Origin of the sequence: Paenibacillus sp. FSL R5-0378, assembly GCF_038009285.1 — a bacterium.
Classification (GTDB): domain Bacteria; phylum Bacillota; class Bacilli; order Paenibacillales; family Paenibacillaceae; genus Paenibacillus_AQ; species Paenibacillus_AQ favisporus.
This window is the reverse complement of record NZ_JBBPAY010000001.1, coordinates 6,755,934-6,871,276: the sequence shown is the minus strand read 5'-3', so window position 1 is coordinate 6,871,276 and position 115,343 is coordinate 6,755,934. Positions and strand designations below refer to the sequence as shown.

At 56.4% G+C, this 115,343-nt stretch carries 89 protein-coding genes, 1 tRNA gene, 1 riboswitch and 1 other annotated feature (2 of these 92 cut by a window edge); of the genes, 69 read left to right on the top strand and 21 right to left on the bottom strand.

Annotation, left to right across the window (positions count from 1 at the left end; genetic code table 11):
- From MKY74_RS31725 to MKY74_RS31670, 12 genes are all read left to right on the top strand, one after another.
- Positions 1-1,441: the 3' portion of a hypothetical protein gene (locus MKY74_RS31725; protein WP_084204082.1), read on the top strand. Its footprint begins 611 nt before the window's first position; only the last 1,441 of its 2,052 coding nucleotides appear in the window; its start codon lies off the left edge, out of view; its stop codon occupies positions 1,439-1,441.
- A 338-nt stretch (positions 1,442-1,779) separates the two neighbouring features.
- The gene (locus MKY74_RS31720) at positions 1,780-3,168 is read left to right on the top strand and encodes a sedoheptulokinase (protein WP_076173784.1); all 1,389 of its coding nucleotides are present in this window, start codon (positions 1,780-1,782) and stop codon (positions 3,166-3,168) included.
- A gap of 7 nt (positions 3,169-3,175) precedes the next feature.
- The gene (locus MKY74_RS31715) at positions 3,176-3,898 is read left to right on the top strand and encodes an aspartate/glutamate racemase family protein (protein WP_084204080.1); all 723 of its coding nucleotides are present in this window, start codon (positions 3,176-3,178) and stop codon (positions 3,896-3,898) included.
- Positions 3,899-4,086: 188 nt separating this feature from the next.
- Positions 4,087-5,016, top strand: a complete 930-nt coding sequence (locus tag MKY74_RS31710) for a class II fructose-bisphosphate aldolase (protein WP_076173783.1) — start codon at positions 4,087-4,089, stop codon at positions 5,014-5,016.
- 51 nt (positions 5,017-5,067) lie between these two features.
- Complete coding sequence (locus MKY74_RS31705; RefSeq protein ID WP_076173782.1) at positions 5,068-7,497, top strand: alpha-mannosidase; 2,430 nt, start codon at positions 5,068-5,070, stop codon at positions 7,495-7,497.
- 1 nt (position 7,498) lies between these two features.
- Positions 7,499-8,164 (top strand): class II aldolase/adducin family protein, encoded by a 666-nt coding sequence (locus tag MKY74_RS31700; RefSeq protein ID WP_076173781.1) that lies wholly within the window; start codon positions 7,499-7,501, stop codon positions 8,162-8,164.
- Positions 8,161-9,684, top strand: a complete 1,524-nt coding sequence (locus tag MKY74_RS31695) for a four-carbon acid sugar kinase family protein (protein WP_076173780.1) — start codon at positions 8,161-8,163, stop codon at positions 9,682-9,684. The genes MKY74_RS31700 and MKY74_RS31695 overlap by 4 nt, the downstream gene beginning before the upstream one ends.
- Positions 9,668-10,297 (top strand): D-sedoheptulose-7-phosphate isomerase, encoded by a 630-nt coding sequence (locus tag MKY74_RS31690; RefSeq protein ID WP_076173779.1) that lies wholly within the window; start codon positions 9,668-9,670, stop codon positions 10,295-10,297. The genes MKY74_RS31695 and MKY74_RS31690 overlap by 17 nt, the downstream gene beginning before the upstream one ends.
- The gene (locus tag MKY74_RS31685) at positions 10,294-11,307 is read left to right on the top strand and encodes an ROK family protein (RefSeq protein ID WP_076173778.1); all 1,014 of its coding nucleotides are present in this window, start codon (positions 10,294-10,296) and stop codon (positions 11,305-11,307) included. Before MKY74_RS31690 ends, MKY74_RS31685 begins: the two co-directional genes overlap by 4 nt.
- A 180-nt stretch (positions 11,308-11,487) precedes the next feature.
- Positions 11,488-13,659: a Sip1-related alpha-galactosidase gene (locus MKY74_RS31680; protein ID WP_076173777.1), complete on the top strand. Its 2,172-nt coding sequence runs from the start codon at positions 11,488-11,490 to the stop codon at positions 13,657-13,659.
- 556 nt (positions 13,660-14,215) lie between these two features.
- Positions 14,216-15,094, top strand: coding sequence for a hypothetical protein (locus MKY74_RS31675; RefSeq protein WP_076173776.1), 879 nt, complete (start codon positions 14,216-14,218; stop codon positions 15,092-15,094).
- Positions 15,095-15,280: 186 nt separating this feature from the next.
- Positions 15,281-16,774: an FGGY-family carbohydrate kinase gene (locus MKY74_RS31670; RefSeq protein ID WP_076173775.1), complete on the top strand. Its 1,494-nt coding sequence runs from the start codon at positions 15,281-15,283 to the stop codon at positions 16,772-16,774.
- 36 nt (positions 16,775-16,810) lie between these two features.
- Here the strand turns inward: MKY74_RS31670 and MKY74_RS31665 are convergent, their stop codons facing one another.
- Both MKY74_RS31665 and MKY74_RS31660 read right to left on the bottom strand, forming a co-directional pair.
- Entirely contained in the window at positions 16,811-17,788 is a 978-nt protein-coding gene (locus tag MKY74_RS31665) for a ring-cleaving dioxygenase (protein WP_076173774.1), read from the bottom strand.
- Between the two features lie 296 nt (positions 17,789-18,084).
- Entirely contained in the window at positions 18,085-18,960 is an 876-nt protein-coding gene (locus tag MKY74_RS31660) for an NmrA family NAD(P)-binding protein (RefSeq protein ID WP_076173773.1), read from the bottom strand.
- A gap of 221 nt (positions 18,961-19,181) precedes the next feature.
- Between MKY74_RS31660 and MKY74_RS31655 the strand changes: the two genes are divergently transcribed.
- A complete protein-coding gene (locus tag MKY74_RS31655) occupies positions 19,182-19,775 on the top strand; it encodes a TetR/AcrR family transcriptional regulator (protein WP_076173772.1) in 594 nt (197 codons plus the stop codon).
- A 126-nt stretch (positions 19,776-19,901) separates the two neighbouring features.
- Here the strand turns inward: MKY74_RS31655 and MKY74_RS31650 are convergent, their stop codons facing one another.
- The gene (locus MKY74_RS31650) at positions 19,902-20,651 is read right to left on the bottom strand and encodes a class I SAM-dependent methyltransferase (RefSeq protein WP_076173771.1); all 750 of its coding nucleotides are present in this window, start codon (positions 20,649-20,651) and stop codon (positions 19,902-19,904) included.
- Between the two features lie 376 nt (positions 20,652-21,027).
- Between MKY74_RS31650 and MKY74_RS31645 the strand changes: the two genes are divergently transcribed.
- The 4 genes from MKY74_RS31645 to MKY74_RS31630 all read left to right on the top strand — a co-directional run bounded on the left by MKY74_RS31645 (position 21,028) and on the right by MKY74_RS31630 (position 26,681).
- On the top strand, positions 21,028-21,528 hold the full coding sequence (locus MKY74_RS31645) for a CYTH domain-containing protein (RefSeq protein ID WP_076173981.1): 501 nt from the start codon (positions 21,028-21,030) through the stop codon (positions 21,526-21,528).
- A 349-nt stretch (positions 21,529-21,877) separates the two neighbouring features.
- Positions 21,878-25,027, top strand: coding sequence for a hybrid sensor histidine kinase/response regulator (locus MKY74_RS31640; protein ID WP_076173770.1), 3,150 nt, complete (start codon positions 21,878-21,880; stop codon positions 25,025-25,027).
- A complete protein-coding gene (locus tag MKY74_RS31635) occupies positions 25,005-26,129 on the top strand; it encodes a response regulator (protein ID WP_076173769.1) in 1,125 nt (374 codons plus the stop codon). Before MKY74_RS31640 ends, MKY74_RS31635 begins: the two co-directional genes overlap by 23 nt.
- A gap of 138 nt (positions 26,130-26,267) precedes the next feature.
- Positions 26,268-26,681, top strand: a complete 414-nt coding sequence (locus tag MKY74_RS31630; protein ID WP_076173768.1) for a DUF6508 domain-containing protein — start codon at positions 26,268-26,270, stop codon at positions 26,679-26,681.
- Positions 26,682-26,802: 121 nt separating this feature from the next.
- On the opposite strand, the gene MKY74_RS31625 is transcribed toward MKY74_RS31630, so the two are convergent.
- The 5 genes from MKY74_RS31625 to MKY74_RS31605 form a co-directional block, all read right to left on the bottom strand.
- Positions 26,803-27,573 carry a DUF817 domain-containing protein gene (locus MKY74_RS31625; protein WP_076173978.1) on the bottom strand — a complete coding sequence of 257 codons (771 nt, stop codon included), beginning with the start codon at positions 27,571-27,573 and terminating at the stop codon, positions 26,803-26,805.
- 22 nt (positions 27,574-27,595) lie between these two features.
- Positions 27,596-27,820, bottom strand: coding sequence for a helix-turn-helix domain-containing protein (locus MKY74_RS31620; RefSeq protein ID WP_076173767.1), 225 nt, complete (start codon positions 27,818-27,820; stop codon positions 27,596-27,598).
- 10 nt (positions 27,821-27,830) lie between these two features.
- A complete protein-coding gene (locus MKY74_RS31615; protein ID WP_076173766.1) occupies positions 27,831-28,313 on the bottom strand; it encodes a DUF2975 domain-containing protein in 483 nt (160 codons plus the stop codon).
- A 174-nt stretch (positions 28,314-28,487) separates the two neighbouring features.
- Positions 28,488-29,246 carry a YheC/YheD family protein gene (locus MKY74_RS31610; RefSeq protein WP_076173765.1) on the bottom strand — a complete coding sequence of 253 codons (759 nt, stop codon included), beginning with the start codon at positions 29,244-29,246 and terminating at the stop codon, positions 28,488-28,490.
- Between the two features lie 148 nt (positions 29,247-29,394).
- The gene (locus tag MKY74_RS31605; RefSeq protein WP_076173764.1) at positions 29,395-29,775 is read right to left on the bottom strand and encodes a carboxymuconolactone decarboxylase family protein; all 381 of its coding nucleotides are present in this window, start codon (positions 29,773-29,775) and stop codon (positions 29,395-29,397) included.
- Between the two features lie 184 nt (positions 29,776-29,959).
- On the opposite strand from MKY74_RS31605, the gene MKY74_RS31600 reads away from it, so the two are divergent.
- The 15 genes from MKY74_RS31600 to MKY74_RS31530 all read left to right on the top strand — a co-directional run bounded on the left by MKY74_RS31600 (position 29,960) and on the right by MKY74_RS31530 (position 45,734).
- Entirely contained in the window at positions 29,960-30,367 is a 408-nt protein-coding gene (locus MKY74_RS31600; RefSeq protein WP_076173763.1) for a MerR family transcriptional regulator, read from the top strand.
- Positions 30,368-30,706: 339 nt separating this feature from the next.
- Positions 30,707-31,327 (top strand): SDR family oxidoreductase, encoded by a 621-nt coding sequence (locus tag MKY74_RS31595; protein WP_244169378.1) that lies wholly within the window; start codon positions 30,707-30,709, stop codon positions 31,325-31,327.
- Entirely contained in the window at positions 31,324-31,521 is a 198-nt protein-coding gene (locus MKY74_RS31590; RefSeq protein WP_244169377.1) for a hypothetical protein, read from the top strand. Before MKY74_RS31595 ends, MKY74_RS31590 begins: the two co-directional genes overlap by 4 nt.
- A 1,356-nt stretch (positions 31,522-32,877) precedes the next feature.
- Positions 32,878-33,849, top strand: a complete 972-nt coding sequence (locus MKY74_RS31585) for an ABC transporter permease (RefSeq protein ID WP_076175499.1) — start codon at positions 32,878-32,880, stop codon at positions 33,847-33,849.
- Positions 33,850-33,874: 25 nt separating this feature from the next.
- A complete protein-coding gene (locus MKY74_RS31580) occupies positions 33,875-34,747 on the top strand; it encodes a carbohydrate ABC transporter permease (protein WP_076175502.1) in 873 nt (290 codons plus the stop codon).
- Positions 34,748-34,871: 124 nt separating this feature from the next.
- On the top strand, positions 34,872-36,443 hold the full coding sequence (locus MKY74_RS31575; protein ID WP_076175504.1) for an extracellular solute-binding protein: 1,572 nt from the start codon (positions 34,872-34,874) through the stop codon (positions 36,441-36,443).
- Between the two features lie 106 nt (positions 36,444-36,549).
- Positions 36,550-37,590 carry a response regulator transcription factor gene (locus MKY74_RS31570; RefSeq protein ID WP_076175506.1) on the top strand — a complete coding sequence of 347 codons (1,041 nt, stop codon included), beginning with the start codon at positions 36,550-36,552 and terminating at the stop codon, positions 37,588-37,590.
- 1 nt (position 37,591) lies between these two features.
- Positions 37,592-39,445, top strand: coding sequence for a sensor histidine kinase (locus MKY74_RS31565; protein WP_076175508.1), 1,854 nt, complete (start codon positions 37,592-37,594; stop codon positions 39,443-39,445).
- Positions 39,442-40,209: an SDR family NAD(P)-dependent oxidoreductase gene (locus tag MKY74_RS31560; RefSeq protein WP_076175511.1), complete on the top strand. Its 768-nt coding sequence runs from the start codon at positions 39,442-39,444 to the stop codon at positions 40,207-40,209. The genes MKY74_RS31565 and MKY74_RS31560 overlap by 4 nt, the downstream gene beginning before the upstream one ends.
- Before the next feature lie 203 nt (positions 40,210-40,412).
- Complete coding sequence (locus MKY74_RS31555) at positions 40,413-42,728, top strand: DUF4962 domain-containing protein (RefSeq protein ID WP_076175513.1); 2,316 nt, start codon at positions 40,413-40,415, stop codon at positions 42,726-42,728.
- A 36-nt stretch (positions 42,729-42,764) separates the two neighbouring features.
- Positions 42,765-43,082: a cupin domain-containing protein gene (locus tag MKY74_RS31550; protein ID WP_076175515.1), complete on the top strand. Its 318-nt coding sequence runs from the start codon at positions 42,765-42,767 to the stop codon at positions 43,080-43,082.
- A 338-nt stretch (positions 43,083-43,420) separates the two neighbouring features.
- Entirely contained in the window at positions 43,421-43,930 is a 510-nt protein-coding gene (locus tag MKY74_RS31545; protein WP_076175517.1) for a metallophosphoesterase family protein, read from the top strand.
- Positions 43,931-44,016: 86 nt separating this feature from the next.
- Positions 44,017-44,508, top strand: a complete 492-nt coding sequence (locus tag MKY74_RS31540) for a hypothetical protein (protein ID WP_076175519.1) — start codon at positions 44,017-44,019, stop codon at positions 44,506-44,508.
- 389 nt (positions 44,509-44,897) lie between these two features.
- A tRNA-Pro gene (locus MKY74_RS31535) sits at positions 44,898-44,971 on the top strand.
- A gap of 154 nt (positions 44,972-45,125) precedes the next feature.
- Complete coding sequence (locus MKY74_RS31530) at positions 45,126-45,734, top strand: YdcF family protein (RefSeq protein ID WP_076175521.1); 609 nt, start codon at positions 45,126-45,128, stop codon at positions 45,732-45,734.
- Positions 45,735-45,864: 130 nt separating this feature from the next.
- On the opposite strand, the gene MKY74_RS31525 is transcribed toward MKY74_RS31530, so the two are convergent.
- Positions 45,865-47,196, bottom strand: coding sequence for an APC family permease (locus MKY74_RS31525; protein ID WP_076175524.1), 1,332 nt, complete (start codon positions 47,194-47,196; stop codon positions 45,865-45,867).
- A 260-nt stretch (positions 47,197-47,456) separates the two neighbouring features.
- Positions 47,457-47,565, top strand: a riboswitch (guanidine-I (ykkC/yxkD leader).
- A gap of 119 nt (positions 47,566-47,684) precedes the next feature.
- Between MKY74_RS31525 and MKY74_RS31520 the strand changes: the two genes are divergently transcribed.
- The 12 genes from MKY74_RS31520 (at position 47,685) to MKY74_RS31465 (ending at position 65,663) form a co-directional block, all read left to right on the top strand.
- A complete protein-coding gene (locus MKY74_RS31520) occupies positions 47,685-48,407 on the top strand; it encodes an urea amidolyase associated protein UAAP1 (protein ID WP_076175526.1) in 723 nt (240 codons plus the stop codon).
- 2 nt (positions 48,408-48,409) lie between these two features.
- Positions 48,410-49,078, top strand: coding sequence for an urea amidolyase associated protein UAAP2 (locus tag MKY74_RS31515; protein WP_076175529.1), 669 nt, complete (start codon positions 48,410-48,412; stop codon positions 49,076-49,078).
- Positions 49,071-52,703: an urea carboxylase gene (uca, locus tag MKY74_RS31510; protein ID WP_076175532.1), complete on the top strand. Its 3,633-nt coding sequence runs from the start codon at positions 49,071-49,073 to the stop codon at positions 52,701-52,703. The genes MKY74_RS31515 and uca overlap by 8 nt, the downstream gene beginning before the upstream one ends.
- The gene (atzF, locus tag MKY74_RS31505; protein ID WP_076175534.1) at positions 52,700-54,433 is read left to right on the top strand and encodes an allophanate hydrolase; all 1,734 of its coding nucleotides are present in this window, start codon (positions 52,700-52,702) and stop codon (positions 54,431-54,433) included. Before uca ends, atzF begins: the two co-directional genes overlap by 4 nt.
- 178 nt (positions 54,434-54,611) lie before the next feature.
- Positions 54,612-54,867, top strand: a binding site (T-box leader).
- Between the two features lie 162 nt (positions 54,868-55,029).
- Complete coding sequence (locus tag MKY74_RS31500; RefSeq protein ID WP_076175537.1) at positions 55,030-55,815, top strand: class I SAM-dependent methyltransferase; 786 nt, start codon at positions 55,030-55,032, stop codon at positions 55,813-55,815.
- Positions 55,816-56,179: 364 nt separating this feature from the next.
- A complete protein-coding gene (locus MKY74_RS31495) occupies positions 56,180-57,217 on the top strand; it encodes a LacI family DNA-binding transcriptional regulator (protein ID WP_084204191.1) in 1,038 nt (345 codons plus the stop codon).
- 129 nt (positions 57,218-57,346) lie between these two features.
- Positions 57,347-57,799, top strand: coding sequence for a VOC family protein (locus MKY74_RS31490; RefSeq protein ID WP_076175540.1), 453 nt, complete (start codon positions 57,347-57,349; stop codon positions 57,797-57,799).
- A gap of 28 nt (positions 57,800-57,827) precedes the next feature.
- Positions 57,828-58,529, top strand: coding sequence for an SDR family oxidoreductase (locus tag MKY74_RS31485; RefSeq protein ID WP_076175542.1), 702 nt, complete (start codon positions 57,828-57,830; stop codon positions 58,527-58,529).
- A gap of 51 nt (positions 58,530-58,580) precedes the next feature.
- Positions 58,581-59,270: a ThuA domain-containing protein gene (locus MKY74_RS31480; RefSeq protein WP_076175544.1), complete on the top strand. Its 690-nt coding sequence runs from the start codon at positions 58,581-58,583 to the stop codon at positions 59,268-59,270.
- Between the two features lie 779 nt (positions 59,271-60,049).
- Entirely contained in the window at positions 60,050-62,110 is a 2,061-nt protein-coding gene (locus tag MKY74_RS31475) for an alpha-galactosidase (RefSeq protein WP_076175548.1), read from the top strand.
- Positions 62,111-62,135: 25 nt separating this feature from the next.
- A complete protein-coding gene (locus tag MKY74_RS31470) occupies positions 62,136-64,739 on the top strand; it encodes a carbohydrate-binding protein (RefSeq protein ID WP_076175551.1) in 2,604 nt (867 codons plus the stop codon).
- Between the two features lie 96 nt (positions 64,740-64,835).
- Positions 64,836-65,663 carry an aldo/keto reductase gene (locus MKY74_RS31465; protein ID WP_076175554.1) on the top strand — a complete coding sequence of 276 codons (828 nt, stop codon included), beginning with the start codon at positions 64,836-64,838 and terminating at the stop codon, positions 65,661-65,663.
- An 87-nt stretch (positions 65,664-65,750) separates the two neighbouring features.
- Here MKY74_RS31465 and MKY74_RS31460 read toward each other — a convergent pair whose 3' ends face one another.
- Positions 65,751-66,617 (bottom strand): helix-turn-helix domain-containing protein, encoded by an 867-nt coding sequence (locus MKY74_RS31460; RefSeq protein WP_076175556.1) that lies wholly within the window; start codon positions 66,615-66,617, stop codon positions 65,751-65,753.
- A gap of 199 nt (positions 66,618-66,816) precedes the next feature.
- On the opposite strand from MKY74_RS31460, the gene MKY74_RS31455 reads away from it, so the two are divergent.
- The 8 genes from MKY74_RS31455 to MKY74_RS31420 all read left to right on the top strand — a co-directional run bounded on the left by MKY74_RS31455 (position 66,817) and on the right by MKY74_RS31420 (position 79,416).
- On the top strand, positions 66,817-69,156 hold the full coding sequence (locus MKY74_RS31455; protein ID WP_076175558.1) for a glycoside hydrolase family 95 protein: 2,340 nt from the start codon (positions 66,817-66,819) through the stop codon (positions 69,154-69,156).
- A 273-nt stretch (positions 69,157-69,429) separates the two neighbouring features.
- Positions 69,430-71,721, top strand: coding sequence for a helix-turn-helix domain-containing protein (locus MKY74_RS31450; RefSeq protein ID WP_076175561.1), 2,292 nt, complete (start codon positions 69,430-69,432; stop codon positions 71,719-71,721).
- Between the two features lie 266 nt (positions 71,722-71,987).
- Entirely contained in the window at positions 71,988-72,929 is a 942-nt protein-coding gene (locus MKY74_RS31445) for an ABC transporter permease (protein ID WP_244169437.1), read from the top strand.
- A gap of 15 nt (positions 72,930-72,944) precedes the next feature.
- Positions 72,945-73,853 carry a carbohydrate ABC transporter permease gene (locus tag MKY74_RS31440; protein WP_076175564.1) on the top strand — a complete coding sequence of 303 codons (909 nt, stop codon included), beginning with the start codon at positions 72,945-72,947 and terminating at the stop codon, positions 73,851-73,853.
- A gap of 128 nt (positions 73,854-73,981) precedes the next feature.
- Positions 73,982-75,649 (top strand): extracellular solute-binding protein, encoded by a 1,668-nt coding sequence (locus MKY74_RS31435; RefSeq protein WP_076175567.1) that lies wholly within the window; start codon positions 73,982-73,984, stop codon positions 75,647-75,649.
- 173 nt (positions 75,650-75,822) lie between these two features.
- On the top strand, positions 75,823-77,610 hold the full coding sequence (locus tag MKY74_RS31430; RefSeq protein ID WP_076175569.1) for an alpha-1,3-galactosidase-related protein: 1,788 nt from the start codon (positions 75,823-75,825) through the stop codon (positions 77,608-77,610).
- A 5-nt stretch (positions 77,611-77,615) separates the two neighbouring features.
- Complete coding sequence (locus MKY74_RS31425) at positions 77,616-78,260, top strand: HAD family hydrolase (RefSeq protein WP_076175572.1); 645 nt, start codon at positions 77,616-77,618, stop codon at positions 78,258-78,260.
- The gene (locus MKY74_RS31420; RefSeq protein ID WP_076175574.1) at positions 78,247-79,416 is read left to right on the top strand and encodes an SGNH/GDSL hydrolase family protein; all 1,170 of its coding nucleotides are present in this window, start codon (positions 78,247-78,249) and stop codon (positions 79,414-79,416) included. Before MKY74_RS31425 ends, MKY74_RS31420 begins: the two co-directional genes overlap by 14 nt.
- Positions 79,417-79,561: 145 nt before the next feature.
- On the opposite strand, the gene MKY74_RS31415 is transcribed toward MKY74_RS31420, so the two are convergent.
- The 4 genes from MKY74_RS31415 to MKY74_RS31400 all read right to left on the bottom strand — a co-directional run bounded on the left by MKY74_RS31415 (position 79,562) and on the right by MKY74_RS31400 (position 84,720).
- Positions 79,562-80,461, bottom strand: a complete 900-nt coding sequence (locus MKY74_RS31415) for an aminoglycoside 6-adenylyltransferase (protein ID WP_076175577.1) — start codon at positions 80,459-80,461, stop codon at positions 79,562-79,564.
- A 713-nt stretch (positions 80,462-81,174) separates the two neighbouring features.
- Positions 81,175-81,621 carry an ATP-dependent metallopeptidase FtsH/Yme1/Tma family protein gene (locus MKY74_RS31410; RefSeq protein ID WP_076175579.1) on the bottom strand — a complete coding sequence of 149 codons (447 nt, stop codon included), beginning with the start codon at positions 81,619-81,621 and terminating at the stop codon, positions 81,175-81,177.
- A 1,212-nt stretch (positions 81,622-82,833) separates the two neighbouring features.
- A complete protein-coding gene (locus tag MKY74_RS31405; RefSeq protein ID WP_076175584.1) occupies positions 82,834-83,727 on the bottom strand; it encodes a carbohydrate ABC transporter permease in 894 nt (297 codons plus the stop codon).
- 21 nt (positions 83,728-83,748) lie between these two features.
- A complete protein-coding gene (locus tag MKY74_RS31400; protein ID WP_076175586.1) occupies positions 83,749-84,720 on the bottom strand; it encodes an ABC transporter permease in 972 nt (323 codons plus the stop codon).
- A gap of 266 nt (positions 84,721-84,986) precedes the next feature.
- Between MKY74_RS31400 and MKY74_RS31395 the strand changes: the two genes are divergently transcribed.
- From MKY74_RS31395 to MKY74_RS31380, 4 genes are all read left to right on the top strand, one after another.
- Positions 84,987-86,534, top strand: coding sequence for a response regulator (locus MKY74_RS31395; protein ID WP_076175588.1), 1,548 nt, complete (start codon positions 84,987-84,989; stop codon positions 86,532-86,534).
- The gene (locus tag MKY74_RS31390; protein WP_076175590.1) at positions 86,503-88,317 is read left to right on the top strand and encodes a cache domain-containing sensor histidine kinase; all 1,815 of its coding nucleotides are present in this window, start codon (positions 86,503-86,505) and stop codon (positions 88,315-88,317) included. Before MKY74_RS31395 ends, MKY74_RS31390 begins: the two co-directional genes overlap by 32 nt.
- A 139-nt stretch (positions 88,318-88,456) precedes the next feature.
- Positions 88,457-90,082: an ABC transporter substrate-binding protein gene (locus tag MKY74_RS31385; RefSeq protein ID WP_076175592.1), complete on the top strand. Its 1,626-nt coding sequence runs from the start codon at positions 88,457-88,459 to the stop codon at positions 90,080-90,082.
- A 131-nt stretch (positions 90,083-90,213) separates the two neighbouring features.
- Complete coding sequence (locus tag MKY74_RS31380) at positions 90,214-92,340, top strand: alpha-galactosidase (protein ID WP_432206624.1); 2,127 nt, start codon at positions 90,214-90,216, stop codon at positions 92,338-92,340.
- Between the two features lie 251 nt (positions 92,341-92,591).
- Here the strand turns inward: MKY74_RS31380 and MKY74_RS31375 are convergent, their stop codons facing one another.
- The gene (locus MKY74_RS31375; RefSeq protein WP_244169438.1) at positions 92,592-93,683 is read right to left on the bottom strand and encodes an AraC family transcriptional regulator; all 1,092 of its coding nucleotides are present in this window, start codon (positions 93,681-93,683) and stop codon (positions 92,592-92,594) included.
- Positions 93,684-93,909: 226 nt separating this feature from the next.
- Between MKY74_RS31375 and MKY74_RS31370 the strand changes: the two genes are divergently transcribed.
- Entirely contained in the window at positions 93,910-97,251 is a 3,342-nt protein-coding gene (locus MKY74_RS31370) for a DUF5107 domain-containing protein (protein WP_076175595.1), read from the top strand.
- A 30-nt stretch (positions 97,252-97,281) separates the two neighbouring features.
- Positions 97,282-98,229, top strand: coding sequence for a hypothetical protein (locus MKY74_RS31365; RefSeq protein WP_076175597.1), 948 nt, complete (start codon positions 97,282-97,284; stop codon positions 98,227-98,229).
- A 206-nt stretch (positions 98,230-98,435) separates the two neighbouring features.
- Here the strand turns inward: MKY74_RS31365 and MKY74_RS31360 are convergent, their stop codons facing one another.
- Both MKY74_RS31360 and MKY74_RS31355 read right to left on the bottom strand, forming a co-directional pair.
- Positions 98,436-99,560: a cytochrome P450 gene (locus MKY74_RS31360; RefSeq protein WP_076175600.1), complete on the bottom strand. Its 1,125-nt coding sequence runs from the start codon at positions 99,558-99,560 to the stop codon at positions 98,436-98,438.
- A 282-nt stretch (positions 99,561-99,842) separates the two neighbouring features.
- Positions 99,843-100,421 (bottom strand): TetR/AcrR family transcriptional regulator, encoded by a 579-nt coding sequence (locus MKY74_RS31355; RefSeq protein ID WP_076175603.1) that lies wholly within the window; start codon positions 100,419-100,421, stop codon positions 99,843-99,845.
- A gap of 224 nt (positions 100,422-100,645) precedes the next feature.
- On the opposite strand from MKY74_RS31355, the gene MKY74_RS31350 reads away from it, so the two are divergent.
- Positions 100,646-100,939 (top strand): hypothetical protein, encoded by a 294-nt coding sequence (locus MKY74_RS31350; RefSeq protein ID WP_076175606.1) that lies wholly within the window; start codon positions 100,646-100,648, stop codon positions 100,937-100,939.
- A 187-nt stretch (positions 100,940-101,126) separates the two neighbouring features.
- On the top strand, positions 101,127-102,632 hold the full coding sequence (locus MKY74_RS31345; RefSeq protein ID WP_076175608.1) for a serine hydrolase domain-containing protein: 1,506 nt from the start codon (positions 101,127-101,129) through the stop codon (positions 102,630-102,632).
- Between the two features lie 44 nt (positions 102,633-102,676).
- Here the strand turns inward: MKY74_RS31345 and MKY74_RS31340 are convergent, their stop codons facing one another.
- Positions 102,677-103,021 carry a winged helix-turn-helix transcriptional regulator gene (locus MKY74_RS31340; RefSeq protein ID WP_076175611.1) on the bottom strand — a complete coding sequence of 115 codons (345 nt, stop codon included), beginning with the start codon at positions 103,019-103,021 and terminating at the stop codon, positions 102,677-102,679.
- Between the two features lie 146 nt (positions 103,022-103,167).
- Between MKY74_RS31340 and MKY74_RS31335 the strand changes: the two genes are divergently transcribed.
- Both MKY74_RS31335 and MKY74_RS31330 read left to right on the top strand, forming a co-directional pair.
- Positions 103,168-104,106, top strand: a complete 939-nt coding sequence (locus tag MKY74_RS31335) for an aldo/keto reductase family protein (RefSeq protein WP_076175613.1) — start codon at positions 103,168-103,170, stop codon at positions 104,104-104,106.
- A 57-nt stretch (positions 104,107-104,163) separates the two neighbouring features.
- Positions 104,164-105,018 carry an NAD-dependent epimerase/dehydratase family protein gene (locus MKY74_RS31330; RefSeq protein ID WP_076175616.1) on the top strand — a complete coding sequence of 285 codons (855 nt, stop codon included), beginning with the start codon at positions 104,164-104,166 and terminating at the stop codon, positions 105,016-105,018.
- 126 nt (positions 105,019-105,144) lie between these two features.
- Here the strand turns inward: MKY74_RS31330 and MKY74_RS31325 are convergent, their stop codons facing one another.
- The 3 genes from MKY74_RS31325 to MKY74_RS31315 all read right to left on the bottom strand — a co-directional run bounded on the left by MKY74_RS31325 (position 105,145) and on the right by MKY74_RS31315 (position 108,356).
- Entirely contained in the window at positions 105,145-106,086 is a 942-nt protein-coding gene (locus MKY74_RS31325; protein ID WP_076175618.1) for a TIGR03943 family putative permease subunit, read from the bottom strand.
- A gap of 108 nt (positions 106,087-106,194) precedes the next feature.
- Positions 106,195-107,187, bottom strand: coding sequence for a permease (locus MKY74_RS31320; protein WP_076175620.1), 993 nt, complete (start codon positions 107,185-107,187; stop codon positions 106,195-106,197).
- A gap of 35 nt (positions 107,188-107,222) precedes the next feature.
- Complete coding sequence (locus tag MKY74_RS31315) at positions 107,223-108,356, bottom strand: CobW family GTP-binding protein (RefSeq protein WP_076175622.1); 1,134 nt, start codon at positions 108,354-108,356, stop codon at positions 107,223-107,225.
- 304 nt (positions 108,357-108,660) lie between these two features.
- Here MKY74_RS31315 and MKY74_RS31310 point away from each other — a divergent pair, with 304 nt between their 5' ends.
- The 7 genes from MKY74_RS31310 to MKY74_RS31280 form a co-directional block, all read left to right on the top strand.
- Positions 108,661-109,668 carry an ROK family protein gene (locus MKY74_RS31310; protein WP_076175624.1) on the top strand — a complete coding sequence of 336 codons (1,008 nt, stop codon included), beginning with the start codon at positions 108,661-108,663 and terminating at the stop codon, positions 109,666-109,668.
- Entirely contained in the window at positions 109,641-110,315 is a 675-nt protein-coding gene (locus MKY74_RS31305) for a hypothetical protein (protein ID WP_076175627.1), read from the top strand. The genes MKY74_RS31310 and MKY74_RS31305 overlap by 28 nt, the downstream gene beginning before the upstream one ends.
- 106 nt (positions 110,316-110,421) lie before the next feature.
- On the top strand, positions 110,422-111,261 hold the full coding sequence (locus MKY74_RS31300) for a metallophosphoesterase family protein (protein ID WP_076175630.1): 840 nt from the start codon (positions 110,422-110,424) through the stop codon (positions 111,259-111,261).
- Between the two features lie 44 nt (positions 111,262-111,305).
- Complete coding sequence (locus MKY74_RS31295) at positions 111,306-111,902, top strand: glycerol-3-phosphate responsive antiterminator (RefSeq protein ID WP_084204193.1); 597 nt, start codon at positions 111,306-111,308, stop codon at positions 111,900-111,902.
- Between the two features lie 219 nt (positions 111,903-112,121).
- Complete coding sequence (locus MKY74_RS31290; RefSeq protein ID WP_076175633.1) at positions 112,122-113,438, top strand: ABC transporter substrate-binding protein; 1,317 nt, start codon at positions 112,122-112,124, stop codon at positions 113,436-113,438.
- Between the two features lie 54 nt (positions 113,439-113,492).
- Positions 113,493-114,575 carry an ABC transporter ATP-binding protein gene (locus MKY74_RS31285; protein WP_076175636.1) on the top strand — a complete coding sequence of 361 codons (1,083 nt, stop codon included), beginning with the start codon at positions 113,493-113,495 and terminating at the stop codon, positions 114,573-114,575.
- Position 114,576: 1 nt separating this feature from the next.
- A protein-coding gene (locus tag MKY74_RS31280) for a carbohydrate ABC transporter permease (protein ID WP_076175638.1) crosses the window boundary here: on the top strand, positions 114,577-115,343 show its 5' portion. Its footprint extends 106 nt past the window's final position; the window shows 767 of its 873 coding nt (coding positions 1-767); its start codon is at positions 114,577-114,579; its stop codon lies beyond the right edge, outside the window.

The window sequence follows — 115,343 nt, the reverse complement described above, 5'->3', positions numbered from 1 at the left end:
GAACTTCCCGTACCGGGAAGAGCCGGTGACGTTCGTCGGCGAGCCGGTTCCGGCGCCGGCGGACCTGACGTCCGCACGGTTTGAGCCGGGGCAGCAGGTGACACTGCGCTACCGGGTGTATACGGCGGCCGGCGATCCTCATGCGTACGATCCGTTTGTGCGCCGGATGTACCGGCTCCATGCCGAGACCTACCCGCTCCGGCCATGGATGGATCTGGACGAGGCGGCGCAGCTGACCGCCCACGGACTGTTTACGTGGCATTATCGTCCGGAGCACCGCATATTGTACGAAACGGCGGCGTTTGACCGCGAGCTGAACAACAACGTTAAAGGGCAGGGGGACCGCCCCCATATGCACGTGGGCTGGGTCAGCGGAGCGCCTTACGCGCATGCGCTGCTCCAATATGGACGCAGACAGGGCATTGCCGAATACACATCGGCCGGCATAGATGTGCTGAGCAAAATCGCCGAAGGCTTGTCGCCGAGCGGCATTTTCTGGGCGTCCTGGATCGAGGGCCGGGGCTGGAACGCCGGCTGGAATCCGAAGCCCGATTGGCTGCAGGCGAGAACGGCAGCCGAAGCGACGCTGTTCATGGTCCGGGCGCTGGATTTTGAGCGCGGGCAGGGAGCAGCTCATCCGGACTGGGAAGCGGCGGCCCTGTCGAACTTGAATTTTGCGGCTTCCTGCCAGCGAAGCGACGGCAATTTCGGCTCCTATTACCATGCGGAGACCGGGGAGGTCGAAGAATGGGACGGCGCCGGCGGCATGCTGTGGATCGCGGCGCTGCTTGAAGGCGCGGCCTTGTTCGGGGAAACGCAGTTTGCCGATGCCGCTGTGCGTGCCGGCAGCTATTACGAGAAGTTTATCAGGGACGAATATATTTACGGCGCTCCGGAGGATGTGCATCTGACGCCGACCTCGGAAGACGCCTATAACGCCGTCGCCGCCTATGTGCTGCTGTACGAGTATGACCGGCAGCCGAAGTGGCTGGAGCTCGCATCCAGCGCGGCGGACTGGATGATGACGTTCCGCTGGACGTATAATCTGTGCTTCCCGCGCCATACCCTGCTGGCGCAGTACGATTTTCGCTCGCGTGGCGCGGATCAGGCGTCCACGTCGAACCAGCATCTGCACAACTACGGCCTGTTCTGCGTTCCGGAAATGCTGCGGCTGTGGAAGCATACCGGCGACCGGTATTACCTGGACCGCACCCGCGACCATATCGCCTGCTTTCTGCAGTTTATCGCGCGGGAGGACGGGGACTTCAACGCCTATAAAGGCATGGTCACCGAGCGTTATTACAACACGAACTGCTTCCAGCCCAAAGGAATGATGCTGACCCTGTCGCACTCTTGGTGCATCGGCTTGATTCTGTACGCATCCCAGGAGGCGGCGGAATACGCTGCAGAGCTGGGGCTGAGCGAGCTGATTGAAGGCTGAAGGATCGGAAACCGTGGGACTGAAAACTGAAGGATTAAAAACTGAAGGATCAAAACAGATCTAAAGACTGATGGATTGAGAACAGATTCGAAACGAAGAGATCGAAAACCGTAAGCTGCTTGCTGGAGACAAAAAACGCTGTCTGTTCTTTTATGAAAATACGCCGGTAGACGTTCTTCATCCCATCGAAACCGCCATCCAGCGAGACAAGGATTTCATAACCCAAAAGCGGATGACTTGAAGGTGCCTAGCTTTATGCCCGCGAAAAAGAATAAGGAAATCCATGAAATCGCTTAGGGCGAGATGAGATGCAGGACGAATACGGGAGGGGACAACGTATGTTATTTGCAGGAATTGATATCGGAACGACATCGATCAGCGCCGTGCTGATCTCCGCTGCGTCAGGCCGGGCGGTCCGCGTGGCAACTTGTGCGAACGATGCTTCGGTTCGTGGGGAGCACAGCTGGGAACGGCTGCAGGATCCGCAGCGGATTATGGAGCAGGTCCGAGGGCTGCTAGCGGAGTGCCAAGAGGAATGGCCGGACGTTGCCGCGGTCGGAATTTCCTGCCAGATGCACGGCATTCTTTATGTCAACGGAGATGGCCAAAGCGTCAGTCCGCTCTATACCTGGCAGGACGGGCGGGGAGACGAGCGGATGGAGGACCGGGATGCCTCTTACGCACGGTATCTTCGGGAACGTACGGGTTATCCGGCAGCCAGCGGCTATGGACTGGTGACCCACTTTCATCATGTGAAAAACGGGAACGTTCCCAAAGATGCGGTCTACTTATGCACGATCGGCGATTACGTGGCTATGCAGCTGACGGGCGCCGCCAAACCGCTCATGGATCCTTCCAACGCGGCCGGGATCGGATTGTTTTTGGCAAGCAAGCGCTGCTTTGATGAAGAAGCGCTGCGGCGGGCCGGGATGGATGCATCCATCCTGCCGCCCGTATGCCAGGGCACGGAGCCGGCCGGTAGAACGCCGGACGGCAAGCCCGTAGCATGCGCGATCGGCGACAACCAGGCGAGCTTCCTCGGTTCGGTATCGCAGCTGGAGCGGACGCTGCTCGTCAACGTCGGGACCGGCTCGCAAATTTCCATTTACACGGACAACGACGTGGCTCCGGAGGAGTTGGATGCTGCGGCCGGTCTTGAAATTCGGCCGTTTCCGGGAGGCGGCTCGCTGCTGGTAGGCGCCCCCCTTAGCGGGGGCAAGTCCTACGCCATGCTGCTGGCGTTCTTTCAAGAGGTCGGAAGAGCCTTCGGCACGTCTCCGGATGAAGGCGAGATCTACGCGCGGATGAATGAATGGGCCCGGGAGGCGATTCGGCGCGGGGATGCACCGCTTCAGGTGCAGACCCAGTTCTACGGAACCCGGCAGGATCCGGGCCTTCGGGGGGCCATCCGCGGCATCGGGCCGGACAATTTCACGCCCGGCCATCTGGCCGCAGGCTTCCTGCAGGGCATGGCTGACGAGCTGATGCAGTACGTCGGCGCGCTGCCGGCGGGGCTGCGCGGCAGCATCTCGGCTGGGGCGGGCTCGGGCAACGGCATCCGCCGGAACCCTCTCCTCCGAGAGATGCTGGAAGCGAAGCTCGGGCTGACGCTTGAGCTTCCGCCCGGGGAGGAAGAGGCTGCCTATGGAGCGGCCGTGTACGGAGCAGCGGCGGCCGGATATTATCCCGATGTCCGGTCCGCGCTTAGCGAAATGAGGAAAGGGTGAACTTGCGATGGACATGGATACAGTCGAGACAAGTACAACGCGCCAGCCGCAGGAATGGGGACGCTTCAAACTGTCGGTCATTCATACGACCCCGGTTACGGTCGGTCCCTTAAGGGACCTGGCGCAGCAGTTGATGCCCGGCCTCCGCGTCATCAATTTGGTGGACGACTCGATCCTGCCGGAGCTCGCAGAGAACGGCGGGGATGTCGAAGCCATCGCCGGGCGGTGGAGGCAGTATGCGCACATTGCGGAGCGACAGGGTGCGGACTGTATTCTGAACGCCTGCTCCTCCATCGGGGAGCTGTGCGCTGCCGTACAGCCGGAGATTGCGGTGCCGATCGTGCGCATCGACGAAGCGATGGCAGAGCATGCGGTGCGCTCCGCCGGCACCATCGGCGTGGCGGCCACGCTGGCCACGACGCTCGGGCCGACGCAGCGGCTGCTGCAGCAGCTGGCGGAGCGGCTCGGAAGAGAAGTCCGGCTGGTGCCGGAGGTGATCTCTTCCGCGTACGAGCGCCTGCTGGCCGGCGACCGGCAGGGCCATGACGAAGTGCTGGCCGAGACGCTGGCCCGGATGGCCGGTACGGCAGACATCGTCGTATTGGCCCAGGCGTCGATGGCGCGGGCGGTGGAAGGCCTGCCTCCGGAGGAACGCAGCCGCTTTCTGACCAGCCCCGCCTTCGGAATGGGGCGCGTGCGTGAGCAATTGTCGGCGAACAGAATGAACTGAGCAGACTTCACTGAACAGATTTAACTATAGAACGGATTTAACTGAACAATAGACTTAACTGAAGAACAGGCTTAACTGAAGAACAGACTTAACTGAAGAACAGACTTAACTGAACAACAGACTTTATGGACGGAAACAAGGTCTATTTTTCAGATTTACAAGAGAGTAGCGAGAGGAGTTTTTACCCTATGACGACCCAAGCAGGAGCTGCGGGACGGTCCAACGTCCTGACGCTGAAGCAGGCCCTTGAAGCCGCCGAAGCCGGAAAGTACGCGATCGGTTCGTTTTCACCGCGCTATACGTCCATGATCGCCGCCGTTCTGGCGGCAGGGCAGGAGGCAGATTCGCCGCTGATCGTCCAGATTTCGCAGAAGGAGCTGGTCCGGTACGGCATTACGCCGAAGGCATTTGCGGAGGAATTCTACCGCCAGCTGGAGGAGCAGCAGATCACCGTTCCGGTGGTGCTTCACCTGGACCACACGAAGGACATGGCGGTCATCGCCGAGGCCATCGAAGCGGGCTTTACCTCCGTCATGATCGACGCGTCGGAAAAGCCGTTCGAGGACAACGTCCGCGAGTCCAAAGAGGCGGCCGACTATGCCCATGCCAGAGGCGTCTCGGTTGAAGCCGAGCTCGGCATGATCGGCACGACCGATTTCGTCGAGACGGAAACCGACGAAGAGCTGTACACCGATCCCGATGAGGCGGCGGAGTTCGTTCGGCTGACCGGCGTGGACGCGCTGGCGGTATCGTGCGGCACCGCGCATGGCGTCTACAACGTGAAGCAGCCGAAGGTCGACTATGCGCGCCTAGAGGCGATCCGGGCACTGACCCCGGTGCATCTGGTGCTGCACGGCGGTTCGGGCGTTCCGGCCGACATGATGCAGCAGGCGTTCACCCTGAAGGGGGGCGGCGTCAGCAAAGTGAATATCGCGACCGACCTGGAACTGTCACTGCTCGCGGCACTGGGCCGTGAAGAGCGGATGACGGATGCGGAGTGTCGGGCACTGGAGCCGGATCAGCTGGCTGCCGGCCGCGAAGCCGTCAAGCAGACGGTCATGAACAAGATGAAGGATTTCGTGCTGAGCGCCGGAAAGGCCGGACGCTTTTTCCAATAAACCGGATTCATCCTTACACCCAAGTAACCATGGATTGGAGCTGAACCACGTATGAAGGACAAAAAGCTGTACATGATCGGTAACGCGCATCTTGACCCGGTGTGGCTGTGGCAGTGGCAGGAAGGCTTCCAGGAAGCAAAAGCGACCTTCCGCTCGGCCCTCGACCGGATGAAGGAATCGGAGGATTTTATTTTTACGTCCAGCTCGGCGGCCATGTACGAGTGGATCGAAAACAACGAGCCTGCCATGTTCGAAGAAATCCGCGCACGCGTCAAGGAAGGCCGGTGGAACATCGTCGGCGGCTGGTGGATCCAGCCCGACTGCAACATTCCGGGGGGCGAATCCTTCGTCCGCCAGGGCTTGTACGGCCAGCGTTATTTTAAAGAAAAGTTCGGGGTGACCGCCAAAGTCGGCTACAACGTTGACAGCTTTGGCCACAACGCCATGCTCCCGCAAATTTTAAAGAAGAGCGGGATGGACTACTACGTGATGATGCGCCCGATGCCTAACGAAAAAGGCCTGCCCAGCCGGCTCTTCTGGTGGCAGTCCGACGACGGGTCCAAGGTGCTGACGTTCCGCATTATGTTCGAGTACCTGTCCTGGGGCAAAGATCTGGAGAATCACGTACGCCGCTGTCTCGGCGAGTTCAAGGAACCGCTGAACGACTTGATGCTGTTCTACGGCGTGGGCAACCATGGGGGCGGGCCGACCAAGGAAAATATCGAGAGCATTCGGCGCCTGAACGAGGAGCCCGATCTGCCGAAGCTCGAGTTCGCTACGCCTGACCGGTACTTCAAGGACATGGAAGCTTCCGGACTTGATTTTCCGGTTGTGCATGACGACCTGCAGCATCACGCCAGCGGCTGCTATGCCGCGCATTCCGGCATCAAGCAGTGGAACCGCCAGGCGGAGAACCGGCTGATTGCGGCGGAGAAGTTCTCCGCGCTCGCTTCGTGGATCACCGGGCAGCCGTATCCTGAGGAATTCACGCGTGCCTGGAAAAACGTGCTGTTCAACCAATTCCATGACATCCTGGCCGGAACGAGCCTGGAGCCGGCATATGAGGACGCCAGATATTTGTTCGGAGAGGCGATGGCGATCGCCGACCGCTCGCTGAACTATGCGGTGCAGTCGCTGTCCTGGAACATCGGTATCGAGCAGGATGAAACGATGCGCCCGATCGTCGTGTTCAACCCGCACGCCTGGTCCAGCAAAGTGAACGTCGAGCTGGAGATTGGCGGAATCAAGGACAACAGCGTGCTGGTCGACGATACCGGCAAGCCGGTGCCGTTCCAGACCGTCAAGTCGCAGGCCGCAGCCAGGGGCCGCTACCGTCTGAGCTTTATGGCCGAACTGCCGCCGCTCGGATACCGGGTCTACAAGCTGTTCCTGGAATCAGCATCGCTGAAGCCGGTCGGAGAGCCAATCACGGCCAGCGATCTCGTCTTGGAAAACAGCTGGCTGCGGCTGGAGTTCGACAAGGACACGGGCTTTATCAAAAGCCTGCGGGACAAGAAGCTGGATCATGAGGTGCTGCGGGGCGAAGGGGCACGGCCGGTCGTCATCGACGACACCTCGGATACGTGGAGCCACGACGTGCTGCATTTTAACCGGAAGGCAGGGCAGTTCAAGGCGGTGAGAGTGCAGCGCATCGAGCACGGGCCGGTCAAATCGGTCATCCGCGTGGTCAGCGAATACGGCAGCTCGCGGCTGGTGCAGGATTTTGCGATGTATCCGGACCGGGACCAAATCGACGTTCGCGTGACCGTGGACTGGCGGGAAAAGTTCAAAATGCTGAAGCTCGTCTTCCCGGTCAACTGCGTCTTCAGCCGGCATACGTACGAAATTCCTTACGGAACGATCGAGCGCGAGCATAACGGCGAGGAAGAGCCGGGTCAGAGCTGGGTGGACTATACGGGGATCGTTCCGGGATCGAATCGCGTGTATGGGCTGAGCCTGATGAATGACGCCAAGTACAGCTACAGCATCCACAACAAGGAGCTGGCCCTGACCGTGCTGCGCAGCCCGATTTACGCCCATCACGATCCATACGTGCCGGAGGCGGACGGTGAGTATGCCTTTATCGACCAGGGCATTCAGCAGTTCAACTATTCGCTTCTTCCTCATGAAGAGGGCTGGGAGCAGGCCGGCACCGTGCGCCGGGCCGCGGAGCTGAACTGCAAGCCGGTAGCCATCATCGAAACGTATCACGAAGGAAAGCTGCCGCAGACGGATTCGTATCTGTCGGTGGACCGGGACAACATCATCGTCAGCGCGGTGAAAAAAGCGGAGGATAACGACGATCTGATCCTGCGCGTGTATGAGACGGTTAAAAAAGCGACGACGGCCGAAATCAGTCTCCCGAAATGGGAGCGCAGCATCCGTGCCGATTTCAAGCCGTCGGAAATCAAAACGTTCCGCGTGCCGGCGGACAAAAGCCTTCCCGTGACGGAAACCAGCCTTCTGGAGTGGGACCTGTAATATGGGCCGCCGCGAAGAGAAGGCTGCCGAGCTGCGGGCGGCCGGGAAATTTATGATGGACACGGGGCTCGCCTGGGGCAATGCGGGCAACATCAGCGCCAGGCTGGATGATTCAAGCTTCCTGATCACGGCCACGGGGACGTTTCTGGGAGAACTGGGCGAAGGAGATTTCGCCGAGTGCGTTCTGGACGGCAGAGAGGCGCCGGCAGCAGCCGGGCCTAAGCCGTCCAAGGAAGTGCCGATGCACCAGGCCGTATATGACCTGCGGCCTGACGTGGGGGCCGTGCTGCATGCGTCGCCTTTTTACAGCACGCTGTTCGCCTGTGCCGATATTCCGCTTCCTTCCGGCTTGTTCGTGGAGACGATGTACTACCTGGAGCGTGTGGAACGCGTCCGGTACGCCCATCCCGGCTCGCTCGATCTTGGGGAAGCGGTCAGCGAGAAGGCGAAGCAGGCCAACGTACTGCTGCTGGAGCACCACGGGGTGCTGGTCTATGACACCAGCATCAAGGAAGCGCGGATGGCGCTGCAGACACTCGAAATGGCCTGCCGGATGGTGATTGAATCCGGGAGCGCGGGCGTACGTCTGGAGGAGCTGCCGGATCCGGTCCGGCAGGACTTCCTGGAGCGCTCCGGCTACCGTCCACGGAGGAGGTGGGACGGATGATCGGCGTCATTGCCGACGACATTACCGGCGCGAACGACATCGGTATCATGTTCGCCAAAGTGGGCTTGATGACGCATGTGTATCCGGCGGATGAGCTCCGGCACGGTCTGCCGGATCCGCAGCCGGACGTGCTCGTAGTGGACACAAACTCGCGGCTCGATACCGCGGATGAAGCTTATGCCAAGGTGTATGCAGCGACGGTCGCCCTGCGCGCCGCCGGATGCACGCGGCTGGTCAACAAAACGTGCTCAGTCTTCCGCGGCAACATCGGAGCGGAATTCGACGCCATGCTGGATGCGATGCATGCTTCGTTCGCGGTTGTCGTGCTCGGTTTTCCGAAGAACGGCCGCGTCACGCTGGACGGCATCCATTACGTGCACGGCAAGCCGCTGGCCGAGTCCGAATTCCGGCATGATCCGGTGCATCCGATGCAGGAGTCGGAGCTGACGGCGATCCTGCAGGCGCAGACAGAGCGGAAGGTGGCGATGCTCCCGATCGGCGTGGTGGAGCAGGGCGCCGAGGTTCTACGCGGGGAAATCAACCGGATGCGGGGCGAATGTACCTACCTGATTCTCGACGTCCGCGATCAGCAGTCGCTGCGGATCATCGCCGAGGCGGTACTGGATGAGCCGCTGCTGTGCGGCAGCTCCGGCCTCTATGAGGAGCTCGCGCCGCTGTTGAAGCATGCGGATGCGGACCGGGAAAGCTCAGATCGATCTACTGCCGGGCCTGAGGAGAATGCGGCCCTTAGGGCTGACTTGGGAGCAGATGAAGGAGAACGAGCAGGGAAAAACTTGGCCTCTGCCGGGACCGGGCCGCATGGCGGGCAAGTTGATAGGGCGGCTGCTGACCTTATTGAAAATAGCGGGTTACTGAGCAAAGATGCAGACGCCCCGCAGGACAACGCAGGCTCAGCCGGTCATGCCACCAGGGGCGAAGGGGTGCTGCTCGCGGCAGGCAGCCTGATGCCGCAAACCGCAGCGCAGATTGCTTGCGCCCGGGAGGCGGGCGTTACGATCATCGAGCTCGATTCCTTGCTGCTGCTGGAACCAGCACTCAAAGGGGGGCACATCGCCGATGTCGTACGGCGGGCCGGCGCGGAGCTGGCATCCGGACGCGATGTGCTGATCCATGCATCGAACGATGCCGGCAAGCGGGCAGCGACCCGCAAGCGGGCGGAGGAGCTCGGCCTGTCGGGGACGGTGCTCTCGCGCATCGTCTCGGATGAGCTGGCCGGCGCTGTAGCCGATGTCGCGGAGCGTGCCAGGCAGCGCCGAATCGTCATCGCCGGCGGCGAAACCTCTGCTGCCGTTTGCGGCCGGCTGGGCATCACCGGTCTGCGGGTGCTGGAAGAGATTGAGCCGGGGCTGCCCTCCTGTATGTCGCTGGACGGCAAGGCGCGTCTGCTGGTATTGAAATCGGGCAGCTTTGGCAGCCCGGAGTTTATCGTCAAAGCCATCGAACATTTGAAGGGAATGAACATCCATGGGGAGAGTGACTGCGATGAGCGCGATCTTTGAGCAGCTGTTTGCGAAATATCCGGATCTTCAGCCGTGCCGGGACGCGGTTTGGCAGGCGTATGAGGCGGTGGAGGCTTCTTTTCGCCGGGGAGGCAAAATGCTCCTCGCCGGCAACGGCGGCAGCGCCGCCGACTGCGAGCATGTCGTGGGCGAGCTGATGAAGGGCTTTATGCTGAAGCGGACTTTGCCGCCGGCCGAACGCGATAAGATGCTCATTCACGGCGAGGAAGGCGCTTATATCGCCGACCGGCTGCAGGGTGCGCTGCCGGCCATCTCCCTCGTCAGCCAGAGCGGCCTGTCGACCGCGTTCATCAACGACGTTGCCGCCGATATGGCGGTGGCCCAGCAGGTGTACGGCTATGGCCGGCCGGAGGATACGCTGGTCGTGTTCAGCACGTCCGGCAACTCGGCGAATGTGGTTCGTGCCGTTCAGGTGGCCAAATCCCTCGGGATGACCACGATCGGCCTGACCGGCCGCACCGGCGGACGCCTGAAGGAGCTGTGCGACATTGCCGTCTGCGTTCCTTACGACGGCACGCCGGATATCCAGGAAAGGCATCTGCCGATTTACCATACGCTGTGCATGATGCTGGAGGAGGCATTTTTCGCATGAGCACACTGCTGGGAGGCCTCGATATCGGCGGAACGAAATGCGCGGCCGTGCTTGGCAGGGCGGAAGGAGACCGGATCGAAATCGTGGGCAAGCGCAGCTTCCCGACGCCGGACACGCCGGAGGAAGCGATGGCGTCGCTGTGCGGTGAGCTGGCCGGCCTGGCCGCTTCGGCCGGCGGGGGCGAGCCGCTTGCTGCCGTCGGCGTCAGCTGCGGCGGCCCGCTTGACAGCCGGCGGGGACGGATTCTCTCCCCGCCGAACCTGCCCGGCTGGGACGGCATCGACGTCCTCACGCCGCTCCGGGAGCGCTTCGGCGTACCCGCCGCGCTCCAGAATGACGCCAACGCCTGCGCCCTCGCCGAATGGCGGTGGGGGGCCGGGCGCGGGGCGTCCAGCATGATCTTCCTGACCTTCGGGACAGGAATGGGCGCGGGTCTGATCCTGAACGGAGCCCTGTATGCCGGCGCAAGTGACATGGCCGGTGAGGTCGGCCATATCCGTCTGGCGGAGGAGGGGCCGGTCGGCTACGGCAAGGCCGGCTCTTTTGAGGGCTTTTGCAGCGGCGGGGGCATCGCCCGCCTGTTTGCCGGTTTGAAGGAAGCGGCGGCAGAGACTGCCGCGCGATTCTCCGCCGGCGCCGGAGGGATGGCCCCGCAATCCGGAGGGAGCGGGGAGGCTGCATGGACGGCGAAGGACGTGTTTGAGGCGGCTGCCGCCGGGGACGCGTTGGCGCGCGAAGCGGTGGGCATCATCGGCCGCAAGCTCGGCCGGGGCTTGGCCGTCCTCGTCGATACGCTCAATCCGGAGCGGATCGTAATCGGCAGCATCTATGCGCGCCAGGAACAGGTGCTCCGGCCGATCGTGCTGGAGGAGCTGCGGCGTGAAGCGCTGCCGGGAACGCTTGCCGCCTGCCGGATTCTGCCGTCGGAGCTCGGCGAGCATGTCGGGGATGCGGCCAGCTTGTCCGTTGCGCTTCACGCGCTGGGGGAGCATGAACGAGGGAATAATTGATCCGGGAAACCGAAGGTGGATCGGCGAACTTTTAACAGATGATAACAGGTTCATTATAACGTTTGTGATACAAGATTCGCGGCCTGAAGGCATGGAAGTGCAGAGCCCTCAGGCCTTTGTCGTATAGATAGTTGGAAGTTGGCATGTTCGTCATTTTGGGAGCAGCAGGGGGAATCGTTGATGAGTATCGAAGGGCAAGGTGCGTTTCATTCCAGTGAAAACCTTGGGGTGGACGGCATGGTGAAAGCTCTGCTCCGGCCGTTTGGCCTTTCCGTTCGGCTTCAGTCGGGGACGGAAGCAGTTCGGCTGCAGCTGACAGGGTCGGAAACAGAGAAAGGTTCGACGGAACAGGGTTTTTTTGAAGAAACCCGGTTCCACTACCGAAGCGAAGATGAGTCCATTCAGGCCCGGATTTTTGTGCGCGAGAAGGCAGGCGGCACGATGCTGGTCTCCGTGGAAGCCGGCATCGCCAATGAAAATGATTTCGGCAAGCAGCGCTCGTTCGCAGGGGAGCATGCGGTCATGCTGACGCTGCGGCCCGCTGGGCAGATCGAGGGGCTGATGGCCAACTACCAGCATAAGGACTGGTGGACCCGCCCCCATTTTGGCACCGATCTGGCCGGTTTGCCGGAGAAGATGCAGTCGGTGCTCTGGAAGACGGCAGGCGAATACGGCCACTTGCTGCCGGTGACAGGGCCGATGTGGCGTGCGGATGCCGCCGGAGCCGAGGAAGGGATTACGCTTCGATTATCCGCTTATGAGGAAGGGCATACCCGCTGTGAAGCGCTGGTGTTTGCCTTTGCGGCCGGGAGCGATCCGTACGATCTCGTCAAGCGCAATGTGGCTACCGCGCTGAAAGAGCTGGATTATCCGACGCTGCCGAGGGAACAGAAGCCGTTTCCCGCGATGCTGGACAAGCTCGGCTGGTGCAGCTGGGACGCTTTTTACCACCAGGTCAGCGAAGAAGGGCTGCTTGCCAAAGCCGCCGAGCTGCAGCAGCTTGGGCTGCCGGTCGGCTGGGTGATGATCGACGACGGCTGGTCCGATATTTCTGCAGGTAAGCTGTCTTCCTTTGAAGCGGATCCCGTCAAATTTCCCGGCGGTTTGAAGCGTGCCGTGCATGCACTGAAGGAGCGGTACGGCATCCGTCATGTTGGGGTATGGCACACCATCGCCGGTTACTGGGGCGGCATTCTGGAGGACAGCCCGATCGCCAGAACGTATGCGGACCATCTGTACCGGGTGCCCCGGGGCAATCTTATCCCTTATCCGGAAGCCGGCAAAGGCTTTGCCTTCTGGCATGCCTGGCACGGATTTTTGCGCCGCCAGGGCGTCGATTTCGTCAAGGTGGACAGCCAAAGCGCGGTTCTGAACTACCTGCAGGGACGTATGCCTATCGGCCAAGCTGCCGCGGCTGCGCACGAGGCGCTGGAGGCTTCGGTTGCGCTGCATTTTGACGGGACGATCATCAACTGCATGGGCATGGCGTCCGAAAATATATGGCACCGGCCGAAGTCGGCCGTTTCGCGCAACAGCGACGATTTTGTGCCGCAGGAGAAGCGCGGCTTTCCGGAGCATGCGCTGCAGAACGGCTACAATTCCTTTTACCACGGGGCTTTTTATTGGGGAGACTGGGATATGTACTGGTCCAAAAATCACGACGACGTGCAGAGTGCGGTGCTGCGCGCGGTAAGCGGAGGTCCGGTCTATATCAGCGACGCTCCGGGAAATACCGATCCGTCGCGCATTTGGCCTTTGATCTATACAGACGGCACCGTCATCCGCTGCGATGAGACGGCCAATCCGACCCCGGACTGCCTGCTGCTGAGTCCGGCCGAGGAGCATGTTCCTCTTAAACTGTGGAACCGGGCGGGCAGCGCAGGGGTTGTGGCGGCTTTTCATATCAGCGGAGATTCTGCTCAGGTTATGGGTTCGATCGGACCGGCCGATGTGCCGGGACTCGGCGGCGGGGAATTCGCCGTGTACGACCATTTTGCCGGCAAGGGCTGGCTGATGCGCGCCGACGAGCAGACCCCGATCCGTCTGGAGGAAGGAGGCTGCGCCCTCTATGCGGTCGTCCCGGTTACGGGCAGCGTTACCCCGGTTGGGCTGGCCGACAAATACATTTCGCCGGCGGCGGTTGCCGGGTGTACTGAGGTAGGCAAGGTGACAAACGTCCGCTTGCGGGAAGGCGGCCGGTTCGTGTTTGCCTCCAAAACGCCGCCTTTAAGCGTTACCGCAAACGGCCTGACGGTAGAGGCATCTCCGATCGGGGGCGGCACCGGCGATTTTTATGAGGTTCTCTGCGGGGAGCCCGGCCAACCGGTGCAGATCGAAATCGTCTCGGCGTAAAAGCCGCATGAAGGCTTTGATGAAAAAAATAGCAAAAGCAGCTCGTTCATCTGATGACAAACGAGCTGCTTTAACTATTTTCGCTGCAATATCAAGATCTTGTTGTGACGGCCAAACCGCTGAACGACACGGGGCCTACGACATCCGTTTTTGGATTTGCCGTGGTGTTCTCGGCGGAGAACGATTGGACGATGAATATGGCGATTTTAAGTTGATGCCAATATATAGGTATATTCCTTGCCTCCTTATCTTCCGGATTTAGGGATCACCCTCCGCTGGACTCGTTGACTGCCGTATAGGTACATATTCATATAAATAGGAGGAGCTGCGGTAATTTGCAGTGTATTGGTACTTTTAGAAAAATATTACCAGCAAGACCTATTTTGAAAACCGCTGTCGGCACATCGGATTTAAAATTTTATAGACGAAAAGAATCATTTTTCCGGGAAATTTGATGAAATGGATGTACGCAGTGTGCGGTCTAGTATACGATCAAACGGAGCTTTTGGCTGATTCCATAAATAAAGTCGAATGAAATGATAACGGAGGGATAGCAATGAAAATATCGAAGTCGATGATCGCAAAGATAATACTTGGGGGCGTCTGCTTGGTAGGCATCGGATGCACCGACCGAACATTGAGCTCGGCAGATGGCGTGTTGGATCAAACGAAACAGAACGGCAGCGAAATCGTCGTTCCGCATAATGAGCGCTTGTTTTTGTCCACCGACAAGAAGTGGATTAATGAGGAAGGGCATCAGTCCGACCTGATCCGGCTGCAGTGGACGGCCGATCGCGCCAAACCCGCGATTGCCTGGGCCGACGAAAACGGGAAGGATAAGACCGCCATCATCTCCCACGACAAAGCGAATAATCCCGAGCAGCACGACCATAAACACCTCTCGTTTGAGACGACAATGTCGCCGGACGGTCAATATGCGGACCAGCTGTTCACGCGGCTGGAAATTCCCTACGACATGGACGTCAGCGAAATCCGTACCCAATCATCCAATTTTAATGTGATGAACGGCATCCTACGGGTTGCGGGCGAAACCGGGTCGAACCGGGACCTCCAGTTCAGCGTTGCCGGCGAAGACAACAAAACGACGCCGAGATGGGCCGTTCGGGCGGACAGCACGAAAGAGAAGGGCGGCAACACAGGGTCCGACCTCCAATTCGTCCGCTATGGCGACGACGGCGAAGTGGTCGATTCCCCGCTGACTATGCAGCGGAGCGACGGCAATGTCGGAATCGGCACCGACGAACCGGACACCAAGCTGGATGTGAACGGAGACAAGCTCCGCATCCGTGAGAAGCATACGCCGAAATCATCCACCGAGCCCTGCAGTCAGGGACAAATGGCCTGGGACGACCAGTACGTATATGTGTGCGTTGCCCAAGACAACTGGAAGCGGACGGAACTCTCGTCCTGGTAAGGACTGTTCTCCCCGGCGGATGCTGGATACCCCGGCAGCGTATGCTGTTGGGGGCAGTGGGGCTGTGTGATGCATGTCCCGGGCTGGGAGGGTGTTATCTTCAAATCCTACATGCTACGATTGGGGTATAAAAAAATATACATAAGGCTCCCGTAGAGGAGCCCTTTTTGGAGAGGAGGAATCGGGATGCTGCTTTCTTTGGATATCGGCACGACTCATATCAAAGCAGGGGTGTTCGGGAACGACGGCTCGGAAATGGCCGTCGTCTCGGCACCGAACCCGAAGGCGCAGGGCCCCTCCGGTACCACTGTCTATGACCCGGATGTGCTGTGGGAGACCGCGGCCGGTTTGATCCAGCAGGCGGTAGAGCGTCTTGGAGAGCGGGACGAAGCGATCGATGCCGTCGGGATTACGAGCATGGCGGAGAGCGGCCTGCTGCTGAATCCAGCGGATGGGAGAGCGCGCACTCCGATGCTGCCCTGGTTCGAAACCTGCTCGGCACCGCAGGCGGAGCGGATCAGGCAGGAGGTGGATGAACGGGAGCTCTTCCGCATGACCGGCCTGCGCCCGTCGTTCAAACACGGCCTGCCGAAGCTGCTGTGGCTGCTGGAAGCGAACCCGGACGCCTTGGACGGCAGCGTATGGCTGTCCGCCGCGTCATACATCGCTTACCGGCTGACCGGCAGGATCGCCGAGGATGAGACGCTGGCGGCCAGAACTTACGCATACCGGATTGACAGCCGCGCCTGGAATGAGCCGCTGATCCGCAGCTTCGGGCTGGATCCGCAGCTGTTTCCGCCCATTCAGCCGGCGGGAACGCCGGTGGGCACGGTACTGCCGGCCATGGACGGCCTCGGCCTCGGCAAAGCGCCGGTCATCCTGGCCGGACATGACCATGTGTGCGCCTCGCTGGCCTGCCCGGACGGCCCGGACAGCACGTACAACTCGATGGGGACCGCCGAAACGCTGGTCGGGACGTTCCCCCTGCGTCCCCTGGGGGATGCCGACGATGCATCGGGCTTGTCTTTCGGCATTCATCCGGTGCCGGGCCGCATGTACTGGATGGGAGGACATTCTTCGTCCGGCGGTTCGGTAGAGTGGGCCCGCGAAGCCTTATCGGATGCCGGCATGTCCTACCCGGATATGATGCGGCTGCTGGATGAGGCGGGCGGGCAGCCCACCGGCATTTTGTATTATCCGTATTTGACCGGAAGCGGCGCCCCGCATCCCGAGCCCGGTGCCCGGGCCGCATTTATCGGCTTGGACGCCAAGCATAAGAAGGGGGACCTGATCCGGGCAGTGCTGGAAGGAAACGCCTATCAGCTGGAGCTGCTGCGGGAGCGCGCCGAACGGGTCAGCGGCAGTCCGATCCGGCGGATGCACGTGGTCGGCGGCGGAGCCCGGAACAGCCACTGGCTGCAGATCAAGGCCGATGTATCGGGCGTCCGCCTGACCATGACCGGCGCAGCGGAGGCCTCGCTGCTCGGGGCTGCCCTGGCCGCCGCCGTCGGGGCCGGCCTGTACCCGTCCTTCCGCGAAGCGGCTGCTGCCGTAACCTACCCCGAGGCGAAGGTGTACGAACCTGATCCGGAACGCCATCAGATGTACCGGAAGCTGTACGAGCAAGGCTTTCTCGGCCTGCTCCAGCCCTTGCTGTCCTATTACAAAAGCAGCTCCTGACCGAAATCAGGAGCTGCTTTTTTATAAACTAACGCCTTATTCTTTTGTAAATTCGATCGTGCTGCGCACGGTGTCAATCGGACGCACCATCTTTTCGATCTGCTCGCGTTTCGGCTCCAGGAATGGAGGCAGGGACAGCTTTTCGCCCAGCGTTTCGTAAGGCTCGTCGCCCATAAAGCCAGGGCCGTCGGTCGCCAGCTCGAACAGAATTTGCGGCGCCACCCGCGCATACAGCGACTCAAAGAAGTGACGATTCACGTAACCCGAAGTCGAGAACCCGAATTCGTCCAGGCGGGTGATCCATTGTTCCAGCACGGCGCGGTCCTCAACACGGAACGCCGCGTGATGCACCGTACCGAAGCCTTGGCGGGCTGGCGGCAGCACGGCATTATATTCCACGACGACCTGAGCCCCGTTGCCGCCTTCGCCGACTTCAAAGAGGTGGTAGGAGCCTTCCTGGCCGATTTCTTTGAACTCGAATACTTTCTCCAGCATTTCTTTGAAGTAATCGAAATTGGCGATTCTCACAAAGACCGGGCCCAGGCCCGTGATGGCGTACTCCAGCGGAATTGGCCCTTTTTCCCACGGCGTTCCGGAAGGAACACCCTCGTTGTGCTCGTCGGAAATGAGCTGGTACTGCTGGTCGTCGAAGTCGACGAAGGAGAGCGTCTTTTTACCAAACATCTCTTTAATGCCGTAATGCTGAACGTTCAGGCGGTCAAAGCGCTTCACCCAGTAGCTCAGTGCCGCATCGCTCGGAACGCGGAACGACGTTTTGGCGATTTCGTTGGTGCCGTGAACGCCTTTCGGAATGCCGGGAAAATCAAAGAATGTCATGTCGGTTCCCGCGCTTCCTTTGTCATCGGCAAAGAACAAATGATAAGTCTGGATGTCGTCCTGGTTTACCGTTTTTTTGACCAGGCGCATGCCCAGCACATAGGTGAAAAACTGATAGTTTTTTTCCGCGCTGCTCGTAATCGCAGTCACGTGGTGAATTCCTTTTAATCCGTTCATGATAATTCCTCCTTATAATTAAGCTTCCCTTAAAACTGTTTTTCCATGAATGAAATGGCTTGCGTCAATTCCTTGTTATAAAGAATCTTTAATTTAAGATAAATATAGCACGTTGTTGCCGATGTGTCAAACGTTTGGCGATTCATCGGCAAAAACCTAGAGATCTATGGCAAATTATCGGGATAAAGTAGGGGCCTGAACTAATCGTCCACCGGAACCCAAAATAAAAACCCGGTATCGCTGGACACCGGGTTTCACAGGCATAGATTCCTTTTGGTCATTTTTCAAGGGACATTTCAGGGGGCTAGTACAGCCGGCTTGAACACTTCTTCACACCATGTGCGGAAGCTGGTGTCAGAAGGCTGTACCTTTTGTAAATCGTCGTCGTAGATGCCTTCATTTTGGGCAATGACCATATCCATGTAATCCTTGACCCAAGCCTCCGATCCAAAGCGAGATAGGGTAGCTTTATACTCAGCAATGGAAACCTGCTGAAAGCGAATCGGACGCTCGAGCACTTCAGACAAGACATGCGCCATTTCATTGGGTGTTAAAGAATCGGGGCTGACGACCGGGACACTGTCTTGACCGCTCCAGGATTCATCGAGCAGGAGTGCTGCTGCTGTCGAGGCGATATCCCGGGTTGCGCAGAGCGGGAGCACCTGATCTCCAGCCGTAGGCATATAGAACGTTCCGTGGCTTTTGATGGATTCCAGATCATGAAACATATTTTCCATAAAGTACGGCATACGCAGTGAACGATAGCTTACACCTGTGCTTTCGATGAGCGCGTCCATCTCAAACGCTGCGGTTAATATCCCGGCATTTCTGCCGAAGCCACGCCCCAAGCTGGACACGCCCACCACTCTTTTCACTCCAAGGCTCTGGATGGCTTGGCAAGCCGGTCTGGTGAAATTCAAATAGTATTCCGTGGAGTTCCCCGATTGAGGGTTCGGAGGCACCAGCCAAAGAACACTCTCTGCACCTGCGAATGCTTTCGAGACGACATCCATGTCATCGTGTGATCCCTGAAAGACTTCGACACGGTCGCGCACCCGCTGCGGCAGCCGGGAAGGGTCCCGGGCAATGACACGGACCGACTTCCCGCTATCAACGATACGTTCAAGGACTTGCTGGCCGATTTGACCGGTGGGAGTCGTAATAACGATCATAAACAATTCATCCTTTCATCAGTTATGGCTGGCCCAGCTTATAAGAGAGAGCAACTTATTAACAGTGTTGTTTAAGCGTCATTTTCGGCTAAACTATACTGTATAAATGATATTAGTTTGGTTCAGCCATGCAGGCAATCAGCAGCAAGCCGTTTTCGTTGTGTAGGCAACATCTGCACGATTATGTTGTTTATCAGGTTATAAGTCCAAGGAGTGATAGCATGCCAGTAAACCCAAACGATCCCCGCGTCAAGCGCACGCGTCAGTTATTACTGCAATCCTTTATGGAGCTGATCGAGCAAAAGAAAAATATTTACTCCATTTCCGTGCAGGACATTACCGATCGCGCGACGGTTAATCGGGCCACATTTTATGCGCATTTCGAAGATAAGTATGCTTTCCTGGAGTGTTGGATGAGGCAAAAATTCCAAAAGAAACTGGAGAGGGAATTACCTAATCATTCCATATCCAATATGAGCAGCTTGCGGTCTTTGATTCAAATCGTTTTTGATTTTCTTGCCCTTACCCGGCAATATATGATTCGTACTCCGGAGAACAGTCCGTATGAGCCGCTGTTTGAAAGCGCCATTCATAAAGAACTCTATCAACTCCTGTTCACATGGTTGAGCGAAGAAGCGAAGGCGCCGGAGGCAAAAAAAGCGGTGGAATCCACGGCTCTCCTCATAAGCTGGGGCATATTGGGGACAGCCATTCAGTGGAGCCGAGACCCTGAGCATCGCCCAGCGGAGGAGATGGTGCAGGAAATGCTGGTGGTCGTGGCGGCGGGATTGGCTCCCGTTTTGGAACAATCCTAAAAGGATGATCGTTAACGGAAGGGATGAATACGATGTTAAAAGACAGCAGCCGACCCTAAAGATCAGCTGCTGTCTTTGCGCTAAGGAGGCTATGAAGATGAAGAAACGGATTCTAGCCATAAATTTTCATTTATAAGCGATGATCATAAACCGGTCGGCATTCGTCTGGATTCCTTTCGGCGTCTGATGTTCGGCAATAAAGCGGTGCAGCGTCTGAAAATCCGACTCCGTCTGCCCAAAGCCGGGGATGATCGGGGTGTGCTTCAGCAAAAAGATCAAGTCTTCGGCCGTCGCATAATACTCCACCGCATCGTATTGCCGGCAATCAATCTGCCGGAATCCGGCTTCCTTCAGTTCGGCGGCATACCGCTCCATAAGCGTTCCACGCTTGGCATTCCCGGATTGGCCTCTGCCGAAAGCTTGCGCCAGATTGCATTTGTCGCTTTCGCCGACCTGCTGGGTGAGGAACACACCATCATCCGCCAGCACCCTGGCGACTTCGGCCGCATTGAACTCCGAATGCCTGCAGCTGATCACCTGAAAGAATCGGTCAGGAAAACCGAGCTTGGAAGCTTCCATCGGCAAGAAGCGGATGTTGGACCTGCCGGACCGTTCCCGGTTCCGGTTGGCGGTGTGAATCATGGCTTCCGAATGGTCGATGCCGATCAGAAGCAGGGCCGCATCCGTCATGCGCAGCAGAGCCTCGCCGCCTCCGGTGCCGATATCCAGCAAAATATCTCCGGCCTTACAGCGGGAGGAAACTTCGCTCCAAAAATTCCACAGGGCATCTTCAACGATCACGCTCAATCGGCTGAAATCCCAGCCGTTCATTTGGCCGACCTCATTGTAAAATTTTTTATAATCAAAAGAATCCATAGATGATTCACCTTTCAAAAAGTAAGAGAATAGTGACGCATGCAGACGTTGCCGGTTCGTTTCCAAATGGATCAAAGGACAGACGTGTCCCTTGATAGCTGGTACGCGTTTTGACCCAGCCCGGAAATTACATACCTCGAACGAAATGCAGTGCCACGATCCGCTTCACCCCTTTGAAAGAATAGTTACATTATAAAAGGCCTAAATCCCGGAATACAAGGGTAAACGGCAATCCAATGATTGTCCTCCTATGGTTTCGTTCGTATAATGGGTAATGCTATGTTGTGGATGAAATGTAAGGGGCAAGTCTTAAGTCAAAATGAATGGATGGATAGAGCCGGTTACCGGCTTAACCATTTTCAAGGGGGAACAGCGGGTGCCGCTAGAAATTGAACGCAAATTTTTGCTGCCGGAATTCCCGGCGGCTCAGGTTAAGGAAGGAAAACTGAGGATCGTCAAGGAGCAGCTGATCGAGCAGACGTATCTTGCGCTGTATGAAGATCAGGAACTGAGGGTTCGGAAAATAACAGACGCTGCCAGCGGAGACGTAGAGTATACGCATACGTTCAAGAGGGGGTTCGGCATCGCCCGGGAAGAGGTGGAGGTATCCATCGCCGGCGGCTTGTATGATCAGATGATTCAGGCCCATGGCGCCGTCCCTTTGATCAAAAAGCGCTCTACGGCGCTGTGGGATAACCTGCAGGTGGAGATCGATGAGTACGATCAAATCCAGCTCACGGTGCTGGAGGTGGAGTTCGGCTCGGAGGAGGAGGCCGAAAGCTTCGTTCCCCCGGCATGGTTCGGGAAGGACATCAGCACGGAAAAGGAATACAGCAACAAGAAGGTTTGGCGTGAGCTTCAGTCCCGGCGAAGTTAGGGAATTATGAAGCTCGATTGGCCACGGGACGGATCAAGTTGAGGCCGGGAATCAAGAGACCGAAAGGTCTCTTTTTTTGTCCAAGGATGTGGATGCTTCGGATACCTGGATTCCTTATAGCGCAAGAAAAGCTGCCATAGTACAACGGTTTGGCTTCCTTGAATGACGCCGATAGACGTTTTTTTGCTTTTGATGGTTAAAAATAAATATTTTTTTGGAGGGGGCTTTTTATTACGTTTTGGGCTCACGGCGCCGACATAAAGTATAGCGGTTGCTTTGACGGAATAAAGCGCGCGAAAAGCGGCTTGAATATAGGCTTTACCCTGCGTAAAGCCCGGGGAGCGTTAGGATGAAAAGGCAATGGATTATTTTTATCATCGGCATGCTGCTGGTGCTGTTTCTGCCGGTGTACGCCGTTTGGCAGCAGTTCGTGATGGACAGGCAGCCTACGGCGGTGGAAGGGGTGCTTGACCTCAGCAAGCTGGATCTCCGGCATCACGGAGCGATCAGCTTGAACGGGGAGTGGGAATTTTACCGGAGCCAGCTGCTGACTCCAAAGGATTTTGACCGCAGCGTCTCCGTGAAGGAAGACGAGCGTCCAAGGCTGTCCGGGATGGCACGCCTGCCGGGCGCCTGGAACGATTATATTGCGGAGGACGGACAGCGAATGGCCGCGGGCTACGGGACGTTTCGCCTGATCGTTCAGGTCATGCCGGGGCAAGCGCTGACGTATGGCCTGCAGACCAACAATATCCGTTCCGCCAGCCGGGTGTTCATGGGCGGTTACGAGATTGGAGCCAGCGGAAATCCTGGGCGTACCGCCGATGACGGCGTTCAGAATAACGTTCCCTTCTTGGGTTTTGCCACCCTCTCGGGCGGACGGATCGAAGTTATCGTACAGGTCGCCAATTACTTGTATACCACCGGCGGCGTATTTACGCCGATCCTGTTCGGGGAGCAGCACGCGATTATGCAGAGCAAGGAGATGTATTTGTTCGCCGACTGGATGACGATCGCCGGATTTTTTACCGCCGCCATATATTTTCTCGGATTTCAGCAAATCCGCAAGAAGGAGCCGGCCTCCCTGCATCTCGGGTTGTTTTGCCTGACGGCGATTGGTTATGTCCTGCTGCATGGGGAGAAGCTGATTGCCGGCATTTTGCCGGGCCTATCCTATGAGTGGGTCCTGAAGAGCCAGCTGATGATATCCGCGCTGATTTACTATTTTTTATTAAAGTTTGTGTCCGCTTCGGTACGCGGCGGTGTTCATCCCATCGTCATGCGTTCTTACGCGTTTCTCGGTGGGGCATCCATCGCGGTTGCGATTATTTTTCCCAGTATTTTGTTCTCCAAAATCGAACCTCTGCTGGTCGCCTTCTCAGCGTTATGCATCGCCTACATTATCGGCATCATGCTGCGGGACCTCCGCCGGCGGCGGAATTCGGGAGAATACCTGTTGACAATTCTCGGCATCATCAGCATCCTCATGGTTATTATCACCAACCTGCTCCCGTTGATCGGGGTCTATGAAGGCATGGTTTTTACTCCCGCAGAAATGCTGATCTTCGTCGTGACTCAGTCGGCCCTGCTCGCCCGGCGCTACGACCGGACGTTTAATGAAGTGGAGCAGCTGTCCCGCAGGCTCCTGACATTAGATGGTTTGAAGGATGAGTTTATGGCGAACACCTCCCATGAGCTGCGAACACCCGTGCACGGAATGGTCAACATAGCCCAATCCTTGCTGGAAGGGGCCTCCGGGGAACTGAACCGGGAGCAGCGCGGCAATCTCAAGCTGATCATGACGACAGGGAAACGGCTGACGCTCCTCATCAACGATATTTTGGATTTTGCCAAGCTGAAGAACGGGGAGATCGTCATGAGGCGGCAGCCCGTCGATTTGGCTTCGGTGACCGGTTCCGTGCTGGAGATCATCCGCAATCTCGCGGGGAGCAAACGAATCAGGCTGGAGGAAAGCCTGCCGGAGGATCTGCCTTTCCTGCTGACGGACGAGGACCGTCTTCAGCAGATTTTGTTTAATCTCCTTGGCAATGCGGTGAAGAATACTTCCAGCGGAAGTATCCGGATTGCGGCCGGCCAACGGGGCGACGCCGTGCATATCTCAGTGGCCGACACCGGGATTGGCATTGCGGCGGATCGGCTGGAGGCTATTTTTACCCCGTTCGATCAGCTGGACATGCCGGAGGGGCACGAAACTTCCGGCACCGGCCTTGGGCTCAGCATTACCAAAAGGCTCGTTGAGCTGAGCGGCGGCCGCATTTGGGTCGAATCGCAGCTGGGACGGGGCTCAACCTTTCACTTCACCGTTCCTGCCGCCGGTTCAAGACCGAAAACGGCAGATCGCGCAGCAGCCGGCATCTCTTCGGAGCCCATCCGCGAGGAAACGGCTGCGGCACTGGCGCTTGCCGATCCGCAGCTGCCTGATCACGGGGCGGAACGCGCAGCCGTCCTGATGGTGGACGACGATCCCGTTAATCTTCAGGTGCTGCGCAATCTGCTGGCACTCGAAGGCTACCGGTTGATGACGGCCAGCAACGGTCAGGAAGCGCTGGAAAAGATCCAATCCGGGCAGTCGATCGATCTGGTCATTGCCGATTGGATGATGCCGGGCATGTCGGGCCTGGACCTGTGCCGAAGCGTGCGCCGGCAGTTTTCCCTGTCGGCCCTTCCGATTCTTCTTCTGACGGCCAGAAGCCTGCCGGAGGATGTCCGCATCGGGCTGTCGGCCGGAGCGAACGATTTTCTGCGCAAGCCGGTTGATGCCGAAGAGCTGCGGGCCAGGGTCAGAACCCTGCTGGAGCTGCGCAGGTCGGTCCGGAACGCCATTTCTGCGGAAATGGCCTTTCTGCAGGCCCAGATTAAGCCGCATTTTTTGTATAATGCGCTGAATACGATGATCGCCCTGCTGCCTATCGACCCGGAGAAGACGGCGGGCTTGCTTCACGAGCTCAGCCGGTACTTGCGGGGGAGCTTCGATTTCCGCAACCGGGACCAGCTGACCGTCCTTCGTCAGGAGATGGCCTTGGTTACGTCCTACTTAAACCTGGAGAAGGCCCGGTTTGAGGACCGGCTGCAGGTCGACTACGACATTCAGGCGGATATGAATCGTCTGGTGCCCCCGCTCACGATCCAGCCGATCGTTGAAAATGCGGTCAGGCACGGAATCATGCGCAAGGAAGAGGGCGGCAGGGTTAGGATATCGGTGCGAGAGCTGGAAGAGCGAGTGGAAATTGCCGTCGAGGACAATGGGATTGGCATGACGCCGGAACGGATGGAAGCTGTGCGGGAAGGCAGAGCCGGGAACGGCGTAGGGCTGAAAAATATTAACGCCCGCCTGCTGACGCTTTTTGGTACGGAGCTTATGATCGACAGCGATCCGGAGCGGGGAACCGTGGTCCGGTTCCATGTGCCGAAGCAGAAGCAGGGTTACTCTCAGGTGACACAAGAGGAGGACAAGCATGAGAGCGATATTGGTCGATGACGAAAATCCGGCGCTGCTTCAGTTGGAGCGGCTGATTCAAGGGGACGGGCGAATCGAGATCGCCGGCAAATTTACGCAGGTCCGGGCGGCACTGGAGCATGCCGAGGGGGTTCCGGTGGACATTGCATTTCTGGATATCGAGATGCCCGGCCTGAACGGGCTGGAGGCGGCGGAACGCCTGAACGCTATGCATCCCGGCATTCAGGTGGTGTTCGTGACGGCGTACAATCAGTACGCGATTGAAGCGTTCGAGGTAAACGCGATCGACTATCTGCTGAAGCCGGTCGATCCCGAGCGGTTTGCCAAAACCGTGAGCCGGCTCGAGGCGCGTTTGGCGCCTCAGCAGGAGACGGCGGCACCTGTCCTTGTCCGTCAGGATCCCCAAGTCATTTGCTTTAAGCGGATTGAAGTATTGGATGGCACGGGGAGCGGCAGCCGGCTCAAATGGCGGACGCAGAAAGCGCAGGAGCTGTTCGCCCTGCTGGTGCATCACCGCAACCGGTGGGTCGCGAAGGACCAGATTTTAATGACCCTATGGCCCGAACTCCCCGCCGATAGGGCGGTGACCCAGCTGCATACTTCCGTGTACCAGGTCCGCAAAATGCTGAAAGCCTGGGGGCTGGGTTCCACCGTGGATTACTCCCATGAGAGCTATTGTCTGGTTCAGCGGGAAGTCGAGGTGGACGTGGACCGGTTCCAGAGAGATACCGCCATGGAAGAAATCCGTGACCTGCGCGACCTGCAGCGCCTGCAGAGCGGATTGGCCCAATATCAGGGCGACTATCTTGAGGAGCATGATTACGGCTGGGCGATGTCGGCCCGCGAGGAGCTTCGGCGCCAATTCGTGCGCTCCAGCCTGCTGGCCGCCGAATATGAACAAGCCGTCGGACAGGCGCGCAGGGCGCTGGACCGGCTGCTGGGCCTGCAGAGCGTCGAACCTTTTTCGGATGAGATATGTCGGAAAGTTCTGCTCAGTTACCTTCAGGCCGGCGAAACAGGCGAGGCACAGAGGCATTACGATGCGTTTGTACGGGTCCTGTCCGAGGAGTTGGACGCTGAGCCGGAGATGGAGACGATGATGCTGGCGGAGCAAATTTTCTAGCCGTACAGGTACACCTCACGTTCGGACCGATATAGGCGCACCCAATGACCAGATTGAATGAATCGCCCAATCGATGTCCTTTTCGGGAAGCGCAGCTTACGGCAGCTGTGATATGTTAGAACCAAGGAGGGATCGGCGATGGTGGGTTTTCAGGAGCAGGAGCTGCAGGAATGGATCCGTTATTTTGAAAATAAAAATACTTCCTTCTGCACATGGACCGGAGGCACCCAAAGCGAGGAAGGCGTGATAACGATGCCTTATCCGGTATACGACGCCGGGGTTCAGCGCTTCATCGCAGCCGTCAGCGGCAGTGGACTGATGATGAAGGATTATTTGCAGCAGCTCGAGAAGGGGGATGCTCTTGCGCCGGAAGCGATCAGCGGGCTGGAGATGCCCCGGGATATGGAATTGCTGCGGGCGGCGCTGACCTATTTCGTCCGGCAGGAACGCTTTTGCGACGGGTTATGGGAGAAGGCGATCCGGGAAGGCATTTTCCTCAGCATTCTTTATAAGCTGCGGGAGGCTGAGCGGGGATCAAGGCCGGGAACCTAACGGGGAACGACGGGGTATCCGAAAAACATACGCTGGAATAGATAAAGCGGCCCATCCGGCCGCCTTTCTTTTTTTTATTCACTTTCGGGCTTGTGATAATCATCGCTTAAATGTCCCCGGCCTACTCTGATGGGATTTTTCCCTTTACCTGCTTTAACGTCGCTACGATCAAAAAACTGACGATTACCAACAAGAGCCATGAACTTACTTTTCCAAGATGAACGAGACTCCAGGCCTCGGCCTGATTCGGGTATTGCCAGGCGCCAAAGAACGTGGCGATATTTTCTGCGACCCAAATAAAAAATCCGATAAGCACAAAGGACAGGGCAAGCGGCATACGGTAACGCGTTCCGTTCACCTCATATTGAACCCAGGACCGCCAAAAGACAAGGATGACAAGTCCGGATAACCACCAACGGACATCAATCCAGAAATGGTGTATGAAAAAATTCAAGTAGATCGCAGCCGCAAGGGGGACAACGACCGCAAACGGCGGCCAATTCATCAGTTCAACCTTGAGTCTTCTCCACGCCTGGCAAAGATAACTCGCTACGCTGGCATACATGAACCCGCTGTATAAAGGGACGCCGAATATTTTGAAATATCCTTCTCCCGGGTATGACCAAGAGCCCATATGTACCTTGAAAAGTTCCAGAGCCAGCCCGATCAGATGGAACATCGTGATCACCTTGAGTTCGTCCCGTGTTTCGAGTCCGGAGCGAACCATCCACCACTGCATCAGGAGGCAAATGATTAGCAGCCAATCATACCTGGGCAGAAAGGGGAGGGGGATGATTTTCGTCAAAGCCAAGGAGGCAAAAATCACGACCGGGAACAAACAGGATAAAGCCTGCTCCCAACCGAATCGAACGAGCTGCTTGAACGCTCTGATGACCGGTGACTCCACTATTCGGCTATGATCCATCATGATCTTCATCACTCCGATACTCTAAAATATCCCCGGGTTGGCAATCCAACGCCTTACAAATCGCCTCTAACGTCGATAATCGAATCGCTTTCGCCTTCCCGTTCTTCAATATAGACAGGTTAGCCATGGTGATTCCTACCCGTTCCGACAGCTCGGTTACGCTCATTTTTCTTTTCGCCAGCATTACATCGATATTGATTACGATAGCCATTGTTTTCACCTCAGACCGTTAAGTCATTTTCCGATTTGATATCGATTGCTTCCTTCAGGAGCCTCTGAAGAACGGCGGCAAAGAAAGCGATCACCATGGATGCAAAAATAATGACTAGTCCGATTAAAATGACACCCGGAGCGTCATCTGCCTCCGCAATCAGATACAGGAGGGGCAAGCCGGCCACATACAAAATACTGATAGCGACGGCACAGTATTTGATATTCTTTAGCGCTCTTACGGACAACTCCGAGAAGGCTTCATTTCTGTCGATATAAATCAACAGTCTAAAGGATTGATACAGAGCGAGGTAAAAAGGGATTGCCGATGCATACAAGTCAGCAAACACAAGATATTTGAGATAGGCATGATCCGGATACAATTCTGCTGCGAAATCCGCGATCCCTGGCACCACAAAGATGCACAAAGCAAGGATCGGCAGTCCGATCAGAAACACAGCCACCTTTAAGAAGAGAGTCGACACCCGTTTCATAAAAACACCTCTTAATCATTATTGTTCCTCGAATTTAGCACATCATTTATCGTTTTACAATAAATAATTAATGAATAATATTATCATTTTGTTGTTAGTCGAGTTGAGGATCTCCTCAAACGAATAATGTATAAACAAAAAAAGCCATGTTTGCTCATGGCGTCTTGATGGCGGTTATTTGAGCCTCCCATATTGCTTTGCATAAGATAGGGTTCGATGGTATAACTTTTTGTCTTTTAAAAATTTTAGCGGATAAATTTGGGGCCGTGTATTGACCTCCAATATCCACAGTTTCTCCTTGTTGTCCACCGCTACATCCAAACCCAGTTCCTGAAATCCTTTGAGATGGCGGTCAAAATTTTTCGCTACCGAAACTCCTAACTGCTTCAGCGCTTTTTCCGTATTTTGAATGGAGGCCGAATGAAATCCCGCGCCTGTCAGCGTTGGCTGAAATAAACCGAGGCTTCCTCCCTGGTTATAGTTCGTTGCAATCTTCCCAGGACTCCCGATCTTTGCGAAGACGGCCGTACTGATCCACTCCCCTTTTTTCGTTTTCTGCACCATCACGCGAATATCGAACAGCTTTCCGTTCGTTTTAGCTAATGGGATCCCCTTCTGTAACAAATTCGGCCTTTTATTAGAAAAGCGGGAAAGCATATGATATAGCTCGTCAGCTGTTGCGAAGAAGGATTTTTCTTTCTTGAATTGGGTTTGGTACCCATTGTTCTTTTTATTGATCCGAATAATGCCCGCCCCGCCGGACCCATGCGTTGGTTTGAAGTAAACGGTTGAATATTTGGAAAGCATGGAGAACAGGTTTTTTCTATCAAAAGTTGCCGTGTGGGGGACATGTTTCCGTAAATCGCCCTGCTCTAATAACCAATTTGTTTTCTTCCATTTATCGCTGATCGAGCTGCTTTTGTACTTAGCCATACATACCACCACCTTCCTGACCTAACATATGAATGCAGCGATGTGCTTGCAACGATATCTGTCTATTGTGGCGATAAGAACGGAAAAAGTTAAAGTTCTATCCGCTAGCAGATCAAAAAAGGCGGCTCATCCGCCGCCCCTTCGCCCATTATATGAAATGGCGTTCTTTAAAGATCCGTTTTGCCTCGAATACCGCGTTCAGCACCCGGGGAAAGCCGGTGTACGGCGCGCATTGGATGATGGCTTCCACAATTTCGCCGGCGGACAGCCCGACGTTCAACCCGGCGTTGATGTGCACGTTCAGCTGCGCTTCACATCCCCCTTGCGTCGTCAGGGAAGCGATCGCAATCAGTTCGCGCTGCCTCAGGTCCAGCCCCTCCCGTGAATAAATGTCGCCAAAGGCAAATTCGATGACGTATTTCCCCAGGTCCGGGGCGATATCGCTGAGCGATTCCATAACACGCTGCCCGCCGTCGCCATCGACTTCCAGCAGCTTTTCCCATCCGCGTTCGTAACGTTCGTTTGTCATTGTTTATGACCTCCTGAAATGATGTTTTAACCGCTTCGTGAGTTATATGCTACAGCTTTGAGCGCGCTCTAAAGCAAGGTTTTTTTTGCATGGAATTTTGCCATTCCAAGGAGACGCAAGGAATTAAAGCAGATCGAAGCAAAGGGCCTGCTATGCATAGGGGATTTAGTGATATAATGCAGCCATGGAGAACCAATACACGATTCAGCAGATTTCCCAAAAAACCGGTCTGTCCGTGCATACGCTGCGTTACTACGAGCGGATTGGCTTGTTGGAAGGGGTACCCCGGGATGAGCACGGTTACCGCCTGTACCGGGAGTTCGATTTGTTATGGGTTGAATTTTTGATGCGGTTAAGGGGAACGGGAATGCCGATCAGCGAGATGAAGCGGTTTTCGGACCTGCGGAGTGAAGGCGATTCCACGATAACGGAAAGGCGGGAAATGCTGGAGGCCCACCAGGCGCACATTCATGAGCAAATGCGGGTGCTCCGGGATCATTTGCGAAGTATTGACGATAAGATCGATCATTACAAAGGTATGGAAAAAGAACAAAACCAGGCGGTGCCACCCAACGTGCCGTCTGGGAAATGAGCAAAAAGAGGCCGCGCTGGCCTCTTTTTGTTGTCTGCACCCTTTCGTTCATTCCGAGGGAATACACTAAATCTCATTCCGAGGTAGTACACTAAATCCATCTCTAGGTAATACGCGAAAGGAAATTCTTAGGCTCCCTTTGCGGCGACTCCCCATTTACCTCCTAAATCCTTAAATCACCTTTGTCCGTCCCGCATCCGTGCTCGTTTTAGTCTGCTGAGGAGACAAACGATATAAATGACTTTATATAAACTTAACTAAAATGGTTAATATCAGTTTACATAGTTCATTCTACGCGCTATAATCTCCTTGTAAAAGAGAAGACGAGGAGGAATTGGCATGAAGTCGATTTTGATTACGGGTGCTTCATCGGGTATTGGAAAAGCGGCGGCACAGTTTTTTCAGCAGCAGGGGTGGAATGTTATTGCGACGATGCGTTCGCCGGAACAGGAAACCGGACTGCGGTCCTTGGAGCGGGTGCTGGTGACCCGTTTGGATGTGGAGCGGAAGGATACCATCGAGGCGGCGGTAGCAGAGGGGATTGACCGGTTTGGGCGGATCGATGTCCTGCTGAACAACGCAGGTTATGCGGCATTCGGGGCTTTTGAAGCGGCGACGGACGCCCAGGTGCGCAAACAGTTTGATGTCAACGTCCATGGAGTGATGCAGACGACCCGGGCGCTTCTTCCACATTTCCGGGCCCAGGGCGGCGGAACGGTGATCAACGTTTCGTCGGCCGGCGGCAGGGTGGCTTTCCCGCTGCTGTCGTTGTACCACGCGAGTAAGTGGGCGGTGGAAGGCTTCTCCGAATCGCTCTACTATGAGCTGGCTGAACACAACATCCGGGTGAAGCTCGTGGAGCCGGGCAACGTGGCGACGGATTTTACCGGACGTTCGCTGGATGTGCTGAAGGACGATTCGCTGGAGGCATACGCCGCGCCTATACCGGCACTGTTATGAAAAAGCAGCTGGAGAGCTTCGAAACCCAGTCGTCCTCACCGGAGCACATCGCCAAGACGATCTACGAGGCGGCGGCCGATCCTTCTCCCCGGTTCCGGTATATCGCCGGTCCGGACGCCGAGTTCCTGCTGGACATGCGCAGCAGGGTGCCGGAGGAGGAATTTATGGCCGGTATTGCTCAGCAGTTCCGGTGATATGGGGGCTCACCCCCGAGCACCGATGTAGGGGGGCGCTGCTGCTCCTTTGAATCAGCTAGATAACCAAAAGAGGCGTGCCGTAAGGAGACACGCCTCTTTTTTGCATCCTCCCCACAAGCTGGGTATTTTTAAAGGTCACGAGCGGGGGGGAGTAGTGCTGGTGGCGGCGATCGCGAAACAAATGGCCAGAAGTTAAAGTGAGGAGACGAGGTCAGTCTCCTCAAGCCCCTCAGAGGCAGCAGTCACCGCTACCTGAACTCCAAAGAGGGAAAGCATATGGGGTGGAAAGTTTACGTGCCGCCTTTGAAGCCGTGTTCCCGCCTCCTCATCTAATCAAAGGAACACGGCTTCAACAGCGGCTGGAGCCCCAAATGCGTCCCTCCCCGAGCGCAAAAGTCTGAGTTTCGTTGCTGCTCCTTCGAATCAGCTTGATAACCAAAAGAGGCGTGCCGTAAGGCCACACGCCTCTTTTTTGCATCCCCCCACAAGCTGATTATTTTTTAAGGCCACGAGCGAAGGCGTTGTGCTGGTGCGGTAACCGAAGGAGAAACAATTGGCTAAGCAGCAGTGAGAAGCAGATAGGGGCGTTCTAGCAGCTACCCCAAGAGCAGCAGTCCCCGCGACCTGAACTCCAAAGAGGGAAAGCATATGGGGTGGAAAGTTTACGTGCCGCCTTTGAAGCCGTGTTCCCACCTCCTTATCTCATCAAGGAACACGGCTTCAACAGCGGCTGGAGCCCCAAATGCGTCCCTCCCCCGAGCGCTGAAGTATGGGTTTCGTTACGGCTTCTTCGAGGAGACCAGCAGCCAACTAGAAAGAGGCGTGCCGCAAGGAGACACTCCTCTTTTTTTGCATCCTCCCCACAAGCTGATTATTTTTTAAGGCCACGAGCGAAGGCGTTGTGCTGGGTACGGTAACCGAAGGAGAAACAATTGGCTAAGCAGTAGTGAGAAGCAGATGGGGGCGTTTTAGCAGCTACCCCAAGAGCAGCAGTCCCCGCGACCTGAACTCCAAAGAGGGAAAGCATATGGGGTGGAAAGTTTACGTGCCGCCTTTGAAGCCGTGTTCCCACCTCCTTGTCTCATCAAGGAACACGGCTTCAACAGCGGCTGGAACCCCAAATGCGTCCCTCCCTCGAGCGCAAAAGTCTGGGTTTCGTTGCTGCTCCTTCGAATCGCCCAATAATCCCATCACAGATGCGGCATAAGGGCTTCTGTCCTTTTTTTTCAACCACGCCCCCAACCTTAAAAAATAACCAGCCCACCCCTGTTCATGCCAAGCATCCCCCGCCCCTCCACCGTTACTATGAAAAATAAGCACAGCTATACGACGTGCGCGAAAAGGAGGACCGATATGTCGACGATCAAAACGGAAGCGGCCGAGCTGACGCCCTCAAGCGTGGTCCGAAGGCCGGGAAGGGGCGGCGGACTGATCCACCTCATGTGGAAGTACAAGGCGCTGTACGTGATTTCCCTTCCCGGGATCGTGTATTTTCTCATCTTCAAGTACATTCCGCTGGGCGGCTCAATCATCGCGTTTCAGGATTACAACATTTTTAAGGGCTTCACGGGCAGCAAGTGGGTGGGCTTCGCCAACTTTACGATGATGTTCCAGCATTACGACTTTTTGCGGATTTTGAAAAATACGCTGCTCATCGGGCTCTACGACCTGATCATTGCGTTTCCAGCCCCGATCATTCTGGCCCTGCTGCTCAACGAGCTGAGGCTGGTCGTGTTCAAAAGGGTCATCCAAACCGTGGTGTATATGCCGCACTTTCTGTCCTGGGTCGTCATCGCCGGCATGTCGGTGGCCATTTTGTCCCCGTCCACAGGCATCTTGAACCAACTGCTCGGTCTGTTCGGCATCGAGCCGGTGTACTTCCTCGGCGACAACGCCTACATCCGCAGCGTGCTGGTCGGCTCGGGCATTTGGCGGGACATGGGGTACGGCACGATCCTGTACCTGGCCGCCCTGGCGGGAATCAATCCCGACCTGTACGAAGCGGCCGAGATCGACGGGGCGAACCGGTGGAAGCAGACGCTCCGGATCACGCTGCCGGCGCTGCTGCCGACGATCATGATTTTGTTCCTGCTGCACATCGGCAAGTTCCTCGACTTCGGCTTTGAGCGGGTGTGGGTGTTCCTGAACGCGCTCAATACGGAAAACGGGGAGATTCTCGACACGTACATTTACCGCTCCGGCCTCCTGTCGCAGCAGTACAGCTACACAACGGCGGTGGGCCTGTTTAAATCGGTGGTGGGACTGGTGCTGGTCCTGATCGGCAACCTACTCAGCAAGAAAACGACAGGCGAAGGCCTGTACTAGAAGGGAGGAACGACGGTTGCACCGAATGATGTCTAAGAGCTATCAACTATTCAACGCGTTCAACATCCTGTTCATGTGCCTGCTCGGGCTCGCCATGTTCCTGCCGTTTCTGAACGTCATCGCCCAGTCCTTCAGTTCGTCGGAAGCGGTCACGTCGGGCAAGGTAACGTTCTGGCCGGTGGACGCTACGACGATCAATTACCGGTACGTGTTCAGCGACACGTCAATATGGCGCGCGTTCGCGGTATCCGTCTTCATTACGGTGGCCGGAACATTGATCAACCTGGTGGCGACGGCAACGCTGGCTTACCCGGTGTCCCGCGAGGAGTATGTCGGGCGCAAGCTGATCATGCTGATGGTGCTGATCACGATGATTTTCAGCGCGCCGCTGATTCCGAACTTTTTGCTGATGAAAAATCTGCACTTGATGAATACCCCGTGGGCCATGATTTTGCCCGGTGCGATCAGCGCGTTTAACTTTTTTGTGATGCATTCGTTCTTCAAGCAGCTGCCCGCGGAGGTCATCGATTCCGCCCGCATCGACGGCTGCGGGGAGGTACGTATCCTGATGAAGATGGTGGTGCCGCTCTCCAAGCCGGTGATGGCCTCGCTCGGTATTTTTTACGCGGTAGGACATTGGAACGCCTATATGAACGCGCTGTATTACATCGATCAGCCGAAGTGGTGGCCGCTGCAGGTGCTGCTGAAAAAGATGTTCGAGACCGACGATCTCAGCATCGACCCCGGCGCCTCGCAGTTCAGCGAGCTGGCGTTTACCTCCCCGGAGGGGATCAAGATGGCGACCATTGTCATCGCAACGCTGCCGATCATTTTGCTGTATCCGTTCCTGCAGAAGCATTTTGTGAAAGGGCTTACACTCGGCGCGGTCAAATCTTAAAAATGAACTACCCGAACTGAAGTTGCCACCTCACGGTCGGGCAAACGTTAACGATACAATCAACTTGCCAACTCCAACAAAGAGCATACACAAGAGCAATCAAAGCGGGGAAAGAGGGGATACGATGAAAAAATGGGTAAGCCTGATGCTGGCCACCGTAGTGACGGCATCTCTGCTCGCCGGGTGCGGCGGCAAAGACAATGATTCATCCGCCAGCGGCAAGGATGCGGGGACGAGCACGGAGGACAACGGGGTCACCAAGTTTTCGATTTCACTGCGGACGCTGAATTTCGGCCACGTGGAAAAATCGCCGGACATCAACGCGGATAAGTGGGTGAAGAAGCTGGAGGAGCTGACGAATACCGACATGGACATCCGCCTGGTTCCGCACAGCGAATACGACCAGAAGATGGCGCAAATGTTTGCTACGGGCGACATTCCGGACGTGGTGCAGGGCCAGGGCGGAGTAACCGGGAAAGAGATGGCGGGATCGGTGGAGGCGGGGGTCTTTATGCCGCTGGACGACCTGCTGCAGAAGTACGGGCAGAACCTGCTGCAAAAAATCCCGAAAGAAGCCTGGAATCGCATGACCTATGAAGGTAAAATCTATGGTATTCCGGAGTGGCTCGGCAACCCTTCCCGCCGCGCGACCTGGATCCGTAAGGATCTGTTGGACAAAGCAGGCCTGCCGGCGCCGAAGACGATCGACGATTTTATGGAAGTGCTGCGCGCTTTTAAAAAGATGGGCGTCGAAAATCCCTACATGGGCCGTCAGGACTTCAAATATGCGGATACGGTCTTCGGAGCGTATGATGTTTTTCCTTATTTAAGCCAGTTTGAGGAAGTGGACGGCCAGGTGCAGCCCAAATTTTTCGATGCAGACAATATGATGAAAGCGCTGTCCACCTACAAAACGATGTATGACGAAGGGCTGATCAACAAGGAATTTGCCACGATCAACCCGACGACGTTCAAGAACACGATCCTGTCCGGAAAAGCCGGCATCTGGTCGATGAACGCCAACGAGCTGCTCCAATGGCAGACCCAGCTTCAGGATACGGTTCCGGACGCGAAGCTCGAAGTGATCCCCTCCCCGACAGGACCGGACGGCAAGGGCGGATATTATTTGTATGGCGACGTAAACCGTTCCTATTTCATTAATGCCAAATACGAACATCCGGAGAAAATCATTCAATTCCTCGATTGGATGGTATCGAATGAAGCCGAGAAGTTTTTCACCTTCGGTGTCGAAGGCGAAACGTACACGATGGAAGGGGACAAAATCAACTACAAGCAGCCGACCGACTCCAAAGCGGTTGACGAGGAGCGCTACCGCCAGTCCTTCCTGTGGCTCGTGCAGGACACGACGTACAACAAGGGATCGCTCAGCCTGACGGAAGACGGGCGCAAGCTGATGGGCGTGTTCGATAACATTCTGGCGAACGAGGGCCGTGACGGCATCGAATTCGACCCCAGATTGGAAGCGCTTAAAAAGAACCCGGACATCACCCCGCTTTCGGATACGCCGCCACCGGTGCTTGTGACCCACATGGTCAAAATGGTCTACGGCCAGGAGCCGATCGAAAATTGGCCGAAGGTAATCGAGGAATGGAAGTCCAAGGGCGGCAATGCCGTACTGAAAGAAGCCAATGAACGCTACCAGAAAAAAGAGGGCATCTTCCTGCCGCGGAAGTAGGAATTGACGGTTCTTCACCTGCTAGAGATGTTGGGGCGGCGACCCGCACCGGTTCCCGCCGCCCAAAAATGAATCCTGAATACGAAATCGAAAGGAGCTCTTGAGGATGTATCGGATTTTACTCGTTGACGATGAACCTATGATTCTGAAAGGACTAAGCGTATTCATTCAGCAGTCCGGGATCCGGATTTCATCCATCCGGCTCGCCGCCAACGGGCGCGAGGCGCTGCAGGCGATCGGGGAGGAGCTCCCCGATTTCGTGTTTACGGATATCCGGATGCCGGTCATGGACGGCCTGTCCCTGTGTGAGGCCATCGCCAAGCAGGAGTACCCGGTGCAGACGGTGGTCGTATCCGGTTATGGCGATTTCTCCTATGCCCAGGCCTGTATGGCTTTCGGCGTCAGGGAATACCTGCTGAAGCCGGTGGCCAAACGGGAGCTGGCGGATACGCTGCGGCGCCTGGTGCAGCGGGCTGAGAAGCAGAAGCCGGCCTCCGCCTACCTTTCCGTCGCCAAGATGGATGCATGGCTGGAGCGGTTTGACCAGGCCATCTACTATATGAACCGCAGCCAGGTTCAGGAACTGCTGGAGGAGTGGCGGCGGGAGACTTCCGCTTTTCAGCTTCAGGAGCGGCAAAAGGCCGAAATGCTGGAGGAATTCCACGGCCTGCTCGTTAAGAAGCTAAGAGCCAGGGAGATGAACATCGAACTGGACGACAGCCTGGAGCTCAGCCCGGACTCCACCGGGGAAGAGGCCTTCGGGCGGTTCGCCGAGCGGATCGGCCAGACGCTGGACCGCCTGTACCGGAAGCGGAAAGGGAAATGGAAAGACCCGATCGAGGAAGCCAAGCATTACATCGAGCGCAATTTGGCCAGCGAGGTGTCGCTGGAGGAAGTAGCGGATCAGCTGGGGCTGCATCCCAACTATTTCAGCGTCATGTTCAAGCAGGCGACGGGAGAAACCTTCGTCCAGTACCGCACGAAGCGGCGCATGGAATACGCCAAGCGGATGCTCGGCGAGGAATCGCACCGGATCACCGACATTTCATACGCGGTTGGATATGCCGACCATTCCAACTTCACGAAAACCTTCAAGAAATACGAAGGCATCTCGCCTTCGGAATACCGGCAGCGGCTGGGGATCTGACATGTTCCGCAGAAGCATCTCCCACCGCATATTCGGCTACTTCATGGTATTAATCGTCATTTCCTTATCGGTGGTCGGCACCATCACTTACGTGCAGTCGTCCAAACTTCTGGACCGCCAGCTGGAACGCTACCTGTCCCAAATGATCACCCACGCGGCCTATCATACGGACTTGTACCTCCAGACGTTCGACAATGCCAGCAAAATCATTCTGTCCGACCCGGACGTCCTGAAGTTCATGGAGATGGACCCGGACAACAGTTTCCAGTATTACGAGCTGTCGCGGCGGATTCAGAGCAAGGTGTTCGATTCGGCCTTTATCATTTATCCGCAGATCGAACTGATTTACGTCATTAATCAGGATGGCAAGGCGATCACGACGAAGGACATCATCCAGGATGAGGTCAAGGATTATAAATCGTATTATCGTTTAATCGAGCAAAATATTCCGAAGGACGGTCTAGGCGCGATCATCAACTCGGCAACGGTGGATCCGGGGGAAGAGCAGTACATTACGTTCATCCGCCGCGTGCGCGGGCTTCTGTCGCACCAGCCGCGGGGCATCCTCGGCATGAAGCTTAACACCAGGGAGATATCCAAGCTGTGGGGACAAATGGACCTGGGGGACAAAGGCTACTCCTTCATTGTGGACAGCAAGGGCAATTTCGTCGATAAGCCGGAGGACGCCGTCATCCCGGAGTTCATGGACGATGAGGTCAAGAAGAACCTGCTCAGCGGGCAGGGCACCTTCACGGCCGTCGTCAACGGGGAAAAGCGGATGTATGTGTCGCAGCGGCTCAGCGCCGCCGATTGGCAGATGGTCATTTCGGTCCCGGTGAAGGAGCTCCGTAAACCGATCATGAACATCCGCTATACGACGGTTATTGCCGGCTTCATCACGTTAATGGTCGCGATGTGGATTGCAGGCCGGTTCGGCCGGTCTCTCGTACAGCCGCTCAAGAAGCTCGTCCGCAACATGCGCATGATGGAAAAAGGCGAGTGGAAGACGATTGAGGGGGAGGAGCAGCGCCAGGATGAGTTCGGGTTCCTGATCTCGAGCTACAACCTGATGCTGACGCGGCTGTCGGAGATGATCGAGCGCGTCTACGAGGCGGAAATCCGCTCGCACAAGACGGAGCTGAATCTGCAGAAAATCGCGCTGGAGCAGCATAAGGCCGAATTCCAGGCGCTGCAGCTGCAGATCAATCCGCACTTTCTGTACAACACGCTCGAGACCATCAAATGCTACGCCGTCGTCCAGGATTCCGAAGAAATCATGGAAATGGTCGAAGCGATGGCGGCCATGCTGAGATATGCGATTCAGACGAACCTGTCGGAGATTACGGTCGTCGACGAGCTGAAGCATGTGCTGAATTACATGACCATCCTGCAGTACCGGACCCAGCGGCAGTTTGAGCTGGATGTTGACGTTCCTCCGGATCTGCTGCTGCACAAGATGGTCCGGCTGACGCTGCAGCCGCTGATCGAAAACATGTTCCAGCATGCGTTCCCCGACGGGATTCAGGATCATCACCGGATCCGGATCGGCGCGGAGGTCCGCGAAGGAGGGTTCCGGCTGACCGTGCAGGATAACGGCGCCGGCATGACGGAGGAGAAGCTTCATTCGCTGCGCCAAAAGCTGGAGCTGAACCGGCTTGCGGAGTCCGATTCGGGCTCCCTGTACCACAAAGGCGGGTTGGGCCTCATGAACGTGCACCGGCGGATCCAGATGGTCTACGGTGAAGCGTACGGATTGACGATTGACAGCGCTTTGCATCACGGAACGACGATTCGGATGTCGCTGCCGTTTGACGGCAGCATCACTTGCATGTATGAGGAGGAGAACGTGGGATGAAGATCGATTTGCAGGGGAAAATGGCGCTGGTGACCGGTGCCAGCTCAGGCATCGGCCGGGAAGCGGCCAGGTCGCTCGCGGCCGCGGGAGCCGCGGTGGCGGTTCATTATAACCGGGGCCGGGAGGAGGCGGAAGCGCTTGCGGCGGAAATCGCCGCGTCGGGCGGCAGGGCCGCCGTCGTCCAGGCGGACGTCACCCGCACCGAGGAACTAGCGGTGATGCTGGATACGGTCCAGCGGGAGCTGGGCGGCCCGGTGAATATTTTGGTGAACAATGCGGGCCACCTGGTGAAGCGGGTACCGAATGCCGAAATGACCGAGGAGCATTATACGCATGTCATGGACGTCAATTTCAAGTCCTGCGTGTTTTTGAGCAAGCTGGTCATTCCGGGCATGGCAACCCGTGGCGGCGGGTCCATCATCAATATGACTTCGGTCGCCGCCCATGACGGCGGAGGGCCGGGAGCATCGGTATATGCGGCCAGCAAAGCGGCGGTCATTTCCTTCTCCAAGGGTCTGGCCAAGGAAGTTGCCCCGCAGGGCATCCGGGTTAACTGCGTTTCGCCGGGCTTTATCGGCCGGACGGCCTTTCACGCCACCTTCACCTCGGATGAAGGCCGGGCCGCCACGGTGTCCAAAATCCCGCTCGGCCGGGAAGGGACGCCGCAGGATGTTGCCGATACGGTGCTGTATCTGGCTTCGGACCTGTCCCGCTATCTTACGGGTGAGACTATTGAAGTGAACGGCGGATTGTTCATGCGGTAAGGGTTTCGTCCAAGGCAGTAAGGGTCAAAGGACAGTGCCCAGAAAATACTTTTGAAAACGGAAACGGACAGCTGAAGCTGAAATGATACTAACGATGAACAACTGACGACGGACAAAGAACGTTGATCTAGGAGCACAGCGAGATAAGGATATCAAGGCAACAAGCTCGCTACAGTGTCACCCAAACTGGAGGGATACGGACAATGGCAACGGCAAACGGATTGTATCAGCCGCAAAGCGGCGATTTAACGGTGCAGTATGCGCCTTCGGCGCAAACGGAGCTGATCGAGAACCCGCCGAGGTTTACCTGGATCCCGGCGAAGCTGGAAGATGACCGGTACGTGCTGGAGGTGTCATCCGCGCCGGATTTTACCAGGGAGACGACCCGGACCTACGGGCCGATCCCCTACAATTTCTTTACGCCTTCCGAGGCCTTGAGGCCGGGAACGTGTTATTGGCGGTACGCGCTGCTCGAAGGGGAAGGGCCGGGGGAGCAGCAGTCGGAATGGAGCACCGTAAGAGAATTCCGGGTGCCGGAGGGACTGCCGGAGACGGCGCTCCCGTCCCGGAGCGAGCGCTACAGCCGGGTGCACACCGGTCATCCGCGGCTGTGGCTGCAGCCGGATGAGCTGGAAGCGTACCGCGGCACAGTAAGGGAGGATGCGGCAGGCAGCGGATGGCAGGCCTTCTTCGAGCAATCGGTCAAACCTTGGCTGACCCGGGAGCTGATAGGAGAGCCGAAGCCCTATCCGGACAACCGCCGGACGGCGGCGCTGTGGCGAGGAAGCTATTTGGCCTGCCAGGAGGTGCTGTACGCCATCCGGCATTTGAGCGTTGCCGGTGCCGTGCTGCAGGACGCCGGGCTGCTCGCGAAGGCGAAAGCCTGGCTGCTGCATGCCGCGTCCTGGGACCCGGACGGCCCGACCAGCCGCGACTATAACGACGAAGCGGCGTTTCGGATCGCCGCGGCGCTGGCCTGGGGCTACGACTGGCTCCACGGCGAGCTGACGGAGGATGAGCGGGAAGCGGTGCGGGAGCCGCTGCTCGCCCGGACCCGGCAGGTGGCGTACCATGTGATCCAGCGCTCGAAGATCCATCATGTCCCTTATGACAGCCACGCGGTCCGCTCCTTATCTTCGGTGCTCGTGCCCTGCTGCATCGCCTTGTTCGACGAGGAGCCGGAGGCCAGGGAATGGCTGAACTACACAGTGGAGTACTATTACACGCTGTTTTCTCCATGGGGAGGCAAGGACGGCGGCTGGGCCGAAGGGCCCCACTACTGGACGACGGGCATGGCTTACCTGACGGAAGGACTGAACCTGCTCAAAAACTTTTCGGAGCTCGACGTGTTCCGGCGGCCATTTTTTCAGCGTACAGGCGATTTTCCCCTCTACTGCTACAGCCCCACCACGTCGACGCGCACGGCCTTTGGCGACAACTCGACGCTCGGTGACGATATCATCAAAAAGGTCGGCTACAACATGCGCGAGTTTGCCGGCGTGACCGGAAACGGATGGTACCAATGGTACTTCGACCAGCTGAAGGACGCGAATCCGGAGGCCGACCGTATGTTTTACAACTACGGCTGGTGGGATTTTGCCTTCGATGACCTCGTGTACCGGCACAATTATCCGCAGGTTGAACCGGTAGAGCCTTCCGGCATCGAGCCCGTCAAATGGTTCTGCGACATCGGTTGGGTGGCGATGCATCATCGCCTGCACGATCCTGCGGAGCAGATTTCCCTCATCGCCAAGAGCAGCCGGTACGGCTCGGTCAGCCACAGCCACGGCGATCAGGGCGCATTCCTGCTGCACGCTTACGGGGAGCCGCTGGCCATTGAAAGCGGGTATTATGTCGCGTTTAACAGCTCGATGCATTTGAATTGGCGCAGGCAGACCAAGTCCAAAAACGCCGTCCTCATCGACGGGCAGGGGCAGTTCGCCGGCATGAACAAGGCGCTTAACCTGGCGGCTAAAGGGGAGGTCGAGGACGCCTGGCATGACAAGGGCGTATCCTACGCCCGATTGAATCCAACCTCCGCTTACCGGGAGTATGTACCGTATTTGAAGCAGTATAAGCGCGAGATTTATTTTGTACAAAACAGCTACTTCGTCATCGTTGATTCAATCGACCTGGAGCAGCCGGGACGGGTGCAGTGGCTCTTTCACACGCTGTACGAGATGGAGATGAAGGGCCAGTCCTTCCATGTGAACGGCAAGAAAGCCCTGATGGAAGGGCGCTTCATCTTCAGCACGTCCGGAGAGCTGGCGCTGTCGCAGACGAGCGGATTCGAGGGCGTGGATCCCAAGGAAATCGCCGGGCTCGATACGCACTGGCATCTGTCGGCGGAGACCAAGGACGCGTCCTCGCACCGGATCGCTACGCTGCTCCTTCCAAAGCGGCTGGATGAGGGCGGCAAATACATTTCTTATTTTATGGACGATCAAGGATTCAGTTATAATTTGTATTTGACGGACAACGGGCAAACGCAGAAGATCGAAATCGCGAAGGCGTTTTAGTTTATGAAATGACAAGCATAAGGAGGCGGAACAATCGTGAGCAATATCGGAGTTTGGGAGGACGCGGAGCCCGGCGTAAAACGCAAAATTTTGCAGCCGGGGGCGTCGCTGATGATGATGGAAGTACATTTTGAAGCCGGTGCGGAAGGATATGAGCATGCCCACCCGCATGAGCAGATGTCTTACTGCCTGCGGGGGCGAGTCGAGTTCACGATCGAAGGCAAGAAAACGGTCATCGCGCAGGGCGAGCACATCGTCATTCCGATGGGCGCCAGGCATGGGGCGAAGGCGCTGGAAGCCAGTGCATTGCTGGACTGCTTCACGCCGCTGCGTGCCGACTTGATCAAATATTAATTGACGGCACGACGGTCGCTGCTTCAGGTTCGTTTAGACGAAGTTAAGCGAGGCCAAGTATTAGTACCATGACTGCCATCACAAAGGCTGTTCCTAGACTGCCTCTCGGCACCTTTTGGACGTTGAACCGTCCATATGGAAGCCGCGGGGCAGTTTTTTTGCGCGGGACCACAGACAGTGGCGTTGCTATAATAGTTGGACTAGGGAAAAAAGCTGTACAATTGCACTTATGATCATCAGTCAGGCAGGGCATAGATGGAATAACTGCAAAAATGCAATTTTCGTGTGAAATGTGATCTGCGGAAAAGTGATCAGATTGAAAAAAAGGAGGAACGACCATGATTATCGGTGTTGTTTCGGATACGCATTTAAGAGAAGGCAGAGTAAAGCTCCCCGCAAAGCTGACGGAAGCGTTCCGGGAGGTTGACCATATTCTTCATTTGGGCGATTGGATGACCCTGGAGGTGTACGATCAGCTGTCAAAATTAGCTCCTGTGGACGGCATTGCCGGAAATAATGACGGATACGAGATCATTGAGCGTTTTGGCGAAAAAAAGATACTCTCCTTTGAAGGGGTACAGATTGGGCTTGTTCACGGACATGAGCCTTATTCATCAAGAATAACCACTCCGCAGAAGGCCAGGAAGGCCTTTGAGGGCGAGCCGGTTTCCTGCATCCTGTTCGGCCATTCTCACCAGCCTCACCTGCAGATGGACGACGGCGTGCTGATGTTTAACCCCGGTTCTCCTACGGACAAGCGCAGGGAGAAGCTGTATTCGTTTGGACTGCTTGAAATCAAAGGTGGCCAAGTCTTCCCCCGGCATATTTTTTATGAGGATAAAGGATAGGGATGCCCCGCAATGTTCAGAATTGGTATAGAATCAAGCGGTATACTCATTGAAGCGTTGTACGAAGAGGGAGGTTATGTGTAATCATGAAAATCATTAGTCATTTTCAGGACGCAGCGCAAACCAGACACCGGGGAGTCGAACCCTACTCGCTTCAGGAAGTTCGGCTCACACCCGATATGAACATCGAATACACCCGGGGTTTTTACGTTCATCACAACGGCGACTTGATTGGGATCGTGGCGACGGCGGAAGGACCGGTTTTCTTTCACAACCAGGACAAATATCTTCTTCAGGAGGGCAGCTACTCCTTTTTACTGCAGAAAAAAAATACGGAGAACATTTTCTTTTTCGAATGGCAGGGCGCTTGTGCGTTAAAAATCTCGTATACGCCCGTTCTGATCAACCATGGCGGAAGATGGGTCGACGATCCGGTGTGGGATTTTTTCAGCTGGCTGACGAAGGCGGTAAGGAAAAAGCGGTTCGCCGGATACTATACCGTGGACGAAATTTCCTCGCTGCTAGGCAATCGGGAAAAGGCTGCGCCAGGGCAGGCGCTGGTTCAAATGCGGGCATAAATTACGTTTTCTGAAACGCGGCTATACGTTTAAATAGCATACTTTACTTCATTTAGAAAGAACCGCTTTGCTGCGGTTCTTTCTTCTTGTGCCCGTCATCAAGCCGCTGCAAAGTTTGTGCTTTATCCTGCAATATAGGAAAAGTCATCATCTGCATCTGACCGTGGTTACGCCGATTAAGCGAAGATTACCTCTGACCGATTGCTGAGATCAAAAATTTATCCGCAAAGCTGCGTACCTAAAGTATTGCGGGTGTGCGCGCGAATACGCTATAATAGCGTTAAATACGGTAATGGAAAACGTAACCATTTCCATGACTAAGCACATTGAACGTTTGAAACCGCACCGCCATGCGGTTGATTTACCGCGCGTTATGCGGTTCATATTATCGGGGTATGGCGCAGTCTGGTAGCGCGCACCCTTGGGGTGGGTGAGGCCGTGGGTTCGAATCCCGCTACTCCGATAGTTCCCTTTATCAGCGCGGCGATGCCTGGGCATCGTCATCATATACGGCGTAATTGAGAACCATTTCAGTTGTTGTTTCATACAATTGAAGTGGTTCTATCATTTATTGCAAGATTTGCTAAGAAATCCATAGGAAAACGGGGGTGCCGGAGATGATGATTTCAGAATGCAATCCCGGCCAATTATCGCACGAGCAAATTACCGCACTGCTGTACAAGGGGATTTCCGACGACGGTCGGCCAGGCGACTGCATTTTCGTGTTCGGAAGCAACAAGGGCGCAAAGTACCGCGTTCCCGCAGCGGTTCAATTATACAAGGATGGCCGGGCACCGATGATTCTTTTTTCGGGAGGTACGATCTGGAAAGGGCAGCCTCTGCCCGAGGCGCTGATGATGAAGGAAAGGGCGGTGGAACTGGGGGTCCCTGCCGGACAAATTCTGGTGGAGCAGGAGTCACGGCATACGAAGGAGAATGTGCTCGCTTCGCTGCTTGTTCTGGACCGGGCCATTCCGCTGCACGGTATCCGCCGGATTCTGATCGTTACTTCCGCATACCATATGCGGCGGGCGTACTTGACCTTAAAGACGTACATGCCCTCCTGGATCGAATACTCGATGTGTGCCGCAGAGGATGCGTCGACCCGGGAGGACAACTGGTGGTTGACGCCGGAAGGGTTCAACCGGGCTTCGAATGAAGCCGGCAAGCTGGTCCGGTATGTGCAAAACGGAATCATTGCGGACGATATGTTGGATTTGGGATAGTTCTATGCTTTATTTAAAAAAGGACAACAGCAGCGCCTAAGCGGTTCAGGCGGGCCGTGTCCTTTTTCTTTTTTTTCGAAATATCCGCTGCTCTTGCGTGAACGGCAGGATGGCGAGCAGTCGTTTTCCCTTAAACTGCGCTCTCCATTTCCGCACCCGGTGCTTCATGTACCGCCGGTTTGGCCCGCCGCAGCGCATAGAACAGCAGTCCGAATACGAGCCAGCCGCCGCCAAGCAGCAGCGAGGAAACGTCCAGAAGGGTGACGAGGTACAGCACGAAGCCGGCACCGAGTAGCGGGCACAAAAGACGGAAAATGAGGTCTTTGGGAGTGCGGCCCTTTTCGCGGACGATGTAGTGGAAAATCACGGACAGGTTGACGAACAGGAACGCCGTCAGCGCGCCGAAATTCACGAATTTGATCGCCGTTTCGAGGCTGATGAACAGGGCGGACAAGGAAATAACGCTGGCCAGCACGATATTGAACACGGGCGTACGGAACTTGGGATGGATGGAAGCGAATGTCTTGGGCAGGAGAGAGGTTCTACCCATGACGAACAGCAGACGGGTGACGGTCGTCATGGAGGACATGCCCTGGGACAGAATGGAGAAAATGATGACGAACGTAAACACCGAGGCCAGCACGCTGCCTCCAATAGACTGCATCAGCTCAAAGCCGGCGGAGTCGGCGCTCGCAAACGAAAAGGAAGGGTACATTTGCTGGATTAAATAAGCGGTGGCAAAATACATCAGCCCGGCCAGGACGACAATGACCATAATGGCGCGGGGGATCGTCTTCTTCGGGTCTTTCGTTTCTTCGGCCATCGTCGTAATGGAGTCGAATCCGAGGAAGGAGAAGCAGACCAGCGAGGCTCCGGCCAGAATGGAAGAGAACGAGACGCCTTTTCCTGCGGCAAACGGGTCGAGTCCCGCGGTAATCCCGCCTTGCAGCGCGTTGTATACCAGGAGCGCACAGAAGCCGGCGATAAACAAAATTTGCATCAGGACGAAGATTTTACTGACATTGGCTGATGTTTTGATGCCAATGATATTGATCGCCATGACGACAGCCGTCAGGAGGATGATCCAGACCGCCGGAGGTACGGACGGGAACTGCGCGTTCAAATTAATCCCGAACATAAGCACGGCGATAATGCACGAAAATAAATAGTCGAGCAGGACGGCCCAGCCCACCACAAAGCCGAGAAACGGGTTCATCGCTTTGGTCACGTAGGTATACGCCGAACCCGAGACGGGGAAAGCCTTCGCCATTTGCCCGTAGCTTGCCGCCGTGAAGACGATGGCTATAAACGCCAGCATGTAAGCGGCCAGGAGCATGCCTCCCGAGCCCTCGTGAAGCACGCCGAAGCTGGTGAAAAAGATCATGGGCGACATCCAGGCCAGGCCCATGGTCACGACATGGGACAAGGATAAATCTCTTTTTAATGTTATGTTATTTGACATATGACATTCCTCCTCCAAAGGGATAAAGCAACTGACGGCGATTCGATATGTCATGACATCTCACATTTTTGCAGGCTATTTCCGAAAAATCAAGTCTTTTTTCTAAGTTTACATGCAAACACATGTTTTATCATGGCCTATAACCTCACATTGAACCGTCTTTTACAGCTAAATATTCGCATTTCTAAATTTATTTTGTAAATTTTTATTGCATGACGCCAAGAAATCATGTTAGTATTCATAACATAAACAACCGCATACGAAATGTCTTCTAGGGTTCCGGGTCGATGAAAGTCATCGGCTGGCTGGTCCGAGAGAAGGCGCACCGGGGCAGCCTGGTGTACACGGCGGGAAAAAAGCCCGGGAGAATCTATCAAAGCACGCTTTGATGTTTCTCCCGGGCTTTTTTTATTTTTAATTGGCAGGTTTGGGGTTCTCTGGCGTTTATGTCCGGCCAGCAGCAGGCCTGCTCCATAGGAGGAATGAAAATGACAGCAAGCTTTTCGATAACGATGGGTCCCGGCGGCAAATGGTCCGCCTATATTGGCAAAGGTAAGTCGGTCACCTTGACGGCCGCGGGCGATTCAGCGAATGTGTCTGCGCTGCTGTATCATGCGGCGTATCCTTCGGAGAGGTACAACATGCCGGATTCGCTCAAGGCGCAGCATACCGCTTTTTATACGGCCGGTCACGTGCTGATGAGCGATCAGGGCCGTGTCCTTGCATCCATCATTGAAGATACTGCCGGCTGGCATGATCCCCTGGGCGGGTACACGACCCGTAAGGGAACAGACGGCAAGTATGGTCCGACTTCGTACCAGCAGGAACGCAACGCCTGGCTGCGAAGCGGCGAGGAAAATCTGACGGTGGAGCTGTACCGCCATAACCTGACGCCGCGGGATTTGAGCGCGCCGGTGAATTTCTTCTCGAAAGTGGTGTGCGAGCTGGACGGGACGATGAGGTATGTTCCCCAGCCAACCGATGGGCGCTCCGTCACCCTCCGGACGGAAATGGATGTGCTGCTGGTCGTTTCGAACACGCCGCATCCACTCAACCCCTCGGCGGTGTATCCGAGGGCAGCGGTGGAGATCCGTATAACGGATGCCGCGCCAATGACGGAAGACGATATGTGCGTGAACCACTGCGGTGAGAACCGGCGAGCTTTTGAAAATACATGGAATGCCTATGCACTTATGAAAGGGGCGAATTGAAAATGAGCACATTTCAAGCGGTGGCAAGCGAACGAAACGCGGCGGATGCCGTGTACAACCACATCATAGCTGCAGGAGAGGGCTGGATTTATGACCTGTTCCCCGGGCAGGTGCTGCGCATCGTCGATATGGAGGGCAATCAGGCGGTGGACACCCTGTTTTATTCCAAGGAAGATCCGGGCGATCATTACAGTGCGGTCCGTACGATTACCCGTCAAAATAACATTTATCTGACCACAGGCTCGGTGCTCGTAGCCGAATCGGGGCGGGAGCTGCTGCAGATTACGGCCGACACCTGCGGCCGGCATGACACGCTTGGCGGTGCCTGCTCGGCCCAGAGCAATACGGTGCGGTATTCCCACGACACGCTCCCGATGCATAACTGCCGGGATACCTTCATGCTGATGCTGGCGGGCCGGGATGAATTTACGAAGCGGGATTTGGCCCCGAACGTCAATTTTTTCATGAATGTGCCGGTGACGCCGGAAGGGGAGCTCACCTTTGCGGACGGTGTATCCGGACCGGGACGTTACGTCGAGCTGACGGCGCTGGCGCCGGTCACCGTCCTGATCAGCAACTGCCCGCAGCTGAACAATCCTTGCAATGCCTATAACCCGACGCCGGCGCAGGTGCTGGTCTGGAATGCGGAAGGAGGCGAAGGCAATGTTTAAAAAGGTGCTGATTGCCAACCGCGGAACGATCGCGGTACGGATTATCCGGACGCTGCGCGCGATGGGCATTGCGTCGGTGGCCGTGTACACAAAAGCGGACCGGGACAGCCTGCACGTGGAGCAGGCAGATGAAGCGGTGCTCATTGGAGACGGACCGGCGAAGGAGAGCTACGTGAATGCCGAGCTGATCCTGCGTACGGCTCTGGAAAGCGGGGCGGACGCGGTGCATCCCGGATACGGTTTCTTAAGCGAAAACGCGGGGTTCGCCAGAGCATGCGCCGAGCACGGCATCACGTTCATCGGGCCGTCCCCCGGGCATATCGAGCTGTTCGGCCTGAAGCATACCGCGCGCTCGATGGCTGAGCAAGCGGGGGTGCCGCTGCTGCCGGGCACAGGGCTTATTTCGTCGGTGGACGAAGCCGCCGGGCAAGCTGAAACGATCGGCTACCCCGTCATGCTCAAGAGCACGGCCGGCGGCGGAGGCATTGGAATGCGTATTTGCGACGACGAAGCGGCGCTGCGGGATGCATTCGAATCCGTGACCCGGCTGGCGGCGGCGAATTTCAATGACGGGGGCGTTTTTCTGGAGAAGTATATTGCGCGGGCGCGCCACGTCGAGGTGCAGATCTTCGGCAACGGCGACGGCGAAGCGGTCGCTCTGGGCGAGCGCGACTGTTCCGTGCAGCGCCGGAACCAGAAGATCATCGAAGAGACGCCGGCGCCGCTGCTGGCGGAACCGGTGCGCCGGGAAATGCACGAAAGCGCTAGGCGTCTTGCCGCAGCCGCAGGTTACCGCAGCGCCGGCACGGTCGAGTTTTTGTACGATCCGCAGGAGGAGAAGTACTACTTCCTGGAGGTGAACACCCGGCTGCAGGTGGAGCACGGCGTCACGGAGGAGGTGCTCGGCATCGACCTCGTGGAATGGATGGTCCGCGAGGCGGCCGGCGATTTGCCGGGACTCGCGCAGCGGGTGCGTGAACCGGAGGGGCACAGCCTGCAGGTGCGTCTGTACGCGGAGGACTGCGTCAATGCTTTCCGTCCGGCGGACGGCCGGATCGACGCGGTGGTCTGGCCGGAACGCGCAAGGATCGAGACGTGGATTCAGCCGGGCCTCGAAGTGACCACGCTCTATGACCCGATGCTGGCCAAAATTATCGTCCACGCCAAGACGCGGCAGGAAGCCGTTTCCCGGATGATCGAGGCGCTGCAGGCGCTGCGCGTGTACGGTGTGACGACAAACCAGTCTTATATCGAAGCTTTTCTGGATACCGAAGCGTTCCGTGAAGGGCGGGTCTATACGAACATGCTGGCCGGTTTTGAGCCGGCCGAGCCGGCGATCGAGTTACTTGACGGCGGCGTTCAAACCACCGTACAGGATCTTCCGGGCCGAACGGGGTACTGGGATATCGGCGTACCTCCATCAGGGCCGATGGACCGGCTGGCTTTTGCTATCGGCAACCGGCTGCTCGGCAATCCGGAGGAAGCGCCGGGTCTGGAAATGACGCTGCGCGGAGGAAGCTACCGCTTCCGCGGCGCCATGCGGTTCTGCCTGACCGGGGCCGATATGCGGGCGGAGCTGGACGGCGAACCGGTGCCGGCGTATACCCCGGTGACGGCGTCTGCAGGCTCGGTGCTAACGCTGAGAGAAGCCGCCACCGGGATGCGGGCTTACCTGCTCGTCGCCGGCGGGCTGGATATGCCGCTGACGCTGGGCAGCGCCTCGACGTTTACGCTCGGCGGCTTTGGCGGCCATACCGGCAGCGCGCTGCGGCCGGGGGCGGTGCTCCGGGTCCGCAGCGACTCGCCGGACCGCCAGTCCGAGTCTCTAAGCTTCCTTGCACCGGCATCGCAGCCGGCGCTGACGCGGGAATGGACCCTCGGGGTCATTCCCGGACCGCATTGTACCGCCGAATACCTGCTTCCGGCGTATTTGGACCAGCTGACCTCCACGGTGTGGGAGGTACATTTCAACAGCTCGCGCACCGGTGTTCGCCTGATCGGCCCTGCGCCGCTGTGGGCCCGGGAGGATGGAGGCGACGCCGGGCTGCATCCGTCGAACATCCACGACAACGCCTATGCCGTCGGCGCCCTGGACCTGACGGGTGACATGCCGATCCTGCTCGGACCGGACGGGCCGAGCCTCGGCGGGTTCGTGTGCCCGGTCACGACAGCGACGGCGGAGCTCTGGAAAATCGGGCAGCTCCGCCCGGGCGATCAGGTCCGTTTCCGGCTGATTACTGTAGAGGAAGCCGAAGAGCTGAGAGCAGCCCAGGAGGTATTTCTGCGTGAGCTCTCCGGCGGAGCGTCTGTGCCGAAGCTGCCTGAGCTTCCACATACATCCCGCGGCGACTATATGCCGCTGCTCGCATACGAGGAAGAAGGGCGGCGCTTTCCGACTGCGGTGCGCTGCTCCGGGGACGAAAATATTTTGGTGGAATACGGGGAACGCGAACTCGACCTGCTGTACCGCTTCCAGGTGTACGTCCTAATGCAGGCGGTCACAGACAGCGGAAGCATCCCGTATATCGAAATGACGCCGGGCATCCGTTCCCTGCAAATTCATATCGATGCCTCCCGCATGTCTGTAAAGGAGGCGGCGGCGAAAGTGATGGAGATCGACCGGACGCTGCCGCCGCTCGATTCCATCGAGGTCCCTTCCAGGATCGTCAAGCTGCCTTTATCATGGGACGATCCGGCCACAAGGCTGGCGATCGAGCGCTATCAGCAAAACGTGCGTCCGGATGCGCCTTGGTGCCCGAGCAACCTGGAGTTTATCCGCCGCATGAACGGGCTGGGCTCGATCGAGGAGGTGGCGGAAATCGTTTTTAACGCCTCCTATCTGGTCATGGGACTCGGGGATGTATACCTGGGAGCGCCGGTTGCGGTTCCGCTGGACCCCCGCCATCGGCTGGTGACGACCAAATACAATCCGGCCCGCACCTGGACGCCGGAGAATGCCGTCGGCATTGGCGGAGCCTACTTGTGCGTATACGGCATGGAAGGGCCAGGGGGCTACCAGTTCGTGGGGCGAACGGTACAGATGTGGAACAAATTCCGCCGGACGGCGAACTTTGAGCAGGGGAAGCCGTGGCTGCTGCGCTTTTTTGACCAGATCCGCTTCTATCCGGTGTCGGAGGAGGAACTGCTGCGAATGCGGGAGGACTTCCCGCGCGGGGAGTTTACCGTCGACGTCGAAGAAACGACGTTTAATCTCGGCGAGTACCTGGCCTGGCTGGGCACGATCCAGGAGGAATCAGCGGTGTTCCGGACGTCCCGGCAGGCCGCGTTTCAGCAGGAGCGGGCGTACTGGAAGGAGCTTGGCATCGCGGAGCATGTATCCGAACCGGAGGCAGCCGCGACCCAAGAGCAGGGGGCGCTCCCGGAAGGAAGCCTCGGCGTGAACAGCTCGATGTCGGGCAGCGTCTGGAAGGTGCTCGTAGAGCCGGGCCAGGAGGTCCGTAAGGGCGAGACTATTATAATAGAAGAAAGTATGAAAATGGAGTTTTCCCAGCCTGCCCCGTTCGATGGCATCATTGCCTCTGTCTTTGTGACGTCCGGCGATCAGGTGCGGGCAGGCGACTGCATCGCAGCGATCTTTCCGTTGGAAAAGGAGGCGGCGTCATGAGCATCCAGGCAGTTCCTTTCGAACTGAGTATCCATGCCCTCCAGCAGGGTTACCGGAGCGGCAGCTTTACGCCGCAAGAGGTGATCGCGGCCATTATCGGGCGTGCGGAACGGGATAGCGGGATGAATATTTGGATCCTGCCGCCGGAGATGGAGCGGATCGCCCCTTACCTGGAAGGACTGGAGGGGCTGGATCCGGCGGTCTGTCCGTTATGGGGCATCCCGTTTGCGGTGAAGGACAACATCGACGTGGCCGGCTGGCCGGTCACCGCGGCTTGCCCCGACTATGCGTATGTGCCGGAACGGCACGCGCCGGTGGTGGAGCGGCTCATCCAGGCCGGTGCGATTCCGGTGGGCAAGACGAACCTGGACCAGTTCGCCACAGGCCTTGTCGGCACGCGGAGCCCCTACGGCGAGACGCATAATGCGCTCCGTCCGGAGCTGATCAGCGGCGGCTCGAGCTCCGGCTCGGCCGTCAGCGTCGCCCGCGGGCAGGCTGCGTTCGCCCTCGGCACCGACACGGCCGGCTCGGGCCGGGTGCCCGCGGCGCTGAACGGCCTGGTCGGCTACAAGCCGGCCGTCGGCGCCTGGCCTGCGGCGGGCGTCGTTCCCGCCTGCCGCAGCATCGACTGCGTGACGGTGTTCACCCGTCACGTGGACGACGCGGCCGCCGTGGATGCGGCCGCACGCGGGTGGTGCGCGGACGATCCGTACTCCGCGGACCGTCCGCTGCACCGCGGCGAGCAGCCGAAGACGTGGCTGCTCCCGCAGGGCCGCCCCGAGTTTTTCGGCCCGTTCGCGGCCGAATACGAGGCGGCCTGGAACCGGGCGAAGGAGACGATCGCCCGGTCCGGGGTCCGCGTGCAGCAGGTGGATGTGTCCCTGCTGCAGGAAGCGGCGGCCCTGCTGTACGAGGGGCCGCTCGTGGCCGAGCGCTGGAGCGCGCTCGCCGGCTTCATCGAGGCGCATCCCGGGTCGACGTTTCCGGTGACGGAAACGATTCTGCGCTCGGGGGCCCAGGCCGAGCATACGGCGGCAGCCCTCTTCCGCGCCCAGCATCGTTTGGCTGAGATTCGCAGGGCTGTCCGTACCTGGCTGCGGCAAGCTGTTCTGGTGCTGCCGACCTGCGGCGGCACGTGGACGAGGGAGCAGGTCGGAGCCGACCCTATCGGAACGAACAGCAAGATGGGCCTCTATACGAACCACTGTAACCTGCTGGATCTCAGCGCGCTGGCGATTCCGGCCGGGCAGGCGGGGCCGGAGCTCCCCTTCGGCGTGACGCTGTTTGCGCTTCCTGAAGAAGAAGCGAACCTGACTGAAGCCGCGCGCTTCCTGCTTCGGGTGCAGGACACCATCCGCGTCGCCGTCTGCGGGCTGCATATGCGCGGCATGCCGCTGGAGCCGCAGATGACGGGTCTCGGCGCGGTATTTGCGGAAGAGGCGCAAACCGCCCCGGTGTACCGGCTGTACAAACTGGCGACCGATCCGCCGAAGCCTGGGCTGGTACGGACGCCTCTAGGCGGGGCGCCGATCGCGGTGGAGCTGTGGGATATGCCGGTGGCGTCTTTCGGCAGGTTCACAGCCTCGATTCCCGCGCCGCTCGGGATCGGTCGGGTGGAGCTAGCGGACGGGCGGAGCGTCCCGGGTTTTGTCTGCGAGGCGTACGCCGCAGAAGGGGCGCTGGACATCACCGTGTCCGGTGGCTGGAGAAACGCGATGGCCGAAGTATAATCTGCTTATGAGGACTGTCATCCTGACCAACTGTTCAACAATCTGGCGGTAAGCGTTGTAGTTTTATTGGTTACTAATGGAGATTAATATTGAGCGTTTTATGGAGCGTCTATTTGAATAAAATCATTGAATCCTTAATTCGCGGATGATATACTCATAAAAATTCCAGTATATCCCTTATAAAGCATTGATGAGAAAGAGTAGTTGAACCTCGTCTTTTCCAGAGAGCCCCTATGAGCTGAAACGGGGTAAAGATGAGCATAATGAAGATGGTCTCTGAGCTGCACTTCGAAACCATTTTGGGAGTAGGTTGTGACGGGCGCACCCGTTATCGTGCTAGGGTATACAAACATTTTTTTGACGTACCCGAAATAAGGTCGATGCGTGCGTCGATGAACTTGGGTGGTAACACGGAGATAACTCTCGTCCCTTTACGGGGCGGGAGTTTTTTTAGATTATAGAATTTATCAATGTTCAGCGGAGCTGAAGCGATTCTATAATCGCAAGAAAAACTTCCGCTAAGCGCGGTCTGTCTTCGATGAAGGTACGTCGATGGACGTTTTTCTTGTCAAAATTGATTTGGGGAGGTTTATGAGATGGAACGAAAACATACTTTTAATGAAGTTGCCAAGGAGTACGATCAGTATCGACCGAGTTACCCGAATCAACTGTTTAAAGAAATTGTGGAGTACGCCGATTTGAAAACGACAGATGATATACTCGAAATTGGTTGTGGTACGGGCAAGGCTACAAGCGGGTTTGTTAACCTAGGTTATTCTCAAATAACTGCCGTTGAGGCGGGTGAAAATCTGGCGAATCTGACTCGCAATAAATTCAGGGACAAATCCAGTGTCACGGTTGTTAACTCTCCGTTTGAAGACTGGCATCATCAAGGGCTACGTTTTAAGCTGGCCATTTCGGGAACTGCGTTTCATTTCATCCAACCGCAAGAAGCCGGATACCGTAAAGTCCATGACCTGCTTAACGATCAAGGATCTGCGGCCTTTTTTTGGACTGTCCATATTCCATCGTTTAATGAAATATTTAACGAAATTCGAGACATTTACAGAAAATACGCTCCCGAGCTCGATGATTCACGTAACCCTTCCCTGGAACAAATTATTGAGGAACGCTCGCACTTGACGTTACAAGGCGATCTATTCAATGAGCTCGAGGTCAAGCAGTATCAATGGGAAGACACCTATGCAGCAAGTGATTATATTTCTTTGCTAAATACAAATTCCAGACATCGGTTAATTCCGGAAAACGTGCGACATGACCTGTTTAGAGGGATAAAAGAGGTCATTGATGAACATGGAGGTACAATCGTAAAACCTCAGGCCGTTGTTTTATTCCTCGCGAGAAAAAATAAACTCGTTTAATAGGCCATCTGGGTTCATGAAAGTCATCCAGCCAGTCCGGTCGCAACCGGTTCTGGCCTTTTTTATGGCAACAAAAACTGAGAGATTGTTACGAGCATACTACTTCAAATCTTTATTCCATACGGCCCAAAAAGCAAGCGCGATTAACGCATGGCCCTCCGCCTCCTCGAAAATGTATTGACAACATGTGGAAGAGGGGATAGATTGAACTCATAAACACGTGTTTATGCCTAAAGGCGTTATTTTTTGGATGGCGAATGCCGGATTCGCGATCGTACATACACGCATGGTGAAGCGGAGCTCACGGATACTGCAGCTGCGCCACATATTGTGAACACGTGTTAATGAATTTGGAGTGTGCAGGATGAGGAAGAACGACATCAACAGCATCGAAATCGCCAGAATCGCAGGCGTCTCGCGAAGCACCGTCAGCCGGGTGATCAACAATTACCCAAACGTGCCGCAGGCTACGCGGGAGAAGGTCATGCAGGTCATTGAGAGGTACGGCTATTCTCCTAATTTCTCGGCACGCATCATGACCGGTATGAAAACGCTTACCATTGGTCTGTTCCTGATTTCGCCGGAGGCGATTCACGACACGCTGACCCACGCGCTGATCGGTGATGTGATCGAGAGCGCGTCCAGCCGCGGCTACTACGTCCTGACCCACATTATCCGGAGCACAGGGGACACGGAGACTGTCCGCAAGGTGAAGGATACGTTTTATCAACGGCGGATTGACGGCGGCATATTTATCGGCGCGGCGAATCATGAGCCGTTTATCGAGGAGCTCATTGCCAAAGGATTTGTGGCGGGAATCGTAGACCAGCATCTGGAGGGGCGACTGGAACCGAACCGGGTGATCTGTAATTTTGACAACAAGCTGGGCATGAAGCAGGGAGTCGATTACCTGGTAGGCCTGGGTCACCGGAACATTGCGTTTATTGCGGGCGATCCGCTTCGCTGCTCGGGTCCCGAGAGAATGGAGGCTTTTCAGGATGCAATGGCTGCTCACGGTTTGAAGTTGAACCCGGACTGGGTCCTGACATCGGATTTCTCCGAACGAAGCGGATACGAGTCGACCGTGCGCTGGCTTCAGAGCATTCCAGACCTGCCGACAGCCATCTTCGCCTGCAACGACAGCGTGGCATTCGGGGCGCTTCGGGCCTTGAACGAGGCCGGATTGCGGGTACCCGATGACATCTCCCTGATGGGGTTTGACGATCATCTCTTAAGCTCCCGCATACAGCCGGCGCTAACCACCATACGCGTGAACTTTTCCGAAATGATCGACATGCTGACGCGGCAGGTCATCGAGACCATTGAGGACGAGACACAGATGTTCAAAAAATACGTAGGGACCGCGGAGCTGGTCATCCGGGACTCGTGCCGGAAAGTGTGATTTAAACAGTAAGGATGAAATGTGCGTCGGATTAAGTGTTTGGCGGAAACAGAAGAGGAATCTATTGGCTGCTTAGGGTTCGTAGTAAAAAAGCTATCCCAATTCAGGGCTGTTAAGGAGGATTTTTATATGACGGCAGGCGCATTAGGAACCAAGCTGGTTACACAAATCGGGATTGTCGTGAAAGACATCGATACCGTTTCGCAGAGCTATGCGGATTTTCTGGGGGTGGAGCGGCCGAAATGGTCCTGGACCGACACCGTGGATGTCGCCCAGACGGAGTTTAACGGGCAGCCTTCGGAGGCGCGTGCGAAGCTGGCCTTTTTTGACTGCGGGCAGCTGCAGATCGAGCTGATCGAGCCGGATGAGCATCCGTCGACCTGGCGCGAATTTTTGGATGAGCATGGTGAAGGCGTGCATCATATCGCGTTTGGGATTCAAGGAATGAAGGACAAGATCGCCGTGCTGGAAGGCCGTCACATGCCGCTGATTCAAAAAGGCGAATACACTGGCGGGCGCTACGCATACATCGACAGCAGCAACGAGCTGAAAGTTCTGATCGAGCTGCTGGAAAACGATTAATCCGATAAGCAGGTGAGGTGCTGAAGCTATGAATATTTTGATTACGGGATCGGCCCGGGGGCTTGGCTTTGAAACGGTCAAAGCGGCGCTTGCGCTTGGGCATACCGTGTTTGCAGGCGTGCGGGATATGGAGCGGCATACCGAGCCGCTACGTGCACTGCGTGCAGCCCATCCGGACCGGCTCACGCTGATCGCAATGGATGTCACTGACGAAGAGAGCGTGAAAAACGCCAAGTCAGCCGTGCTGGAGCACACGGATGTGCTCGATGCCCTGATTAACAACGCAGGCGTGCTGATCGGCCGCGAGCATAAGCTGGAGGAGCTGGATTTTGCCGATATGGAACGGTCCATGCTGGCGAACCTGTACGGGCCGATGAAGGCCGCGAAGCATTTCCTTCCGCTGTTGCGCAGGAGCGCCCAGCCATGCATCATCAACATCAGCTCGGAGGCAGGATGCTTTGCCGGGGCCTACGGCGGGGATTATCCTTACGCGATATCCAAAAGCGGGCTGAACTACTTTACCGCCCAGCTCCGCAAGGAACTGACCCCTCAAAACTTTGCGATCTATGCTGTACATCCCGGCTGGATCCGGACTCCAATGGGCGGCGACCAAGCGCCGGGCGACCCGGCGGATACCGCGCAGGGCTTGCTGCGCATCGTGGAACGAACCGTCATTCCTGACCCGAATGCCTGGATGGTGAATCATCGCGGGGAAGCGATGCCTTTTTAATGGTCACGATTTGGACCACCGTATTGCATTCGACAATAAGGAGGATGCCACATGAAAACGATTTGGGCGGTTGTCGGTGACTGTTATCATGAAGCCGAGCCGGCGAAAAAGTCACTTGAACAAGTCTTAGAGCCCTTCCTGGCGAATGGACAAACGGGGCTGCTGTACAAGGAAGTTTCCGATCTCGCCGCCGGGCAGCTTGGGCAGAAGCCGGACCTGGTTATTTTATTTGCGGAGAACCGTCTTGAGCCGCAAAGCGACCCGGAGGCCGCCTGGATGACGGAGGACATCGGCCGGCAGATCGAAGCTTACGTAAGTGACGGCGGTGCCTGGCTGGCATGGCATTCCGGGCTGGCGTCGTATCCCGAGCACGGCGCGTATGTGAACATGCTGCGGGGATATTTTTTATCCCACCCGAAGGAGCACAGTGACGTGACCTATACACCGGTCGGCGGATCAGCCTTGGGCGAGCTGGACGGTACGTTCCGGTTTAAGGACGAACACTACTTTGTCGCCTGCTCCGAGCCGGAGACCGAGGTGTTCCTGCGCTCATCATCGCGGGACGGCGAATCCATTGCCGGCTGGTTGCATCCTTACGGCGAGGGACGGGTAGCCTGCGTGACGCCGGCTCATCTGCCTGAGGGATTGCTGGACGAAGGGTTCATCCGGCTGATGCAGCGGGTGATTGCATGGAGCCTAGAACTCGAGCCGGTGATGCGTAGGGAAGGAAAGTGGTCCTGAGCAGAATTTCGTCCTTATGAGGAAGTGGTTCGAGGAAGGCGAGGCGTATAAGCTTGTATAGACCACCTGGATGCCTGAGTGACTGAGGGTTCTCTTGGCATGAAGAATTGGCGGAGATGAGCTAGGCCAAGCAAGATGGATAAGCAGATGGAATGAATTCAGGAAAGGCAGACGGATGCGTCTGCCTTTTTTGTCTGACAATCGATTGGTATGGCGAGGTTTGCGAGCGATGCAATGCGCCATAGGAGCATGGTTAATGGCTGCCATGTCTGATGGTGTTTGCGATATCAGATCTAGGTATTTCGATCGTTTAGCCCCGCGCCGTATGCCCTCCCAGCACAACGCAGCGGAGGGGACGAAACAATTCCGGAGAAGCGGAGCGGTCGCCTTTGTCCCCGAATTTTATCCATCTATAGATTCCACAAAAATTCGGGGGCAACAGCGATCGGAGGAATGTTTCGTACACGGAGCGCCCATCGAAGCACCAGCGCCCATTGAAGCACCTGCGTCTATCGAGCACCGTGGTCCATCCCACACCAGGCATGGCTCCATCGAGCCTCAAGCACTCACCACCGGCCATCCCCATGCCGCATTTTAACAGCCCGCCCATCATCCAGAAGCGTTAATTCCCGCTATCAATCGGTAGATCGCTCTATAGCAAGCCGATAAAGCGCTTTCTATAATGAAGTCATACGGCTGGGGCGGGAGCGGATGCCAAGCATACCTGACTTCCACCCGTGCAGCCAGAGACTTGCAGAGACAGGAGGAAAATGAAGCGAATGATCACAAACAGCCAAACGGACGCGGTCCAGGTCCGGCAAACCGGCTCCCTGATCCGCGTATCCACGGATCGGATGACGCTGGAGATCGACCTGGAACAGGGCCATTACAGCGCTGCCGGCGGCACGCTGTGGGACTGGAAAGAAATCCGCAGCGCCATCCGGTGGAACGGGCGCGAATACCATACGGGCAGCTACGACCGCCACAGCTTGAATGGGGAGCCGGAGAGCATCGAGGATGCCTTCGGAACCGGCGTTCATTTAACGCTGGTGCATGAATCCGACATGCTCCCGACGCTGGAGCAGCATTTCTGGATTTATGAAGGTGTGCCGTTTTACCTGACGCAGCTGGTGGCTGTCCATAAGACGCGCATCCGGCTGAACCGGATGACGGTGCTGCGGTGCGGGCAGCTGTCCTTTGGGCCGACCATGGACAAGGAAGACGAGCTTATGGTGCTCCGCGTTCCCTACGACAACGACAAGTGGGTGCGCTATGAGACACAGACGGCGCCGCTGCGCACCGAGAGCTACGAGGTTACGGCCTTGTTCCGGCCGCACAGCCGGCAAGGGATCGTTGCCGGTTCACTGAGTCATGACGTCTGGAAAACCGGCATCAAAATCCAGGGCGAACACCCGGGAACACTGGATGAGCTGGAGCTGTACGCCGGCGCTGCCGGGGAAATGACCCGGGATTTTCAGCCGCACGGTTACGTCCATGGGACGCGCGTGGCTTCGCCGGTCGTATTCGTCGGCGGGTACGACGATTACCGCCGCGGCCTGGAGGCTTACGGACGGGCTAATGCTACCCTGTCGCCGGCGCTTCCGTGGGAAGGCGGGGTCCCCGTTGGCTGGAACAGCTGGTCAGCCGCCATGAGTACGCTGGATTACGATCTGTACACATCGACGAGCGATTTTTTGAAGCGCGAGGTTCAGGGGGATGGTTTTCAAAATAACGACACGCTGTACATCAACTTCGACGCGTTCTGGGACCGTCTGACGGATGAAGAGATGGAGGATGCGCTGAACCGGGTGCGGCAAAACGGCCATAAGCCGGGGACGTACTGGACACCGTTTGCCTTCTGGGGCAGTCCGTCCCAATTCGACAAGCCCGTGGAGGGAACGGATGGCGAGTTCACGTACAGCGACATTTTGCTGCGGGACGCTGAAGGCGAAATCCTGCCGGACATCGCCGGCGGCCTGGCGATCGATCCGACCCATCCGGGGGCGCTGAAGCGCATCGATTGGTTTGCAGACAAAATCATCCGGGAGGGCTTCGAGTACATCAAGCTCGATTTTATGGCGCACGGTGCGCTGGAGGGGCAGCATTACCGCCCTGAAATCACGACAGGTATTGCTGCCTATCATTATGGGCTGTCTTATTTGGCGAAAAAGCTGTCTCCGGAAGCCGCCGGAAAGCCGATCTTCATCAACCTGTCGATCGCGCCGCTGTTCCCGTATGCCTTTGCACACAGCCGGAGAATTTCCTGCGACGTGTTCGGCATGATCGGGGATACCGAGTACCTGCTCAATTCGCTTACTTACGGCTGGTGGATGAACAATACGCTGTACCGGTTCAACGACCCCGACCACTCCGTGCTGTACAAGAGCTTTAACCAGGAGGCCACCACCCACCATGAGGGGCGAAGCCGGCTGACGGCATCCGTGATCGCGGGGACGGTGCTGCTGCTCGGAGACGATTTCAGGCAGGAAGAAGCAGCCTCCCGCGCCAAGGCTTGGCTGCGGAACGGCAGCATCATGGAGCTTGCACGTAAGGGCACAACGTTCGTTCCGGTGGAAAGCGCCCAGGGCGGCCGTGCGGCGGACGTCTTTATGCTGGCTGATCCGGACGAGGAGGGGACGGTCTACCTGGCTGTGTTCAACTTCGACGGCAAACAGGCGGCGGACAAGACAGTCCCTCTGGACCGCTTGGGACTCGACCCGCTCGCAGCTTACCGCGTAACCGACCTGTGGGAAGGGACCGAGAGCGAGGCCAGCGGGGAAGTCCGCTTAAGTCTTGACCCGGCGGCGTCCACCATTTTGAAGTTATGCATCCAACCCTAATTTCAAGGAGGATTGAGGATTACCGATGAGTACACGAACCCGGTTTATCCCGAAAATATTGCTGATGGTATGGGCGGGGCTGCTGGCCCTGTCCTGGCCCGGGGCTTCCTGGGCCGCAACTTCTCAAACGGCTGCCGGAACGGGAGCCAATGCAGCAGCAGCTTCGTACGAGGCGGAAGCTGGCGCCAACACGTTTACGGGTAATGCGGGTCCTGCGGACTGCGGAACCTGCTCGGGCGGCAAAAAAGCCGGCAACCTGTACGGCGGCTCCACCCTGCAGTTTAACGGCGTCACCGCGGACCAGGCCGGCGTCTATACGATGACGGTGCACTACATTTCCGGCGACCCCCGCGCCGCCGTCATTTCGGTCAACGGGGCGGAAGGGGAAAATTTCAACTTTCCCAAAACGGCGGACTGGAATACGGTCGGCACCTACGATATCCAGATCGACTTGAAGCAGGGCAGCAATACGATCCTCTTCGACGACGGCGGCGGATACTCGCCGGATATCGACCTGATCGAGCTGCGGCTGGCATCGGCCGGCGACGGCGTGCCGGACCATGACGGCAGCATTGGCGAACTGGGCAAACAGCTCTATGTCACGAAGTACGGCCCCATTACGCTGACCGAGTATCAGCGCGGATTTAGTGTAGCCAATCCGTCGTATGAACTGCTGTACAACACTTCGACCGGCCTGTCCCAGTACAACTGGAACCATAAGCCGGTGATCAAGGGTGCCTACAGCGAAATTCAGCTGGACAAGGCGGTGGCGAGCAAGGATTACGGCAAGCATACGTTTAAAGCCAAGGACGGTGTGACTCCCTTCCGTGACGCCACGGGCGAAGGCATCAAGGTTACGGTCCACAGCGAGCAAAAAGGACTGCCGGATCTGAGCCAGGTCTTTTACATTTATAACAATGGACCGTATGTGTTGGCGGAAGTGACGGCTTCCCAAGCCGCCGGGCTGACGACGAACCAAATTACGCCGCTGGCTGTGGAGGCCCGGGGCGGAATCGATATCGGCAGCTACGGCGACAACCGGGTGCTCGTGACGCCTTTTGATAACGACAGCTGGTCCCGGTATCAGGCGAAAAGTATCAATACGAGGTTAAATACGGATAACTATGTCAGTTCCGAACTAACAGCCATTTATGACAATACAAGCCGAAAAGGTCTGGTGGTCGGTTCCATTACGCATGACACATGGAAAACCGGAATCCACTGGAGCGGCACAGACAATAAGCTGAACGAGCTGCGCGTGTATGGGGGCTTTACTTCCCAGGCTTCCACGCATGACAGCCTGCCGCACGGAAGTGTGTCCGGAAAGAGCGTGACTTCGCCGAAGGTGTTCATCGGTTTGTACGACGACTACCGCAAAGGCATGGAGGGTTACGGCCAGGTGAATGCCGCGATTGCGCCGCCGCTTGCTTTTGGCCAAAACATCCCTGAAGGCGTACCGGTCGGCTGGAACAGCTGGGGCGCTTATGCCGATCATCTCAGCTACGACAACGCGGCAGCCGTCTCCAATTATGTGAAGGAGCATCTGCAGAACAACTCTTTCGAGAACAACGGGAACGTGTATATTAATCTCGATTCGTATTGGGACAACATGACCGACAAGCAGCTGGCCGATCTCGTGAAGCTGATTCACGGCAACGGCCAGAAGGCAGGCATCTACTACTCCCCGTTCGTTTATTGGGGGGACAACATGGACCAGGTAGTTGAAGGGACCGACGGCAAGTACAAGTACGGGGATATCGTGCTGAGGGATGCATCCGGCAACGTTCTGCCGAAGCTGGACGGCGCTTATGCCGTGGACCCGACCCATCCGGCAGTGAAAGCCCGGATCGACTACTATATGAACCGTTTCAAAAAGGAAGGTTTTGAGTATATTAAGGTAGACTTCCTGTCCCATGGCTCTTTGGAAGGCCGGCATTATGATTCGAAAGTGCAAACCGGCATTCAGGCGTACAATCAAGGAATGGCTTACCTCGATCAGGCCATCGGCGGTACGATGTTCATCAGCGAATCGATCGCTCCGCTGTTCCCGAGCCAATATGCGCACAGCCGCCGCATTTCCTGCGACGTGGACGGAAGCCTGGGCAGCACGGAATACCAGCTGAACAACTTGACTTACGGCTGGTGGCAGAACGGGACGATTTATCATTACACCGACCCGGACTATATGACGCTGGTGAAGGGCGGCTCGTATGAAGGAGCGCAGACCCGTGTCAATGCGGCGGCCATTTCGGGTACGGTCTTCCTGAACTCCGACGATGTGAACGACCCGGCGGCGCGCCAATACATGGAGAGCCTGCTCACCAACCCGGAAGTGAACGCGCTGGCGGTGAAGGGCAAAGCCTTTAAGCCGGTGGAAGGAAATACCGGAACGAAAGCGGCGGACCTGTTTGTGCTTGAAGACCAAGGCACGTATTACTTGGCCGTGTTCAATTACACGCAAAATCCGGAGCAGCGTCAGATCGACCTGAAGCGTGCCGGTATTCCTGTCCAAGCGGGGGCTTCCGTTCAAGTGACCGATTTGTGGACCGGGGAAAAGGTAACGGCAGGTGCAACGCTGGACGTTACGCTGAAAAGCGCCGAATCCAAGCTGTACCAAATTAGTCCTTGAATTTGACTTTGCCCATAGGCTGGTTTATCTTGGGACAGGATGGGTGGTTTTCAGTCATCTACGACATTTACCTGATTCGAAGGAGGCGTCTTACTCATGAACAATCTGCAGTCCACCACAACCTTGTCCAGCGGATATGCCATGCCATGGCTCGGGCTGGGCGTCTACAAGGCACAGGAAGGCAATGAAGTCGTTAGCGCGGTGAAAGCGGCCATTGCGCACGGCTACCGCAGTATTGACACGGCTGCGCTGTACGGTAACGAAGAAGGTGTCGGCAAGGCGGTCTGGGAATCCGGCGTTCCGCGTGAGGAGCTGTTCATTACCACCAAAGTTTGGAATTCGGATCAAGGTTATGACTCTACCCTGAAGGCGTTTGAACAAAGTATAAGCAAGCTAGGCCTGGACTATGTGGATCTGTACTTGATTCACTGGCCGGTCAAAGGCAAATACAAGGATACATGGCGTGCGCTGGAAAAGCTGCAAAAGGACGGCAGGGTCCGTACGATCGGCGTATCCAACTTCCACGTTCATCATTTGGAAGATCTGATGCAGGATGCCGAGGTGAAACCGGCCGTCAATCAGGTGGAGCTGCATCCGCTGCTCTCCCAAACGGAACTGCGCAGCTACTGCAAATCGCAGGGCATTCAGATTGAAGCCTGGTCGCCGCTGGCTGCGGGCCAACTGCTGGACAATGAAGTGCTGGCAGGCATCGGCGCCAAATATGGTAAATCCACCGCGCAGGTCATCATCCGCTGGGATCTTCAGCACGAGATCGTGACGATTCCGAAATCGGTCAAGGAGCACCGGATCATCGAAAATGCCGATGTGTTCGACTTCGAATTGACGGCGGACGAAATGCAGCAGATCGACGGGTTGAACCGGAACCAACGGACCGGCGGGGACCCGGATAATTTTAATTTCTAAGCAGCATCTATCAGAGCAAGTATGACCAACCCAATCGCGTATTCCGGCTGACCAGCGGATGCGCGATTTTTTATTCTTTCCCCGGACTCATACCCGGTGCAGCGGATTCAGCCGGTACTGGCTGGGAGTCGTGCCGTGAAAGCTGCTGAAGTGCCGGGAAAACGGGTGGATGGACGGGTAACCCAGCTTTTCCGCAATCGCCGTAATGCTCAGGTCAGTTTCGACCAGCATATGAGCTGCCCGCTTCATCACGAGCTGGTGATGGTAGGCCTTCGGGGTCATCCCCGTTTCGCGCAGAAACAGTTCATGGAAATAAGTGCGTTTCAGACCGCAGAACCGGGACCAGGCTTCAACCGACTGTCCATGCTCCGGACGGCTGTTCAAATACTCCAGCAGGCGGACAATGCGGTAATCGCTCGGATGCTGCACGTTCACGGCGTTGTGCCAGGACAGCATCCAGCCGTACAGAAAGCTGTTCACCGTTTCGCTGCGGTAAAACTTGGATTCGCTGTACATCCTGGCGATCATGGCGATTCCATCATACAAATGGGGATGGGCGCGCAGGGAGAAGACGCTCGGAAGCCGATCCAGTTCATCGCAGGGCAGTTCGATAGACAATCGTTCAAAGACGAAAGGATCGGGCGCATGGATGAAAGACCGGCTCGGAGAGAGCGGGTTGGCGTCATCCCATAAATCGAAATACAGATTATACGAAGGCAGCGGATGGGACGGGCGGATGTGAAAAGCATGCGGCTGGCCCGGACGCAAAAAAATGAGCGTTCCCCGCTCGATCGGATATTTGACCCCTTCGACCTCCATTTCTCCAGGGCCTTCATTAAACAAGTGAAGGGCATACACGCTGCCTGCGCGCAGATGCTCGTTGCTGCTGCCGTCGTACAGATAACTCATGGAGTCGCCTACGAATGGAGTTATCTCGGATAAGCTTTTGTTCATATCATGTCTCCCCCGCATTTAGAAGGTGTATGTTTGCTAATTCAAAACGATAGATTGGCGGATGAATTGATAAATCAATGGATGCGTTAACAAAGACGGATTATACATCAAAATGATACGATAAAATCAACGGTACCGGAATAGAATTCAGTAAGAAAAGCGGATGAATTCGCAAATAAATTATGGTGGAGGATATCGGATGAATGACTTGAAGCTCTGGTACGAAGGCCCTGCGGCAGGCTGGGCACAGGGGCTGCCGCTCGGGAACGGCAGAATGGGCGGCGTGATTATATCGGCTCCGCACAAGGAAGTTTGGAGCCTGACCGAGGTCACATATTGGTCGGGACAAGCGGAGCCCTGCCACGGCCGCTCCAATACGAAGCAGGATTTGGAGCGGATGCGTGAGCGCTTTTTTGCGGGCGATTATGCCGCTGGCGACAAGCTGGCGAAGGAGCATTTGCAGCCGCCCAAGCGCAACTTCGGCACGAATTTGAGCCTGTGCGACATCATCCTGGAGTGGCCTGCGGCAGCCTCGGAAGGGGGAGCGGAAATGCGCCGGGAGCTGGATTTGCAGCAGGCCGAGGCGCGCTCCGCCGGTATAATGAACGGATACCGGTTTGAACGGGAGACGTTCATTTCCCATGCGGACGATCTGATGGTGTCCCGGCTGTGGACCGAGGACCCGGCCGGGCTAACGTTCACGCTCCGGCTCGAGGGCCGCACGGAAGAGTTCAGCAGCGAAGCCCGGGAGCCGGACATGCTGGCCTTTGCCGGCAAAGCGGTCGAAACCGTGCACAGCGACGGAACATGCGGGGTGTCCTGCAGCGGAGCGGTACGTGTCCAGGCCCGCGGTGGCAGCGTGCTGGCCCCGTCCGGAACGATCCGGGTGGAGCGGGCGGAAGAAGTGTGGGTGTACACCGCCGTGCACACGGATTACCGCCAGCAGGACGATGCATGGAGGGAAGCGGGCTTCCGCCAGCTGGAGCAGGCGCTTGTCAAAGGCTATGACCGGCTCAAGGCGGACCATGCCGCCGATTACCGGCCGCTGCTGGAGCGGGTGCGGCTGGATCTCGGCACGTCAGCGGCGGCAAGCCTGCCGACCGATGAGCGGATGCGCCGATTCCGGGCGGGCCAGACGGATGATCCGGCGCTGTTCGCGCTCTTCTTCCAGTACGGCCGCTATCTGATGATCGCCGGATCACGCCAAGACTCACCGCTGCCGCTGCACCTGCAGGGCATCTGGAATGACGGTGAAGCGTGCCGGATGGGCTGGAGCTGCGACTATCATCTGGACATTAACACGCAGATGAACTATTTTCCGGCGGAAATTGCCAATCTTGGCGATTCCCACGAGCCGCTGATGCGCTACGTCCGGGAGCTGGCCCAGGCCGGCTGGTCGGCCGCGCGGCAGTATTACGGTGCAGAAGGATGGGTGGCCCATGTGTTCTCGAACGTCTGGGGCTTCTGTTCGCCCGGATGGGAGACGTCGTGGGGCCTGAACGTGACGGGCGGCCTCTGGCTTGCGACCCATATGATGGAGCACTACGAATACGGCATAGACGACAAGTTCCTGGCCGAAGAGGCGTACCCGGTGCTCAAAGCAGCCGCGGCCTTTTTCCTGGACTACATGACCGTGCATCCGGAATTCGGCTGGCTGGTGACCGGGCCTTCCAACTCGCCGGAGAACAGCTTCTATCCCGGGTCTCCGGAGGAAGGAGCGCAGCAGCTCTCCATGGGTCCGACGATGGACCAGGTATTGGTTCGGGATCTCTTCACGTTCTGCCTGAATGCAACCCGAAAACTGGACGTGGACGCCGGGCTGCAGCGGAAGTGGGAGCACGCCATCTCACTGCTGCCTCCATTGCAGGTCGGCCGGCGCGGCCAACTGCAGGAATGGCTGAAGGACTACGGCGAAGCGCAGCCGGAGCACCGCCATTTGGCCCATCTGTTTGCCCTGTATCCCGGCAGCCAGATCACGCCGCATCATACGCCGGCATTGGCGGAGGCGGCGCGGGTAACGCTGCAAAACCGCATGGGGCGCATCGACCTTGAGGACGTGGAATTTACCGCCGCCTTATTCGGTCTCTTCTTCGCCAGACTGCACGACGCGGACCGGGCTGAGCATCATATCGCCCATTTGATCGGCGAGCTGTGCCTGGACAACATGCTGACCTATTCCAAGTCGGGGATCGCCGGGGCGGAGACGAATATTTTCGTAATCGACGGCAACTTCGGCGGGACGGCCGCGATCGCGGAGATGCTGCTTCAGAGCCATGCTGGGGAAATTCATCTGCTGCCGGCGCTGCCGGACAGCTGGCCGGACGGGGAAGTTCGTGGGCTTCGGGCCAAAGGAAACATGGAAGTGGACTTGACATGGAAGCATGGCAAGCTTGTCCACGCCCGGATACAGGCCTTGTCGGGTGGAACCGTTCAGGTATATTGCGGGGATCGGAGCGTGACGCTGAATTTAACCGCCGGCGAGGTGCATACGCTGGACGGAGCGCTCGCCGCGAATACGGCTGCCGGACGAACAAGCTGAGCCGCGCCGAGCTTCGGTGAACTTTAGGCATAAAGGCAATTGCAGCCGTTCGGGCTGCGGTTGCCTTTTCTATATACAAATCATGATTTACGGCCTCCTCAGTCCCGGTGATGCTGCATTCTAACCGCAAAACAGGGAAAAATGTACCTTTTGGCTGGAGTGTACCTATACAAATTTGCGATCAAGGCTTTATTATGGAATGTACGCTGCATGAGCAGGCTATACATCTTTCAACCCACAAAATGATAGCGCTATCAAAATAAGGGGGATATCATGCTGAAACGTTCCAGCGTTTTTCGAAATTTTCTGATTTCTTATATCGTCATTCTTCTGATCCCCTGTGTGGGCGGTTACATTTCTTACCTCACCTCGATATCCGTTACACAGTCCATCTCGATCGACAACAGCTTGATTCAGCTGGAAAAGAGCCAGGAGCTGCTGGAGCACCGGATGGCGGAGGTGGAAGGCATGACCCGGCAAATCGCCATCAGCCAGGAAGTGAATATGCTGATGAACGACCGCCATCAAGTGCAGGATGTGTACGGTTTGTGGAAGGCGATGCGGAACGTGCTGACCTTTGGACAAACCAACGATTTTCTTCAAAACTATTTCATTTATTTGGCCAATTACGATTTGATCCTGACTTCAGGCTCCACTTTTCGGCCGGAGCATTATTATGAATATTTTCATTATGACGATATGTCGTTTGACGAATGGAAGACCCAGGTGCTGCTAAAGACCCACCGCAGCGAAATCAAGCCGTTGACGGCCTATACGGAGAGGGGAATGGGTACTTCTGTCATTACGTTTATGCAGTCCTTGCCGCTCGACAGCTTCAACGATTCCTCGCCGGCGAGCGTGGTGGTCATGATCGACGAAAAAACCATTACCGGTTTGCTGTCAGGTCTGACCAAAGGATTTGGCGGATGGGTGCATATCTATGACAGTCAAGGAAATACGCTTGCGCTCCAAGGGAGCGTTCCGTCGTATGTGGACAGATTGAAGGATGACCCGGCTTTTGATGCCAATAAAACGAGCCAATTTTATAAGGATGACCTGGTCATCACAACCCGTTCGGACAAGAACGGTTGGGTGTACCAGGCCGGCATTCCGCGGACTACCCTCATGGAGAACGCCAACAAGATCAAGCGCGCCACCTTTATCCTTACCGGAGGGACGATGCTGATCGGCCTGCTGGTCGGGCTGCTGCTGGCGCGTCGTCACAGCGTTCCGATCCAAAGCATGATCGGTATTATCAAAGAACAATTCGGCCGGGACGATCTGGAGAAAAGGAATGCGTATGATTTTCTTAGCGGCAATATCGCCAATATGATCAAGACCAACAAACAGCTCGAAGGCGAGCTGACCCTTCAGCTTCCGCTGGTCCGCGACGCTTTCATTAAGCGCCTCATTGCAGGCGAATTCGAATCGCACGATGTCATCGTGGCGGCGGCCAAACAGGCCAACATTTCGCTCGAAAAGGAGAGCGGTTATGCAGGCATTCTCTGCATTAACGGATACTCGGGTATGGACAGCGTGGAAATTTTGAATGAGCTCAGTGCCACACGCCTCCTTGTGAAACAAGCGCTGCTGGAAATCGCGGGTCCGCTGCCGGTATCCGACCTTGGATCCGATAAGCTTGTCGTCTTGTTTTTCTCGCACGAGAACCGGGAACCCGGGCAGGACGAGGAGGAGCGGATAACCGCGCTGATGGAAGAGCTAATCCAGCATCTGTTCCAGGAATACAAGGTTTCCATCCAGGCTGGTTTCGGCGAGGGCTTTGAGACGCTGATGGATGTGAGCCAATCGTTCGAGCAGGCCAAGCAGGCGCTGGAATATGCCGTGTTTGTGAACTCCAAGGGCATGCTGTGGAATCATGAAGCCCGCATCGAAAACACGACGTATTATTACCCGCTCGACGCGGAGCAGCGCCTCGCAAGTACGATCCGGGCCGGGGAAGAGGAGGAGGCCGGCAAGATCATCGACGGCATTTTCGAGCAAAATATCGCAAGGCGCGAGTTGTCTGTCGAGATGAGGCATCAGCTCGTCGGTGAGATCAAAGGAACTTTCCTCAAGCTGCTCGATCAGAAGGTTTTCCAGGAGTCGAACATGCTGGAAACTGTGAAGCGGAGGGTCATCGACATCGGCCCCGCCGAGCCGCTGGATTCCGTTCAGGCCGAAATCAAGAGCATTACCGCCACGCTGTGCAGTTATATCGCCAACAAGAAAAAGGACTCCCATGCCAAACTGGTTCAGCGGATGTACCAGTACACGGAGGAGATGTACGCCAATCCCGATTTGACCCTGTACCGGGTGGCCGAATATGTGGAACGTCCGGAAAAATACATTTCCCAGTTATTTAAAGAAGTGACCGGGGTCAATTACTCGGACCATCTGATTAAGGTGCGCATGGAGAAAGCTGCTGAACTGCTCAAAGAAAGCAATCATACGGTCGACGATATCGCCGCCCAGGTGGGGTACAACAGCTCCCATTCGTTCCGCAGGGCGTTCAAGCGATTGATCGGCGTGACGCCGAGCGTTTACAGGCAAACGCTCGACGAATAGCACCAGCTCTTGTAAGCCGCAGGATCCGTTTGAGGACGATGCGGCTTTTGTGCGTGCGGAAGCCGAAGCGGAAATATGTACAGCGCTTAGAGCGATGGACCCCCGAAAAAAGGGAAATTGGATGCAAAACGACCGAAGTGTACCTGTTCAAGCGCCCGTTTGATCCACTATGCTCAAGCAAGAAAGAAAACGCTGTCATTTCATCACGCATCCACGCTGATGGCATAGGGGGGATTATTATTCTGAACAAGCAAGCCGCAATTCCAATGAAGCGCAACAGCAGTACGCGCAAGGTCAGTTACTGGCAAATTGCCGGTAAAAGCATGAAGAAGCATTGGCAGCTCTATCTGCTCGTGATTCCTCCGCTGTTATTTTTCCTTATTTTCAAATACTACCCGATGCTTAACGCAGTCCTTGCATTCAAGGATTATAACGTCATTAAGGGGATTTGGGGCAGTCCATGGGTAGGCTTCAAGCATTTTGAGCTGTTCTTTAAAAATCCGCTGTTTTGGACATTGCTCAAAAACACGCTGCTGCTGAGCGGTTATTTGATCCTTGCCGGATTTCCGATTCCGATTATCCTGGCGCTGATGATTAACGAATTGCGCGGGAAGAGATTTAAGAAATTCGTGCAGATGGTCACCTTTGCCCCTTATTTTATTTCCACGGTGGTTATGGTGTCGATCGTCATGCTGTTCCTGTCCCCGAGGCTGGGCTTCGCCAACGTCGTCCTGAATTATTTCGGGCTTGAATCGGTGAATTTTTTGGGCGACCCGGGCATGTTCCGCTCCATCTATGTCTGGTCCGACATTTGGCAAACGGCTGGCTACAGTGCGGTCATCTATCTGGCGGCCCTGGCGGGCATCGACCCGACCTTGTACGAAGCAGCCAAGGTGGACGGCGCTTCGCGGTTCCAGAAAATCTGGCACGTCGATTTGCCGGGCATCGTTCCGACCATCGTCATCATTCTGATTTTGAATGTCGGCAACGTCATGGCGATCGGTTTTGAAAAAGTATATCTTTTGCAAAATCCGCTGAATCAGGTGAATTCGGAAATTATCGCAACCTATGTGTACCGGATCGGATTGCTGAACGCAAACTACAGCTTTGCCACAGCCGTCGGCCTGTTTAATTCCGTCATCAATCTCATCCTGCTGCTGACCGTAAATGGATTGGCGAAGCGGCTGACGAACAACAGCATTTGGTAAGGAAGGAGCAAAGGTATGACCATTCAACTCGCAGGAAGAAAAGCAATCAAGGAGTCGAAGGGCGACCGCCTGTTTTTAGGTATCGTCTACACCATTTTGATCTTGGTCGTCCTGGCGGTTCTGTATCCGCTCGTCTACATTTTAAGCAGCTCCATCAGCAGTCCGGCGGCGGTTACCTCCGGAAAGGTATGGCTGTGGCCGGTCGACATTTCGTTTGAGGGCTTCCGCGTGCTTTTCAGCAGGCAGGAAATTATGACGGGCTATTTAAACTCAATTATTTATACGGCGGCAGGCACCCTGATCAGCGTCACGCTGACGGTCATGATTGCCTACCCTTTGTCCCGGAGGTCCCTCTTTGGGCGCAACGTATTCATGATGATCATCACGTTTACGATGATTTTCAGCGGCGGGTTAATTCCCACCTATATGGTGGTGAAAGAGCTGCACTTGATCGACACAAGGTGGGCGCTGCTCATTCCTAACGCCATCTGGGTATGGCAGGTGATTATCGCACGCTCCTTTTTTCAATCGTCGATTCCGGGGGAACTGCTGGAGGCCAGCGAAATCGACGGCTGCAGCGATATCCGGTTTATCCGCAGCGTCGTGCTGCCGCTGTCCAAGCCGATCATTGCCGTTCTGGTGCTGATGTACGCCGTTGGGCAGTGGAATGCCTATTTCGATGCGTTGATCTATCTCAGAAGCGCAGACCTGTTCCCGCTGCAGTTAGTCCTCCGGAGCATTATTATCCAGAACAACAGCTCGGGCGGAACGATGGACGCCATGGCGATGGTGCAGAAGCAGCAGCTGGCCGAATTGTTAAAATATGCGCTGATCGTGGTGGCGACCCTTCCGGTGCTTGTCATTTACCCGTTCGTGCAGCGCTATTTCGTGCAGGGGATGCTGGTCGGATCGGTCAAAGGATAACCTTGAGGTGCTGATTTCGGCACGCCATCCTGATTCTTATTCCATTTCAAATGGAGGTGGTGCCCTTTTTTGAGAAGAGGAAGGCATAAGAAGCTTGCTGCAGAACTATTAAAGAGGGAGCGATTCGATTGAAAAAAAGCCTAATACGAATGTTTATCCTGCTGATGGCTACCTTCGTCGTCATCAGCGGTTGCTCCGGCAAAAAGACAGATAGCCCGGACAGCGCACAGGGAGGCGGTACCGCAGCCGACGGAGGATCGTCGAAGCCCGTACAGGTCAGCGTGTTCGCTGTCCAGGAATCGGGAATCGACATTCCGACGAACAAGTTTACCAAATTCGTCGAGGACAAATTTAACATTCAGTTTAAATGGCAGATTAACCCTTCTGACGGAGCTAAGGAGAAACGCCAGATTTCGCTGGCAAGCGGCGATTACCCCGATGCTTATCTGCTGACAGCCTACATCGATGAATTTTCACAGGCTGACGTCCTGAAATACGGGCAGCAGGGGGTGCTGATTCCTCTGAACGATCTGATCGACCAGTATGGGCCCAACATCAAGAAGGCGATGGAAGAGAGTCCTGAAATGAAAGCTCTTGTCACGGCCCCTGACGGCAATATCTATGGGCTTGGAGCCTACACCGAATGCTTCCACTGTTCCTATCCGAACAAAATGTGGCTCAATACCGAATGGCTGAAAAAGCTCAATCTTCAAGAGCCGAAGACCACGGAGGAATTCAGAGAGGTTCTGAAGGCTTTTAAAACGAAGGATCCCAACGGCAACGGCAAAGCCGACGAAGTTCCGCTCAGCGGTTCGACAGAGGACTTCGGCGTCCGCATCATTCCTTATCTGATGAACAGCTTTATCTATGACGATGACCGGAACTATTTGACGATGAGCAGCGGCAAGGTGCAGTCCGCCGCTATTACGCCGGAGTGGAAGGAAGGATTGAAATACGTTAAGTCCCTCTATGATGAAGGACTGATCGACCCGGGCGCATTTACGCAAAATGCTGAGGCCTTCAAAAAAGTCGGCGAAAATGCCGGTGCTGAAATTCTTGGCGCAGGAGCAGGCATGCACCCGGCCATCTTTGTCAATATCGACCCGGGCAACACCCGTTCCGCACACTATAACCCGCTGCCGCCATTGACCGGTCCGAACGGCATCTCGTATGCCACGCATGATGCCGGGGGCGTCACTTCCGGAGCTAAATTTGTTATTACGAATAAAGCAAGCAAAGAAGCGCAGATCGCATTAATTAAAATGGTGGATTATATGTTCACGCCCGAAGGGCAAACCAATGCCGGAACCGGTATGAAGGGCATCGATTGGACGGATCCGGAGCCGGGAGACAAAGCGCTTGGTGAAGGCGTCAAGCCGATGGTCAAAACGATTCCGACGAAGGAAGGCGAGCAGCCGCACAATGCGGGATGGAGCGGAATGGGGCATTTCTACATGCCGAAAGAATACCGCGACACCTGGGTACAGGGCACCGATATTTACGCTTCGGACGGCTATGAGCGCAGATTGTACAACGCTACGCTTCTGTACCAAGGACATGAGCCTAAAGAAATCTTCCCGATTTGGTCCGTCTGGATCGATCCAACCGAAATCGACGAAGCCAGCATGCTTCAGACCAACCTGAAAAATTACATTGAGCAAAATGAACTTCAGTTCGTGACCGGCAACAAAGACCTGGACAAAGATTGGGACGCTTACGTGAAAGGCTTGAAGGACCTGCAGCTGGACCGTTACTTGGAAATTTTGCAGACGGCTTATGATAAGTTAGCAAAATAATACGATATAACAAGGAACCGGCGGCCGGCAAAGCCTGCTGGTTCCTTTGCGGGATGCCGGTTCTATAACAGACTGGCATCTTCGGCATTTCCGTTCATTTTAAGAACAAGGGCCGATTTGTAAAATCAGTTAATCAGTGAACGGAGCAGACAACGCATCGAAAGGAGCAAGGCATGATTGATTCTGGAAATCCGGGTCCGGCGCTGTTCAAATTGATATCATTGGCGGACTTTGGCGACGCTGAGGGCTTACAGGTCAACGCAGGGGCGGCCATGCGGCTTGCGCTTGAGGCAGCCGGTTTGCATGATGGCCCTGTCGTATTGGACGTCCCATTTGGAACATATCATTTTTATCCGGAGCATGCCGTCAAGGCGGCTTATCATATTACCAATACGGCCAGCGAGGAGGAAAACCCGGACGTCACGAAAACGGTCGCGCTGCTGCTGAAGGGGCTTCGCCGGCTGACGCTGGAGGGGAACGGTTCCCTTTTTGTGATTCACGGCAAGCAAACGATGCTTCTGCTGGACGGCTGCGCGGATATCGAAATCCGCAACCTGCGCTTCGACTATGCGGTGCCGACTGTGACCGAGATGACCGTGGAGCGGCGCGGAGAGCATGAGCTCGACGTTTGCGTGCATCCGGATTCACATTATGAACTGGAAGACGGACGTCTCACTTGGGTCGGCGAAGGATGGAGGTTCCGGGAAGGGCCGGTACAACACTGCGACTTGGTCCAAAATGCCACCTGGCGTGTGGAAGATTGGCCGTCACGGGCTGAACGCATTGAGGAAATCGGCAGCCGGCGGCTGCGGTTTCATTTTGGGGAGGAACCCGTTCCGCATGTTTCGCCTGGAATGACCGTACAAATGAGAGACGGTATTCGTGACCAGGTCGGCGTGCTGATCCTGGAATGCGAGAGGATCCGTCTGATCGGCATGGGTCTTCATTTTATGCATGGGCTGGGCATCGTCGGCCAGTTCAGCGCGGATTTGACCTTCGCCGATCTGGATGTGACGCCGCGCCCTGAGACGGGGAGAACGGTGGCGGGCTTCGCCGATTTTATCCATTGTTCAGGGTGCCGGGGCCGCGTCTCGATCACGGACGGCCGGTTTGCCGGAGCCCATGACGATGCGATCAACGTTCACGGAACGTACCTCCGCATCGTCGGCCAGCCGGCGCCCGATCAAGTGCGGGTTCGATTCATGCATCCGCAAACGTATGGATTTCGCGCTTTCTTTCCGGGAGACGAGATTGCCTTTGTCGATGCCCGCAGTCTTACGTCCTATGCTTTCGGGCGGATCGCCGCGGTGAAGATGCTCGACCCCCGCGAGCTGCTTCTGACATTGGAGCAGCCGGCCCCAGTATCGATAGGGGATCATGATGTCATCGAGAACGTGACGTGGACACCGGAGGTCGTGATCGAAAGGAACCATTTTGCCAGAATACCGACCCGGGGTATACTGGTGTCGTCGCCGCGGAAGACAGTCATAGAGGGCAATAGGTTTGAACGCATGAACATGAGTGCCGTTCTGGTTGCGAGCGACGCGAATTCCTGGTACGAATCAGGTGCAGTCGCGGATGTGCGCATTGCGGGCAACCAATTTATCGACTGTGGCGGAGAGGAGCATCCCGTGATCCGGATCGCTCCCGAGAATGAGCCTTCCGTGCCGGACGTGCCGGACGTACCGGTCCACCGCAACATCCGGATCGAGGATAACCGGTTCAGAACGGCTCATGCCATGCTGCTGTCGGCGCGAAGCACGGAAGGGCTGGCCTTTTGCCGAAACGATATTTTGCTTGCAGTGAAGGCTGGCAGCAAAGATGGCCTGTATTCGGGCGGGGTCTTTCATAGGCAATACTCTGACGGACTTTTTAAGCTTGAACGCTGCAGCGGAGTTAAAATGGCCGACAATTCGGTCGGCTTCATGGTGGCTCCGACAGACGAAAAGAACGAGGAATAAAGGAGATGGACGTCATCGACAAGAAAAGACTGATCGTATTTTTGGACAGCGGGGATACGCTGGTGGACGAGTCTACCGAGGTTCGTGACGAAGACGGAATCGTGGTCAGCGCCGACCTGATTCCAGGGGCCGCGGAGATGGTGAAGACGCTGCATTCGCTTGGCTTTACGCTTGCGCTCGTGGCCGACGGAGACGCACAATCTTTCAAAAACGTGCTGAGTCAGCACCGCCTGCACGATTATTTCGATGCGCTCATCATTTCCGAGCTGATCAAGGCCACCAAGCCGAGCCCGCGGATGTTTAAAGCAGCGATCGGCGCGCTGAACGGGTCCGAAGCGGATTTTGCCCGCACCGTCATGGTCGGCAACAATTTGAGCAGGGATATTAAAGGCGCGAACGCCCTCGGCATCATCAGCGTTTTTCAAAGCTGGACGCCAAGGTACCCCCATACGCCGGCAGACGAATCCGAGCAGCCCGCTTATACGATCAGCGAACCGATGCAGCTCATCGAACTTGTCAATCGGCTGGAAATGGAGCTTGGGGCAGCGGAAACGGAAGGCGAGAGTTCCGAACCCCGGAAAGTACGACAAGAGCGGCAGGAGCGGCAGGAACGCCAAGCAAAGGGGGCCGGGGACCATGCCGCATTCTAAGCCGATTCATGCGCATGCGTATCCCCAGCCCATCATCCATACCCGGAGCGGTCTACCCGCATTTCAGGATAAGATACGTAAGGGACTGCCCGTAACCGTTGCTTTTCTTGGCGGGTCCATCACGGAGGGAGCGGGAGCTTCGGACGCAGATAAGACCAGCTGGCGGGGACTGACGCAGGCCTGGCTCGAGGATCGGCACGGCGCCGGCCGGGTGGCCTGCATCAACGCCGGCGTCGGCGGCACCGACTCGACCTTCGGCGCACACCGGCTGCAGGAGCATGTTCTGGAGCACGGGCCGGTCGATCTTCTGTTCGTCGAATTCAGCGTCAACGACGGGACGGACCGCAGCGAGTCGATCCGCGGCATGGAGGGGATCGTCCGCGGCTGCAAGCGGCGCTCGCCGCAGACGGACCTTTGCTTTGTCTATACCGCAGCGGACAAAAATTTGGGACCGGGCGTCCCGTTCAACATTGCCGTACACGAGGAGGTCGCTGCGTATTATGGTATCCCTTCCGTCAACTACGCCTCCGCCATTCAGCAGGGCGTCGAGGAGGGGCGCTGGACATGGAGAGAACTCGCGCCGGATGGCGTCCATCCGAATGACGAGGGACACGCGCTGTATGCCCGCTTTGCCCGGGAATTCCTGGAGCCTTTCTTAGAGACAGGACTGGATGCGATAGCTGAAGCCGGTCATGTCACCAGCATGGGGAGGGATGTCCTTTCCCTCCCGCCTTTGGAAGCGGGGAATTACGAGTACGGACGGATGATCCGGGCGGACAGCATTTTAAGCCAAAGAGGATTTGACTACAACGGGCTTCAGCATAGGCCTGTTATGAACTGGCGGTACGATGACGGACACTTGGAGGCGCTGAACGAAGGAGCAAGCCTCAGTTATATCGTGACCGGCCGCGGAACGGGACTCTGCCTGTTCATGGGCCCCGACTCCGGCATTCTGGAATACGCCGTGAACGGGGGCCCTTTTCAAGAGGTGAACCTTTTCGACGATTGGTGCAAGCTGGCTTACAGACCCGTGATCATCGTGTTGGCCAGCGGTTCCGAACCGGCTGAGATGCAGGTGGAGGTCAGAAACATCGGACGAAAAGACGTGGAGAGTCTGGGAACGCGACTGCAGGTGCTGCGAATCCTGAGCCATTAAAAAGTGGATAGCATGTCTCGCTCTGGACGGGACACGTACGCCTCAGCCATGCTCTAGAGAAAAACCAGCCAGGCCCCCGTCAGGGTTCCGGCTGGTTTTGGTGTTATTCACGACCGTTACGGGAAAACGTTACTATGTGCTGTACCTACGCTTCTTTACCTGGCTCACGACCTGGCGGGAATATTTCAGCGGCCCCGGGTTCCAGTGTTCGGACACGCTCCAGGTAAGCCGTCACCCGGCGGTCATCTTCATGGGGATAGGCAAAGCCGAATTTCGCCGCCACTTCTTGCGCCGTGCTGCGGAATAGGTCGGTCATCGTAAACAGCGCGTTCCAAGCATCTTCGTATTGGCCTTTTGGATAGGTGGCCAAAAGCTGTTCCCAGCTCGATTCGGGAATGTATCCCTTTAAGTACTTCCCGTTTTTGCCGGTGCTCACCGAGAACCCGGTAAGGACGCCGGCCTGCCATTCGAGCATCTTGACCAGCATCTCCCGGATGATGTTCAAATGATCAAGCGCGTACAGGATCTCCTGTCTCCACAAGCCTTTGGCGACGTAGGGCGAGACCCACCAAAACTCGTTGCAGCAGTCAGCAAATAGTTTAGCGGTCGGCTGCTGTACCCAATACCCCTGATCCGTAGGCTCTGCAAGCTGCGGCAGGCTCTGGTCTTTGTCCAGCAGCACCACGGCCAAGCGGTCACCGCCGTTCCAGTCATCCTTTTTATCGATCGGGCAAAGGGTCAGGTCAATCCGATTGCCATCCGTGAACAGCATAAGATACGGATAAAATCCGTCCATAGCCGGGGGAACGAGCTTCATCTCCTCCGGTTTTTGCATGACGATCCGGTCGCCGAATACGTTAACCCAGTCGGGATCCTGGATAAAAGACCCCACGTCAGTCACGACATACACAATATCGTAATCCTGAAAAACATCCTTCGGCGCATTCGGATTCGTCCGCGAGCCGTTCATCCCAGCGGCCCGGATACGCTCGTCGCTTTTGGCTACATTTAATATCAAATCCAACATTTCTCGTTCGCTTCTCATCCCGGGTACAGCCTCCCTGTTTTATATTCATTTGGAATGGGGTCATGCTTACAAGAGGCGGTCCACGAATTCGGATACTCCAGCGAACGACGAGTTCACGTTACAAGTGGTCAAGCAGCTTCTTCATGATGATTGTCCTCCTTTTTAGTGGTGGGTGCATCATCTGCAGAACGGAATTGTAAGGATCATGACAGGCGGTATCCGCCCATACCATAATTACTGACATCTTACCACAAGTTGGGGGAGGGCGGGAAAGCGTACTGCTCAACTTAGGTGAATTTTCTTGAAGCAAATATCGGTAACATTCCGTTGGATGACCGGACCGTCGGGGGTGGTCAACGGATGGTTCAAAAATCAGTCTGGATTATACAGGGGATAGCTGATGGTCTGTGATAAAGCGAGTTCACAGTTATTTTAGAGTGTCTACATATGATGAACAAATTCAGATTTTGTCTTTTAAATGGTGGACAGAAGTACATATCTTTTCCAAACTGTTGAGTTCTATATCTAGTAAGAAATGTGGGATTAGCACTAGATACAGGGATTTTGGAGCCGATCCGCCAACAGGACAATGAAGTGTATCGAGTCCTTCTTTTGTAAGACAAAGTTTGAAAATGTCCATTGAGGAAGGACGGATTTTATCCTCACTGAGGTGGCCAAAAGGCAAATGCTTTTCATTTCACAATAAAAGGGACCGGGCTTGCAAGCAACAGTTATTTAAATACATTTCGAATAGCTGCAGCATCGAAGTCGTTCGTAATTTTGTATGACCTAGATGCATTTTTAGGTGCTGCTGCATCGTATTCAAAGGTATGCATATAGTCGCTATCATAGAGAGTGATTCCATACGCTCTCCCTTCGTCGTTTGTCTTCACAGTTATCCAGTAGGATTCGGTAAATTGAATGTCTGATGATCCGGACTTTTTTAAATTCGCCGCAGAAAGTGAGTTCAATATTTCATGGATTTCTTCCGAATTCGTTACATTTTTGGTGTGCTCACCTTGCTGATCGCGTTTGATGATTTCAATGGATGCAACATTGTTAGTATCGAGCTTATCCAGTACAGCTTCTTTAAACGTAAAGGTTTTTGGTGAAAAGTAGAAAATCCCCAAGCCGATCACGATGAGGACGGCGGCCGCAAGGTATATTAGTCGTTTCATCACTTCATCCCCCTTCGTTCTGACCAATCAAGTAAACTAAGCTGCGGATTTAAAAATTTACTTTTACTCCCAATTCTATAAATAATGAGAGGCATAAATCAAGCGATAATTTGTTTCTATTAAATCAGGTTGTCTAAGGTAACTAACGAAACGACCAATCGAGTCAGATCTGTTTCAGGGAAATACTCCATAAGAGAAGCCTGCAGCCGTCGGCTTATTTTTAGAGAATGGTTGATTTCGGCTACTCCGAAATCCCGGCCTTGGGGTTGAACATGCCCCCTACACAAGCCTATCATACCCTGATATCCGAACAAGGATTTGCCGCTGCGCGTTCCTCCTTGTTCGGATAGTTCAACTACTCCGGCGGCACGGTGCGCCTGGCGGAGCCTCCAGTTGAACTAACAGGGGAAGCATGATCGAGAAGGTGATCGATATGATCCGCATGTTCCAGGTGGCAAGCCTAACGGGCCGGTGATTTTAAACCAAAGAGAGCGAATCCAAGATGACATGATATCTTTCAAACTTGGCTTTATACATGGATGCAATAAAACAATGCTTTAAGCAAAACACAAGCAGCCTGGCCAAGGGCCAGGCGCTGATCAGTCTGAGGCTCGTTCACGGCGGCCAAAGCCGCCCGGAACGAGCCTATTCCTTCCCTATTAAGAGTTGGGGGAAGGGGGCCATCCCACTCGCCAAACGTCTGGGTTTCGCCAATCAACCTCCGGACTTGTGGTTTCCGAGTCCAGCCAAGTTCGCCGTACCAAACACAAAGCAGCCTGGCCAAGGCCAGGCGCTGATGTCTGATTATTCTCAGGCGAGTTCCCGGCCAAAGCCGTCCGGAACGAGCCTGTTCCTTCCCCATCAAGAGATGGGGAAGGGCCTCACAAACGTGGAAGTCAACGGAAAAGTGGCACCAAGAGGAGGCGGGAATTGGGGTGGAAAGTCTACGTGTCGCCTTTGAGACCGGGTTCCAACCACTTTATCGATTCCAAGGAACCCGGTCTCAACAGCGGCTGAAACCCCAATCCCGCCCCTCCCACGCGCATACGTCTGGGTTTCCTCCAATCACCCCTCGCACTTACCCCACGCGCCAAACGTCTGGATTTCGCCAGTCATCTGGACAGCTTGGCCATAGCCATGCCACTCACAAATACACGCTTCGTCGACACACCACATTCCGTTTTGCCATCCCCGCACACACCCAGTCCTTCCTCAGCTCTTGATCGCCCCCATCATGATCCCCTTCACAAAATACCGCTGCACGAAGGGATATACGAGAATGATCGGCAGTGTGGCGACCATGGTCACCGCCATCCGGATGCTCTCGCTCGATACCGGGATGCGCTTGGAGCTTTGGGCCAGCTGCTGGGCGTCGGACATCATGCTGGCCGTCTGGAACTGGTTCAGGATTTTGACCAGCACGGCCTGCAGCGTCTTCAGCTCGGGCTTGTAGGTGTACACGTAGGAATCGTACCACGAGTTCCAATGGCCGATGGCCAGAAACAGCCCGATGGTGGCCAGCACGGGAACGCAGAGCGGCATGATGATACGGAAAAAGATTTGCAGGTCGTTCGCACCGTCGATTTTGGACGATTCCTCAATCTCGCCGGGGATCTGCTCGATAAAGGTCCGGACCAGAATCATCAGAAACACGCCGATCAGGCCGGGAAAAATATACACCCAAAACGAATCGATCAGCCCAACGGATTTGATAACCATATAGGTCGGAATCAGGCCGCCGCCGAAATACATCGTGAACACGAAAAAGAAGGAGAAGTACTTCCAGCCGATCAGGTTCCGTTTGCTGAGCGCGTAGGCCAGCATGGAGATGCAGAAGATGGACACGGCGGTGCCGACGACCGTCCGCAGCACGGTGATTTTGATGGCGCTCCAAATTTCCGGGTTGCGGAAGATGGTCATGTAGCTCTCAAAGGTCGGCACGCGCGGCCAGAAATACAGCCCTCCTTTTAACGTGTCCGTCGCGTCGTTCAGGGAAATGACGAAGATGTTCCAGAACGGATAGAACGTCGCCAGGAAGATGATGGCCAAAAAGACGTACAGTGAGGCATCGAACAGATGCTCGGGGACCGTTTTGCTGTTTTTCATATCGTAAACCTCCCGGGTCGATTAGAATAAAGACTGGCCGTTGAGCCGCTTGGCGATGCCGTTGACGATGATGACGATGATAAAAGCGACGATGGAGCTGAACATACCGACGGCGGAGGCGTAAGAGAACATGCCGTTCTGAATACCGTAGCGGAACGAATAGGTCGACAGCACATCGGAGTAGTCGCGCGTCAAATCGTTGCCGAGCAGGAAGTGCTGGTCAAAGCCGGCATTTAGAATGCCGCCGAGGGCAAGGATCAGCAAAATGACGATCGTCGGCTTCAGGTGCGGCAGCGTGATGTAACGGATCTGCTTGAAGCGGCTGGCACCGTCGACTTTGGCGGCTTCGTACAGCTCCTGGTTAATGGAGGAGATGGCGGCCAGATACATGATCGAGTTGTAGCCCATGTCCTTCCACGTGTTGCCGATCGCGACGATCCACCAGAAGTAGGAGCCGTGCTGCAGGAATAAAACGCTCTCACGCGTAATATGCAGAAACTTCAATATACCGTTGATGGCGCCGTCCGAGGACAGCAGCGTCACGATAATATTGGCCGCGATAACCCAGGAAATAAAGTATGGCAGATACGATGCGGTCTGCACCGTCTTTTTAAAGCGAACACTCCGGATTTCGTTGATGGCGATGGCAATGAGGATCGGCATCGGAAATGAGAACAGCAGTGTAATTAAGGTTGACGCCAGCGTATTGCGCATGACGATGAGAAAGTCGCCGTTATTGAAAAAGTACTGGAACCACTTGAATCCGACAAATTCGCTGTGAAACAGCGTATGCCAGAAGCCGCCCAGCGTCGGCTGGTAATTGACAAAGGACATGTACAGCCCCACCATGGGCGTATAAGCGAAGATGAGCGCCCAGACGATCGCGGGCAGCATCATGAGGAACAGATACTTCTGTTGTTTGACGGTCACCCACAGCTTGCGCCGGGGGATCGGGAGCTCCGATCTTTTCTGTAAAGCCAGTTCGGTTTTCATAGGGGGCACCTCGCATCTTAAGTTAACTCAAATTATAAAACCCGCAAAAAATGAGTGTCGATACGCCATTGTAACGAAAGATGCTTGAAAATGACTTACATTTGTGAGGACCCTTAGTTAAGTAACGGGAAACCACTATAATATAGAATGAACTAAAGTTTTCTATCGTTATCGCTTGATTCACGGGGCATTTCCGTGTCAGAAAAGGACTTTCTTTAGTTCATTTCTATATAAACGTTAGCAAAAGGGGACTGGAGGGGTAGACCATGTACAGCATTTTTTTGGTAGACGACGAAGAGCTGGAGCTTGAGATGATGAGGGACTATATCCGCTGGGAAGAGATGGGGCTCTATGTCGCAGGCACGGCCGTCAATGGGCGGGATGCCGTAGAGAAGATCGAGGCGATCCAGCCCGACATCGTGCTGACCGACGTGCAGATGCCGCTGATGAACGGCCTGGACCTGGCGCGGCATATAAGGGAGCGTTATGACTGGATGCAGCTCGTGTTCCTGACGGGGCACGACGAATTTGATTACGTCAAATCGGCCTTGAACGTGGGGGCCGTCGGTTATTTGCTCAAGCCGCTCGATCTCAGCGAAATTGTAAGCGTTATCGAAAAAGTAAAGCATCAGTGCGAGGAAGTGCGGATGAAGAACCGCTCGATCCGCGTGACCCGCTCCCATATTTTGAAGGAGCTCGTCCATGAATCCGATGCGGAGCGCACCGGAAATCTGGCCGCCAGCTTTCGCCAGCTGTCGCGCCACCCGGAGGGGCAGAAGTATGCGCTGGCCCTGCTGCAGCTGGACGTGATCAGCGCTGAGGCACAAAGCGTATCCGTGGAAGACGGACGCGACCAGGTGTCCGAGCTGATCGGGGAATGGCTGGCCGAGAAACGACTAGACGCCGACATCGTCCTATTCAAGGAAGGCGAGATGGGCCTATTTATGGACGCTGCGGCCAAGCCGGGTGAGTATGGTTGGAACGATCTGCTGGAGCGTATCCGGCAATCGCTGCATTTTACGGTAACGATCGCCACGGCACCGCAGGAGGAATCGTTGACGGGAATTCAGGCGCTGTACCGGCAAACACGGGTCATATTAGCGGAGCTATTTTACACGGGAAAGGGAAAAGTCATCGGGCCGGAGGACGTTCAGCAATCCAAGGGTGGGGAGGTGCCGGCGCTTGCAGAGAAGGAGTGGATCGAAGCGCTGGACGGGCATGATTTGAAACGGGCGGGTGAGATTTTAAGTGAGCAAATCGCCAAGCTGGTGGCGCTTAGGGTTGCGAAAAACGAGGTGTGCGGCGCGGCCATCGGCTGGATCGAGCACCTGCTGGAGCACATTCACGAGCCGATTGCGGAAAGCCATAAACGTGCCGAGCTGTACCATACCGTGTACGGCTGTCAAACCATTTACGAGATTGAAGCGCTGGTGATGGACTACGCCAAGCAGGCGGCGGATTCGGTCCGGCAGCGGTTTGCGGACAAGAACGCCAAGCTGGTGCATCAGGTGCGGACGATGATCGACCAGAACTTCCATCAGCCGATTACGATTAACAGCCTGTCGGACCAGGTGTACCTGTCGCCGAACTACTTGCGGTCCATTTTTAAAGAAAAAACGGGGATGACGATTCACGACTACCTGACCCAAATCCGCCTCGACAAGGCCAAAAGCTACCTGGCCGACGAATCGCTGAAGGTGCAGGACATCGCCCAGATGGTGGGTTACGAGAGCACGTCCTACTTTATTTCCTTATTCGTGAAAAACCAAGGAGTCACGCCGAATGAATACCGAAAACATCTCCTTCTGGGATAAAATCGCTGCGCGCATTCCCTTCACCCGGACAGGCAGGCTTGCCCGCCCGCGCCTGCGGCACAAGTTTTTCTTCATCTTTCTGATCGTCATTATTCTGCCGTTCTCCATTCTGATCTACTATTCGTATACGTCGACCCGCAGCACGATTACGAAGCAGACGTATACCGCGCTTAATGTGACATTGGCCCAGATCAACACCAACGTGGAGAAGCGGCTGGATTACTATAACCAGCTGTCGAACATTTTGTACATGGATGCCCAGCTGCGCAATTATTTATCGACGGATTACGAGCAGGCGTTTTATTATTTGGACGCTTTTCAATACATCAACCGCACGCTGCCCTCGCTGATGACGCTGAATTCCAACATTCAGAACATCACGATCTTTACCGGCAACAAAACGCTGTACTCCGACGGCCAGTACGTGAAATATATGGAGGAGCTGCCCGCCGAAATCAAGGGAAAGGCGCTGAAAGCCGCCGGAAGCACCGTCTATACCCATACGGACGACTACACGGCGCCGGATGCGCATTTTACGCTGGCCCGTTCGCTGAGCTATTTCAGCCTCCAGCATCCCTACGGGATTTTAACATTGGATATTAGCGACAACGAGCTGTATTCCCTCATTAAGATGGAAAACAACAACAAAAGCGTCTACATTATCGACGAAAACGGAAGGATCATCAGCACGGGGGATCAGAACCTGGCTTCCAGCCTGCTGTACGACCTCTATCCCATTCAAAAGGAGCTGAGCGGGGCATCGGGTCATTTTGACTTGAAAATGAACGGGCAGGAGCGCTTTTTCACCTATAACAAGCTGAGCAACGGCTGGAGTACGGTCATTACCGTGCCGTATGACGAGCTGCTGTCCAACACGAACAAGGCTACGGGAAAAATCATCTGGTTCTCCGCGATCACGATCAGCATCGCCATTCTGCTGCTGTATTTCACCACCAAAGTGCTGACCAAACGGATCGAGGTGCTGCTGCAGCAGATCCGCAAGGTGGAACGGGGCGACTTCCGCCTCTCCATCAAACCGATGGGGCATGACGAGATCGGCCAGCTATCCTTTGCCTTCAATAAAATGGCCTCAACGATCCAGAATCTGATTCAGGATGTCTACGTGAAGGAAATCGCCATGAAGGAATCGGAGCTGAACACGCTGCAGGCGCAGATCAATCCGCATTTTCTGTATAACACGCTGTCGTCGATCTCTTCGCTGGCCTTAAAAGAGGGGGCGGGGCAGGTCTACCGCATGGTCAACTATTTGGCTAAGTACTACCGGGTGTCGCTGAACAAGGGAAAGCGGATCATTCTGGTGGAGCAGGAAATCAACCTCGTCAAAAATTACGTGGCGATTCAGGACATCCGCTTCCGGGACAAGCTGCATATGCACTACGACCTTGATGAAGAGCTGTTCCAGCGGACGACGATCAAGCTGATTTTGCAGCCTTTTATCGAGAACTGCATCAACCACGCGATGTGGGACGAGTCGGGCGTTAACATTAACGTCAAGCTGAAGCGGGACGGGCATGACATGCTGCTCCAAGTCATTGACGATGGCGCCGGTATGACGGCGGAGCAGCTGGACCAGGCGATGCAGAAGAGCGACAGTCCTTCCGGAGCTTCCGGATATGGTATTAAAAACGTGGATGACCGCATCAAGCTCACTTATGGCGGGGATTACGGGGTGTCCATGTTCAGCAAACCGGGCATCGGCACCGCCGTCACGATCCGGATACCGCTCGATCCGCCTCCGTCTGCCGCAAAAGCACCGGGATGAGGAGCCGCCTTGAAACGATGAAAGACGTTTTCCATTATGAATTGTAATATTGCGTTATAGCTAATTGAACTCCCCGTTTTTACAATTAGACATGTATTCGGGAACAAGAATATGACGACTTCAGAAAGGGGTTCAGGCAATGAAAACGATCAAAGGGATTCTCGCGGCAGCCCTCGTTATGACAGCGCTTACCGGTTGCGGCGGCGGTGGAGGCGAGAAAGCGGCATCTGGCGATGACAAGGGCGCGGCCGCGGACAGCAATGCGCCGATCACGCTGACGTGGTTCGATAAAAATACGGGGGATGCGTTCAACAACCCGGTGGCCAAAGCGATTACGGAAAAGACCGGCGTCACGGTCGAAATTCAGCAGCCGACCGGCAACCCGGTGGAGAAGCTGAACCTGATGCTGGCGAGCGGCGACCTGCCGGACGTCGTCATGCTGGACCGCGGCAGCGACATCATGAACAAATATATTTCATCGGGCGCGATTATCCCGCTGAACGATCTGATCGACAAGTACGGTCCGCATATTAAAGAAATGTACGGCGACACCCTGGCCAAAACGAAAAACGATGACGGCAAAAACTATTATTTTGCCAACTGGTACGGTCTGGAGAAATATCCGGTCTTCGGCTTTATGATGCGCATGGACATTATGAAGGAGCTCGGCGTCGGGGACAAAGTGAACAACGGCGAACCGTTTACAGCGGAAGAGTTCGAGAACCTCCTGGTGAAGTTCAAGGAGAAGTATCCGACGATCGACGGCAAGGAATCGATCCCGATGACGCTGAACGGCGAAAATATCGGCAGCGTATCCGGCACCTTCAAAGGCATGTTTGGCATGATGCCGTATTATGAAACGAACGGCGAGCTGAAGAAGGATATCCGCGATCCGCGTTACCTGGAGATGGTGAAATTCCTGAACTCCTTGTACCGTAAAGGACTGCTCGACAAGGAATGGGCAACGATGAAAACGAAGCAGTTCGAGCAGAAGCTGGCGGGCGGCAACGTGTTCGCTACGGCCGAAGCGCTGTGGAACGTGGGCAACCCCAACTCGCTGCTGAAATCGGAAGCGTCCGATCCGGCCAAAGCCGACGAGCGCCAGTTCTATCAATATAAAGTGCTGGCTCCGGGCGTGAGCGCCGACCAGACGACGTACGGTCCGAAGAGCTCCCTGGGCTGGGACGGCGTAGCGATCACCCGCTCGAACAAGGATCCGGAGCGTACGATGAAGCTGCTGGACTTCCTGGCCAGCGAGGAGGGACAGTACCTCCTGATGTGGGGCGTGGAAGGCAAGGACTGGGACATGAAGGACGGCAAGCATGTGCCGCGTCCGGAAGTGCTCGATGCGTTCAAGAAAAACTGGGATGAGGCTTCCCGGACGACAGGCATCCGCAAATGGACGTGGATGATCAAGAACGGTCCGGGCTCCGACGGCACGCCTTACGACCTGATCGGCCGCTTCCAGTCTGATCCGGTGACCGATCTGGCGATCAAAAACCTGGCCGATACCTCCTTTGACACCGCGCCGTACGACAACCTGGGACCTGCGGGAGGTACGCCGGAAGCGATCATGGATACGAAGGTCAACGATACGATCAACAAATATTTCCTGAAGATGGCCCTGGCTCCGACCGAAGAGCAGGTGACCGAGCAGTACAACCAAATGATGAAGGAAGTCGAGGCGGCTGGCCTCTCCAAACTGGAGAAGATCTACACCGAGAACTATAAGAAGCGCCAGCAGCTGTGGACGGAGTCTAAATAACGCAAGCGGGGGAGGAGAAGACGGCCTTTGTCTTTGGCCTCCCTTTTTTGCCGGGGCGCAGGCTGTGATGGCTTGCACGCCCGAAGTTAGCGGGAAACGATCCATTTTCAAACGGTAAAGGATGAGGGACGATGGGAAATGTAGACATGCAGTTTGAGTTTGAGGAAAAAAGCCGGATCTTTGCGATTCATACGCAGCGCAGTTCCTACGTGTTCGGGATCAATGAACGGGACCGGCTGCAGCATCTGTATTGGGGCGAGCCTGTCACGATCGACGACTGCGCGCCGCTGCTGCGAGGGCGGTCGCACAGCTCCTTTGACGCCGAAGTGGATATGGAGGCCGAAGAGTACAGCTTCTGGGGCGGGGTCAACTATGACGAGCCTTCCCTGAAGGTGCGTATGCCGGACGGCGTCCGGGACCTTTTGGCCGGTTATGTGCGTCATGAAATCCGCGAGGAGGACGGCCGGCAGACGCTGGTCATTGTGCTGAAGGACCGGGTTTACCCGCTGGAAGCCCATCTGCTGTATCGGGTCATCCCGGAATATGACCTGATTGAGCGTTCCGCACGCATCGTCAATACCGGCGGGGATGACATCGTCCTCGAGAGCGTCCAGTCGGCCGCCTGGATCCTGCCGGACCTGCGGGATTACCGGCTGACGCATGTGACCGGCAAATGGTCGGGCGAATTCCAGCTCCGCCGCAACGTGCTGAGCGAGGGGAAAAAGGTGCTGGAGTCGCGCAGAGGCTTTACCGACAGCCACGCCAACCCGTGGTTTGCCGTCGATGAAGGCCAGGCGACGGAAACGGACGGCCGCGTCTGGTTCGGGGCGCTCGCCTGGAGCGGCAACTGGAAGATTACCGCGGAGAAAACGGTGTTCAATCATGTCCGGTTGACCGGCGGGATCAACGATTTCGACAGCGAGTGGGTGCTGGGAGCCGGCGAGTCGTTCGATGCGCCGTGGTTTGTCGGCGGGTACACGGCCGGCGGCTTCGGAGGCATGAGCCGGAATCTGCATCAGTACCAGCACGCGTACGTGCTGCCAAGCTCTGAGCCGCGCAAGGTGCTGTACAACTCCTGGGAGGCGACATATTTCAACGTGAACGCCGCAGACCAGATGGCTCTGGCCGAGCGGGCGGCGCGGATGGGCGTCGAGCTGTTTGTCGTCGACGACGGCTGGTTCGGCCAGCGGAACAACGACCGGGCCGGACTGGGCGACTGGTACGTGAATAAGGAGAAGTTTCCGAACGGTTTGGGCGAGCTGATCGGCAAGGTTCACGAGCTTGGCATGGAGTTCGGCATCTGGGTCGAGCCGGAGGCGGTCAATCCGGACAGCGACCTGTACCGGGCCCACCCGGATTGGGTGTACCATTTTGAGACGCGGCCGCGGACGGAGCTGCGCAACCAGCTGCTGCTGAACATTTCGAAGCCGGAGGTTAAGGCGTACATCCTTCAGTTCATGACCGAGCTGCTGCAGAACCACCGCATCAAGTTCATCAAGTGGGACATGAACCGCACGGTCACCGAGCCGGGGATGAAGGACCATCCGCTGCACCGGCAGAAGGAGCTGTGGATCCGCCATGTCCGCAGCCTGTACGAGATTTGGGCCGAGCTGCGGCGCCGGTTCCCGCATGTGGAATTCGAGACGTGCGCGGGCGGCGGCGCGCGGATCGACCTCGGCATCTTCCGGTATGCCGACCAGTCCTGGCCGAGCGACAACACCGACGCGTTCGACCGCTTAAGCATCCAGGAGGGCTTCTCGTACACGTATGCGCCGCGGATGATGACCTGCTGGGTGACAGAATCGCCGACAGGCATGAACAAGCGGAATGTGTCGCTGAAGTACCGGTTCCACAGCGCGATGATGGGCACGCTCGGCATCGGCTCCAACCTGAACGAGTGGAGCGACGAGCTGATCGAGCAGTCCGGCGAATTCATCCGCCAGTACAAGGCGATCCGCCCGCTTGTGCAGTTCGGCCGCCAATACCGGCTGGCCGATCTCCAGCACAAAGGCGTCACCGCCGTGCAGTACGTCGATGAAGCCGGCACGGACAGCGCCGTGTTTGCCTTCCTGCATTCGCAGCGCCTCGGCGAACCGCTGCCGCGGCTGCGTCTGCAGGGGCTGCAGGCGGACCGGGCGTACGCCATCGAGGGGCTGCCCGGCAGCTGGAGCGGACGCGCGCTGATGAACATCGGGATTGAGCTGCCGCTGCCGGGCGATTTTGACAGCCTGCTGTACCGGGTGACGGCGGTGGAGTAAGCGGATGGTGGCTGGTGGCCGGGAGATGGCCGGCAGGCTGTAGGCCGCCCCAGCTGATAAAGCTCACCGGCGGTAGTTTGCGAGGCGGTTCCGGGTCAAAAGGCGATGACCCATTCAGCCGCATGAACTGAAAAGAGTGGACGTAAAAGGACGCTCCCGGGGAAATTGCCCGGGAGCGTCTTTTTCTTAAAGGGGAGGGACGTAGTACCGGCCAAGTTACTTTAGACAAAGAAGACACCTGGCCCCCCACTTTACCCCTTCCGCGTCCCCCGGTACTCGGAGGGCGACTTGCCCATAATTTTTTTGAACAAGCGCGAGAAGTAATACGGGTCCTGGAACCCGAGACGATGGCTGATTTCCTTCACACTCTGCTGGGTGAGGTCCAGGTGCCTGCAGGCCAGTTGGATTTTCAGCCGCAGGTAGTAGTCGATCGGCGAGTAGCCGGTCGCCTCCTTGAAGCGCTGGGTAAAATGCGGAACCGACACGCGTGCCTGAGCCGCAAGCTGCTTCAGCGTGACGGTGCCCTCCAGGCGGTCCATCATATACCGCACCGTTTGCGTGATATCGTGCTGGCTGTGGCGGAAAATCCCATCCTGCGGCTGCAGCCGGCACAGCCTCAAAATCGCCGCGAGGTGATGCGCCAGCTGGGATACATAGATGATGTGGTTCAGCGTATATCCCTGCTCCAGCAGCGAATATCCTTCCTGGAACAGCTCCGTTAGCTGGCGCGCTTTATCCGGAGGCAGGGTGACGGAGAGGGAGGCGGCGGTTTTAACCGGACGGGAAGGCGGCTCTGTCAGGTCCCCGCCGTCCGAGATTCCCGGTGCACCCGCACCGATATTATTCCATTCATCGGACTCGCTAACATGCGTACTGGTTTCCTCGGCCTCTGGCCCGTGTCCTGGCTCGTACCCTGGCTCATGCCCTGACTCGTGTCCTGACTCGTGCCCTGGACCGGGTCCCAGACCAAATCCCTCAAAAAACGCCTCTGTCTGCTCTCCCTTGAAATGCCACCAGTAAATGCTCCACGGATGCTCCTCCGACGAGCCATAGGCGTGGGGAGTCCGCGCGGGAATCACGATGGCCTGGCCCTGTCCGACCTGCTGCGCCCGGCCGCTTCCCAAGCGGTACCAGCCTTCTCCTTCCATGCAAAATATGACGATGACCGCTTCGCTGCCTTCGGGCCGCTCCCGGTAATGATGCAGCGCGCGCGGGAAGTATCCGGTATCGGTCACGTAGAGGGGACGGACCAGCGGATGCGAAGACGCCTCCATCAGAATATGATCCGGCAGGACGATGAGTTTCTCGGATTTGAATCCATCGGGTTTTCGTATCTTTTCCATAGTATTTACTATGGTTTGGGCCGTGTCCTTTGTCAATGGAAACTTCCGTCTCAACAATCCCTATCAACAATAAAAACCATAATATAATCCATCATTCCCATGAGATCGTGAATGGAGGGCGTCGCCGCTTCCTTTTAAGATGAGGATAGAGTTTTGAAAGGTTCCGAATGCAGACATCGCCATTGCCAATGATACAAGCGGCAAGCGAAAGAAAGGATGAGTCAGCATGGCCAAAGCGCCTGAAGAAGTAAAGGTATGGGAGGAGCGGGTGGAAATCCCGACTTACGAGGCAGGCAAGCCCGATCCGAACCCGATGTTTTTGGAGAAGCGCGTGTACCAAGGAAGCTCGGGACGGGTTTATCCGCTGCCGGTCATCGATAAGATTTATGACGAAAAAGTTCTGAAATCGTACCGTATCATCTTTTTGGAAAATGAATACGTGCAAATCCAGGTCATGCCGGAGATCGGCGGACGGATTTACCGGGCGGTCGACAAGACGAACGGGTACGACTTTGTCTATCATAACCAGGTGATCAAGCCGGCGCTGGTGGGCCTGGCCGGACCGTGGATTTCCGGGGGGATCGAGTTCAACTGGCCGCAGCATCACCGCCCGAACACGTTCGGCGAGGTGGAGTATACAATCGAACGCAATCCGGACGGGAGCGCGACGGCATGGGTCGGGGAAATCGACCGCATGTACGGCACCAAGGTGACGACCGGCTTCACCCTGCATCCGGGCAAGGCTTACCTCGAAATTCAGGCCCAGCTGTACAACCGGACAGCGGCGCCGCAGACGTTTCTGTGGTGGGCCAACCCGGCGGTCGCGGTCAACGACCACACACAGTCTGTGTTTCCGCCGGACGTGCATGCGGTGTTCGACCACGGCAAGCGCGACGTGTCCAAGTTTCCGATCGCCACGGGCACGTATTATAAAATGGACTACTCCGCCGGCGTGGACATTTCCAAATACAGCAACATTCCCGTGCCCACCTCCTATATGGCCTATCACTCGGACTATAATTTTGTCGGCGGTTACGACCACGGCGTCGGCGCAGGGCTGCTGCATGTTGCGAACAGGCATGTGTCGCCAGGGAAAAAGCAGTGGACCTGGGGACACGGGGAGTTCGGCCAGGCATGGGACCGCAATCTGACGGACGAGGACGGTCCGTACATCGAGCTTATGACCGGCGTCTACACCGACAACCAGCCGGATTTCAGCTGGCTCGCGCCGTACGAGGAGAAGAGCTTTAAGCAGTATTTTATGCCGTATAAAAAGATCGGTCTGGTGAAGAACGCCTCCATCGACGCGGCCGTAAACCTGGAGACGGCGGACGGGCAGGCATTAGTTCAGGTCTACGCCACCTCGGTGTTTGACCAAGCGCGCGTGCTGCTGAAGCGTGCTGGACAGATCGTTCTGGACAAAACGGTGAAGCTGTCGCCGAGCGACGTGTTCCAGGCAGAGGTGAATATTGGCGCCGAAGTCCGGGAAGAGGAGCTGCGGGTCATCATACTGGACGCGGAGGGAAGGGAGCTGGTCTCCTACCGGCCGATGCCGAAGAAAATCGAGCAGGTTCCCGACCCGGCCAAAGCCATCGAGGCGCCGGAACGGCTGCCAAACACCGAAGCGCTGTATTTGGCGGGACTGCATCTGGAGCAGTACCGGCACGCAACCCGTGAGCCGGAAGCTTATTATTTGGAGGGACTGAAGCGGGATCCCGGCGACATCCGGCTGAACAACGCTTACGGACTGCTGCTGCTGCGGAGGGGATGCTTTGAGGAGAGCGAAGTGTATTTCCGAAAAGCGATCGAGACGTTGACGCGACATAACGCAAGGCCGTATGACAGCGAGCCGTTCTATCATCTCGGCCAGACGCTCAAATGGCAGGGCCGGCTCGAAGAGGCATACGCCGCCTTCTACAAGAGCGTGTGGACGGGAGCATGGCAGGCGGCGGGATACTTTGCCCTCGCGCAGATCGCCTGCGGGCAGGGGCAGTACGACGAGGCGCTCGAGCTGGTGGACCGTTCCCTGAACGTCCAATACCGCCATTACAAGGCCCGTCATCTCAAAAGCGTCATCCTGCGGAGGCTGGGCCGCGCCGCGGAGGCCGAGACGCTCGTGCGGGAGACGATCCGCATCGATCCGGTGGAATTCGCGGCCCGTAACGAGCTGATCGCCGTCTACCGCGATATCGGCCGGACGGCTGAGGCGCAGGAGGCGCTGGATAGCCTGGCGGGCCTCATGCGCGGCGATGCGCACAATTACATCGCCTTGGCTCAGGATTACGCCGAAGCCGGCCAATACGCGGACGCGCTGGAGGTCCTGGGCCGCATCGCAGCACCGGAACAGCCGGACGTCTATCCGATGATCCGCTATTACCAGGCGAGCTGGAGCCGGAAGAACGGACAGGATGAGCAGGCAGCCGCTTATGATGAGCAGGCTGCTGCGGCGGATCCGGCGTACTGCTTCCCGAACACGCTGCACGATTACGCCGTACTCCAAGAAGCGGCGGCGCTGCATCCGGGAGACGCAAAGGCAAGGTACTACTTGGGCAACCTGCTCTATGACAAAAAGCGCCATGCCGAGGCGGCCGCGTGCTGGGAAGCTTCGGTGGCGCTGGACGGCAGCTTTGCGACGCCTTACCGCAACTTGGCGCTCGCCTACTACAACAAGCTGAACCGCCCGGAGGACGCCCAAGCCGCGCTGGAGACGGCGTTCCGGTTGAACCCGGCGGACGCACGCGTCTTTTACGAGCTGGACCAGCTGTACAAAAAAACCGGCCGCTCGCCTGAACAACGGCTGCAGGCATTGGAAGCGCACCGTGAGCTGGTAGAGCTTCGGGATGACCTGTACCTCGAATACTTAACGCTGCACAATACATTGAACCGCCATGAGGAGGCGCTCAGCCTTATTCTCGCCCGCAGCTTCCATCCATGGGAAGGCGGGGAAGGCAAAGTGCCGGCACAATACGTGACCGCCCGTGTCGAAATCGCCAAAAGGCTGCTGAACGAAGGCCGGGCGGAGGAGGCCGCCGAGCAGCTGCTGCTCGCGAAGCAGTACCCGCTGAACATCGGCGAGGGCAAGCTGGAAGGCGCCCAGGAGAACAACATTGACTATTACCTCGGCGTGGCGTACGGCCTGCTCGGCCGGCAGGAGGAAGCGCAAAATGCGCTGCTTCAGGCATCACAAGGGCTGGAGGAGCCGGCCAGCGCCATGTACTACAACGACCAGCCGCCGCACATGATTTTCTACCAGGGCGCGGCCCTGCGCAGGCTGGGGCGGGAAGCGGAAGCGCGGAGCCGCTTCAACAAGCTGGTCGACTACGGGGAAAAGCATCTGTTCGACCGGCCGCAAATCGATTATTTCGCCGTGTCGCTTCCCGACTTCCTCGTGTTTGAGGACGATCTGCACAAGCGCAATGAAATCCACTGCCATTACATGATGGGACTGGGGCAGCTGGGTCTGGGCCGAATTCGGGAAGCCGAGGTGCATTTCCGGCAGGCGCTGGCGCTGGAGCCGCATCATCAGGGAGCCGCGCAGCATCTTGAGTTATGCCGGACGGGAATATGACGTCTCAGGCCGGGGAAAAGGGGGCGAAAGATGAGCTGGACACCGCACCAAATTAACGGCTTTAACGCCTGGACGGGAAGGACCTCTGCCATGGAGGTCACCCTGCTGCCGGAGCTCGGCAGCAAAATGGTCTCCCTCCGCAACCGTCTGACCGGCCGGGAATGGCTCGCGCCGGCGGACGGACCGCTGGGGAACGGGGGCTACGCCAGTTCCTTCACGGACAGCGACGGAAGCGGCTGGGATGAAATGTTCCCGACCATCAACGTATGTCGATATCCGGAGCATCCCTGGAGAGGGACGGAGCTTCCGGATCACGGTGAGGTCTGGTCCATTCCCTGGAAGGCCGAGGGTCATGGAGATCGCCTTTCGTGCAGCGTGCACGGCGTGAGGATGCCATACCGGCTCGAGAAGACGTATTCTTTTGCCGCAGAGGACCGGCTCCGGATCGACTATCAGGTGACCAATCTCAGCCCGTTCCCGTTTGCGTTCCTGTGGGCGGCCCATCCGCTGCTGCAAATCAGGGAAGGGATGCAGATCATCGTGCCGGAAGGGTTGAGCGAGATTGCAATCTCCTATTCGGAACGTGACAGGCTTGGAAAAAGGGGGGATCTGCGGGCGTGGCCGCAGCCCTTTTCGAACCAACCGGAATGCCGCCTGGATCGCACGGGACGCCGTGAGGAGCGGACGGCCGAGAAATTTTACTTTACGGGTGAGCTGCCGGAAGGAAAGGCTTCCGTTTATGATCCGGTCAAGCAGGAAGGAATCACCTTTACCTTTCCGAATGAGAAGGTGCCTTACCTGTCGGTGTGGGCGAATTACGGCGGCTACCAGGGGCAGTATCATCTGGCACTGGAGCCGGCCACGGGTTTCCTGGACGACTTGGCGCATGCCATGAAGCGGGATGCCGCTGCTGTCGTGGAGGGCTTCCGAACGTATACGTGGCATTTGGAAGTGAGCTGGATGGAAGCCAATCGGTGAGATGAAACGAAACCGGGTGGCTGAACGACAAGCCGATCGAAATCCGGACCATTGCGGCAGGGGGTTCAACCTACGAAAACCCCGCGCCGGGGAGCAGCAGGTTCCAGACGAGGGCTGTGAATTCCCGATCCGCGAGTCCGTTGCATCATCTGACAAAAATCCTGCACCCTCTCCAGGGATGCAGGATTTTTTTTGTGGCCCAAAGTCTATGTCAAAATAATCGGCAGTTCCTTCAGCGCAAACATCATCATGCTGTCCATTCGCGCCAGCTCAGCGGAACGGTCGCGGCGGTATTCGGGAAAACGGGCAAGCAGCGTTTCGATCGCGATTTTGGACTCGAGGCGGGCAAGCTGGGAGCCGAGGCAGTAATGGATGCCGCTGCCCAGTCCCAGGTGCGGGTTCGGATTGCGGTGGATATTAAATTCCTCCGGACGTTCGAACACCTTCTCGTCATGGTTGGCCGACGCCATCCAGATATGGACGAATTGACCTACTCTCATCTCCTGGCCGCCAAGGACGGTATCCTGCTTCACGCGGCGGAACATGACCTGCACCGGCGAGAAATAGCGGAACACTTCCTCCAGCGCGCCGGGAATGAGGCTGCGGTCGGCAAGCAGCTGCGCACGGACGTCCGGCAGGGTGTCGATGCCGAGCATCGCCGAGGAGATCAGGTTGGTCGTCGTTTCGTTGCCAGCCACGAGCAGCAGGATGCAGAAGCCGATGATCTCGAGGTCCGTCAGGTGCTCATTGTCGATTCGAGCCTCGACCAGCTTGGTGACCAGATCGTCCTGCGGATGGCGTCTGCGGTCCTCGGCAATTTCGGAGAAGTATTCGCTCATCTCGCGCTGGCACTGATAGAAATCTTCGCCGCTGTCTCCGACCAGGGCGTCGGACCAGGCTTTGAATTGTTCGCGGTGGTCCAGCGACACGCCGAGCATCTCGGCGATGACGACGATCGGCAGTGGGCTGGCAAAGTCAGCGATGGCGTCCATCCGCCCCTTTTTCTCCGCTTCGTCCAATAGCGAGGTGGTGATCGACTGGATTTTGGGAGCCAGCGACTCGATAACGCGCGGCGTGAACGCCTGGGTCACCAGCCGGCGCAGCTGCCGGTGCTTGGGCGGATCCTGCCGCAGAATGCTGTGCTCCAGAGGGTCCTCGGAGTCAGGGAAGGCTGACGAGGAAAAAATGTCGTGATTTGTAAATACCGTCTTTACATCGTCATATCCGTATACGTCCCAAACTTGCCCGTCGTTGGACTGGACAACGGGGGAATCCCGGCGCATTTTTTTATACCATTCCAAAGGCAGCAGTCCATTTGCATTCCATTCCATGAAGCAACACCGTCGCTTTCTTTTTTTAGATGAGAACAACCTGAATTTTGGGCAAAGCCGGCTTATCGATCATTACGCTGGAGAACTTCCGATCCATGAGGTCTGTCTACAAGTAAACGAGGTTTGTCTGCTAGAGCTGATCTTTTTCTAGATGGGATGAATTTCTGAAAATAGGTTCTGTGTCTAGGTCTCTCTCTGTTTCCTAATAAAGTTCTTCTGTTTAACACGCTGCAATCTTTTGAACTGACTGGTCAGTTTTGTGTGGGCAAAAAAAGGTCCTGCTTAATCAAGCGACTTAAACAGACCTTCGGCGACGACCGTGAATACGAAGCTTTCCAAGTCCTCGCGGCTGTACTCCTCCTGGTGGCTCAAATAATAATTGCATGTGCTTTCCAGCATGCCAATCGTACTGGCTGCAGCCAGGTCTGCGTCAACGTCGCGCATAACGCCGCCCTCGCATTGGGCTTCTCTAAGAATGCCAGCCAGAAAGCTTAAATGCTCGCGCCGGAGCTGCTTCAGTTCATCCAGCACATCGGGCTCAATGCCGTTGGAAATTTCGTTGAATACGATATGGGCAAAATGGCGGGAGTCGAGGAACAAGTCCAGATGGTGGCGGAGAACCCGAAGGATCTGCTCTTTGATCGGAAGCGCGGAGCTAAGGTCGGTTTTCGTCCGCTCCATGATGTCCTCGAATCCAGCTTTTACCACGGCTTTGAACAGCTGGGACTTTCCCGGAAAGTTGTAATACAACGTGCCTTTGGCGACCTGCGCCTGCTGGGCGATCTCATCCATGCTGGCCCGGTGGTAGCCGTATTCGGAGAAGACGCGGGTGGCTGCGTGCAGAATCTTTTCTTTGCTCACGGTGGTGTATCGGTCCTTTCCATCTCATTCGTCGGTTGGACGGGGTTAATCTGACTGGTCAGTTCAAAACCAACATAACACGCTGGGAATATTTAGTCAACTGGACCCGCAACGATGGGTGGGGAAACGCCCGATTTTTAAAGGTATGAGATAGAATGAAACCTGATATGTTATACTGAGCGTAAATTCAATTTAGGAGTGATCTTCTGAGAAAGAATAAATCCATGTCCTTTGACGATCTGCTGATGGAATTGAAAGGCCAAAAGTCGGCGCAGGAAGAATCCGGCCGCATTGCCCTCGACAAGCTTTTAAACGGCTCGTTTATGCGCAAGCATTCGTCGTTTGCCAGCTTTCAGGATTTTTTGGAAAATGGCAATTTTCAAGCGGAAACCCAAGAAGAGTTGAATAAAATACCGGATGAGCTGCTGGATCGGCATGTGTCCCGGCAGACCGACTTTAAGGATTGGAAAACCATGCTGGAACAAGCGAATGCGGATTATGCCGCGAATAACGGGTAGCCTATCCTGCGTTCGCGTGGATAGATCAAGAGAGGATCAAGCTTTGGGCTTGCTCCTCTTTTTTGTGGGCATTCCAGCATGCAGCTTCGTCGTGTTCAACTTAACTCTTTCTTAAGGATTGTCTTTAACTTCTCTTTCGTTTTGGCTCCTATACTGGGCTTACGATACAAGAGGAGGAATTCAATTCATGATGAAGAGTAAAGAAAAGCGGAGGTCCATAGCCTTCATATCCCGAAAAATGATACTCGTGCTGCTCCTGGCAGCCGTCTTCTCAGGAGCTTACACCAGCCTGGCGTCAGCGGCTCCCAAGCTTGAGACAGGGCGGAAGGATCAGATCGACCGGTTCATCGAGACCCGCATGCATCAGAACCGGATTCCCGGATTGTCTGTCGCGATTGTCCACGACGGCGAAATTGTATATTCAAAAGGGTACGGGGAAACCGGAAGCGGAGCAGCCGTCACGCCGGACACGCCGCTTCCAGTCGCTTCCCTGAGCAAGTCGATCACGGCGCTGGCCGTCATGCAGCTGGTTGAAGCGGGGAAGATCCGCCTGGAAGACAAGGCGGTGGACCTTCTCCCATCCTTTCGGATGGACGATCCGAGGGGGAAGGAGATCACGGTGCGGCAGCTGCTGAACCAGACGAGCGGTCTGGCTGATACCGTGTTTCCGGAAATGGCGTTTTCGGCACAGCCCGCTTCGCTCGGCGAATCGATCGCCCGGTTGAAGGAGGTCAAGCTCGCCAGCGACCCGGGAACGGCGTTCCATTACCATAACACCAATTATCAGCTGCTCGCGCTGATCGTGGAGACGGTGAGCAAGGAGCCTTTTCCGGACTATTTGCAAAAGCATATCTTTGCTCCGCTGCACATGGACCGTACGACGGACGCCGCGTTGACCAGTTCCTTCAAAGAACCGGGCCACATGCTGCTCTATGGCCAGCCGGTCGCTTTGAAGGAACCGGATTGGTTCGTGGAGGGAGCCGCAGGGAATGTCTCGACCGCAAACGATATGGCGCGGTGGCTGATGCTGCAGCTTGGCGGGGGGACTTATGGGGGAACACGCCTGCTCAGCCCAGAGGGTATTGCGGCAATGCGCGAGGTTCCCGCGGGTGTGGAGAGCCGTTATGGTATGGGATGGACGGTAGACGGTGCAAGGTTGAGTCATAACGGTATTTTGTGGACGTATCAGGCGGATCAGCTGCTGATGCCGGAGAGCGGCTACGGGATCGTCATCCTGTTTGGCAGCGGGTTGAATGCGCTGGTTAACTATGGCACCTTTGCTTCAGGCATTGCCGACATTTTGAACGGGGAGGAGCCGCCAAAGTCAGCGATCTCCGTAGGCATGATCGAAGCGGGGATCGCGCTGCTGACGCTGCTGACTGTCCTGCTGTGGGTGCGTGGATTCTTTTTCCGCTGGAATCGGTGGGAACACAAGGCCCGGCAGCGCCGCGTTTGGCTGATTTCGCTGCGGATGCTCGCCACCTTGATCCCGCTTGCGATTTTCATCAGCCTGCCGCAGATCCTGACCTTCGTTGGCGGCGGGAGAGTGCTGAAATGGGAGCAAATTTTTCTGCTGATGCCGAGCGTCGTGATTTGGCTGGCACTTCTGTCGGCGTTTGGCGCGATCAGCTTCGTCCGCAAGGCCCTCTGCATGGTTGCGATATTACGGGAACACCAAAAAGCCCAGGCCTAGTGCCTGAGCTTTTTTCTTGATGACATTTCCGGATCGTGAGCTGCTTAAGTCCAGCGGGCCGCCCACAGCTTCATTTCATGGCAGATGACATGCAGGTCCTGTCCCTTAGGCGTGAGCGAGTATTCCACCGTCACCGGTACGGTAGGGAATACTTCCCTTTCCAGCACGCCCTGCTCCTCCAAATGGCGCAGCGTACTGGTCAGGGCACGGGGGCTTACGCTGGGGATACGGCGCTGCAGCTCACCAAAGCGAAGAGTGCCGCAGAACAGCTCGCGGATGACGAGAAAGGCCCATTTTCCGCCCAGCACATCCAGTGTTTTCTCAATGTTGCATTCGATATGCGTCGGGTTTTTCGGAATGTAACTGCTCGCTTTTTTGACTGTTTCCATAGACTCTCCTCCTTATATGTATATAACTATACTCTATATAGTATCTACCCTTGATATAATTAAGTGAAAAACATTTCACTTCTTTAAATCATATATGAACTTTTATAGAATGAAAAGGGTAACAGGACAACAAGGAGGTAGATGGAATGAAATACCGGAGACTGGGAAGAAGCGGGCTTAAAGTCAGCGAAATCAGCTTGGGCAGCTGGCTTACATATGGCGGTTACGTAGAACGCGAAAATGCGGTGAATTCGATCAAAACGGCATACGATTTGGGCATTAACTTTTTCGATACGGCGAATGTATATGAAAAAGGCGCGGCGGAAGAGCTTGTCGGCAAAGCGCTGAAAGCGTATCCGCGCGAATCTTACGTGCTGGCGACCAAGGCGTTCTGGCCGATGGGCGAAGGCCCGAATGACCGCGGCTTGTCGCGCAAGCATATTACGGAGCAGGCGAATGCCAGCCTGAAGCGGCTAGGACATGACTATGTGGACATTTTCTACTGCCACCGCCATGATCCGGAGACGCCGCTGGAAGAAACGCTGCGTGCGATCGACGACCTGGTTCGCCAGGGCAAAGTGCTGTACGTCGGCGTGAGCGAATGGCAGGCATCGCAGATCGCCGAAGCGATCGGCGTGGCCGACCATTATCTGCTGGACCGCATTGTGGTCAACCAGCCGATTTACAACATGTTTGAGCGCTACATCGAGAAGGAAGTCATGCCGCTCAGTGAACGCGTAGGGATCGGACAAGTGGTGTTCTCCCCGCTGGCTCAAGGCCTGCTGACAGGCAAATACACGTCGGCTTCCGACATTCCACAGGACAGCCGCGCGGCGAAGCTCGATTGGATGCGTAAAGGCATCACCGAAGAAAAGATCGCCAAAGTGCAGCAGCTTGAAGGTGTCGCCAAAGAGCTCGGCATTTCCGTCGGCAACCTGGCCCTTGCGTGGATTCTGCGCAAAGACAACGTGGCCAGCGCGCTGGTCGGCGCAAGCCGTCCGGAGCAGGTGACGGAGAATGCCAAGGCTTCGGGCATCGTCCTGAGCGAAGACGTGCAGGAGCGGATCGAAGACATTCTGAAATAATCGGACCGGCCAAGGGTTCGGCCAGGTTTGAACCGAAGCGAAGAGGAGGCGTTACTTGTGGCCAAAGTCGTCATTACAGGCGGAAGCGGCATGCTTGGACAGTGGGTCGTGCGTCATTTTATCGAGCAGGGGTATGAGGTGCTGAACGTGGACTTCCGGCGTCCCGACGAGAACCTCTGCCCCACGCTGATTGCGAATCTTGAGGATTTGGGAGAGACCTACGGTGCGCTGGCCGGGGCGGATGCCGTCGTTCATTTGGCGGCGATCCCGGCGGCGCATATCCGCACGCCGGAAGTTACGTTCCGGAACAACGTCATGTCGACGTACAACGTGCTGGAGGCCGCCGCAGGCCTCGGAATCCGCAAAGCAGTGATCGCGTCCAGCGAATCGTCCTACGGCATCGTATTTGCAGTCAGTCCCTTAAGCCCGCAATACGTGCCCGTGGACGAGGCGCATCCGCAGCTGCCCGAGGACAGCTACGGACTATCCAAGGTGGTCAATGAATTGACGGCCGACATGTTCCACCGGCGCACCGGCGTGCAGGTCGTCTCCATTCGCCTCGGGAATGTCATCCCTCCGGAATGGTATGAGCGTTTTCCCTCATTCATCGACAAGCCCGAAGAACGGGACCGCATTCTGTGGAGCTACATCGACACCCGCGACGCTGCTTCGGCCATCCGGCTGGCCGTCGAGGCGGACGGGCTCGGTGCGGTGGCCCTTAACGTGGCCGCCGACGACTCCAGCATGGCGGTTCCGAGCCGCGAACTGCTGGCCGCCAGGTATCCCGGCGTGACGGACATCCGCGCGCCGCTGGCGGGGCATGAGACCCTGCTCAGCAACGAGAAGGCGAAGCGCCTGCTCGGCTGGCAGCCGCAGCACCGCTGGCGCGACGAGGTTGCAAAGCTTCGCTGAACGCAGCTGGGAGTACCCGACAAGAAGCATGGACCACAGAAATAGATACTCCTATGCAAACGCCAAACCAAGAAGACCCGGGCATCGTTCCGGAGTCTTCTTGGTTTTTTTGTCGGTCATTTCCTGCTATTTTGCCTTGGCGGCGTCCTTCTGCAGCTCTTTCCAGGCGGCGACCGAGTCGGCGCTCGTATAGATGTAAGGGGTCTGGGGCTGGGCAATCGGCGTGATTTGTGAAGCCTCGATCTCGATCAAATTGTTGCCCCCTTGAGACACGATCTTCAGTTTGCCCTGTATCTTGACCCAGGAATCGGCCGGCAGGGCCAGTTTCTGCTGCGGATCGACCATAATGCCGAAAGGGGTGGCGTCCGCTGTGCAGCACTGCACCAGAAAGCGGCTGACCGCGAAGGGGCCGCTCGCTCCGCCCGTCTGATCGCGATAGACGAAGCCGGATACGGCGATTTCCTTGCCTTCAAACTGCTCCTTGAACATCTCGATCGCCCCGAACGTTTCGGAGTAAATCGCCGGGTAGACCGGGATGACGGGCTGGGCGTACAGCAGTTTGGCGAGCTCGGCGAATTCCTTGGCATACGGATCGGAGGTCTCGAAGGTGACGGCAGTATCCGGATCTGTGGGAGCGCGGGTAATTGACTTGTTCGGCCCTGTGGATGCGCTGGGAATAGCCTTCTCCGGCTCCATCGCCGAATAGGAGAGGGAGATGCCCTTCTTGGCGGCGGCGATGCTGCCGAGGGCCTTATCCGGAAGGAGGAACCCGAGCAGCAGCGGGAGCACGAACAATCCGTACAGACCGGTGCTTTTCAAAAAGCCGGCAGGGAGCCGGTGATCGCAGTTGCACAGCACCTGGCTGCGTCCGAGCAGTGCCTGGATCACCAGGCTGAGCGCCATCAGGCCCAGCGGAACCGGGCACAGCCGGATCCATCTCGCCAGGGCGGGCGCGACGTAATAATGCAGCGCGTCCTGCTGCATCAGGTGCAGAATATAGAGGGCGAAAGCCGCCAGCACGGCCGCCCGGAACAGGTAATGCAGCCGGATGCTGCGGGAGTCGTTCACTTGGCTCTACCTCCAGTCGGATTATGTGTTGGGTTCTCGCATCTTGCGCGGGCGTGTTCCTGGCATGGGCGTTCACAGCCAGATCGAATGTTACATCCTCCAAAAAGTTTACAGCCAGACCGAAATCAGAACCGAACCGACAAAGACGCAGGCGGCGATCAGGAAGAACAGATAGAGGGCGAACTTGGTTTTGAACAGCGCCATCAGCATCATGGCGTTTTTGAAATCCAGCATCGGGCCCAGCACCATGAACGCGATCAGCGAGCCGGCGGGAAAGGTGTGCAGAAAGGTGGAAGCGACAAAAGCGTCCGACGTGGAGCACAGGGAGAGCGCAAAGGCGAGCCCCATCATGAACAGATACGAGCCCAGTGGATGGCCGCCGATGGCGGAGAGGCTTTCCCGGACCATAAACGTCTGAATGCCCGCCGTCAGCAGGCAGCCGATGATCAAATATTTGCCCATGTCGAAAAACTCGTCCGACGTATGGACGAATACCGACGCCAGCCGGCCGCCTCGTGCGGCATGGAGATGAGCATTCCCGCCGGTTTCCCGCTCCATCGACCATCTCACCGGCGATTTTTTTACCGTGACGTAGACGATGAGCCCGATCAGGAAAGCGACGGCGAAGGCCAGTCCCATCCGGGCGTATGCGAGATCCGGATGGCTGCGGAACGCCATGAAGGTGGCTCCGTAGACGACCGGATTGATGATCGGTCCGGACAAAATGAACACGATCGCGACATACACGGGCATGCCTTTATGAATGAGCCGGCGGACGAGCGGGATCATGCCGCACTCGCACACCGGGAAGATCACGCCGAGGAGACAGGCGAACAGGATGGCCGGAACCGGCTTCTTCGGAATCCAGCGCGACAGGACCTCGTCCGGCACAAACACCTGCAGCAGCGATGAGAGCAGCGCCCCGGCCAGCACGAACGGCAGCGCCTCCAGCAGAATGCCGACGAAGCTGGTTTTGAACGTGTCCATATAGACGTTATCCAGCAGCTCGATGCGCTCCGGCAGCCACAGGACGAGCAGGATGATCAGAAAGGCGGCGGGAAGAAGCAGCGGGACGATTTTAAAAGGGGAGAGGGTGGTCATGGCGGGATCAGCTCCTTCCACAGGAATGATGAAGCTTAACGAAACAGTTCGGACCAGCGTTCCTTCAGCCGCGCCTCGTTCAAATTCAGGCCGATCATAACGAGGTACGGTGCGCCGGGGTAACGGGAGGTTTCCCAGAACGTGCGTGTCCCGGCATACTGGACGAGCTGGACCGGTTCATGGCGGGCGAGCGCCACATGCCCCTTAGCACGAAGAAGCGCGTCTCCGCACTCACGGAAGAACGCCTCCAGCCGCTCCCTGGACAGGGAAGCTGGGCTTTGTTCCGCTGCGGGAAAGGTCAGCGTGACGGTGCTGACTTTGGAAAAAGAGACCGCCTCGTCATGATGTTCATGCCCGCCGTGGCCGCCATTCCCTTCATGAGCGTGGGCAGTGGCCGTAGATCCCCCACCGTGACCGTTATGGGCAAGGTGGTGAGCATGCGAAGCGGCTGGGTCAACAGCTCCACCGAACCTGTGCTGCTCCTGGCTGCTCAGCTCCTCCATTGCTGGGGTCTGTGCACCAGCCCGGACAGCAGCGGCCTTGGACGCTTGGCGGCGGTTAACCCCGTCCAGCAGTCTGGACAGGTCAATCCGGCTATATTCTGTGTATACGATCGCAGCCTCGGGATTATGCTTACGGATCATGCTTTCGATCTTGCCGATCGTGCCCGGGGCGGCCAGATCCTGCTTGTTGACCGCGACCAGATCGGCGCTTTCGATCTGCTTGCGTAGCGTGCGGACCAGCTCTTTGTCGGCGGAGAAGCGGCTGTTGAACTCCAGCACGTTCTCCGCGTCGAGCATCGTCACCGTATAATGGTGCCGTAACCGGCCGGCAAGCCCCGGCTCCTGAAGAGTGCGGCGGATTTCTTCCGGATCGGCGACGCCGGTGAGCTCGATGACGATGACGTCGGGCGACCGCTCCAGCAGGGTGGACAGACCTTGCGGCAGCTCGCTTTTCCGGCTGCAGCAGACGCACCCGTCCAGCAGCTTCTGCACCTGAACCCCCGCTTGTTCCTCCAGAATCGTTCCATCCACATCCCGTTTGCCCAGCTCGTTCATCAGGATGCCGGGGGTCAGCCCCCGGGCCGAGCACTCCTTGAGCACGGACAGCAGCAGCGTCGTTTTTCCGCTTCCCAAAAATCCGCTTAATATGATGACTGGCGTTTTCATACGCGATTCATCTCCTTTATCCTCGTTGTCGAATATAGAGCAGGCCCAGGGATATGGCCTGTACCAAGCGTGAATTTTTCTCTCATTTTATCTATACGTAAAGATTACGATTTAATGCCTATGAATATGGCGGTCCGGAAGGTGCTGATAGATTCAGAACCGCGGCGATTGATGCCATTACCGGGCAGCCTGCTGAGGAGAAATCTGGAAAAGAATGCTACAGATCCATTCATATCCGGAGCGAAGTCGTTTATGATAGGTTTATGTCAGCGACCAAGGATTTCCGGAGGAGGAAAAGGAAGGCATGAGCAAATTTGTCATTGGCATGGACCTCGGCGGAACCCGGATCAAATCGGCGGTATTTGACGCGGATGCCGGTTGGAGGATCGCCGCGGCAAGAATGGACGCCACCGAAGCGGACAAGGGACCGGGGCATGTGCTGAACCGGATGAAGCAGATGGTTCATGAACTGATGAAGGAAGCGGGGATCGGGCCGATGGACGTGAGCTGCATGGGGATGGGCATTCCGGGGCTCCTGGATCCGCGGGAAGGGCTGTCGATTCTGTCTCCCAACTTTCCGGAATGGGAAAATATCCACGTCGTAAACCGGATGCGGGAGGAGTTCGCTTTTCCGGTTTTCATCGATAATGATGTGCGCGTCAACATGTACGGGGAGTGGCGGTTTGGCGCCGGCAGGGGCTGCAGGAACCTGATGCTCATTACTTTGGGAACCGGACTGGGCTCGGGAATGATTTATGAGGGGAAGGTTGTCTACGGCACGTCTTCGAGCGCAGGCGAGATCGGCCACATGAACATGTACAGGGAAGGGCGGCCGTGCCGCTGCGGCAGCTCGGGCTGCCTCGGCCGCTACGTGTCCGCGGTGGGTATGGTCCGAACGTTTGCGGAAAAGCTGGCGGAAGGACGGAGGAGCGTCATTCAGGAGTGGACGGGCAACGACTCCTCGCAAATGACGGCACAGCTCATTTCGGACGCCTATGACCTGCAGGACGCGCTCGCTATTGAAGTCATGCACGAGACGGGAGAGCTTCTCGGGTATGGACTAGCGAACGCGATCAATTTGCTGAATCCCGAGCTGATCATTGTAGGCGGCGGCATGGCCGCGGCCGGGGAGCGGCTCTTGCGCCCGGTGCGCGAGACGGTAGCCCGCCATGCGCTGCAGCTGTCCGCCGGGGTCTGCCGCATCGTGCAGGCCGAGCTTGGGGACAGGGCCGGGAAGCTGGGCGCCGCTGTGTACGCAGACGGACGCTTGAAAGGAGGGAATTCATGGTCAGACAATGGGCTAACAGGCTGATTATGCTGCTGGTGCTGGCTGCGGTCATCCTGGTCGTTATTTACGCTTTCGAGGGAAAGTTGTTCGGCCTTCAAGATAAGGAAGCGGAAGGGAGCCCGACGGTGGTGGAGGCGATTGAAAAGATCCGGGGCGAGGAGTACGTGTCCTATATGATCGATGAGCGTCCGGTTGCTGACGGGGAGGTGGCATTTTTCCTGCGGAAGACACCCAGCGGTGGGTACACCATCGCTGCAGAATATGTAAGGAAATTCGAAAAAGGCTGGAAGTGGGGCTATGGGGGAAGCTTCGGAGCCTCCAACTATCACCCCGGACTTTCCGACGCCGAAGCTCGGAAGGAGGGCTTCTATGCCGTGTACTTACCCGGGACGGAGGGTACGGAATTCGGCAGCTCTCCCTTTCCCATGTATTATGGCATCGCTCTGCATCCCGACATCAGCCGCATCGTGGTCAAGGACCCTACCGGCTATGAGAAGCAGGCGCAGATCATTCCCATCGAGCAAAACTTCAAATTGTTTTACGTGTTTTTGGATGCGTCACAGGGTACGAAGCTCGAAATTACGGGCTACGACCAGAGCGGAAACATCATCCAGCAGGTGACTCAGGACGAGGCTAACCCCAACAACACGGGGACGACACGAATCGATTAACCGTAATTTTACATAATCAGCCTTCCCAATTAACGGATCGGAAACAATCCATCGATAAGATGAAGGAGGAAAAATCCAATTCGAACAAGCCGGGAGGAGAGAAATAATGAGATTGGCGCTGTTGGGTGATTTGCATTACCACGAAATCGACGAGTCGGTACCGGGGCTGAAGGAAGCACGGCGTGCATTCTATCAAACGGTGCTGGAGCAGTTTTTGGAGCAGGAAGCGGACCTGTATATTTCGCTGGGGGATCTCACCAACTTCGGCACGGCCTCCGAGCTTCGCGAAGTGTACGACCTGCTTCGCCGCCAGGACAAGACGTTTATACACGTGCTGGGCAATCATGACTTGTATGCGCAGCGCAGAGCCGAGGTGCTGGAGATGACGGGCCAGGAGAGGTACCATGCCATCGACACGGATCAAGCGATGCTCGTGTTTCTCGACACGGCCAAGGAAATGGATTTTAAAGACTGGGGCGGCTGGCTCGATCCCGAACAGTTGGGCTGGCTTGAGGAGCAGGTAGGACTGTCAGGCGACAAGCCGCTCCTCGTCTTCGGCCATCACCCCGTGTACAATACGACGGCGGGTTCGGAGAAGGATAAGGGTTCGATTCATCCCATCATCGACATGTGGAGCATTTTGAACCAAAAGCAGGGCATTGGCATCTATTTCAACGGCCATACGCATATGGACTCGATCGCGCACCGGCAGGACTGGTCGTTCGTGCAGCTGTCGGCCTGCCTGGATCAGCCGGGCTTCCGGATCGTCGATATCGCGGAGGACGCGATCCGCATCACACCGGTCGAAGTGATGGACCCGACGCTGCCGGATCACATGGCGCTCCTTCACCAGCATATGAAGCATTTCAGCCCGAATCCGGATGCCAGAGGGATGGAGGACGACCGGGCTCTCCTCGTTCCGCTGCCGATTGCGCCGCAAATCTGAATATAGAGTAATCACGACCTTCGTGAAAGGGAGGCTGTACACGCATGAATGACGTTATGACCCGGGAGCATTTTTTCAAAGGTCTCGCCAAGCATAAACGGATTGCCTCCATCAAAGACCCCCGCCATATTGAAATCGCCTTGAAGCACCGGGATGAGCTGAGCGGCGTCTTTCTCTTGATGGGCCATATCGGTGTCGCCAAAGGCTATGTGAACGTATTCCGGGAGCACGGTCTGCCGGTGTTTATGCATTTGGAAAAAATCGGCGGGCTCAGCACGGACCATTACGGCCTGGATTATTTGGCCAAGAGCATCCGCCCGGTCGGCATCATTTCGACCAAAACCAGCGTCATCAAAACCGCCAAAAAAATGGGGCTGCTCACGGTGCAGCGTTTCTTTCTCGTCGACAGCGAAGGGCTGGAGAACATCGCGAAGAGCCTGTCCCAGGCCGAGCCGGACATCATCGAGCTGATGCCTGCCCGCATTCCGGACATGATCCGCAGGGTGAAGAGTTTTACGGAACTCCCGATCATCACCGGCGGCCTGCTGTATGAGCACAGCCACGCACAGGAGTGCCTGGACCAGGGAGCGACCGCCATTTCCGCTTCCCGTCCTGAGCTGTGGAGAAGAAAGATCATTTGATGTCCCGTTAATATTCCGCATAAACCGCGTTAATAGTTGTCCCTTATGATGAAATCGACAAGTAAATAGAACGGTTGGAGTTATGGAGAAACCTGATCTGTCGAGAGAGCGCTAAGCCAGCGTTCCTGCTCGGCGGTATTCGGGTTTCTTTATTTTTTTGGCTGCAGCCGTCGTTGTACAGCAGACATAAACCAAATTCAAGGGTGGAGGAATCAATCGATGTTCAAGAAAAAGATCGCACTGCTTACACTGTCCGCGGTAATGACGGGCATGCTGGCCGGATGCGGCGGCGGAGCCGAGAAGGCGGCCGGCAGCGAGACAGCGGAGGCAGCAGCGGCCAAGCCGGATAAAAAAATCGTCATCAAGTACTGGTACGCCTTCGGCGACAAGATCGAGGAAGCCAAGCAGCATATGGTCCAAACGTTCAATGAGTCCCAAGACAAGATCGAGGTGGTCGCCGAGCATCAGGGGAATTACGATGATCTTCATGCGAAGGTCCAGGCGGCTTTTGCGGCTGGGGACGCCCCGGCGGTCACGGATCTGGAAATTGCCTCCACGGGCGTGTTCGCCCATTCCGGCATGCTCGAAGACCTGACCTCATACGCCGAGAAGGACAAGGATCAGCTGAAGCTGGACGATTTTATCCCCGGACTGATGGGGAACGCCTACGTGGACGACAAGCTGTACGGGCTGCCTTTCATGCGCAGTACTCCGATTATGTACAAGAACGTGACGATGCTGAAGGATGCCGGGCTGGATCCGTCCGGGCCTAAAACGTGGGATGAGTTTGAGCAGTACTCCAAAGTGCTCAAAGAGAAAGGCAAGCTCGGCATGACCGTGCCGGTCGATATTTGGTTCTATGAGGCGCTGGTGGCCCAAAGCGGCGGCACGATGCTGAGCGAGGACGGCAAAAAGGCAACCTTCAACAACGCGGCCGGCGTGGCGCCGGTGGACTTCTGGAAGCGGCTGGTGAACGAAGGCCTGATCAAAATGCCGGTCGGCGACGAAGCCGGGGATACGGCGGACAAGGATTGGGCGAACCAAATTTCCGCGTTTAAGTTCGCCTCGACGGCCGGCGTGTCGCAAAGCCTGGAAATCGCCAAAGGCAACGGCTTTGAGCTGGAGACGGCCTTCATGCCGGCCAACAAGGATTACGGCGTGCCGACAGGCGGATGCCAGCTCGTCATGACGTCGAAGAGCAGCGCCGAGGAGAAGGCGGCGGCCTGGGAATTCATGAAATGGATGACCTCCCAGGAAAACACGATTTACCAGCATAAGCATGTCGGATACCTGCCGACCCGCACGTCGGCGGTGGAAAGCGAAGAGCTCAAGGAGCATTTTACCCAGTATCCGCAGTATAAAGTCGCTGTCGACCAGCTGAAATACGCGAGACCGCGCCCGATGGAGAACGGATATCCGGAAGTCGCCAAGATCGTCCGCGATGCGATCCAGAAGGCGATTATCGATCCGAAGACGACGCCGCAGCAGGCGCTGGACGAAGCCGCGGCCAAGTCGGATAAGCTGCTTGGCAAGTAAGTTTAGCGCCTGTCAGGCAATGAAACAGACCCGCCAAACAAGGAGGCATTCGGCATGGCCCAAATCGAGCTGATCGGCATTTGCAAGAAATACAAGGAAGAAACCGTAATTCAGGACCTTAACCTGACGATCCGGGACGGTTCGTTTACCGTCCTGGTCGGGCCGTCCGGCTGCGGCAAATCGACGACGCTGCGCATGGTGGCCGGGCTGGAAAGACAGACCGCAGGAGATATTCTCATCGACGGCCAGCGCGTGAACGACACGCCGCCCGGCCTGCGGGACGTGGCGATGGTGTTCCAAAACTATGCGCTGTACCCGACCATGACGGTCCGGGGCAATATCGAGTTCGGTCTCAAGAACCGCGGCGTCTCCCGCAAGGAGCGGGAGCGCCTGGTCTCCGACATTTCCGAAATCGTCGGACTTGGGCCATACCTCGACAAGAAGCCGCAGAATCTCTCCGGCGGCCAGCGCCAGCGCGTGGCGCTCGCCCGGGCGATGGTGAAGCAGCCGAAGGTGTTTATCCTTGACGAACCGCTGTCCAACCTGGACGCGAAGCTGCGGAACCAGATGCGGACCGAGCTGATCCAGCTGCATGAACGCCTTGGCACGACCTTTGTCTACGTGACGCATGATCAGGTCGAAGCCATGTCCATGGGCGACGAGATCGTCGTCATGAACGAAGGGGCGGTCCAGCAGGCGGACTCGCCGATGAAGCTGTACGAGCAGCCTGCCAACCTGTTCACCGCCCAGTTTATCGGCACGCCGGCGATGAACATCATAAAGGTCGGCGACATCAAGGGGCTGCGCGTCCAATCCGAGTCCGGAGCCTACCATGTCGGCTTCCGGCCGGAGCATGCACAGATCAATCCGGACGGCCCGATGGAAGGTCTTGTGCTCGAAGGAGACATCTTGACGCGGGAGAGCCTGGGGGCGGAGCATATCTATCAGATCCGTTCCAAGGCGGGAGCGTTCTTTGTCAAAACGTTTCTGAAGCCGCTGGTGACGGCGGAGCGTGTACACATCGCCGTACCGCACGGGCATCTCTATTATTTCAGCCTCAACGGCAGCCGGGTGCAGACAGCGGGAGCGGCAAATGAGAAGACCTCCTCACGGCAGCTGATAGCGGGAGGGGTGTAGCATGACCGTCTGGGAACGGCTGCGCCCGTACAGCATGGTCGCGCCGGCAATTATCGTCTTTGCCATGTTTTTTATCTACCCGATTTTTTACATGATGTACTTAAGCCTGTTCGACTGGAACTTCGTCAGCCCGACAAAAACGTTCGTCGGCATCCAGAACTTCGTGGATCTGCTGTCGGAGCCGGATTTCCGCCAGGTGCTGTCGAACACGACCCTTTATACCGTGCTGACGGTTACGCTGACGACCGGACTCTCCCTGTTCATGGCGATCTGGCTGAACCGCAGCGGCTTCTTCTACGGCCTGGTACAGGGGGCGATCTTCAGCCCCCATATCATCTCGCTCGTATCGATTTCGCTCTTGTGGAGCTGGCTGATGGACCCCGAATACGGGCTCTTGAACTGGGTGATCGGCCTGTTCGGCTTCGGCAAGCTGGAATGGCTGTCCCATCCGAGCACCTCGCTGATCTCCCTGGTGATCGTGGCCGTGTGGAAAGGGCTCGGCTATAACACGCTCGTGTTTATCGCGGGGCTGCAGAGCATCCCGCAGGATATATACGAAGCGGCTTCCCTGGACCGCTCCAGGCCGTGGACGACGTTCACGCGGCTGATTCTGCCGATGCTGTCGCCGACGATCTTTTTCCTCGTCATCATCAATTTGATCGGGTCGTTCCAGGTGTTCGAGACGATCGCAATCATGACGCAGGGCGGTCCGGTCAACTCGACCAATACGCTGGTGTATTACATCTACGAGGCCGGCTTCCGCTTCTT

Bases quoted from the DNA above. Each gene is read 5' to 3' on its own strand.
- MKY74_RS31540 (WP_076175519.1), top strand. From the start codon at position 44,017: ATGAAAATCATTAGTCATTTTCAGGACGCAGCGCAAACCAGACACCGG.
- MKY74_RS31495 (WP_084204191.1), top strand. From the start codon at position 56,180: ATGAGGAAGAACGACATCAACAGCATCGAAATCGCCAGAATCGCAGGC.
- MKY74_RS31290 (WP_076175633.1), top strand. From the start codon at position 112,122: ATGTTCAAGAAAAAGATCGCACTGCTTACACTGTCCGCGGTAATGACG.
- MKY74_RS31485 (WP_076175542.1), top strand. From the start codon at position 57,828: ATGAATATTTTGATTACGGGATCGGCCCGGGGGCTTGGCTTTGAAACG.
- MKY74_RS31590 (WP_244169377.1), top strand. From the start codon at position 31,324: ATGAAAAAGCAGCTGGAGAGCTTCGAAACCCAGTCGTCCTCACCGGAG.
- MKY74_RS31300 (WP_076175630.1), top strand. From the start codon at position 110,422: ATGAGATTGGCGCTGTTGGGTGATTTGCATTACCACGAAATCGACGAG.
- MKY74_RS31370 (WP_076175595.1), top strand. From the start codon at position 93,910: ATGGCCAAAGCGCCTGAAGAAGTAAAGGTATGGGAGGAGCGGGTGGAA.
- MKY74_RS31465 (WP_076175554.1), top strand. From the start codon at position 64,836: ATGAACAATCTGCAGTCCACCACAACCTTGTCCAGCGGATATGCCATG.
- MKY74_RS31700 (WP_076173781.1), top strand. From the start codon at position 7,499: ATGGGCCGCCGCGAAGAGAAGGCTGCCGAGCTGCGGGCGGCCGGGAAA.
- MKY74_RS31530 (WP_076175521.1), top strand. From the start codon at position 45,126: ATGATGATTTCAGAATGCAATCCCGGCCAATTATCGCACGAGCAAATT.
- MKY74_RS31345 (WP_076175608.1), top strand. From the start codon at position 101,127: ATGATGAAGAGTAAAGAAAAGCGGAGGTCCATAGCCTTCATATCCCGA.
- MKY74_RS31520 (WP_076175526.1), top strand. From the start codon at position 47,685: ATGACAGCAAGCTTTTCGATAACGATGGGTCCCGGCGGCAAATGGTCC.
- MKY74_RS31445 (WP_244169437.1), top strand. From the start codon at position 71,988: ATGAAGCGCAACAGCAGTACGCGCAAGGTCAGTTACTGGCAAATTGCC.
- MKY74_RS31410 (WP_076175579.1), bottom strand. From the start codon at position 81,621: ATGAAACGACTAATATACCTTGCGGCCGCCGTCCTCATCGTGATCGGC.
- MKY74_RS31475 (WP_076175548.1), top strand. From the start codon at position 60,050: ATGATCACAAACAGCCAAACGGACGCGGTCCAGGTCCGGCAAACCGGC.
- MKY74_RS31375 (WP_244169438.1), bottom strand. From the start codon at position 93,683: ATGGAAAAGATACGAAAACCCGATGGATTCAAATCCGAGAAACTCATC.
- MKY74_RS31660 (WP_076173773.1), bottom strand. From the start codon at position 18,960: ATGATCGTTATTACGACTCCCACCGGTCAAATCGGCCAGCAAGTCCTT.
- MKY74_RS31390 (WP_076175590.1), top strand. From the start codon at position 86,503: ATGAATACCGAAAACATCTCCTTCTGGGATAAAATCGCTGCGCGCATT.
- MKY74_RS31295 (WP_084204193.1), top strand. From the start codon at position 111,306: ATGAATGACGTTATGACCCGGGAGCATTTTTTCAAAGGTCTCGCCAAG.
- MKY74_RS31515 (WP_076175529.1), top strand. From the start codon at position 48,410: ATGAGCACATTTCAAGCGGTGGCAAGCGAACGAAACGCGGCGGATGCC.
- MKY74_RS31705 (WP_076173782.1), top strand. From the start codon at position 5,068: ATGAAGGACAAAAAGCTGTACATGATCGGTAACGCGCATCTTGACCCG.
- MKY74_RS31425 (WP_076175572.1), top strand. From the start codon at position 77,616: ATGGACGTCATCGACAAGAAAAGACTGATCGTATTTTTGGACAGCGGG.
- MKY74_RS31580 (WP_076175502.1), top strand. From the start codon at position 33,875: ATGATGTCTAAGAGCTATCAACTATTCAACGCGTTCAACATCCTGTTC.
- MKY74_RS31655 (WP_076173772.1), top strand. From the start codon at position 19,182: ATGCCAGTAAACCCAAACGATCCCCGCGTCAAGCGCACGCGTCAGTTA.
- MKY74_RS31695 (WP_076173780.1), top strand. From the start codon at position 8,161: ATGATCGGCGTCATTGCCGACGACATTACCGGCGCGAACGACATCGGT.
- MKY74_RS31365 (WP_076175597.1), top strand. From the start codon at position 97,282: ATGAGCTGGACACCGCACCAAATTAACGGCTTTAACGCCTGGACGGGA.
- MKY74_RS31380 (WP_432206624.1), top strand. From the start codon at position 90,214: ATGGGAAATGTAGACATGCAGTTTGAGTTTGAGGAAAAAAGCCGGATC.
- MKY74_RS31585 (WP_076175499.1), top strand. From the start codon at position 32,878: ATGTCGACGATCAAAACGGAAGCGGCCGAGCTGACGCCCTCAAGCGTG.
- MKY74_RS31420 (WP_076175574.1), top strand. From the start codon at position 78,247: ATGCCGCATTCTAAGCCGATTCATGCGCATGCGTATCCCCAGCCCATC.
- MKY74_RS31600 (WP_076173763.1), top strand. From the start codon at position 29,960: ATGGAGAACCAATACACGATTCAGCAGATTTCCCAAAAAACCGGTCTG.
- MKY74_RS31635 (WP_076173769.1), top strand. From the start codon at position 25,005: ATGAGAGCGATATTGGTCGATGACGAAAATCCGGCGCTGCTTCAGTTG.
- MKY74_RS31710 (WP_076173783.1), top strand. From the start codon at position 4,087: ATGACGACCCAAGCAGGAGCTGCGGGACGGTCCAACGTCCTGACGCTG.
- MKY74_RS31430 (WP_076175569.1), top strand. From the start codon at position 75,823: ATGATTGATTCTGGAAATCCGGGTCCGGCGCTGTTCAAATTGATATCA.
- MKY74_RS31405 (WP_076175584.1), bottom strand. From the start codon at position 83,727: ATGAAAAACAGCAAAACGGTCCCCGAGCATCTGTTCGATGCCTCACTG.
- MKY74_RS31605 (WP_076173764.1), bottom strand. From the start codon at position 29,775: ATGACAAACGAACGTTACGAACGCGGATGGGAAAAGCTGCTGGAAGTC.
- MKY74_RS31570 (WP_076175506.1), top strand. From the start codon at position 36,550: ATGTATCGGATTTTACTCGTTGACGATGAACCTATGATTCTGAAAGGA.
- atzF (WP_076175534.1), top strand. From the start codon at position 52,700: ATGAGCATCCAGGCAGTTCCTTTCGAACTGAGTATCCATGCCCTCCAG.
- MKY74_RS31640 (WP_076173770.1), top strand. From the start codon at position 21,878: ATGAAAAGGCAATGGATTATTTTTATCATCGGCATGCTGCTGGTGCTG.
- MKY74_RS31310 (WP_076175624.1), top strand. From the start codon at position 108,661: ATGAGCAAATTTGTCATTGGCATGGACCTCGGCGGAACCCGGATCAAA.
- MKY74_RS31680 (WP_076173777.1), top strand. From the start codon at position 11,488: ATGAGTATCGAAGGGCAAGGTGCGTTTCATTCCAGTGAAAACCTTGGG.
- MKY74_RS31340 (WP_076175611.1), bottom strand. From the start codon at position 103,021: ATGGAAACAGTCAAAAAAGCGAGCAGTTACATTCCGAAAAACCCGACG.
- MKY74_RS31575 (WP_076175504.1), top strand. From the start codon at position 34,872: ATGAAAAAATGGGTAAGCCTGATGCTGGCCACCGTAGTGACGGCATCT.
- uca (WP_076175532.1), top strand. From the start codon at position 49,071: ATGTTTAAAAAGGTGCTGATTGCCAACCGCGGAACGATCGCGGTACGG.
- MKY74_RS31560 (WP_076175511.1), top strand. From the start codon at position 39,442: ATGAAGATCGATTTGCAGGGGAAAATGGCGCTGGTGACCGGTGCCAGC.
- MKY74_RS31285 (WP_076175636.1), top strand. From the start codon at position 113,493: ATGGCCCAAATCGAGCTGATCGGCATTTGCAAGAAATACAAGGAAGAA.
- MKY74_RS31665 (WP_076173774.1), bottom strand. From the start codon at position 17,788: ATGAACGGATTAAAAGGAATTCACCACGTGACTGCGATTACGAGCAGC.
- MKY74_RS31500 (WP_076175537.1), top strand. From the start codon at position 55,030: ATGGAACGAAAACATACTTTTAATGAAGTTGCCAAGGAGTACGATCAG.
- MKY74_RS31720 (WP_076173784.1), top strand. From the start codon at position 1,780: ATGTTATTTGCAGGAATTGATATCGGAACGACATCGATCAGCGCCGTG.
- MKY74_RS31525 (WP_076175524.1), bottom strand. From the start codon at position 47,196: ATGTCAAATAACATAACATTAAAAAGAGATTTATCCTTGTCCCATGTC.
- MKY74_RS31555 (WP_076175513.1), top strand. From the start codon at position 40,413: ATGGCAACGGCAAACGGATTGTATCAGCCGCAAAGCGGCGATTTAACG.
- MKY74_RS31460 (WP_076175556.1), bottom strand. From the start codon at position 66,617: ATGAACAAAAGCTTATCCGAGATAACTCCATTCGTAGGCGACTCCATG.
- MKY74_RS31670 (WP_076173775.1), top strand. From the start codon at position 15,281: ATGCTGCTTTCTTTGGATATCGGCACGACTCATATCAAAGCAGGGGTG.
- MKY74_RS31685 (WP_076173778.1), top strand. From the start codon at position 10,294: ATGAGCACACTGCTGGGAGGCCTCGATATCGGCGGAACGAAATGCGCG.
- MKY74_RS31385 (WP_076175592.1), top strand. From the start codon at position 88,457: ATGAAAACGATCAAAGGGATTCTCGCGGCAGCCCTCGTTATGACAGCG.
- MKY74_RS31480 (WP_076175544.1), top strand. From the start codon at position 58,581: ATGAAAACGATTTGGGCGGTTGTCGGTGACTGTTATCATGAAGCCGAG.
- MKY74_RS31595 (WP_244169378.1), top strand. From the start codon at position 30,707: ATGAAGTCGATTTTGATTACGGGTGCTTCATCGGGTATTGGAAAAGCG.
- MKY74_RS31455 (WP_076175558.1), top strand. From the start codon at position 66,817: ATGAATGACTTGAAGCTCTGGTACGAAGGCCCTGCGGCAGGCTGGGCA.
- MKY74_RS31565 (WP_076175508.1), top strand. From the start codon at position 37,592: ATGTTCCGCAGAAGCATCTCCCACCGCATATTCGGCTACTTCATGGTA.
- MKY74_RS31305 (WP_076175627.1), top strand. From the start codon at position 109,641: ATGGTCAGACAATGGGCTAACAGGCTGATTATGCTGCTGGTGCTGGCT.
- MKY74_RS31615 (WP_076173766.1), bottom strand. From the start codon at position 28,313: ATGAAACGGGTGTCGACTCTCTTCTTAAAGGTGGCTGTGTTTCTGATC.
- MKY74_RS31395 (WP_076175588.1), top strand. From the start codon at position 84,987: ATGTACAGCATTTTTTTGGTAGACGACGAAGAGCTGGAGCTTGAGATG.
- MKY74_RS31650 (WP_076173771.1), bottom strand. From the start codon at position 20,651: ATGGATTCTTTTGATTATAAAAAATTTTACAATGAGGTCGGCCAAATG.
- MKY74_RS31470 (WP_076175551.1), top strand. From the start codon at position 62,136: ATGAGTACACGAACCCGGTTTATCCCGAAAATATTGCTGATGGTATGG.
- MKY74_RS31675 (WP_076173776.1), top strand. From the start codon at position 14,216: ATGAAAATATCGAAGTCGATGATCGCAAAGATAATACTTGGGGGCGTC.
- MKY74_RS31715 (WP_084204080.1), top strand. From the start codon at position 3,176: ATGGACATGGATACAGTCGAGACAAGTACAACGCGCCAGCCGCAGGAA.
- MKY74_RS31630 (WP_076173768.1), top strand. From the start codon at position 26,268: ATGGTGGGTTTTCAGGAGCAGGAGCTGCAGGAATGGATCCGTTATTTT.
- MKY74_RS31690 (WP_076173779.1), top strand. From the start codon at position 9,668: ATGAGCGCGATCTTTGAGCAGCTGTTTGCGAAATATCCGGATCTTCAG.
- MKY74_RS31620 (WP_076173767.1), bottom strand. From the start codon at position 27,820: ATGGCTATCGTAATCAATATCGATGTAATGCTGGCGAAAAGAAAAATG.
- MKY74_RS31315 (WP_076175622.1), bottom strand. From the start codon at position 108,356: ATGAAAACGCCAGTCATCATATTAAGCGGATTTTTGGGAAGCGGAAAA.
- MKY74_RS31610 (WP_076173765.1), bottom strand. From the start codon at position 29,246: ATGGCTAAGTACAAAAGCAGCTCGATCAGCGATAAATGGAAGAAAACA.
- MKY74_RS31545 (WP_076175517.1), top strand. From the start codon at position 43,421: ATGATTATCGGTGTTGTTTCGGATACGCATTTAAGAGAAGGCAGAGTA.
- MKY74_RS31360 (WP_076175600.1), bottom strand. From the start codon at position 99,560: ATGGAATGGAATGCAAATGGACTGCTGCCTTTGGAATGGTATAAAAAA.
- MKY74_RS31335 (WP_076175613.1), top strand. From the start codon at position 103,168: ATGAAATACCGGAGACTGGGAAGAAGCGGGCTTAAAGTCAGCGAAATC.
- MKY74_RS31440 (WP_076175564.1), top strand. From the start codon at position 72,945: ATGACCATTCAACTCGCAGGAAGAAAAGCAATCAAGGAGTCGAAGGGC.
- MKY74_RS31350 (WP_076175606.1), top strand. From the start codon at position 100,646: ATGTCCTTTGACGATCTGCTGATGGAATTGAAAGGCCAAAAGTCGGCG.
- MKY74_RS31490 (WP_076175540.1), top strand. From the start codon at position 57,347: ATGACGGCAGGCGCATTAGGAACCAAGCTGGTTACACAAATCGGGATT.
- MKY74_RS31450 (WP_076175561.1), top strand. From the start codon at position 69,430: ATGCTGAAACGTTCCAGCGTTTTTCGAAATTTTCTGATTTCTTATATC.
- MKY74_RS31320 (WP_076175620.1), bottom strand. From the start codon at position 107,187: ATGACCACCCTCTCCCCTTTTAAAATCGTCCCGCTGCTTCTTCCCGCC.
- MKY74_RS31400 (WP_076175586.1), bottom strand. From the start codon at position 84,720: ATGAAAACCGAACTGGCTTTACAGAAAAGATCGGAGCTCCCGATCCCC.
- MKY74_RS31415 (WP_076175577.1), bottom strand. From the start codon at position 80,461: ATGAGAAGCGAACGAGAAATGTTGGATTTGATATTAAATGTAGCCAAA.